113 protein-coding genes and 1 pseudogene (2 of these 114 only partly in view) are annotated in these 112,786 nt (G+C 68.6%); 71 read left to right on the top strand and 43 right to left on the bottom strand.

The window, feature by feature from the left end; translation table 11 throughout:
* From DMB37_RS18025 to DMB37_RS18010, 5 genes are all read left to right on the top strand, one after another.
* Positions 1 to 135, top strand: the final stretch of a protein-coding gene (locus DMB37_RS18025) for a CocE/NonD family hydrolase (RefSeq protein WP_135233708.1). It extends 1,983 nt beyond the left edge of the window; 135 of the gene's 2,118 nt are visible here — the last part of the coding sequence; the start codon falls outside the window, past its left edge; its stop codon occupies positions 133 to 135.
* A 126-nt stretch (positions 136 to 261) separates the two neighbouring features.
* Complete coding sequence (locus tag DMB37_RS18020; RefSeq protein ID WP_135233707.1) at positions 262 to 1,053, top strand: DeoR/GlpR family DNA-binding transcription regulator; 792 nt, start codon at positions 262 to 264, stop codon at positions 1,051 to 1,053.
* Between the two features lie 46 nt (positions 1,054 to 1,099).
* Complete coding sequence (locus DMB37_RS40580) at positions 1,100 to 1,246, top strand: hypothetical protein (protein WP_159080744.1); 147 nt, start codon at positions 1,100 to 1,102, stop codon at positions 1,244 to 1,246.
* A 179-nt stretch (positions 1,247 to 1,425) separates the two neighbouring features.
* A complete protein-coding gene (locus tag DMB37_RS18015) occupies positions 1,426 to 2,967 on the top strand; it encodes a cytochrome P450 (RefSeq protein WP_135233706.1) in 1,542 nt (513 codons plus the stop codon).
* 9 nt (positions 2,968 to 2,976) lie between these two features.
* Positions 2,977 to 3,723: a TetR/AcrR family transcriptional regulator gene (locus tag DMB37_RS18010; protein WP_135233705.1), complete on the top strand. Its 747-nt coding sequence runs from the start codon at positions 2,977 to 2,979 to the stop codon at positions 3,721 to 3,723.
* Positions 3,724 to 3,821: 98 nt separating this feature from the next.
* Here the strand turns inward: DMB37_RS18010 and pnuC are convergent, their stop codons facing one another.
* Positions 3,822 to 4,538 carry a nicotinamide riboside transporter PnuC gene (gene pnuC, locus DMB37_RS18005; protein ID WP_135233704.1) on the bottom strand — a complete coding sequence of 239 codons (717 nt, stop codon included), beginning with the start codon at positions 4,536 to 4,538 and terminating at the stop codon, positions 3,822 to 3,824.
* A gap of 145 nt (positions 4,539 to 4,683) precedes the next feature.
* Between pnuC and DMB37_RS18000 the strand changes: the two genes are divergently transcribed.
* On the top strand, positions 4,684 to 5,742 hold the full coding sequence (locus DMB37_RS18000) for an ABC transporter substrate-binding protein (RefSeq protein ID WP_240772437.1): 1,059 nt from the start codon (positions 4,684 to 4,686) through the stop codon (positions 5,740 to 5,742).
* On the opposite strand, the gene DMB37_RS17995 is transcribed toward DMB37_RS18000, so the two are convergent.
* Both DMB37_RS17995 and DMB37_RS17990 read right to left on the bottom strand, forming a co-directional pair.
* On the bottom strand, positions 5,739 to 6,770 hold the full coding sequence (locus tag DMB37_RS17995; RefSeq protein ID WP_135233702.1) for an XdhC family protein: 1,032 nt from the start codon (positions 6,768 to 6,770) through the stop codon (positions 5,739 to 5,741). The two genes, DMB37_RS18000 and DMB37_RS17995, sit on opposite strands and share 4 nt — an antisense overlap.
* A 13-nt stretch (positions 6,771 to 6,783) precedes the next feature.
* Complete coding sequence (locus DMB37_RS17990; RefSeq protein WP_135233701.1) at positions 6,784 to 7,383, bottom strand: NTP transferase domain-containing protein; 600 nt, start codon at positions 7,381 to 7,383, stop codon at positions 6,784 to 6,786.
* Positions 7,384 to 7,533: 150 nt separating this feature from the next.
* Here DMB37_RS17990 and uraD point away from each other — a divergent pair, with 150 nt between their 5' ends.
* From uraD to DMB37_RS17970, 4 genes are read left to right on the top strand one after another with little or no spacing between them, the layout of a single operon-like run.
* Positions 7,534 to 8,037 (top strand): 2-oxo-4-hydroxy-4-carboxy-5-ureidoimidazoline decarboxylase, encoded by a 504-nt coding sequence (gene uraD / locus DMB37_RS17985; RefSeq protein WP_135233700.1) that lies wholly within the window; start codon positions 7,534 to 7,536, stop codon positions 8,035 to 8,037.
* Positions 8,034 to 8,351: a hydroxyisourate hydrolase gene (gene uraH, locus DMB37_RS17980; RefSeq protein ID WP_135233699.1), complete on the top strand. Its 318-nt coding sequence runs from the start codon at positions 8,034 to 8,036 to the stop codon at positions 8,349 to 8,351. The genes uraD and uraH overlap by 4 nt, the downstream gene beginning before the upstream one ends.
* Before the next feature lie 6 nt (positions 8,352 to 8,357).
* Positions 8,358 to 9,263: a factor-independent urate hydroxylase gene (gene pucL / locus DMB37_RS17975; RefSeq protein ID WP_135233698.1), complete on the top strand. Its 906-nt coding sequence runs from the start codon at positions 8,358 to 8,360 to the stop codon at positions 9,261 to 9,263.
* Complete coding sequence (locus DMB37_RS17970; protein ID WP_135233697.1) at positions 9,251 to 10,612, top strand: 8-oxoguanine deaminase; 1,362 nt, start codon at positions 9,251 to 9,253, stop codon at positions 10,610 to 10,612. The genes pucL and DMB37_RS17970 overlap by 13 nt, the downstream gene beginning before the upstream one ends.
* Positions 10,613 to 10,626: 14 nt before the next feature.
* On the opposite strand, the gene DMB37_RS17965 is transcribed toward DMB37_RS17970, so the two are convergent.
* A complete protein-coding gene (locus DMB37_RS17965) occupies positions 10,627 to 11,013 on the bottom strand; it encodes a hypothetical protein (RefSeq protein WP_135233696.1) in 387 nt (128 codons plus the stop codon).
* Between the two features lie 237 nt (positions 11,014 to 11,250).
* On the opposite strand from DMB37_RS17965, the gene DMB37_RS17960 reads away from it, so the two are divergent.
* Positions 11,251 to 14,136, top strand: a complete 2,886-nt coding sequence (locus DMB37_RS17960) for a tetratricopeptide repeat protein (protein WP_135233695.1) — start codon at positions 11,251 to 11,253, stop codon at positions 14,134 to 14,136.
* 6 nt (positions 14,137 to 14,142) lie between these two features.
* Here the strand turns inward: DMB37_RS17960 and DMB37_RS17955 are convergent, their stop codons facing one another.
* Positions 14,143 to 15,375, bottom strand: a complete 1,233-nt coding sequence (locus DMB37_RS17955; RefSeq protein ID WP_135233694.1) for a M20 family metallopeptidase — start codon at positions 15,373 to 15,375, stop codon at positions 14,143 to 14,145.
* The gene (locus DMB37_RS17950; RefSeq protein ID WP_167768876.1) at positions 15,368 to 16,054 is read right to left on the bottom strand and encodes a 2OG-Fe dioxygenase family protein; all 687 of its coding nucleotides are present in this window, start codon (positions 16,052 to 16,054) and stop codon (positions 15,368 to 15,370) included. Before DMB37_RS17950 ends, DMB37_RS17955 begins: the two co-directional genes overlap by 8 nt.
* 593 nt (positions 16,055 to 16,647) lie before the next feature.
* On the opposite strand from DMB37_RS17950, the gene DMB37_RS17945 reads away from it, so the two are divergent.
* From DMB37_RS17945 to DMB37_RS17920, 6 genes are all read left to right on the top strand, one after another.
* Positions 16,648 to 17,499, top strand: a complete 852-nt coding sequence (locus DMB37_RS17945) for a xanthine dehydrogenase family protein subunit M (RefSeq protein WP_135233692.1) — start codon at positions 16,648 to 16,650, stop codon at positions 17,497 to 17,499.
* The gene (locus DMB37_RS17940; protein WP_135233691.1) at positions 17,496 to 20,321 is read left to right on the top strand and encodes a molybdopterin-dependent oxidoreductase; all 2,826 of its coding nucleotides are present in this window, start codon (positions 17,496 to 17,498) and stop codon (positions 20,319 to 20,321) included. Before DMB37_RS17945 ends, DMB37_RS17940 begins: the two co-directional genes overlap by 4 nt.
* Before the next feature lie 192 nt (positions 20,322 to 20,513).
* Positions 20,514 to 21,704 (top strand): aldolase/citrate lyase family protein, encoded by a 1,191-nt coding sequence (locus tag DMB37_RS17935; RefSeq protein ID WP_135237644.1) that lies wholly within the window; start codon positions 20,514 to 20,516, stop codon positions 21,702 to 21,704.
* Complete coding sequence (gene alc, locus DMB37_RS17930) at positions 21,701 to 22,738, top strand: allantoicase (RefSeq protein ID WP_240772436.1); 1,038 nt, start codon at positions 21,701 to 21,703, stop codon at positions 22,736 to 22,738. The genes DMB37_RS17935 and alc overlap by 4 nt, the downstream gene beginning before the upstream one ends.
* Entirely contained in the window at positions 22,735 to 23,655 is a 921-nt protein-coding gene (puuE, locus tag DMB37_RS17925; RefSeq protein ID WP_135233690.1) for an allantoinase PuuE, read from the top strand. Before alc ends, puuE begins: the two co-directional genes overlap by 4 nt.
* A gap of 101 nt (positions 23,656 to 23,756) precedes the next feature.
* Positions 23,757 to 23,954 (top strand): hypothetical protein, encoded by a 198-nt coding sequence (locus DMB37_RS17920; protein ID WP_135233689.1) that lies wholly within the window; start codon positions 23,757 to 23,759, stop codon positions 23,952 to 23,954.
* Positions 23,955 to 23,999: 45 nt separating this feature from the next.
* Here the strand turns inward: DMB37_RS17920 and DMB37_RS17915 are convergent, their stop codons facing one another.
* Positions 24,000 to 25,133, bottom strand: coding sequence for a S9 family peptidase (locus DMB37_RS17915; protein ID WP_135233688.1), 1,134 nt, complete (start codon positions 25,131 to 25,133; stop codon positions 24,000 to 24,002).
* A 523-nt stretch (positions 25,134 to 25,656) separates the two neighbouring features.
* On the opposite strand from DMB37_RS17915, the gene aceA reads away from it, so the two are divergent.
* The 4 genes from aceA (at position 25,657) to DMB37_RS17895 (ending at position 32,349) form a co-directional block, all read left to right on the top strand.
* Positions 25,657 to 26,946, top strand: a complete 1,290-nt coding sequence (aceA, locus tag DMB37_RS17910) for an isocitrate lyase (RefSeq protein ID WP_135233687.1) — start codon at positions 25,657 to 25,659, stop codon at positions 26,944 to 26,946.
* A 196-nt stretch (positions 26,947 to 27,142) separates the two neighbouring features.
* Positions 27,143 to 28,015, top strand: a complete 873-nt coding sequence (locus DMB37_RS17905; protein ID WP_107659627.1) for a 3-hydroxybutyryl-CoA dehydrogenase — start codon at positions 27,143 to 27,145, stop codon at positions 28,013 to 28,015.
* A gap of 90 nt (positions 28,016 to 28,105) precedes the next feature.
* On the top strand, positions 28,106 to 30,409 hold the full coding sequence (metE, locus tag DMB37_RS17900; RefSeq protein ID WP_135233686.1) for a 5-methyltetrahydropteroyltriglutamate--homocysteine S-methyltransferase: 2,304 nt from the start codon (positions 28,106 to 28,108) through the stop codon (positions 30,407 to 30,409).
* Positions 30,410 to 30,744: 335 nt separating this feature from the next.
* Complete coding sequence (locus DMB37_RS17895; protein WP_135233685.1) at positions 30,745 to 32,349, top strand: DEAD/DEAH box helicase; 1,605 nt, start codon at positions 30,745 to 30,747, stop codon at positions 32,347 to 32,349.
* Between the two features lie 65 nt (positions 32,350 to 32,414).
* On the opposite strand, the gene DMB37_RS17890 is transcribed toward DMB37_RS17895, so the two are convergent.
* The 5 genes from DMB37_RS17890 to DMB37_RS17870 all read right to left on the bottom strand — a co-directional run bounded on the left by DMB37_RS17890 (position 32,415) and on the right by DMB37_RS17870 (position 35,610).
* Complete coding sequence (locus DMB37_RS17890; protein WP_135233684.1) at positions 32,415 to 33,470, bottom strand: serine hydrolase; 1,056 nt, start codon at positions 33,468 to 33,470, stop codon at positions 32,415 to 32,417.
* Entirely contained in the window at positions 33,470 to 33,955 is a 486-nt protein-coding gene (locus tag DMB37_RS17885) for a Clp protease N-terminal domain-containing protein (protein ID WP_240772435.1), read from the bottom strand. The genes DMB37_RS17890 and DMB37_RS17885 overlap by 1 nt, the downstream gene beginning before the upstream one ends.
* Positions 33,952 to 34,182: a hypothetical protein gene (locus DMB37_RS17880; RefSeq protein WP_135233683.1), complete on the bottom strand. Its 231-nt coding sequence runs from the start codon at positions 34,180 to 34,182 to the stop codon at positions 33,952 to 33,954. The genes DMB37_RS17885 and DMB37_RS17880 overlap by 4 nt, the downstream gene beginning before the upstream one ends.
* 60 nt (positions 34,183 to 34,242) lie before the next feature.
* On the bottom strand, positions 34,243 to 34,974 hold the full coding sequence (locus DMB37_RS17875) for a ZIP family metal transporter (protein WP_135233682.1): 732 nt from the start codon (positions 34,972 to 34,974) through the stop codon (positions 34,243 to 34,245).
* Between the two features lie 78 nt (positions 34,975 to 35,052).
* Positions 35,053 to 35,610: a TetR/AcrR family transcriptional regulator gene (locus DMB37_RS17870; protein WP_167768875.1), complete on the bottom strand. Its 558-nt coding sequence runs from the start codon at positions 35,608 to 35,610 to the stop codon at positions 35,053 to 35,055.
* 96 nt (positions 35,611 to 35,706) lie between these two features.
* Here DMB37_RS17870 and DMB37_RS17865 point away from each other — a divergent pair, with 96 nt between their 5' ends.
* On the top strand, positions 35,707 to 37,032 hold the full coding sequence (locus tag DMB37_RS17865) for a condensation domain-containing protein (RefSeq protein ID WP_167768874.1): 1,326 nt from the start codon (positions 35,707 to 35,709) through the stop codon (positions 37,030 to 37,032).
* Here DMB37_RS17865 and DMB37_RS17860 read toward each other — a convergent pair.
* The 3 genes from DMB37_RS17860 to DMB37_RS17850 form a co-directional block, all read right to left on the bottom strand.
* Positions 37,001 to 38,236: an AI-2E family transporter gene (locus DMB37_RS17860; RefSeq protein ID WP_135233679.1), complete on the bottom strand. Its 1,236-nt coding sequence runs from the start codon at positions 38,234 to 38,236 to the stop codon at positions 37,001 to 37,003. The two genes, DMB37_RS17865 and DMB37_RS17860, sit on opposite strands and share 32 nt — an antisense overlap.
* A gap of 109 nt (positions 38,237 to 38,345) precedes the next feature.
* On the bottom strand, positions 38,346 to 42,347 hold the full coding sequence (locus tag DMB37_RS17855; RefSeq protein WP_135233678.1) for a hypothetical protein: 4,002 nt from the start codon (positions 42,345 to 42,347) through the stop codon (positions 38,346 to 38,348).
* Between the two features lie 131 nt (positions 42,348 to 42,478).
* Complete coding sequence (locus tag DMB37_RS17850) at positions 42,479 to 43,531, bottom strand: NAD(P)-dependent alcohol dehydrogenase (RefSeq protein WP_135233677.1); 1,053 nt, start codon at positions 43,529 to 43,531, stop codon at positions 42,479 to 42,481.
* Positions 43,532 to 43,875: 344 nt separating this feature from the next.
* Between DMB37_RS17850 and DMB37_RS17845 the strand changes: the two genes are divergently transcribed.
* Positions 43,876 to 44,874 carry a S1C family serine protease gene (locus DMB37_RS17845; RefSeq protein WP_240772434.1) on the top strand — a complete coding sequence of 333 codons (999 nt, stop codon included), beginning with the start codon at positions 43,876 to 43,878 and terminating at the stop codon, positions 44,872 to 44,874.
* Here the strand turns inward: DMB37_RS17845 and DMB37_RS17840 are convergent.
* Positions 44,871 to 45,437, bottom strand: a complete 567-nt coding sequence (locus DMB37_RS17840) for a vitamin K epoxide reductase family protein (protein WP_135233676.1) — start codon at positions 45,435 to 45,437, stop codon at positions 44,871 to 44,873. The genes DMB37_RS17845 and DMB37_RS17840 overlap by 4 nt on opposite strands.
* On the bottom strand, positions 45,434 to 46,210 hold the full coding sequence (locus DMB37_RS17835) for a thioredoxin domain-containing protein (RefSeq protein ID WP_240772433.1): 777 nt from the start codon (positions 46,208 to 46,210) through the stop codon (positions 45,434 to 45,436). Before DMB37_RS17835 ends, DMB37_RS17840 begins: the two co-directional genes overlap by 4 nt.
* Before the next feature lie 190 nt (positions 46,211 to 46,400).
* On the opposite strand from DMB37_RS17835, the gene DMB37_RS17830 reads away from it, so the two are divergent.
* Positions 46,401 to 47,261: an LLM class flavin-dependent oxidoreductase gene (locus DMB37_RS17830; protein ID WP_135233674.1), complete on the top strand. Its 861-nt coding sequence runs from the start codon at positions 46,401 to 46,403 to the stop codon at positions 47,259 to 47,261.
* 6 nt (positions 47,262 to 47,267) lie between these two features.
* Here the strand turns inward: DMB37_RS17830 and DMB37_RS17825 are convergent.
* From DMB37_RS17825 to DMB37_RS17810, 4 genes and pseudogenes are all read right to left on the bottom strand, one after another.
* Positions 47,268 to 48,117: pseudogene (locus tag DMB37_RS17825) on the bottom strand (polyphosphate kinase 2 family protein).
* Positions 48,118 to 48,147: 30 nt separating this feature from the next.
* Positions 48,148 to 48,867 (bottom strand): ESX secretion-associated protein EspG, encoded by a 720-nt coding sequence (locus DMB37_RS17820; RefSeq protein WP_240772432.1) that lies wholly within the window; start codon positions 48,865 to 48,867, stop codon positions 48,148 to 48,150.
* Positions 48,868 to 48,872: 5 nt separating this feature from the next.
* The gene (locus DMB37_RS17815) at positions 48,873 to 49,511 is read right to left on the bottom strand and encodes a hypothetical protein (RefSeq protein ID WP_135233672.1); all 639 of its coding nucleotides are present in this window, start codon (positions 49,509 to 49,511) and stop codon (positions 48,873 to 48,875) included.
* 84 nt (positions 49,512 to 49,595) lie between these two features.
* Positions 49,596 to 49,988: a hypothetical protein gene (locus DMB37_RS17810; RefSeq protein ID WP_135233671.1), complete on the bottom strand. Its 393-nt coding sequence runs from the start codon at positions 49,986 to 49,988 to the stop codon at positions 49,596 to 49,598.
* 196 nt (positions 49,989 to 50,184) lie between these two features.
* On the opposite strand from DMB37_RS17810, the gene DMB37_RS17805 reads away from it, so the two are divergent.
* Complete coding sequence (locus tag DMB37_RS17805; protein WP_135233670.1) at positions 50,185 to 50,913, top strand: GntR family transcriptional regulator; 729 nt, start codon at positions 50,185 to 50,187, stop codon at positions 50,911 to 50,913.
* 58 nt (positions 50,914 to 50,971) lie between these two features.
* Positions 50,972 to 52,216 carry a serine hydrolase gene (locus DMB37_RS17800; RefSeq protein ID WP_135233669.1) on the top strand — a complete coding sequence of 415 codons (1,245 nt, stop codon included), beginning with the start codon at positions 50,972 to 50,974 and terminating at the stop codon, positions 52,214 to 52,216.
* Between the two features lie 244 nt (positions 52,217 to 52,460).
* Here DMB37_RS17800 and DMB37_RS41000 read toward each other — a convergent pair whose 3' ends face one another.
* Complete coding sequence (locus DMB37_RS41000) at positions 52,461 to 52,667, bottom strand: hypothetical protein (protein WP_206055269.1); 207 nt, start codon at positions 52,665 to 52,667, stop codon at positions 52,461 to 52,463.
* Between DMB37_RS41000 and DMB37_RS40995 the strand changes: the two genes are divergently transcribed.
* On the top strand, positions 52,645 to 52,920 hold the full coding sequence (locus DMB37_RS40995; protein WP_206055426.1) for a hypothetical protein: 276 nt from the start codon (positions 52,645 to 52,647) through the stop codon (positions 52,918 to 52,920). The genes DMB37_RS41000 and DMB37_RS40995 overlap by 23 nt on opposite strands.
* A gap of 79 nt (positions 52,921 to 52,999) precedes the next feature.
* Here DMB37_RS40995 and DMB37_RS17790 read toward each other — a convergent pair whose 3' ends face one another.
* The 5 genes from DMB37_RS17790 to DMB37_RS17770 all read right to left on the bottom strand — a co-directional run bounded on the left by DMB37_RS17790 (position 53,000) and on the right by DMB37_RS17770 (position 58,564).
* The gene (locus DMB37_RS17790) at positions 53,000 to 54,082 is read right to left on the bottom strand and encodes a serine hydrolase (protein ID WP_167768873.1); all 1,083 of its coding nucleotides are present in this window, start codon (positions 54,080 to 54,082) and stop codon (positions 53,000 to 53,002) included.
* A gap of 235 nt (positions 54,083 to 54,317) precedes the next feature.
* Complete coding sequence (locus DMB37_RS17785) at positions 54,318 to 54,950, bottom strand: class I SAM-dependent methyltransferase (protein WP_135233667.1); 633 nt, start codon at positions 54,948 to 54,950, stop codon at positions 54,318 to 54,320.
* A gap of 70 nt (positions 54,951 to 55,020) precedes the next feature.
* Positions 55,021 to 56,271 (bottom strand): trans-acting enoyl reductase family protein, encoded by a 1,251-nt coding sequence (locus DMB37_RS17780; RefSeq protein ID WP_135233666.1) that lies wholly within the window; start codon positions 56,269 to 56,271, stop codon positions 55,021 to 55,023.
* Positions 56,272 to 56,289: 18 nt separating this feature from the next.
* A complete protein-coding gene (locus tag DMB37_RS17775; protein WP_135233665.1) occupies positions 56,290 to 57,726 on the bottom strand; it encodes an AarF/ABC1/UbiB kinase family protein in 1,437 nt (478 codons plus the stop codon).
* A gap of 154 nt (positions 57,727 to 57,880) precedes the next feature.
* Positions 57,881 to 58,564 carry a TetR/AcrR family transcriptional regulator gene (locus DMB37_RS17770; protein WP_107659606.1) on the bottom strand — a complete coding sequence of 228 codons (684 nt, stop codon included), beginning with the start codon at positions 58,562 to 58,564 and terminating at the stop codon, positions 57,881 to 57,883.
* A gap of 235 nt (positions 58,565 to 58,799) precedes the next feature.
* On the opposite strand from DMB37_RS17770, the gene DMB37_RS17765 reads away from it, so the two are divergent.
* The 5 genes from DMB37_RS17765 (at position 58,800) to DMB37_RS17745 (ending at position 62,976) form a co-directional block, all read left to right on the top strand.
* Positions 58,800 to 60,134: a DUF445 domain-containing protein gene (locus DMB37_RS17765; RefSeq protein ID WP_206055268.1), complete on the top strand. Its 1,335-nt coding sequence runs from the start codon at positions 58,800 to 58,802 to the stop codon at positions 60,132 to 60,134.
* Between the two features lie 104 nt (positions 60,135 to 60,238).
* Positions 60,239 to 60,742: a helix-turn-helix domain-containing protein gene (locus DMB37_RS17760; RefSeq protein ID WP_135233664.1), complete on the top strand. Its 504-nt coding sequence runs from the start codon at positions 60,239 to 60,241 to the stop codon at positions 60,740 to 60,742.
* Complete coding sequence (locus DMB37_RS17755; RefSeq protein ID WP_135233663.1) at positions 60,739 to 61,422, top strand: heparin-binding hemagglutinin; 684 nt, start codon at positions 60,739 to 60,741, stop codon at positions 61,420 to 61,422. The genes DMB37_RS17760 and DMB37_RS17755 overlap by 4 nt, the downstream gene beginning before the upstream one ends.
* 114 nt (positions 61,423 to 61,536) lie before the next feature.
* Positions 61,537 to 61,842 (top strand): DUF2516 family protein, encoded by a 306-nt coding sequence (locus DMB37_RS17750; RefSeq protein ID WP_107659603.1) that lies wholly within the window; start codon positions 61,537 to 61,539, stop codon positions 61,840 to 61,842.
* A 93-nt stretch (positions 61,843 to 61,935) separates the two neighbouring features.
* A complete protein-coding gene (locus DMB37_RS17745) occupies positions 61,936 to 62,976 on the top strand; it encodes an alpha/beta fold hydrolase (protein WP_135233662.1) in 1,041 nt (346 codons plus the stop codon).
* Between the two features lie 18 nt (positions 62,977 to 62,994).
* Here the strand turns inward: DMB37_RS17745 and purU are convergent, their stop codons facing one another.
* Both purU and DMB37_RS17735 read right to left on the bottom strand, forming a co-directional pair.
* On the bottom strand, positions 62,995 to 63,885 hold the full coding sequence (gene purU, locus DMB37_RS17740; RefSeq protein WP_135233661.1) for a formyltetrahydrofolate deformylase: 891 nt from the start codon (positions 63,883 to 63,885) through the stop codon (positions 62,995 to 62,997).
* A gap of 69 nt (positions 63,886 to 63,954) precedes the next feature.
* Entirely contained in the window at positions 63,955 to 64,506 is a 552-nt protein-coding gene (locus tag DMB37_RS17735) for a GNAT family N-acetyltransferase (RefSeq protein WP_135233660.1), read from the bottom strand.
* 153 nt (positions 64,507 to 64,659) lie between these two features.
* Between DMB37_RS17735 and deoC the strand changes: the two genes are divergently transcribed.
* Entirely contained in the window at positions 64,660 to 65,328 is a 669-nt protein-coding gene (gene deoC / locus DMB37_RS17730; protein WP_107659599.1) for a deoxyribose-phosphate aldolase, read from the top strand.
* 34 nt (positions 65,329 to 65,362) lie between these two features.
* On the opposite strand, the gene DMB37_RS17725 is transcribed toward deoC, so the two are convergent.
* On the bottom strand, positions 65,363 to 66,091 hold the full coding sequence (locus tag DMB37_RS17725) for a DUF2993 domain-containing protein (protein WP_135233659.1): 729 nt from the start codon (positions 66,089 to 66,091) through the stop codon (positions 65,363 to 65,365).
* Positions 66,092 to 66,190: 99 nt separating this feature from the next.
* On the opposite strand from DMB37_RS17725, the gene DMB37_RS17720 reads away from it, so the two are divergent.
* Positions 66,191 to 66,799, top strand: coding sequence for a hypothetical protein (locus tag DMB37_RS17720; protein WP_135233658.1), 609 nt, complete (start codon positions 66,191 to 66,193; stop codon positions 66,797 to 66,799).
* Positions 66,800 to 66,892: 93 nt separating this feature from the next.
* Here the strand turns inward: DMB37_RS17720 and DMB37_RS17715 are convergent, their stop codons facing one another.
* From DMB37_RS17715 to DMB37_RS17705, 3 genes are all read right to left on the bottom strand, one after another.
* A complete protein-coding gene (locus DMB37_RS17715) occupies positions 66,893 to 67,711 on the bottom strand; it encodes a class I SAM-dependent methyltransferase (protein WP_240772431.1) in 819 nt (272 codons plus the stop codon).
* Positions 67,681 to 68,202 carry a DUF2505 domain-containing protein gene (locus DMB37_RS17710; protein WP_135233657.1) on the bottom strand — a complete coding sequence of 174 codons (522 nt, stop codon included), beginning with the start codon at positions 68,200 to 68,202 and terminating at the stop codon, positions 67,681 to 67,683. The genes DMB37_RS17715 and DMB37_RS17710 overlap by 31 nt, the downstream gene beginning before the upstream one ends.
* A gap of 123 nt (positions 68,203 to 68,325) precedes the next feature.
* Complete coding sequence (locus tag DMB37_RS17705; protein ID WP_135233656.1) at positions 68,326 to 68,811, bottom strand: DUF2505 domain-containing protein; 486 nt, start codon at positions 68,809 to 68,811, stop codon at positions 68,326 to 68,328.
* A gap of 39 nt (positions 68,812 to 68,850) precedes the next feature.
* Between DMB37_RS17705 and DMB37_RS17700 the strand changes: the two genes are divergently transcribed.
* From DMB37_RS17700 to DMB37_RS17690, 3 genes are all read left to right on the top strand, one after another.
* Positions 68,851 to 69,930, top strand: a complete 1,080-nt coding sequence (locus DMB37_RS17700) for a UDP-N-acetylmuramate dehydrogenase (protein ID WP_240772545.1) — start codon at positions 68,851 to 68,853, stop codon at positions 69,928 to 69,930.
* A gap of 67 nt (positions 69,931 to 69,997) precedes the next feature.
* Positions 69,998 to 71,230, top strand: coding sequence for an Ig-like domain-containing protein (locus DMB37_RS17695; protein ID WP_240772430.1), 1,233 nt, complete (start codon positions 69,998 to 70,000; stop codon positions 71,228 to 71,230).
* 45 nt (positions 71,231 to 71,275) lie between these two features.
* On the top strand, positions 71,276 to 72,076 hold the full coding sequence (locus DMB37_RS17690; RefSeq protein ID WP_167768872.1) for a patatin-like phospholipase family protein: 801 nt from the start codon (positions 71,276 to 71,278) through the stop codon (positions 72,074 to 72,076).
* On the opposite strand, the gene mscL is transcribed toward DMB37_RS17690, so the two are convergent.
* Both mscL and DMB37_RS17680 read right to left on the bottom strand, forming a co-directional pair.
* Positions 72,073 to 72,528, bottom strand: coding sequence for a large conductance mechanosensitive channel protein MscL (mscL, locus tag DMB37_RS17685; RefSeq protein ID WP_135233653.1), 456 nt, complete (start codon positions 72,526 to 72,528; stop codon positions 72,073 to 72,075). The genes DMB37_RS17690 and mscL overlap by 4 nt on opposite strands.
* Before the next feature lie 130 nt (positions 72,529 to 72,658).
* A complete protein-coding gene (locus DMB37_RS17680) occupies positions 72,659 to 73,393 on the bottom strand; it encodes an SDR family NAD(P)-dependent oxidoreductase (protein WP_135233652.1) in 735 nt (244 codons plus the stop codon).
* Between the two features lie 71 nt (positions 73,394 to 73,464).
* Between DMB37_RS17680 and DMB37_RS17675 the strand changes: the two genes are divergently transcribed.
* From DMB37_RS17675 to DMB37_RS17645, 7 genes are all read left to right on the top strand, one after another.
* Positions 73,465 to 74,286, top strand: coding sequence for an alpha/beta fold hydrolase (locus DMB37_RS17675; RefSeq protein WP_135233651.1), 822 nt, complete (start codon positions 73,465 to 73,467; stop codon positions 74,284 to 74,286).
* Positions 74,287 to 74,424: 138 nt separating this feature from the next.
* Positions 74,425 to 75,846, top strand: a complete 1,422-nt coding sequence (gene mshA, locus DMB37_RS17670; protein WP_135233650.1) for a D-inositol-3-phosphate glycosyltransferase — start codon at positions 74,425 to 74,427, stop codon at positions 75,844 to 75,846.
* A 5-nt stretch (positions 75,847 to 75,851) separates the two neighbouring features.
* Entirely contained in the window at positions 75,852 to 76,349 is a 498-nt protein-coding gene (locus DMB37_RS17665) for a YbjN domain-containing protein (protein ID WP_135237638.1), read from the top strand.
* Entirely contained in the window at positions 76,346 to 77,251 is a 906-nt protein-coding gene (locus DMB37_RS17660) for an ROK family protein (protein ID WP_135233649.1), read from the top strand. The genes DMB37_RS17665 and DMB37_RS17660 overlap by 4 nt, the downstream gene beginning before the upstream one ends.
* A gap of 93 nt (positions 77,252 to 77,344) precedes the next feature.
* Positions 77,345 to 78,082, top strand: coding sequence for a phosphoglyceromutase (locus DMB37_RS17655; RefSeq protein WP_135233648.1), 738 nt, complete (start codon positions 77,345 to 77,347; stop codon positions 78,080 to 78,082).
* Positions 78,083 to 78,478: 396 nt separating this feature from the next.
* Positions 78,479 to 80,536, top strand: a complete 2,058-nt coding sequence (locus DMB37_RS17650) for a CocE/NonD family hydrolase (RefSeq protein WP_135233647.1) — start codon at positions 78,479 to 78,481, stop codon at positions 80,534 to 80,536.
* 207 nt (positions 80,537 to 80,743) lie between these two features.
* Positions 80,744 to 82,774, top strand: a complete 2,031-nt coding sequence (locus tag DMB37_RS17645) for a CocE/NonD family hydrolase (RefSeq protein WP_135233646.1) — start codon at positions 80,744 to 80,746, stop codon at positions 82,772 to 82,774.
* A 93-nt stretch (positions 82,775 to 82,867) separates the two neighbouring features.
* Here DMB37_RS17645 and DMB37_RS17640 read toward each other — a convergent pair whose 3' ends face one another.
* Positions 82,868 to 83,530, bottom strand: a complete 663-nt coding sequence (locus tag DMB37_RS17640) for an NADPH-dependent F420 reductase (protein ID WP_135233645.1) — start codon at positions 83,528 to 83,530, stop codon at positions 82,868 to 82,870.
* 90 nt (positions 83,531 to 83,620) lie between these two features.
* Here DMB37_RS17640 and DMB37_RS17635 point away from each other — a divergent pair, with 90 nt between their 5' ends.
* From DMB37_RS17635 to DMB37_RS17625, 3 genes are all read left to right on the top strand, one after another.
* Positions 83,621 to 84,028, top strand: coding sequence for a helix-turn-helix domain-containing protein (locus DMB37_RS17635; RefSeq protein ID WP_135233644.1), 408 nt, complete (start codon positions 83,621 to 83,623; stop codon positions 84,026 to 84,028).
* Between the two features lie 251 nt (positions 84,029 to 84,279).
* Positions 84,280 to 85,515 carry a cell wall metabolism sensor histidine kinase WalK gene (locus DMB37_RS17630; protein WP_135233643.1) on the top strand — a complete coding sequence of 412 codons (1,236 nt, stop codon included), beginning with the start codon at positions 84,280 to 84,282 and terminating at the stop codon, positions 85,513 to 85,515.
* On the top strand, positions 85,512 to 86,201 hold the full coding sequence (locus tag DMB37_RS17625; protein ID WP_069160635.1) for a response regulator transcription factor: 690 nt from the start codon (positions 85,512 to 85,514) through the stop codon (positions 86,199 to 86,201). The genes DMB37_RS17630 and DMB37_RS17625 overlap by 4 nt, the downstream gene beginning before the upstream one ends.
* Positions 86,202 to 86,271: 70 nt before the next feature.
* Here DMB37_RS17625 and DMB37_RS17620 read toward each other — a convergent pair whose 3' ends face one another.
* Both DMB37_RS17620 and DMB37_RS17615 read right to left on the bottom strand, forming a co-directional pair.
* On the bottom strand, positions 86,272 to 86,604 hold the full coding sequence (locus DMB37_RS17620) for a hypothetical protein (RefSeq protein WP_240772429.1): 333 nt from the start codon (positions 86,602 to 86,604) through the stop codon (positions 86,272 to 86,274).
* Between the two features lie 78 nt (positions 86,605 to 86,682).
* Positions 86,683 to 87,480, bottom strand: a complete 798-nt coding sequence (locus tag DMB37_RS17615) for a hypothetical protein (protein WP_135233642.1) — start codon at positions 87,478 to 87,480, stop codon at positions 86,683 to 86,685.
* A gap of 143 nt (positions 87,481 to 87,623) precedes the next feature.
* Here DMB37_RS17615 and DMB37_RS17610 point away from each other — a divergent pair, with 143 nt between their 5' ends.
* From DMB37_RS17610 to DMB37_RS17570, 9 genes are all read left to right on the top strand, one after another.
* A complete protein-coding gene (locus tag DMB37_RS17610; protein WP_135233641.1) occupies positions 87,624 to 88,655 on the top strand; it encodes a Ppx/GppA phosphatase family protein in 1,032 nt (343 codons plus the stop codon).
* A 101-nt stretch (positions 88,656 to 88,756) separates the two neighbouring features.
* On the top strand, positions 88,757 to 90,334 hold the full coding sequence (locus DMB37_RS41370; RefSeq protein WP_240772428.1) for a hypothetical protein: 1,578 nt from the start codon (positions 88,757 to 88,759) through the stop codon (positions 90,332 to 90,334).
* A gap of 128 nt (positions 90,335 to 90,462) precedes the next feature.
* The gene (locus DMB37_RS17600; protein ID WP_135237636.1) at positions 90,463 to 91,329 is read left to right on the top strand and encodes a sugar phosphate isomerase/epimerase; all 867 of its coding nucleotides are present in this window, start codon (positions 90,463 to 90,465) and stop codon (positions 91,327 to 91,329) included.
* A 137-nt stretch (positions 91,330 to 91,466) separates the two neighbouring features.
* A complete protein-coding gene (locus DMB37_RS17595; RefSeq protein ID WP_135233640.1) occupies positions 91,467 to 92,348 on the top strand; it encodes a thioesterase family protein in 882 nt (293 codons plus the stop codon).
* A 22-nt stretch (positions 92,349 to 92,370) separates the two neighbouring features.
* Positions 92,371 to 93,207, top strand: coding sequence for a pyrroline-5-carboxylate reductase (proC, locus tag DMB37_RS17590; protein WP_135233639.1), 837 nt, complete (start codon positions 92,371 to 92,373; stop codon positions 93,205 to 93,207).
* A gap of 171 nt (positions 93,208 to 93,378) precedes the next feature.
* Positions 93,379 to 93,663 carry a helix-turn-helix domain-containing protein gene (locus tag DMB37_RS17585; RefSeq protein ID WP_370465384.1) on the top strand — a complete coding sequence of 95 codons (285 nt, stop codon included), beginning with the start codon at positions 93,379 to 93,381 and terminating at the stop codon, positions 93,661 to 93,663.
* Between the two features lie 262 nt (positions 93,664 to 93,925).
* Positions 93,926 to 94,027, top strand: coding sequence for a 30S ribosomal protein bS22 (locus DMB37_RS17580; protein ID WP_003402602.1), 102 nt, complete (start codon positions 93,926 to 93,928; stop codon positions 94,025 to 94,027).
* Positions 94,028 to 94,275: 248 nt separating this feature from the next.
* On the top strand, positions 94,276 to 95,310 hold the full coding sequence (locus DMB37_RS17575) for an NAD-dependent epimerase/dehydratase family protein (protein ID WP_135237635.1): 1,035 nt from the start codon (positions 94,276 to 94,278) through the stop codon (positions 95,308 to 95,310).
* Entirely contained in the window at positions 95,307 to 96,332 is a 1,026-nt protein-coding gene (locus DMB37_RS17570; RefSeq protein WP_135233638.1) for a lysophospholipid acyltransferase family protein, read from the top strand. Before DMB37_RS17575 ends, DMB37_RS17570 begins: the two co-directional genes overlap by 4 nt.
* Positions 96,333 to 96,488: 156 nt before the next feature.
* Here the strand turns inward: DMB37_RS17570 and DMB37_RS17565 are convergent, their stop codons facing one another.
* Positions 96,489 to 97,442 carry an HAD family phosphatase gene (locus tag DMB37_RS17565; protein ID WP_240772544.1) on the bottom strand — a complete coding sequence of 318 codons (954 nt, stop codon included), beginning with the start codon at positions 97,440 to 97,442 and terminating at the stop codon, positions 96,489 to 96,491.
* 186 nt (positions 97,443 to 97,628) lie between these two features.
* Between DMB37_RS17565 and DMB37_RS17560 the strand changes: the two genes are divergently transcribed.
* The 5 genes from DMB37_RS17560 (at position 97,629) to DMB37_RS17540 (ending at position 103,263) form a co-directional block, all read left to right on the top strand.
* Positions 97,629 to 97,889 (top strand): glutaredoxin family protein, encoded by a 261-nt coding sequence (locus DMB37_RS17560; RefSeq protein WP_107659576.1) that lies wholly within the window; start codon positions 97,629 to 97,631, stop codon positions 97,887 to 97,889.
* A 249-nt stretch (positions 97,890 to 98,138) separates the two neighbouring features.
* A complete protein-coding gene (locus tag DMB37_RS17555) occupies positions 98,139 to 99,014 on the top strand; it encodes a redox-sensing transcriptional repressor Rex (protein WP_135233637.1) in 876 nt (291 codons plus the stop codon).
* A gap of 73 nt (positions 99,015 to 99,087) precedes the next feature.
* Positions 99,088 to 100,527 carry a glutamyl-tRNA reductase gene (locus DMB37_RS17550; protein ID WP_135233636.1) on the top strand — a complete coding sequence of 480 codons (1,440 nt, stop codon included), beginning with the start codon at positions 99,088 to 99,090 and terminating at the stop codon, positions 100,525 to 100,527.
* Positions 100,528 to 100,606: 79 nt separating this feature from the next.
* The gene (hemC, locus tag DMB37_RS17545; protein WP_135233635.1) at positions 100,607 to 101,701 is read left to right on the top strand and encodes a hydroxymethylbilane synthase; all 1,095 of its coding nucleotides are present in this window, start codon (positions 100,607 to 100,609) and stop codon (positions 101,699 to 101,701) included.
* Positions 101,698 to 103,263 carry a bifunctional uroporphyrinogen-III C-methyltransferase/uroporphyrinogen-III synthase gene (locus DMB37_RS17540; protein ID WP_135233634.1) on the top strand — a complete coding sequence of 522 codons (1,566 nt, stop codon included), beginning with the start codon at positions 101,698 to 101,700 and terminating at the stop codon, positions 103,261 to 103,263. The genes hemC and DMB37_RS17540 overlap by 4 nt, the downstream gene beginning before the upstream one ends.
* 78 nt (positions 103,264 to 103,341) lie before the next feature.
* On the opposite strand, the gene DMB37_RS17535 is transcribed toward DMB37_RS17540, so the two are convergent.
* Entirely contained in the window at positions 103,342 to 103,614 is a 273-nt protein-coding gene (locus DMB37_RS17535; protein WP_135233633.1) for a hypothetical protein, read from the bottom strand.
* A gap of 182 nt (positions 103,615 to 103,796) precedes the next feature.
* On the opposite strand from DMB37_RS17535, the gene DMB37_RS17530 reads away from it, so the two are divergent.
* Genes DMB37_RS17530 through DMB37_RS17520 form a run of 3 tightly spaced genes read left to right on the top strand, consistent with a single transcriptional unit; the run spans position 103,797 to position 106,278 of the window.
* Positions 103,797 to 104,597, top strand: coding sequence for an alpha/beta fold hydrolase (locus DMB37_RS17530; RefSeq protein WP_135237633.1), 801 nt, complete (start codon positions 103,797 to 103,799; stop codon positions 104,595 to 104,597).
* Complete coding sequence (locus DMB37_RS17525) at positions 104,597 to 105,898, top strand: SpoIIE family protein phosphatase (RefSeq protein ID WP_135237632.1); 1,302 nt, start codon at positions 104,597 to 104,599, stop codon at positions 105,896 to 105,898. The genes DMB37_RS17530 and DMB37_RS17525 overlap by 1 nt, the downstream gene beginning before the upstream one ends.
* Positions 105,895 to 106,278, top strand: a complete 384-nt coding sequence (locus tag DMB37_RS17520; RefSeq protein ID WP_135233632.1) for an STAS domain-containing protein — start codon at positions 105,895 to 105,897, stop codon at positions 106,276 to 106,278. Before DMB37_RS17525 ends, DMB37_RS17520 begins: the two co-directional genes overlap by 4 nt.
* A gap of 18 nt (positions 106,279 to 106,296) precedes the next feature.
* Here DMB37_RS17520 and DMB37_RS17515 read toward each other — a convergent pair whose 3' ends face one another.
* Together DMB37_RS17515 and DMB37_RS17510 are read right to left on the bottom strand one after the other, a co-directional pair.
* Positions 106,297 to 107,175, bottom strand: a complete 879-nt coding sequence (locus DMB37_RS17515; protein ID WP_135233631.1) for a tetratricopeptide repeat protein — start codon at positions 107,173 to 107,175, stop codon at positions 106,297 to 106,299.
* Positions 107,176 to 107,205: 30 nt separating this feature from the next.
* Positions 107,206 to 107,991, bottom strand: a complete 786-nt coding sequence (locus DMB37_RS17510) for a hypothetical protein (RefSeq protein ID WP_135233630.1) — start codon at positions 107,989 to 107,991, stop codon at positions 107,206 to 107,208.
* A gap of 243 nt (positions 107,992 to 108,234) precedes the next feature.
* Here DMB37_RS17510 and hemB point away from each other — a divergent pair, with 243 nt between their 5' ends.
* From hemB to DMB37_RS17480, 6 genes are all read left to right on the top strand, one after another.
* Complete coding sequence (hemB, locus tag DMB37_RS17505; RefSeq protein ID WP_135233629.1) at positions 108,235 to 109,212, top strand: porphobilinogen synthase; 978 nt, start codon at positions 108,235 to 108,237, stop codon at positions 109,210 to 109,212.
* On the top strand, positions 109,209 to 109,733 hold the full coding sequence (locus DMB37_RS17500; protein ID WP_135233628.1) for a hypothetical protein: 525 nt from the start codon (positions 109,209 to 109,211) through the stop codon (positions 109,731 to 109,733). The genes hemB and DMB37_RS17500 overlap by 4 nt, the downstream gene beginning before the upstream one ends.
* Positions 109,734 to 110,045: 312 nt before the next feature.
* The gene (locus tag DMB37_RS17495; RefSeq protein ID WP_240772427.1) at positions 110,046 to 110,591 is read left to right on the top strand and encodes a hypothetical protein; all 546 of its coding nucleotides are present in this window, start codon (positions 110,046 to 110,048) and stop codon (positions 110,589 to 110,591) included.
* Positions 110,588 to 110,836, top strand: coding sequence for a hypothetical protein (locus DMB37_RS17490; RefSeq protein ID WP_135233627.1), 249 nt, complete (start codon positions 110,588 to 110,590; stop codon positions 110,834 to 110,836). The genes DMB37_RS17495 and DMB37_RS17490 overlap by 4 nt, the downstream gene beginning before the upstream one ends.
* Positions 110,837 to 110,938: 102 nt before the next feature.
* On the top strand, positions 110,939 to 111,178 hold the full coding sequence (locus tag DMB37_RS17485) for a hypothetical protein (protein ID WP_135233626.1): 240 nt from the start codon (positions 110,939 to 110,941) through the stop codon (positions 111,176 to 111,178).
* A 65-nt stretch (positions 111,179 to 111,243) separates the two neighbouring features.
* Positions 111,244 to 111,486 carry a hypothetical protein gene (locus DMB37_RS17480; protein ID WP_135233625.1) on the top strand — a complete coding sequence of 81 codons (243 nt, stop codon included), beginning with the start codon at positions 111,244 to 111,246 and terminating at the stop codon, positions 111,484 to 111,486.
* 7 nt (positions 111,487 to 111,493) lie between these two features.
* Here the strand turns inward: DMB37_RS17480 and DMB37_RS17475 are convergent, their stop codons facing one another.
* A complete protein-coding gene (locus DMB37_RS17475; protein WP_234391285.1) occupies positions 111,494 to 111,877 on the bottom strand; it encodes a hypothetical protein in 384 nt (127 codons plus the stop codon).
* 164 nt (positions 111,878 to 112,041) lie between these two features.
* On the opposite strand from DMB37_RS17475, the gene hemL reads away from it, so the two are divergent.
* Positions 112,042 to 112,786 carry the 5' portion of a glutamate-1-semialdehyde 2,1-aminomutase gene (hemL, locus tag DMB37_RS17470; protein WP_135233624.1) on the top strand. The gene runs 593 nt beyond the window's last position, so the window shows 745 of its 1,338 coding nt (coding positions 1-745); its start codon is at positions 112,042 to 112,044; its stop codon lies beyond the right edge, outside the window.

The raw sequence follows: 112,786 nt of genomic DNA, 5'->3' as shown, positions 1-112,786 counted from the left end.
GACGCGCCGACCCACATCTTCAACCCGAAGGACTATCCGGCGCTGCTGGGTGGCGTATACGACATCCAGCGCACCGAAGCGGCGGCCTCGTTCCTCACGATTCCGCTGGCCACGGCCACCCCGCGGCACCGCTGAGAAGGCACTCGGCTTGGTATTGCGGTACCGGAATCTCTACGTTCGGCAGCGTGCCTGTGATCAGATTGTTCGCGTGCCACGAAAAACAGCAGGTCGGTGTGTTCGAGTGCCGCAGGGCGGTATGAGATGACCGGACCGACCGACCGACCCCAGCGCTGGAACCGGCTGCTCGAACTGCTCGCCGACTCCGGCCGGCTCTCGGTGGAGGAGGCCGCCGAACGCCTCGGCGTCTCCTCCGCGACGGTGCGGCGCGACTTCACCGCGCTCGCCGAACAGCAGCTGGCGACCAGAACCCACGGCGGCGTCGTCGCCACCTCGGTCGCCTATGACCTGCCCGCCCGCTACCGCCAGACCGGCGGGGAGGCCAAGCAGCGGATCGCGGAACACGCTGCGTCGCTGGTGGATCCGCGCGCGGTCATCGCGATGAACGGCGGCACGACGACCACCGCGGTGGCCAGGGCCCTGGCCGGGCGCACCGACCTGGGCATGACCGGCGACGAGCAACTGACCATCGTCACCAACGCCCTCAATATCGCGGGTGAGATGGTGTTGCGCCCGCACATGCGCACCGTCGTCCTCGGCGGCGTGGCCCGCCGCGAGTCCTACGAACTGCACGGCCCCCTCGCCGAACGCGCCCTGGCCGAACTGCGCCTGGATGAGCTGATCCTCGGTGTGAACGCCATCTCCGCCGAGGGTGGCGCTCAGTGCAGGCACATCGATGAGGCCGGCGTCACCACCGAGATGGTGCGCCGCTCCGGGCACGTCATGGTGGTGGCCACCGCCGACAAGCTGGAGCGCACCGCCTTGGCCCGCATCTGCAGCATCGAACAGGTGCATGCGCTGGTCACCGACACCGACGCCGACCCGTCGGCGGTAGCGGCGATCCGCGCGACCGGGGTGCGGGTCGACGTGGTGTAGCCGCGTCACCTGTTTGAACGCGGTGACGCCGGGCATGCCCGAGGCCATGACCACTGAACCCGGTACCAACCGTCCCGACGACACCGAGGTGGACCGCGACGAGGTCGACCAGCCGGATGCGACCGACGATGCCGCCGCTACCAGGGAAGACCAGGCAGCGAATATGGACTACGAGGGTGACACGCCCAATTAGTAGCTGCTGACTTCTCCGAGTCTCAGCCGCACAGCCCGGCAAGCCATGGACGGCTTGTCGGGCTGTGCTGCTTTCGACCAGGTGCACCACCGCGCCGCCCATTGACTGGGTCATGGCGTCTCATTAACCTGAGTGGGACAGCACGTCCCATATGAACGTTCAGGCAAGGTGAGCCCGCTATGGCCGATGTCGATTCCACTGCTGCCGAAGTCGATTCCACGCTGCACCCGCCCCGCTGGGCGCCGACCTTCATTCGATGGCACAACACGCCGGTGAGCTGGTGGGAGTCGGTGCGGTTGTCGCTGGGGATCCTGCCCCGGGTGCGCGATCACACGGTGCTGGACTACGTGACCAATTTCCCCGGGCAGGACGACGTGATCGTGGCCAGGGTGCCGTTCGCGAAGTTCGTCATCGTGCGCAGTCCCGAGTTGGCGCGGCATGTGCTGGTGACCAATCAGAACAACTACACCAAGAGCCCCGACTACGACATGCTCGCGGTCGCGTTCGGGCGCGGACTGGTGACCGATCTGAACGACGAACTGTGGCAGCGCAATCGGCGGCTGGTGCAGCCGATCTTCGCCAAGCGCAACGTCGATGGGTTCGCCCCGATCATGGTCGAGGCGGCCAGGGACGCGGTGGCGCGGATCCGACAGCTGTCCGCGAGCGACGGCGTTGTCGATGTCAACGCCGAAATGAACCGCCTCACTTTGGATGTCACGTCGCGCACGATGTTCGGCACCGACATCACCGGCCCGATGTCGGAGGTGGTGCTCTATCGGCTGCTGCGGTTCTTCGGCCGTGGCTTCATGACCAATCTCAGTCATCCGCTGCACCACGTCGCGACCTGGCTGCACCGGCATTCCCGCCATCGCGACGACGCCGGGAACTCGCGGCTGCCGATGCGGATCATGCGGGCCGCGGGCTGGGTGGTCGAGCCGCGCACCATGCGCGACCTGCGCCATGCCGAGCGCGTGGTGGACGGCTTGATCGCCGACCACCGCGCAGGCCGGATCACCCGCAAGGACAACCTGCTCGCCGCGCTGATCGATGCCTCCGACCCGGAGACCGGTTACCAATACACCGATCAGGAGATCCACGACGAGCTGATGACGTTCGTCGGCGCGGGGATGGAGACCACCGCGACCGCGCTGACCTGGGTGTGGCAGCTGCTGTCCGAGCATCCCGAGGCCCGCGAGCGACTACGCGAGGAGGTGTGCTCGGTGCTCGGTTCGCGCCCGGCCACCGCCGCCGACCTCGATCGGCTGCCGTGGACGCAGGCCGTGGTCGCCGAGACCATGCGGGTGTTGCCGCCGGTGGTCGGGCTGGCCAGAACGGCGAAAGAGCCGGACGCACTGGGTGGTTACCTGATCGAACCCGGCACCACGGTGATCACCTTGATCCACGGGTCGCACCACAATCAGCGCGTGTGGGAGCGCCCGGAGGAGTTCGATCCGAGCCGCTACCTGCCGGAAAACATAGCGCGCGAACACAAACGGGCCACCATGCCCTTCGGCGCGGGCAAAAGAATGTGTGTCGCTTCGGGATTCGCGAACATGGAGGCCGCGCTCGTCGTCGCCACCTTCGCCCAGCAGTTGCAGTTCGACGCGGTGTCGGATCAGCGAGTGCGGCGGCAGATCTCGTTCACCGGTGGTCCGGACGGACCGCTGCTGATGCGGCCCCGGTTCCTGCCGGAGCTGGAGCGTGCGGACACCGCCGTATAGTCGATAACCGTGAAGCCGCCAGCCCACATGCGTAGCCATCGCAGGCGCTCGGGCGGGCAGCGCTGGGACGAACACAACTCGACCAGGCAGGCGCAGATCCTTGCGGCGGCGGTCGCGTTGATCGAGGAGCACGGCCCGACCGCCGAGGTTTCCATCCAGCAGATCGCCGAGCGAGCCGGACTGGCGCGCTCGGTGGTCTACCGCCAGTTCGACAATCGGGAAGACCTGGACGCCCGGGTGCGCGAGTACATCCTGGACCACTACGTGGCCGAGGTGGAGGCGCTGTTCGTGCTCGACCCGACCAAGACCGCGGAGGACATGTTCCACCAGATCATGCGCCGGGTGGTGAGCTGGGCGGCCGAACATCCCAATCTGTATCAGTTCGGCCAGAACGGCCCGGTGCACGGGCACGCGACGGGGGAGACCAGCCTGACCATCGGCAGGCATCGGGTGGCCGAGGCACTGTGGCAACAGTTCTCGTCGTGGACGACCATGCTCGCCATCGACGTGGCGCCGTACCGCCCGCTCGTCTACGGCCTGGTCGGCTTGGTGGAGGGCATCGTCACGCAGTACATCGGTACCCCGCCCGGTGCCGAGCACCCCGATCAGGAAACCATCGCCCGCATGCTCACCTCCTCCGCCTGGCACCTGTTCGCCGGCCACGCCGCCGACCGTGGCTACCACTTCGACCGGTCCGCCAATATCGCGGAAACCCTCGCCAAGCTCTTCGCCGACGCTGCGGCACCGAAGGATTGACGCTGCCGGCGGATCGCGAAGCAGGCGCTCGCCGAGCACGGTGCTGACCATCGCATCGTGTCGGACGTCGACCAACTGGAGGAAGCCGAACTTTTTTCCTAGGGGGTGGTGGCCAGCGGCACCGGGGCGGGCGGGAGCACGGGGCGGATGCTGCGCATCCAGACGACGAAGCCCCAGGCCACGAAGCCCGCGTAGACGAAGTACAGGGTGGCCGAGGGGTAGTAACCCGCTTTCACCAGCAGGGGGATGCCGACGATGTCGACGGCGATCCAGATGAGCCAGAACTCGGCCAGCCCGCGGGCCATGCCGTAGGTGGCCAGCACCGAGCCGGTGAAGATCCAGGCCTCGGCCCACGGACCGTAGGACCCGATGACGGCGAAGAGCTGGGCGAACGCGGCGGTGCCGAGCAACATGGCGGCGATCAGGACGAGACGTTCGCGATTGCTCGCCCAGCGCGGCTCGACGCCGCGGTGTTCGAGACCGGTCTCGTTGGCGTGCCGATGCCAGCTCCACCAGCCGTAGACGCTGACCGCGATGAACATCAGCTGCCGCCCGGCCTGGCCCGCCATGTTCAACTGCTGCGGGGTGTTGAAGACGCCGCCGACGAAGACGGTGAACAGCAGCGCGTTCCCGCCGATGCCGATCGGCCAGGCCCAGACCCGCCTGCGCATGCCGCCGAGTGCGGAGGCGAGGCCGAAACCGTTTCCGATCACCTCGCGCCAGAGGATCTCCGAGCCTGCGATGTGCAGCTTGGCGTCGAGCAGCGCGATGATCGGGTTCACCTGTGGTGCAACCAGCGCACGGACCGATGTCATCCATCGGCGCGATATCGGCTCGCGGCGATCGAAAACGTGTCGGCGCGTACGACCGCGAAATCTAGGCTCCCGATTCGCGATATCGGCGCTGTGGCCTGCTTCTAGGGTGACTGTCATGCGTGGCGAAAGCAGTACCGGGCCGACAATGAACCGACGGTCGCTGCTTCGCAGTTGCGCGCTGGCAGGCGCCGCGCTCGGCGGCGCCGGTCTGCTCGCCGCGTGCGGCGGCGACGCCACCGACTCGTCGGGCGGTTCCACCCCGGACGGCTCCAAGTATGGAACCGTCGCAATCCAGCTGTCCTGGCTGAAGAACATCGAATTCGCTGGCGAGTATTTCGCCGACAGCAGGGGCTATTTCAAGGAGGCGGGCTTCGGCTCGGTCGAGCTGATCGCGGGCGGCGCGGCGAGCACCTCGGTGGAGGCCGGGCTGGACGCCGGCAAGATCTGGCTGGGCCTGTCCGCGCCGCAGACCACCGCCCGAGCGGTGCTGGAGGGCCTGCCTGCCAAGATCGTCGCCACCACCTATCAGAAGAATCCCTTCGCGATCGTCAGCTCGGCCGCGAAGCCGATCAAGACGCCCGAGGACATGAAGGGCCGCAAGATCGGGGTGCAGGACGCCAATCAACCGATCTTCCATGCCCTGCTCACCGCCAACGGCATGCGGCCGGGCGATGTCACCATCGTGCCCGCGCAGTTCGATCCGTCCCCGCTGGCCAACGGCGAGGCCGACGGCTGGGTCAGCTACGTGACCAACGAGCCGATCACCTTGACGGCCAAGGGATTCGCGAACACGCACTTCCTGTTCGCCGACTACAACCTGCCGCTGGTGGCCGAGACGCTCACCGTCGAGCAGGTCACCATCGACAAGGAACGGGAGAAGCTGAAGGCGTTCCTCGTCGCCGAGATCAAGGGGTGGAAGGACGCGGTGGCCGACCCGGCGGAATCCGCGCGGCTCGCGGTCGAGGTGTACGGCAAAGGCCTGCAGCTCGACTTGGCCGAGCAGACGAAACAGGCGGTGGCGCAGAACGATCTGGTCACCTCGCCGGATACCGCCGCCAACGGGTTGCTGACCATGACCGACACGCTGATCGAGCAGAACATCACCGCATTGCGGGCGGCCGAGCTGGCGATCACGGCCGATCAGCTGTTCGACCTGTCCGTGCTGCGCGAGGTGTATGCGGAGAACCCGGGCCTGAAGGCTTAACTGCTCAGTCCGACAACAGTTTTCAGCGGCTGTGGGTTGGTGCTGTGCTGCGCGTGCCGTCCGGCCTGTTCGGTCCTGGCGGCGATCAGCTCGGCGGCGATCGCGACGGCCATCTCGGCGGCGGTGCGCGCGCCGACGTCCAGTCCGGCGGGGGAATGCAAACGAGACAGCGTCGCCTCGGAGAAGCCGCCTGCCCGGAGGTCTTCCATGCGCTGGGTGTGCACGGTGCGCGCACCCATGGCGCCGAGGTAGCCGAGCTCGGGTAGTCGGAGCGCGACGGTGAGCAGCGGAATCTCGAACTTCGGATCATGCGAGGTGACGACGATGCCGGTGCTGCTGTCGATTTCGCCGGCCGAGGACAGCGTGTTCAGGTATCGGTGCGGCCAGTCGACGACCACCTCGGCGCCGGGGAACTTCTCGGGCTTGGCGAAGTTCTCCCGCGAGTCGCAGATGGTGACCCGGTAGCCGAGGAGCTTGGCCTGCACGGTCAGCGCGGCGGCAAAAGAGTTGGCGCCGAAGATGATCAGCCGCGGCGGCGGGGCGAACGACGCGACGAACACATCGGAATCCGGTAGCGCGAGCAACTCGGTGCCGTGGCGTTTATCGGTGATCAGGTGCTGGCCGATCAGGTCCGCATCGGAGTTCCACACCACGGTGAACACGGTGATCCGGCGGTGTGCCGCGATCTCCGCGGCGACGAGGGGAAACTCGGGAAAGTGCCTGCGCGAGAACGGTTCGACGAACACATCCATCATGCCGTCGCGGTCCGCGCTGCCCTCCACGCCGGTAGCCACGCCGTAGCGGTGCATCGCGCGCTGACCGGTTCGCGCGGCATGCAGCACGGCCTCGTAGGCGATCTCCTCGAGCCCGCCGTCGGTGACCGCGCCGTAGACGCCACCGTCCGGATCGACGAGCATGGCCGAGCCGACCGGTAAGGGGGCCGAGCCCATCGTGCGCACTATGGTGGCCAGCCCGCCGGTGCGCCCGGAATGCCATACCCGCAATAGGTCGTCGACGATGTCCCGCATCTGCCCGCTCCGATCACCGTGCGGACGAGGCCGGGTAGTCACGATCGACGCCCGTCGCCAAATCGTCGCACGTGACGCACACCATATCGTTCTTGCGCGACAAATAGGTGCGCGCACCCGAATCTCCTACGGCCTCCTGACATATCGAGGTCCAGTGCTTGTGGGCGAGCACAACGGGGTGCCCCGGTGTGTTGTGGAACACAGCACGGGCCAGGCCGCTCGGCGCGGTGAACGCGGCCGCGGTGACCCGGGCGACCACATCGGCGCCGACGTCCGGGGTGTCCACCGGCATGATCGCGGCGAAGCGGGCGGGGGTGCGCGCGGCGGCGATCAGCCCGGCCCGAACGGACGCACCGAGCCCGGTAGCCCAGTCCGCGGCCCAGACGGATTGAACGCCGGCGGGCAGGTCGAGCGGCGTCGGATCGGGACCGGTGGCACCGAGCACCACGATCACCGGATCGCACCCGCCGTCGCGCAGCGCGGCCACCGCGCCGCGCAGCCAGGCGCCGCCCTCGGCCAGCGCTTTCGGCCGGCCGTAGCGCGTTCCGGCGCCCGCGGCGAGCAGGATGCCCGCACAGTTCGGCGGGGTGGCCGGGCGATCGGGTACAGCCATGGGTACGACGGTAGTCCGGAACCGCCGGCCGCGCGTGCCGGAAGAGTGCTGCTCGCGGCCTTGCCCGGCCATTTTCTTTGCGGCGACACGCCGGGGGTGATCTATCTCTTTCGGGTGGCGGCCGGGCGGGTCGTATTCGATGCTGGTCCGATGACAGACGACGGGGCGGGTCTCGCCGGGTTCAACGCGTTGCCTGCGAACGTGGCGACCAAGGCATTGCTCACGTGTTGCTCGTCGCTCGGGTGGGCCCGCGCACTGGTCGAGGGCCGGCCGTATCCGAGCGTCGACGCGGTGCTCGACACCGCCGATGCGGTGCTCGCGGAGCTGCCCGAGTCCGAGATTGATCGGGCGCTCGCCGGGCACCCCAGGATCGGCGAGCGACCGGATACGGCGGCCTCGGCGCGGGAGCAAGCCGGGGTGGCCACCGCGGCGGACGCGGTACGGTCGGCGCTCGCGGCCGGAAACCGGGCCTATGAGGCGCGGTTCGGCTACCGCTATCTGGTGTGTGCGAGCGGAAGATCGGGCAGCGAGCTGCTCGCGATTCTCGAAGACCGACTCGGCAACGATGCCGAGACCGAAAGGCGGGTCATGCGAACAGAACTGGCGAAGATCAATCGGATCCGACTGCGCGCACTGCTGGCGGCGACCCGATGAGCACGGTGAGCACCCACGTGCTGGACGCGGTACGCGGCGCGCCGGCCAAGCACGTCGCCGTAACGCTGTATCGCGGTGCAGAGCAGCTGAACTCGGGAACGACCGACGCGGACGGCCGGATCGGCGCGCTGGCCGAGGCCCTCGCGCCGGGCACCTATCGGCTGGTGTTCGACACCGGCGCCTACTTCGCCGGACAACACGTCGACACCTTCTACCCCGAAGTGTCGGTGACGTTCGCCGTCACCGAGGAGCGGCACTATCACGTCCCGTTGTTGCTGTCGCCGTTCGCCTTTTCCACCTATCGAGGGAGCTGACCGAGCATGGAGTTGACCGGGCCGATCGAGCTGACCGACCACCGATACGGCAAGGCCGAGAACCGGATCGTCCGGATCTGGCGGCAGACCGCGCGCCACGAGATCCGCGACGTGAACGTGTCCACCGTGCTGCGCGGGGACTTCGCCGACGCCTATGTCGCGGGTGATCAACGCAAGGTGCTACCCACCGACACCCAGAAGCAGACCGCTTACGCCTATGCGAAACAGCCTGGGCTACAGGCGATCGAGGACTACGCGCTCGCTTTGGCCGGCCACTTCGTCGACGAGGTCGAGCCGGTGACCAGCGCGCGCGTCGAGGTCGACGAGTATGCCTGGCAGCGGGTGACGGTCGACGGACGCGAACACGAGCACACCTGGGTCCGGCAGGGCTCCGAGGTGCGTACCGCCGCGGTGACGGTCGCGGGTACCGGCGCCGAGCGGCAGGCCTGGGTGATCGGCGGGATGAAGGACCTGACCATCCTGAAGTCGACCGGGTCGGAGTTCGCCGACTTCCTGAGCGACGAATTCACCGTGCTCGCCCCGACCCACGATCGAATGCTGGCCACCTCGCTGGCGGTGCAATGGCGCTTCGCGGGCACCACCGGCATCTCCTGGGACGAGGTGTACGCCGGTGTCCGGGCGCGGCTGGTCGAGACGTTCGCGACGCACCATTCGAAGGCGTTGCAGCAGACGCTGTTCGAGATGGGCAAGGCCGCGCTGACGGCCTACCCCGTGCTCGCCGAGATCCGGCTGGCCGCGCCGAACAAGCACCACTTCGACTACGACCTGGATCGCTTCGGTATCGAGAACCACGGCGAGGTGTACTACGCCGCCGATCGCCCGTACGGGCTGATCCACGCGACCGTGCAGCGGGCCGACGCACCCGAGGCGGGACCCGCATGGCTGCCGTGACGGTCATCGAGGGCGGTGCCGTCGCGACCGTCGACGCGCACGGCACCGAATACCGCGACGGCTATGTCGTGCTGCGCGGCAACAGGATCGAGGCCGTCGGCGCGGGTGCGGCACCGGCGCTCGACGGTCAGGTGCGGCGCATCGATGGCCGTGGCTGCCTGCTGACCCCCGGCCTGGTGAACACCCACCACCACCTCTATCAGTGGATCACCCGGGGCCTGGCCGCGGACAACACGCTGTTCGAGTGGCTCACCACGCTCTACCCGATCTGGGCGGGCATCGACGAGGAAGCGGTGCGGATCGCGGCGACCGGTGGGCTCGCCGCGCTGGCCCGCACCGGCTGCACCACCACGACCGACCATCACTACGTGTTCCCGCGCGAAGGCGGTGACCTGCTCGGCGCCGAGATCGCCGCGGCCGCCGAGGTGGGCCTGCGCTTCCATCCGTGCCGGGGCTCGATGGATCTGGGCGCGAGCGCGGGTGGCCTGCCGCCCGATCACGTGGTGCAGTCGTTGGACGACATCCTGGCCGACAGCGCGGCGGCCATTGCCCGCCATCATGATCCGTCGTTCGACTCGATGCTGCGCATCGCCCTCGCCCCGTGCTCGCCCTTCTCGGTGACGCCGGAGCTGCTGCGGGAATCGGCCGCGCTGGCCCGCGCGGCGGGAGTGCGGCTGCACACGCACGTCGCCGAGACGATCGATGAACAGGACTATTGCGCAGCGACATTCGGCTGCACGCCCGCGCAGTACATGGAGCGACTCGGCTGGGTCGGTGCCGATGTCTGGTGGGCCCACGCTATCCACCTGGACGACTCCGCGATCGAGACCATGGCGAAAACCGGTACCGGAGTGGCGCATTGCCCCACCTCGAATGCGCGCATCGGCGCGGGTATCGCACGCACCGCCGACCTGGTGCGCGCGGGCGTCCCGGTGGGCCTCGGCGTGGACGGCGCGGCGAGCAACGAGTCGAGCTCGATGATCGAGGAGCCGCGCAATGCGCTGTTCTTCGCGCGCAACACCGGCGGCCCGCGTGCGATGACGGTGCGAACGTCGTTGGCGCTGGCCACGATCGGCGGCGCGCGCGTGCTCGGCCGCGACGCCGAGATCGGCTCGATCGAGCCGGGCAAGCTCGCCGACCTGGCGCTGTGGCGCCTGGACACCCCGGCGCACGCGGGCATCGACGATCCGGTGACCGCGTTGGTGCTCGGTTCGGCGCCACCCCTCGCGGCGCTGATCGTCAACGGCCGCGAGGTGGTTCGCGACGGCCGGCTGCACACCGTCGACGAGGACATCGTCGGGGCGCAGGTGGCTCGAGCACAGGCGGCGTTGGTGGCCAAGGCGCGGTAGCGCCCGGTTCGAGCTCAGGCCGCGAACGAGGTCACGCCATGTGCCAGTGCGGCAGCGGATCTGAGCCGATCATCGGTCGGGCCGACCGGCGGCTCCGGCTCGGTCGACCCGGCGGGCGCCCGCAACGCCAGCAGGCTCATGACGTCGTGCAGCGTGCAGTCGAGCTCCGTCGCGTGCAGCTGCGCGACTTCGTGATCGAGTCCAGCCGGGTGCGGCTGCTCGAGCACGATCATCTCGGCGAGCACCATGCCCGCCATCGCCTGATTTCTGCTGAGCCGCCGGTTGGTCGGCAAGTAGGACAGCACCCACCTGCCCCGGTCCTGTTCGGGAATATCGATCCGGAACGCGGCCTCGTGCACCACGTCACTGGTGATCAGCCAGCCTGTCGCCGTAATAGCCATCGTGCGACCTCTTTTCATCCGCCCCGCGTTGTCACGTTGTCCCGGTGACACCTTCCAGGATGGCAGTTCGGGCGGGTGCGGGGCGATCCCAGCGGGTGCGGCGTTTTATCGGGTTGACGCATTTACTTGACCTGGGAAAACGCTACTGATACCAAGGAATTAATCACAATCAGCGTCTCGATTCTCCGGCGCAGGCCGCGCCCTTGCCGGAGGCTTCGCGCGCGGGAGGGTGGCGGGATGGATCGATCCGGCCGAACCGACCGCTGGCGTCCCGGCGGCACCCTCACCGCCGAGCAACGGCGGCGCCTGCGTGATCGCCTGGCCGACTTGGGTTTGACCGAGCTGCAGCTGCTCGAGCCGCTGGCGGGGGAACTGCGCCAGCGCGGGTACCGGCCGCGCGCGGCCTGGCGTTACGCCAACGGATTGACCCAGGCCGCGGTCGCCGAGCGGTACAACGAGCTGACCGACAGCGCGCGGGCGGCGATGAAGGCCAGCCGGATCTCGGAGTACGAGGCGTGGCCCTTCGCCAGGGACGGCACCGACCCCGAGGACGAGGACCACCGGCCGAGCGGGGCCCGGCCCACCATTCGCGTGCTGAAAAACCTTGCCACCATTTACGGTACGACCTGGGACCAGCTGATCGATCTCGCCGATCTGTCCTACATGCCGCACGCCGAGCGGCTGGAGTATCACGAGGTGGTGGCCAGACGATCCGTCGGTCGCCAGCCGGTGCGCGCGGGTCGCGACCTGCCCGCGGAGGTGCCGCACTTCACCGGTAGGGAAGGTCCGAAAACGCAACTGCGCGAACGGGTCGCCGCGCACCTGCGTAGCGGGACGGTCGCCGTGCACGTCATCGTCGGGCTCACCGGCATCGGCAAGACGGCGCTGGCCAGGTACGCGGTCGCGGTCTTCGGTAAGCACTACCCGGACGGCACCATCTGGGTCGACCTGCACGGCTACACCCTCGGCCGGGAGCCGCGCGAACCGGTCGACGTGCTCGAGCAACTGTTGTTGCAGATCGGGGTGCCGCGCGAGACCATCGACGCGGATCTGGCCGGGCGGGCCCACCGCTGGCGCGGCGCGACCAGGCAGCGGCGGATGCTGATCGTGCTCGACAACGCGCTCGACAGCGCCCAGGTGAAACAGCTACTGCCGCAGGCACCGGGCTGTTTCGTGCTGATCACCAGCCGGAGCAAGCTCACCGGGCTGGCCGAGGCGGCACCGCTGCGGCTGGACGTGATGGAGTGGGCCGAGGCGGAGGAGCTGCTGGTCAAGCTGGGTAATCTGCGATCGGGCTACGATCGGGGCGCGGTGCGGCAGATCCTGCAGACCGCGGGTCGGCTGCCCCTGGCCATCCGGCTGATCGGCGGCCAGATCGCCCACCACGGCGAGGCCATGCTGGCCGACAGCGCGGCCGATATCGCGCAGCTGACCGAGCGGATCAAGCGCGCCCCCGCGGATCGCACGAATGGCTCGGCGACCGAACATCTGCTGGACCGGTTCACGGCCGAGGACGAATCGCTGCGGGCCGCGTTCGAGCTGTCGTATCAGCGGCTGGGTGATGCCGGGCTGCAACGCGCCGTCCGGCTGCTCGGCTGGTTCCCCGGCCCGGAGATCACCGCCGAGGCGATGGCGACCATGGCCGCGGTGCCGCTGCGCGACGGGAAGACGTTGGTGCGCAAGCTTTTCGAGGCGGGCTTTCTGGATCCGTCGCCGGGCGGTCCCGGCGGCGCGCGCTACCGGATGCACGACCTGACCCGCTTGTGTGCGCGCCTGCACGCCGAACGCGAGGACGCACCGGTGGAGTACGCGAAGGTGGTCGACCGCCTGGTCGGGTCCGGCCTCGCGGTGGCCCGCCGGGCCAGTAGGCATCAGCTGTTCGATCCGTCCGGCAGCGAACATCTTTCGAACCCCTCCGCAGACACGGCGCGGGCCAGAGCCTGGCTCACCAGAGAACGCGAGATGCTGGTCAGCTGCCTGCGCGGCGCCGAAGCCTCCTCGGCGGCAGCGGAATTGGCCACCCGACTGGCCTCGCACCTGTCCGGCACCGGCCACTGGTCGCTGGCATTGCGCCTCTACGCACGGGCCTTGGATATCGCCGTCGAGATCGCCGATCGGCGCGCACAAGCCTGGGCGCTGGTGGGCAAGGGCCGCATCGACCGACTGATCGGGCAGCACCAGCAGGCGTGCGCCGGATTCCGGCTGGCCAGTGAGATCGCCGTGGACTTGACCGATCGGCAGTGCCACGCGGCCGTGCTGTGTGAGCTCGGGCAGACGGCGCGGGTCACCGGCGACCACAAGGCGGCGCGACGCTATTTCAGCGAAGCGCTCGCCATCGCCCGGGACATCGACGATCGGCCCACCGAATGCGACGCCCTGGACGGGCTCGCCCACGTCGAGCGGGCCTCCTCGGAGTACCGCGCCGCCTGGAATTGCTCGGCGCAGGCGCTGGCCATCGCGGAGGCCATCGACGATCCGGTCCGCATCGCCACCGCGCAGTGGGGGTTCGCGGAGGTGGTCCGGCGCCTCGGCGATGCCGAGGGCGCCGAACGCCGCTACGCCGAGGCGCTGGACATCGCCAGGAGCCTGAATCATCAGAAGCTGGAGGGCGATGCGCTGCGCGGGCTCGGCCACATCGAACGGCTGGTCGGTGACCACGAGACCGCGCGGCGCTATTTCGACGACGCGCTCGAGATCGCCCGTCGCATCCATGACCGCTACGGCGAGGGCTGGACACTGTGGGGGCTCGGCAATCTCGCGCGTAAGTCGGGATCGCCTGCCCAAGCCCGCGACATGTTCCAGGGTGCCTACGAGATCGCCGTCGAGATCAATGATCCGCTCGGGCAGGTCGACGCGCTGCGCGGGCTCGGGCATATCGAGCGGCACTTCGGCCGATTCGACTCCGCCCGAAGGTATTACACCGAATCGATGGGTGTCGCGTACCGGATCTGCGACCCGTTGGGTCGCGCCGACGCGTTGCGCAGCCTGGCTGGGGTCGCGTCGGCGACCGGTGCCAGGGGCGAGGCCGAAGCGCTGCTCGCGCAGGCGGTCGGGCTCTACGACGGCATCGGGGTGCAACTCGCGGCCCAGATGCGCACGGAGCTGCGCACCCGAGGCAGGTGAGTTCGGTTATCCGCAGCGTCGCTCGGCCAAGAGCGCGAGAGTGTCTGCGCAGGCCCGCATTTCGCTGATCAGCACGTGGTGTTCGGTGTCGGGTGTGGCGCCGCGCGGCCCGAACAGGCAGCATTCGATGCCCGCCCGGCTCAGGTGGGTGGTGTCGTTGCCGCAGTAGGAGTACGGCAGCGCCAATCCGGTCTCCTCGACCTGGAAATCGGAGACCCTCGGCAGCAGTTCGGCGATGTCGCGCACCACCGCGCAGTCGGCGGGCATGTCCATCGGCGGCATATCGGTGCCGCCGACCCGGTACTGCGGATCGACCGGGTGCTCCACGACGATCTGGGCCTCGGGGAAGGCATCGCGCACGCGGTCCAGCACCACGTCGATGGCCTTGCTGACGTTGTGCGGCTCGTGCGGCGGCGGATAGCGCAGATCGACGAGGGCGGTGGCCTTGTCCGAGCAGTAACTCACCCCCGACAGATCGTGTCCCTCGCCGCGGCCCGCGATCAGACTGGCCACCTGAAGTCTTGGCAGCGGCGGGAATTCGCTGTTGCGCAGGCCGAGGTCGGCGGTGTCGAGCAGGTCGAGCACGCGGCGCAGCACCGCGACCGCGTCCACGCCTTCGTGGTGCCTGCTGGTGTGCGCGGTGGTGCCGCGCACCACGATGGCGAACTTGTGCACCCCGGCGGTGCGGGTGATCACCCGGCGGACCGAATACGGCTCGGGGACCACGGCGGCGTCGGCGGTGAGCCCGCTGCGCAGGGCGTGCCTGGTGCCGACCCCGCCTTGCAGCTCGCCGACGACGAACTCGAGCAGCAGGGGACGCCGCAGCGCCATTCCGCTGCGGCGCACCGCTATCGCCGCACCGAGGATCGCCGCGAGACCACTCTTCATGTTGTGCAGGCCCGCACCGTAGAGCCGGTCACCCTCGCGCCGGGCGGTGAACGGCTCGCCCGGCTGGTCGCGGCCGAGCGGATCCATGTCGAGGTGGCCGTTGAGTAGCAGCGCGGGGGTGCCGTTCTCCGGGCCGAGCCGCGCGATCGTCTGGAGCCGACCGGGCTGTACCTCTTGGTGGTACGCGTGGATGTCGTTGCGGGCGAGGGTATTCCGGACATGAAACGCCAGCGGCGTCTCCTGCCCGGTGAAGGAGGGGACCGCGGTGAGCCCGGCAGCCAGCTGCACGAGCTCGTCGTCGGGCAGCAGCCGGGGCAGCTGGTCGACGAAGGTCGTTGTCGAACTATTCACGCTTTCTGAATCCGATCAGCAGGACATCGCGTAACCCGGCGCCCGCGTCGGGATCGGTCACCGTGATTGTCGTCGTGTAGTGCAGTACCCGTTCGTCGTCGAAGACGTAGGAGTCGAGCGGGTTTTCCAGGACGAAGCCGCACAGCTCCCGGTCCGGGTCGTAGCGATCGTAGAGGGCGGAGACGCCGCCGGTGACATTGGTCCGCTGGATCAGGTGTGCGGAGCCCGCGATCAGGCCGTCGCGGTGCTTGCCCTCCGGCGCGGGATGGCCGGGCGCGATCAGGCGCATGTAGTGAGCGTCGACGAGGCAGTGCGGCGTGGTGTGCACCGACAGCACGCCGTTGGCCGCGAGCAATTGGGCGACGGCGGTGGCGATCTGCCTGGTCGGCTCGGTCGCCGGGTGCTCGGGCGGGATCAGCTTGAAGGTGCGCTCGATATCGCCTGCCACCGGGTTGACCCGCTTGGACTGCACGTACGGCGGCGGCTGGTCGATCGCGGTGAGAGCGCCGGGTCCGTCCTCGGCCAACCGGGCCGTGGCCAGGTCGAAGCACTGATATGCCCGGCGGCGGTACTGTTCGCCGCCCGGTAGCCAGTGGTCGAGCTCGGTGTCGTCCCGAAACGTGCGATGCAGGACATGGAGGTCGTGCTCGGTGAGGGGGAAATCGTCCGCCGTCATCATCCAGGAGGACGGTGTGTCCGCGGAGCGGGGCTCGAGCAACTCGTGGTCGGCGGTCGCCGCCCGCTGGTTGGCGTTTATCGGTGGCCCTTCCGTGTCGGGACATGGCTGCCGACAGCAGGGGCCGCCGGTGGCACACATCAGTAAGGGACGACCCGACGATGCGTGGGAAATGTCACACAGAGCGGGCCGCGATGGAGATTAATCCGGCGGCTGCCCGGTTGTCGAGTGTGGAACGTGTTCGATCGCGCGTGTCGACAGCGCGCCGTGGACCGGGGGCGCGGCGTGTCGGACGAGGGTGGTGCCGTCGCGCGATTCTCGCGACCAGTGCGGGTAGCTGTCTTAAATAGACCGGCAGGTATCTAATGAGCATTGGGCCTGTTCAGGGCAGGTGCGGGATACTGGAACGGAGTCGCCTCTGAATGTCTCCGAGGCGGACGGGACGGACGTCGAGTGCCGCGGGGGTGTGCGGGCGATCCCGGGAAGCGGAGTGTGCGGTCAGGTAACGGCCGCGCAATCTGGGGCGGGAGTTGTGCAACATTGCGGCAACTCCCCGCTCCTACTGTGGCCGTAGCGGCAATGGAGTGAGGTGAGACGTGGACCTGGACACGATCCGGGAGGTGTCGGTGGCGCGGGAGCGCGCTGACCTCGGCGCCGTCGGTGGTTCGTGCGCGGTGCTCGCCGGCGGGACCTACTTGTTCTCCGAGCCGCACAACCAGCTGGACCGGCTGATCGACATCACCGCGCTCGGCTGGCCCGCGTACACCGTCGGGCCCGACGGGCTGGAGATCGCGGCGACCTGCACGCTGGCCGAGTTCGCCGGTGCGGTGCCCGGTCGCGAGCTCGGTGCGCCGGTGTTGCGCGAAGAGTGGCCGGGGACACGGCTCTTCGCGCAGGGTTGCCGGGCTTTGCTTGCGTCACACAAGATCTGGCGGACCGCCACGGTGGGTGGCAACGTCTGTTTGTCGCTGCCCGCCGGTGGTGTGCTCGCGGCGCTGACCGCGCTGGACGGGGTGGCGCTGGTGTGGGGCCGGGAGAGTGAGGATCGACGGATCCCGTTGCGGGAGTTCGTACTCGGTCCGGAGGAGAATGTGCTGCGGACCGGCGAGGTGTTGCGTTCGATCACCGTGCCGACGGCGAGCCTGCTGGCGCACACCAGTTTTCGGAAGGTGGCGCTCGCGCCGCTCGGCCGGTCCGGGTCCGTGGTGATGGGGCGTCGTGAGCCGAGTGGTCGATGTGTCGTCACCATCACCGCCGCCACCGGGCGGCCCATTGTGCTGGATTTCGCTGAGCCGCCGAGCGCGGCCGAGATCGACGCCGAGGTTGCCGGGATAGCTCCGTCGCTGTGGTTCGACGACCCGCACGGCGCGCCCGACTGGCGTCGCCACGTCACCGGCGTACTCGCTCGCGAGGTCGCCGATGAGTTACGAGACGGGGGGCGGCCATGAGATTCGAAGTCGACGGCAGGCCCGTCGAGGCCGACCCGCGCCCGGGGCAATGCCTGCGTACCCTGCTGCGCGAGCATGGCACGACATCCGTGAAAAAGGGTTGTGACACAGGCGATTGCGGTGCCTGCTCCGTGCAGCTCGACGGAACGACCGTGCACTCCTGCCTGATTCCGGCCCACCGCGTCGCCGGTCGTGCGGTCACCACGGCTGCCGGGCTCGGCACCACCACCGACCCGCATCCCGTGCAGCGCCGCTTCGTCGAGAACGCCGCCTTCCAATGCGGGTTCTGTACCGCGGGAATGGTGGTCACGGCGGCGGGCCTCGGCTGCGGGACCGAGGATGGCCCAGCCGACGCCGAAGTGGCCGAGCTGATGAAGGGAAACCTGTGCCGGTGCACGGGTTATCGGTCGATCGCCGAGGCGCTCGCCGGCCGAGCGCCCGCCGGCGCGACGCAAGCGGATGGCGCCGGAGTATGCGCGGGATCCGAGCACTCGGTCGCCGGGCGCGCCGGTAGTGGAGTCGGAGCTCCCGCCGGGGCGCGGATCGTGCGTGGCGCAGAGCCTTTCACCTTCGACACCGGCGCCATGCTGTCGTCGGCGAACGAGGGCACCGAGGAAGCGAATTCTCCTGACGCACTCGAGGTCTCGCCACCCACCGCACCCCTGCACATCGCGGTCCTGCCCAGCCCCCATGCGCACGCCCGCATCGTGTCCATCGACACGGCAGCGGCCGAGGCCGTGCCGGGCGTGCACGCCGTGCTGACCTACGCGGACGCGCCGGACGTGGCGTTCTCCACTGCCCGGCACGAGTTGCGGGCCGACGACCCCGACGACACCTATGTGCTCGATCGGACGATGCGCTTCGTCGGGCAACGGGTCGCGGCGGTGGTCGCGGAGAGTTCGGCGGCCGCCCGCGCGGGATGCCGGGCCTTGCGGGTCGAGTACGAGGTGCTGCCCGCGGTGTTCGATCCGGTCGAGGCCTTGGCGCCGGAAGCACCGAAACTGCATGCAGGGAAACCGGATTCGGCGCGGATCGCGGACCCGGCGCGCAATCTGATCGCCGAGATCCACGGCGAGGTCGGCGAGGTGTCGGCCGGGCTCGCTACGGCGGCGAAAGTGGTGCGCGGCGTGTGGCATTCGCCGCGTGGACAACACGTGCATCTGGAGACCCACGGCGGCATCGGCTGGTTGGACGCCGACGGCAGGCTGGTCATCCGGTGCAGCACCCAGGTGCCGTTCCTGGTGCGCAACGAGCTGTGTCAGGTGTTCGGGCTGCGGCGCGATCAGGTGCGGGTGTTCGCCACCAGGGTCGGCGGCGGGTTCGGCGCCAAGCAGGAGATGCTGGCCGAGGACCTCATCGCCCTCGCGGTACTGCGGACCGGGCGGCCCGTGCAGTACGAATTCACCAGGGCCGACGAATTCACCTCGGCGACTTGCCGTCATCCGATGCGGGTCGCGGTGACCGCGGGCGCCGACGCCGACGGTGTGCTGACCGCACTGGCGGTCGACGTGCTCGCCGACGCGGGCGCGTACGGCAACCACAGCGCCGGGGTGATGTTCCACGGCGTCGGCGAGTCGATCGAGGTGTACCGCTGCGCCAACAAGCGGGTGGACGCACAGGCGGTGTACACCAACAACATTCCCTCCGGCGCCTTCCGCGGCTACGGACTCGGGCAGGTGATCTTCGGGATCGAGTCCGCGCTGGACGAGCTGGCGCGCGAACTCGGCATCGATCCGTTCGACTTCCGGCGGCGCAACGTGGTGGTGCCCGGTGACGAGTTCGTCGGCGCCGAGGTGGACGACAGCGACCTGACCTTCGGCAGCTACGGCCTCGACCAATGCCTCGACCTGGCGGAACGAGCACTGTTGCGGGGCAACGAAACAGCGGCGCCCGGCCCACAATGGCGGACCGGCACCGGCATGGCGTTGGCGATGATCGCGACCATCCCGCCGCGCGGCCATTCGGCCGACGCGACGATCACCCTGCTGCCCGACGGCCGGTACGAACTCCGGGTCGGTACCGCGGAATTCGGCAACGGCACCACCACCGTGCACGCGCAGCTCGCGGCCACGGCGCTGGAGACCGACGCGGCGCGCATCGTGGTCCGGCAATCCGACACCGATCTGATCGGGCACGACACCGGCGCGTTCGGCTCCACCGGAATTGTGGTGGCGGGCAAGGCAAGCTACGCGGCGGCACTCGAACTGCGCAGGCTGATGCTGGCCCGAGCGGCGAAGCTGGCCGGGCTTCCGGAACGCGACTGCATGCTGGTCGCCGGCGGAGTCCGGTGCGGCGACCAGATATTCGGCGTCACCGAATTGCTGGCCGACGGCGAACTGACCGCGCACGGCGAGCACGCGGGCACGCCGCGCTCGGTGAGCTTCAACGTGCATGCGTTCCGGGTGGCCGTGCACCCGGACACCGGCGCGGTGCGCATCCTCCAGTCGATCCAGGCCGCCGACGCTGGAACCGTACTCAACCCGGTGCAGTGCCGGGGGCAGGTGGAGGGCGGCGTCGCGCAGGCCATCGGCACGGCGCTGTACGAGGACATGCGCAGCGAGCGCGGCGTGGTCACCACGCACTCGCTGCGGCACTATCACATTCCGCAGTTCGCCGACGTGCCGCGCACCGAGGTGTACTTCGCCGACACCGCCGACGAGTTCGGCCCGCTGGGCGCCAAGTCGATGAGCGAGTCCCCGTACAACCCGGTCGCCCCGGCGCTGGCGAACGCGATACGCGATGCTGTCGGGGTGCGACCTGACCGGTTGCCGATGACGGCTGATCGGATCTGGCGCGCCATGCAGGAAGGAGACCGACGGTGACCCAGCGCCGTGAGCGAGCGTCAGCGAGCGAACCAAAGGCACAGCGCGGCCCGATGCACGACGGGAGCCGAGCGTCAGCGAGGCGGAGTTGTGCGTCAGGACGGAGGCGGCAGCTTGCGTAACCACGGAGGACAAGCGAACGACGCCGATCGAACACAGCTGCCGGAGAATGTCCGGGCCAGGATCGATGCCATGCTCGATACCGTCGACACGGAGTTGCGCACGCGCTATCCGGGGACGGACGGGCGGGCGCAGCCGATTCACACCGCCTATGTCCCGGCCGACCGGATCATGGAGGACACTCCGAGCGTCTGGGGCTCGGCGGCCGTCGAGCTGCTGGATCGCCACCACGACCTGCTGGCCGAGCTGGATTCGACGGGCTCGCTGCCCGATGTACGCAAGCGGCTGGCACAGGATCCGATTCAGGATCTGCGCATCGACTTCGAAGACGGTTACGGCTTCCGCTCGGACGCGGAGGAGGACGAGGCGGCCAGCGCCGCGGGTGCGGTGCTCGCCACCTGGGCGTACACGCCGTACCGCCCGCAGAGCTACGGAATCCGGACGAAGGGCCTGGCCGTCGGCGAGCGCAACCGCACCGTGCGCACCCTGGAGCTGGTGCTGGCGGCCATGGTCGACGTGCCTGCGGGTTTCGTCTTCACCGTCCCCAAAATCCGGGCCGCCGAGCAGGTTCCGGCGCTGGTCGCGCTGTGTGAAGGACTGGAGAGCGGCTACCGGCTGCCCGCGGGCACGCTGCGCTTCGAGCTGCAGATCGAGAGCCCGCAGGCGATCATCGCCGCCGACGGCACCGCGCCGATCGCCCGCATGATCGGCCTGGCCGAGGGCCGATGCAGCGCATTGCATTTCGGCACCTACGACTACACCGCCGCCTGCGGTGTCGCCGCGCCGGACCAGGCACTCGACCACCCGGCCGCAGACTACGCGAAGTCGGTCATGCAGGTGGCGGCCGCGCAGACCGGCGTCTGGGTGTGCGACGGCTCCACCCAGATCGTGCCGGACACCGAGCCGGAAGCGGCGCTGCGCAATCACCACCGCCTGGTCGGCCGGTCGCTGCGCCGCGGCTACTACCAGGGCTGGGACATGCACCCCGGCCACCTGGTCACCCGCTGGCTGGCGACCTACGACTTCTTCCGGCAGGCGATCGACGTGGCCGTGCCGCGCTTGCAGGCATACCTGGACCGTCGCTCGGGTGGGGTGATGGACGAGCCTGCCACCGCGGAAGCCCTGGCGGCCACCGTCTTACGCGGCGTGGAATGCGGCGCACGGACCGCCGAAGACCTCGCCGCCCGAGCGCCCGAATTGTCACCGGCGGTGTTGCGTGCCTTGGTCACGCGTGCGCCGATTCCGCAGGAGGTACGGTCATGACCGCCGAAATCGTCACCGGCGGCGGGAAATCCGCGCCGCACGTGCGCGCCCATCCCACGGGAAGTACGGCCGCCGCCGCGGACTTCACCCTGCTGCCCGACCTGGCCGTCCGCCCGCTCGGCGGGTCGGTGATCTGGGCGAACGACGAATTCTTCGCGGAGAAGGAGAATTTGATCAACCCGGGTCCGGCGGAGTATCAGCCCGCGACCTTCGGGCACAAGGGTCAGGTCTACGACGGCTGGGAAACCCGCAGGCACCGGGGCCGTCCCGGCGACGACTCCGCCGTCGTGCGGCTCGGCGTGCCCGGCGTGATCCGCGGCGTCGTGGTCGACACCGCCTGGTTCAAGGGCAACTATCCGCCCGCGATCTCGGTGGCCGCGCTGGAGGTCGTCGACTATCCGTCCGCGGAAAGCATTGCCGCCCGCGACGATTGGGAAACGCTGATCGACCACGCGCCGGTGGCCGGGGACAGCCGCAATCCTTTCGCCGTCGCGAGCGAGCGGCGCTGGACCCACGTCAAACTCACCATGCACCCCGATGGCGGGGTGGCGCGGCTGCGGGTGCACGGCGAGGGCAGTCCCGACCCCCGGCTGCTCGGGCTCGGCCCGCTCGACCTGGCGGCGCTGGAAAACGGTGCGCTGGTGCTCGATTGCTCCAACCGCTTCTACAGTTCGCCGAATCAGCTGCTGTATCCCGGACTGGCCCGGCGGATGGGCGACGGCTGGGAGACCGCCCGCCGTCGCGACGACGGCAACGACTGGGTGCGGATCCGGCTCGCCGGGCCCGGCCTGATCCGGCTCGCCGAGATCGACACCTCGTACTTCCTCGGCAACAGCCCCGGCGCGGCGCGCCTGACCGGGCGCACCAACGACGGCACCGAGCTCGAATTGCTGCCGCGCACCGACCTTTTGCCCGACACCAGGCACCAGTTCGCCATCGCGCCGATGGCGGCGTCGGTGGAGGAGGTGCGGTTGGACATCTACCCCGACGGCGGTCTCGCCCGGCTGCGGCTGTTCGGCGAGCTCGGCGGATGAGCGAGCCGGTCGCGCCGAGCCGCGACTTCATCGGCTACGGCCCGACACCGCCCGATCCGCGGTGGCCCGACGATGCGCGGATCGCCGTCCAATTCGTGCTGAACTACGAAGAAGGCGGCGAGCTCAACGTGCTCGACGGCGACGAGCACTCGGAGACCTTTCTCTCGGAAATGACTCCGGCGCAGGCTTTTCCGAATCGGCACATGAGTATGGAGTCGCTCTACGAGTACGGCTCCCGCGCCGGGCTGTGGCGCGTGCTGCGCGTCTTCGAGCGCCGCGGCCTGCCGCTGACCGTCTTCGCCGTCGCGCACGCGCTGCGGCGAAACCCGGAGGCGGTAGCCGCTTTTGGTGAACTCGGGCACGAGATCACCTGCCACGGCCTGCGCTGGAAGTCCTACCAGCTGACCGACCGTGACACCGAGCGTGCCGAGATGGCCGAGGCGGTGCGCATCCTCACCGAACTCACCGGCGCCGCACCGCTGGGCTGGTACACCGGGCGCGACTCACCGAACACCCGAGAGCTGGTGGTCGAGCACGGCGGCTTCGTCTACGACGCGGACTCCTACGCCGACGACCTGCCCTACTGGGTCACCGTGCACGGCCGAGACCACTTGGTGGTGCCGTACACGCTGGACACCAACGACATGCGGTTCGCCTCGGCCGCGGGCTTTCCCACCGGCGAGCAGTTCTTCGCGCACCTGCGCGACGCCTTCGACGTGCTGTATCGCGAAGGCGCGCAAGGCAGTCCGAAGATGCTGTCGATCGGGCTGCACTGCCGCATCGTCGGCCGCCCGGCCAGGACCGCCGCGCTGGAACGCTTCCTGGACCATGTGCAGTCGCACGACAAGGTGTGGATCACCCGCCGCATCGATATCGCCGAGCATTGGCGCCGGATCCATCCGGCACGCGCCGACTGAGTTCCGCACCGCGTCGTACGAGGCAACATAATTCGGGTCATGCGTAGCGAGGGTCTCGCCGATTAAGGTTCGGCCGTCTACCCGATGCACGAGGAGTTCGAATGTTCGCAGTACGTGGATTCGCCGCCGCCGCCGTGATCGGTGCCGCCACCCTGATCGGCGCCGGGGCGGCCGCTGCGGCGCCGTTGCCGCTCGAGCCGCATGCGCCGGTACAGGTCGAGACCGTCCAGGGCTCCTGTGGCGGCGTCACGCACCCGTTCGCACTGCTGGTCTGCACGATCAGCAGCCTGTCCGGCTAGAGCGGGGCGGCGCGGCCGCTCGACGAGCGGCCGCGCACAGTCGGCTCAGCCGAACAAGCCACGCACGAACGGCACCGAATCCCGCAGCGAAGCGTTCACCGCGCCGCTGTGGTCTTCCGGGTAGGTGTGCAACTGCACCGGTTGTCCGTTCGCCTGCAACACGGCGGCGAACCGCAGCGTCTCCGGCGTGATGACGTCGGTGTCGCGCAGTCCCTGGCCCAGGAATACCGGCTTGTCGTAGCCGGACTCGGGCAGCCCGAGGTAGCGGGTGAGCAGTCCGTGCAGGTCGGGGATCTGGTTGAGCGGCTTGCTGAACAGGTTGCCGATCACCACGCCCGCGGCCGCGAGTTCGTCGCCGAGCGGTACGAGGCAATCCTCGCGCGCCTTGGCGAGCCACGACCGGCCCGCGTCGGTGAGGAACGACTCGATGTTCAGCTCCGGGTAGGTGGTGCGCAGCCCGTTGAGGATGTAGAGCGTGTAGCCCGTGCTGTGCGGGCTCAGCTTCACCGGCGGTATGCCCGGGCCGAGCGGTGTCAGGATGTCCTCGATGTACGCGGGTACGCCGGTGCCGACCGCGCCGCGGTAGTCGAGCTCCGGACCACCGAATTCAGTGGCGTAGCGCGCGGTATAGACGGCAGCACCGCCGCCCTGGGACTGGCCGACCACCACCCATTTCTTGGCGAGCGACGGATACTGCGCGGTGGCCGCCCGGACCGCGCCGACGACGTTGTGCGCCTCGACGATCCCGTTGAGATACGGGTGCTCACCCGGTGTGCCCAGCCCGGCGTAATCGGCGGCGACGATCGCGTAACCCTGCTGTAGCCAGGTGCCGAGGTAGGCCCAGTCGCGTTCGACCGCACCCGGCCCCGCGACGCTGTACGCGCAGTTGTCGCCGAGGCCGACGGTGCCGTGTGCCCAGGCGATCACCGGCCAGCCGCCCGCCGGTGGCTCGCCCGGCGGGAAGTAGACGGCCGCGCTCGCCGTGGCGGGCACGTTGTTCGCGGTGGTCGAGCTGTACAGCAGGCGGGCCGAGTTCACCGAGCCCGGCAGGGTCGCGGCCGGGGTCAGCGGGGCGACCGACTCGACCGTGCCCGCTGGCGCGGCGGTCGCGACCGGCAGATTCAGCAGACCTGCGGTGCAGGCGAGGGTGACCGCGGCGGCGAGGACCGATTTCCGCATGGGGACTCCTGTTCGGGTGCGCAGTGCTGCCGGGTGTCCGGGCAGTGCTGCCGTGGGTCGCGGACGCCCGTGGGGCGCCGGACGCATGTCCAAGTTCGGATTCGCCTCAGTCTGCCCGACGCCGCGCACCCGGCCGAGGCGAGGGTGGCGTGGCCCACACGGGCGGCACCTGCCCGGACTTGTGAACGTCCTCACAACCCGGAATGCCGCGCCCGGTCGATGACCGATGCCCCGCCGATCTCTAACAGTACGAGCGTTACGCTAAAACCGCACGTCAGGGCTACCAGTCGGTAGGTTCGCCGTTTGCAATTAGCCCGCTAATTTCGCAAAGTTAGCAAACCGGGATCGAAACCTAGCTTAGATTCGCATTACCAACAGGTAGACGGCCATTTCGCATTGTGCAATCGTGTGGAAGTACACCCCATGGGCCTAGCAAGCCTGCAAATTGCCGCTCCAGCAGTTCGAGCTGTTTCACCGCTCGGCCGTGGGGCAATCGACTTAAAACGAGGAAGTGGAGTCAGAGATGTCGAACGCCGGCACCCCGAAGACCGCTGCGGAAATCCAGCAGGACTGGGACACCAACCCCCGCTGGAAGGGCGTCACCCGTAACTACACCGCCGAGCAGGTGTCGAAGCTCCAGGGCACCGTCGTCGAAGAGGCCACCCTCGCTCGCCGCGGTTCGGAGATCCTCTGGGATCTCGTGAACAACGAGGACTACATCAACTCGCTGGGCGCCCTGACCGGTAACCAGGCGGTTCAGCAGGTCCGCGCCGGCCTGAAGGCCATCTACCTGTCCGGTTGGCAGGTCGCCGGTGACGCGAACCTGTCCGGCCACACCTACCCGGACCAGTCGCTGTACCCCGCGAACTCGGTGCCGTCGGTGGTGCGCCGCATCAACAACGCGCTGCTGCGCGCCGACGAGATCGCCAAGGTCGAGGGTGACACCTCGGTCAGCAACTGGCTGGCGCCGATCGTCGCCGACGCCGAGGCCGGCTTCGGTGGCGCGCTGAACGCCTACGAGCTGCAGAAGGCCATGATCGCCGCCGGTGCCGCCGGCGTGCACTGGGAAGACCAGCTGGCCTCGGAGAAGAAGTGCGGCCACCTCGGTGGCAAGGTGCTGATCCCCACCCAGCAGCACATCCGCACCCTGACCTCCGCGCGCCTGGCCGCCGACGTCGCCGACGTGCCGTCGGTGATCATCGCCCGCACCGACGCCGAGGCCGCCACCCTGATCACCTCCGACGTGGACGAGCGCGACCGGGAGTTCCTGGACGGCACCCGCACCGCCGAGGGCTTCTTCGGTGTGAAGAACGGCATCGAGCCCTGCATCGCGCGGGCCAAGGCCTACGCCCCCTACGCCGACCTCATCTGGATGGAGACCGGCGTGCCGGACCTCGAGGTCGCGCGCAAGTTCGCCGAGTCGGTCCGCAGCGAGTTCCCGGACCAGCTGCTGGCCTACAACTGCTCGCCCTCCTTCAACTGGAAGGCGCACCTGGACGACGCGACCATCGCGAAGTTCCAGCGTGAGCTCGGCGCGATGGGCTTCAAGTTCCAGTTCATCACCCTGGCCGGCTTCCACTCGCTCAACTACGGCATGTTCGACCTGGCCTACGGCTACGCCCGCGAGGGCATGACCGCCTTCGTCGACCTGCAGGAGCGCGAGTTCAAGGCCGCCGCCGAGCGTGGCTTCACCGCCATCAAGCACCAGCGTGAGGTCGGTGCCGGCTACTTCGACACCATCGCCACCACGGTCGACCCGAACACGTCCACCGCGGCGCTGAAGGGCTCCACCGAAGAGGGCCAGTTCCACTGAGCCACTCGTGATTCGCCCAGGGAATGAGGTTCCCGACGTGAATACCGATAACCCCCTGTAGGGGTGTACCGCCCTCCCCGCCTGAACAGCCCCGGCGGGGAGGGCATCCCTATACCTTGGAGCATCGAAGGGCCGCTCACACCAGAGCACACCCCTTCCAGCCACCGACTAGCCAGACCAACAGCAGGAGCGGGACGTGAGCAGCGAGAAGATTCAACGCGTCGGTGTCATCGGCGCCGGACAAATGGGTGCCGGAATCGCGGAGGTGTGTGCCAGGGCGCACGTCGACGTGCTCGTCTTCGAACAGACCAGGGAATTGGCCGCCGCGGGTCGTGCCCGCATCCTCCGTTCGCTCGACCGCGGTGTCAGCAGCGGCAAGATCACCGAGCGGGAGCGCGAGCAGGCAGCCTGGCGACTGCGGTTCACCTCCGACCTCAACGACTTCGCCGACCGCCAGCTGGTGGTCGAGGCGGTGCTCGAGGACGAGAAGGTGAAGACCGCCATCTTCGCCGAGCTGGACAAGGTCGTCACCGACCCGTCCGCGGTGCTGGCCTCCAACACCTCCTCCATCCCGATCATGAAGATCGCCGTCGCCACCACCCAGCCCGAGCGCGTGGTCGGCATGCACTTCTTCAATCCGGTGCCGGTGCTGCCGCTGGTCGAGCTGGTCACCACGCTGAAGACCAGCGAGGCCGTGTCCAAGCGGGCCGAGGCGTTCGCCGGCGACGTGCTGGACAAGCAGGTCGTGCGCTCCGCCGACCGCTCCGGCTTCGTGGTGAACGCGCTGCTCGTGCCGTACCTGCTCTCGGCCATCCGGATGGTCGAGTCCGGCTTCGCCACCAAGGACGACGTCGACAAGGCGATGGTGCTCGGCTGCGCGCACCCGATGGGCCCGCTGGCGCTGACCGACCTGGTCGGCCTGGACACCGTCAAGTCGATCGCCGACTCGATGTACCAGGAATTCAAGGAGCCGCTGTACTCGGCTCCGCCGCTGCTCATGCGTATGGTCGAAGCTGGGTTGCTCGGCAAGAAGACCGGCGCCGGTTTCTACCAGTACAACCGGGCCTGAGCTCGTTTCGATTCAACCCAGGCGCAATAGCGTGCGGCGTCCAGTCTTCGTGGTGGGCGCCGCACAGCCATCGAAGGGAGCAGCGCGCTCATGGTGAACGTGACCGACGGCTACGGGTCGAGCATCCTCGGCTATCCGCGCATCGGGCCGCATCGAGAACTCAAGCGGGCACTCGAGGCCTATTGGCGCGGTGCGATTCCTCGCGACGAGTTGCTCGCGGTGGGCCGTGACATTCAGGAACGGCAGTTCAACGAACTCGCCGCCACCGGGTTGACCCAGGTCCCCGGCAATACCTTCTCGTTCTACGACCACGTGCTCGACAACGCGCTGATGTTCGGCGCGGTGCCCAAGCGGTTCGAGCCGTTCCGCGACGAGATGGATCCGCTGGACTTCTATTTCCTGATGGCACGCGGCAGGCCGGATCTGCCGCCGCTGGAGCTGGTGCGGTTCTTCGGCACCAATTACCACTACCGTCAGCCGGAATTGGATGCCGACACCGAATTCTCGCTGCATCCCGAGGCGTTGCTCGACGAGTTCGACCGGGCCAAGGCGCAGGGCATCGAGCTGCGACCGGTGGTGCTCGGCCCGGTGTCGCTGCTGCTGCTGTCCAAGGCGGGGCAGGTCCCCGGCGAGGACGAGTTCGACACGCTGAAGCTGCTCGACCGGCTGCTGCCCGCCTACGAGGAGCTCTTCGAGATCCTGGCCAAGCGCGGCTCCACCTGCGTGCAGCTGGACGAGCCCGCCTTCACCAGCGAGCGCACGCCCGCCGAGCTGGCCGCGTTCGAGGCTGCCTACCAACGGCTTTCGAAGGCGCCGCTGCGGCCGCGCATGCTGGTCACCGGCCAGTACGGCGATTTCGGTGAGGCGCTGCGGATCCTGGCGGCCAGCAATGTCGAGGCCATCGGGCTCGACCTGGCCAGCTACCGCATCCGGCCGGAGGAGCTCGCGGAGATTCCGGGCATTCGCCGTAAGCGCCTGTACGCCGGGGTGATCAGCGGTCAGAATGTCTGGCGCGCGGACCGTTACGTCACGCTCGAGTACCTCAACCAGCTCGCGCAGGTGTGCCCGGACCTGGTTGTGTCGACCGGCACCACGCTGCTGCACGTGCCCTACGACCTGCTCATCGAGTACGACATCCTCGGTAACGTCGCCGATCGGCTCGCCTTCGCGAAACAGAAGGTGGGCGAGGTGGTTTCGCTGGCCAAGGCGCTCACCGACGGCCCGTCGGACAGCTGGCGCAAGCGGCCGACCGAGGTGCACTTCAAGCAGAAACACGCGGTGCGCCAACGGGTTTACGCGGTCACGCCGGATATGCGGGCGCGTGAGCCCTACGCGGTGCGCCGGGAAGCCCAGCAGGCCAAGCTGAATCTGCCGCCGGTGCCGGCGACCACGCTCGGCTCCTTCCCACAGACCAACAAGATTCGGCAGGCCCGTTACGAACTGGGCCAGGGCCGGCTGTCCTTCGACGACTACAAGAAGCGGATCGAAGCCGAGATCGAGGCGACCATCCGGCTGCAGGAGGACATCGGGCTCGACGTGCTGGTGCACGGCGAGCACGAGCGCAACGACATGATCCAGTACTTCGCCGAGCTGCTCGACGGCTTCGCGACCACCCACTTCGGCTGGGTGCAGGTGTACGGATCGCGCTGCGTGCGACCGCCGATCCTCTACGGCGATGTGTCGCGGCCCGCACCGATGTCGGTGGAGTGGATCAGCTACGCCCAGTCGTTGACCGACAAGCCGGTCAAGGGCATGGTCACCGGGCCGGTCACCATGCTCGCGCGCTCCTTCGTCCGGCAGGACCTGCCGCTGCACGAGACCGCGGATCAGGTGGCGCTGGCCATCCGGGACGAGGTGGTGGACCTGGAACGGGCGGGCATCGCGATCATCCAGGTCGACGAGCCCGCGCTGCGGGAGATGCTGCCGCTGCGGCCCGAGGGGCGCGCGGAGTACCTGCGCTGGGCGGTCGGCGCGTTCCGGCTGGCCACCTCCGGGGTCAAGCCGGAGACCCAGATCCACACGCACATCGGCTATTCCGGCCGCGCCGAGGTGGTCGAGGCGATCGAGGAACTCGACTGCGACGTCACCGCGATCGTGGCGACCCGCTCGATCGACTGGGTGGTCAAGGCGCTCAAGGCGGACAGCGGCACCGATCACGGGCTGAGCCACGGTGTCGGTCCCGGCGTGTACGAGAGCCGCTCGGCGCGGATCCCGGACATCGACGAGCTGGACGAACTGCTCACCGCCGCGGCGGAAGCCATTACGCCGGAACGACTATGGGCCAATCCGGACGGTGGGCTCAAGACCAGGCACTACTGGCAGCTGGAGCCGTCGTTGCGCAACATGGTCGCTGCGGCGCGCCGGGTGCGCAGGCGCGCGCTCGCGAGCGAGTAACCGAACTACGTTGGCCGCCCCCTGTTTTCGCAGGGGGCGGTTTTCGTTCGAGGGCCGGGGGTGGCGGGTCGCCGATGGGTGAGCCGCCGATGGTCATTCCTCGCCCGAGTCATGAGTGACGTAACCCACTGGCAACCTGGCGTCGAGGAATACTCGAGGTTGCGGTAGAGTTACCCGAGGCAAGCGTTGATCTTCACGCTCCCTCTCGATCCGTCGTGGATGTCTTACCTTTCGCGTCGGCGCCTCAGCTGGGTGTCATAACACCGAACGCACGGACGACAGTCCTGCGCAGCGCTGGGGTACACCCCGATGCCTGGAAGGCACACCCACCTCATATGACGAATCCTTCTTCGAACTCTGCCGCCACCACGTCCTTCGCCGCTCTCGGAGTCGGCGCGAAGCTGGTCGGCGCCCTGACGGCGAGCGGTATCACCGCTGCTTTCCCGATTCAGTCGGCCACCCTGCCCGACACGCTGGCCGGTCGCGACGTGCTCGCCCGCGGCAAGACGGGTAGCGGCAAGACGCTGGCCTTCTCCATCCCGATGGTCGACCGCCTCGCCGGTGGCGACCGCAAGCCGGGCCGCCGTCCCCGCGGCCTGATCCTCGCCCCGACCCGTGAGCTGGCCACCCAGATCGCCGCCGCGCTCGAGCCGATGGCCACCGCCGCGGGGCTGAAGGTGACGACCATCATGGGTGGCGTCTCCCAGCACCGGCAGGCCAAGGCCTTCTCCACCGGCGTCGACATCGTCGTCGCCTGCCCCGGCCGGCTCGAGGACCTGATGCGCCAGCGTCTGGTGTCGCTGCAGGACGTGCAGATCACCGTGCTCGACGAGGCCGACCACATGGCCGACCTCGGCTTCCTGCCCGCGGTGACCCGCATCCTCGCCGCCACCCCGAGCGGCGGCCAGCGGCTGCTGTTCTCCGCGACGCTGGACAACGGCGTCAACAAGCTGGTCAAGCAGTTCATGCGCAACCCGGCCACACACTCGGTCGACACGGCGGACTCGCCGGTGCCCGCGATGACTCACCACGTCTTCGAGGTCGGCGGCGTCGAGGCCAAGCGGATCCTGGTGGAGACGCTGGCCGCGGGCTCCGGTCGCCGGATCCTGTTCATGCGCACCAAGCACCAGGCCCGCAAGCTGGCCAAGCAGCTCACCACCGCGGGGATTCCCGCGACGGACCTGCACGGCAACCTCTCGCAGGTGGCCCGCGACCGCAACCTGGCCGCCTTCACCAACGGCTCGGCCCGCGTGCTGGTCGCGACCGATATCGCGGCGCGCGGCGTGCACGTCGACGACGTCGAGCTGGTCGTGCACGTCGATCCGCCGGCCGAGCACAAGGCTTACCTGCACCGCTCCGGGCGCACCGCCCGCGCGGGCAGCTCCGGCGATGTCGTCACCGTCGTGCTGCCCGAGCAGCGCCGCGATGTCGCGGCACTGCTGCGCAAGGCGAACATCAATGTCGCCTCGCAGCGGGTGACCGCGGACGCCGCACCGGTGACGGCGCTGGTCGGTACCGTCGCACCGCGGGTCGCACCGAGTGCGATGCCCGTGGCGTCGACCTCCGAAGGGCAGGGCAACCGCAACCGGCGTGGTGGTGGCGATCGTCGCTACAGCGCGCCTGCCGGTCAGGCCCGTAGTCGTGGCGCACGGGACGGCGCGCCTGCCGGTGGGCAGCCGCGCAGCCGGACCGCGCGCAGTACCGATGACGCCGCCGCGCGCGGTGTCGCCGGTGGTCAGTCGCGTGGTCGCGGTGGGCGTGGCGGCGACGCCGCGGCGCACGTCGCCGGTGGTCAGTCGCGCAGCCGGAACGGGCGTGGCGCGAACGGTGCCGCAGCCCATGGTTTCGACAACGCGGGCCGTTCGGCGGCCCGACCGGTCCGTGGCGCCGCGCCGCGCACTCGGGCGACCCGTGAGCAGGCCCCTGCCGCGCGCGCGTAAGCCAGCGGTTCACTAACTGAAAGATCAAGGCCGCCTTCCCATTACGGGGAGGCGGCCTTTGTCGTTCAGTGCGCGGCAGGCACGGTGGCGCGGAACTGGGTGTCCAGCACTGCGAGGAAGACCTCCAGCGGGTCGTTCCAGTCGCCGTTGGTGTGCGTCACCACGATGCGCTCGCCGTCTCGGCTGCCCATTGCCCAGGCCCACGAACCCATGGTGGCTCCGGCGAGACCGTAAACCGTTGTACCGCAGGGCAGTTGTTGTTCGAACACGCCGCAGCCGTACCTGGTGTCCGCGACCCACTCCGCGCCTGCGGTGGAGACGGTGGTCCACATTTCTCGCTGCTGGGCGGGTGGCAGCAGCTGCCCGGTCAGTAGTGCGTGCACGAAGACCTGGAGATCCCCGGTGGTCGAGACCATGTCGCCTGCGGCGCCGGCCCAGGTCTGGTCCAGCTCGGTGATGTCGTGGACCGCGGCGTCCGGGGTGGGGTCGAACAACGTCGAGTAGTGGCGGGAGTGTGGCCCACGGATCTCGGTCTCGGTGCCTGCGCAGTAGGTCCCGGTCAAGCCGAGGGGATCGCAGATCCGGCGGGTGATCTCTTGTGCGAGTGGGGCATCCGTCACCTGCTCGATGATCAGTCCGGCGAGAATGTAATTGGTGTTGGCGTATCGGAAGTGCGCACCGGGGGCGAAGTAGGGCGGGTGCGCCGTCGCGATCCGGACCAGCTGTTCGGGCCGCCAGCCCGCGGCGGAGTGCACCTGTTCGTCGTCGGTGTGGTTGAACAATCCGCTGGTGTGGTCGAGCAATTGCCGAATGCTGATCGCGCCGCCGTCGTTACCGTTGCCTGCGACCAGCCCGGGTAGCCACTGCTCCACCGTGTCGTCGAGGCTCAGCCTGCCCTCGGCGACCAGTTGCAGGATCACCGTCGCCGTGAAGGCCTTTGTAGCGCTGCCGATTCGGAACTGCTCGTGTTCGGCACGCGGGCGCCCGGTCGAGGTGTCGGCCACCCCCGCCGCACCGAACCAGCGGCCCTGGTTGTCGCGGATCTCGCTGACGATGCCGGGCAGGCCGCGCTCGCGTACCGCCTTGTCCAGCAGCTGCTGAACCTCCGGATGTGCCGTCATCACGCTTCCTCGAGGGTGTGCTGGACCTGGGCTTGTAGCTCTGTCCGGTCCACGCCGGCCAGAGCGAGCGCGCGCGGTACCGTCCCGACCTCGGCCCGCAGAATGCCGAGCAGCACATGCGCGGGACGCAGATCTCGTTTGCGCGCAACGGAACCGAACCCGCGCTCCAGCGCGAGCTTGGTCGACGCGCCGACATTCGGGGCACCCTTGCCGTAGCCCTTCGCGCGCGGCACATCCAAGCCGGCGAGGGAAACCCCCGCCGCGCTCAGGCTGTGCTCGAACTCGCGGTGCAGCGCGTCGCGGATCGCCTGGTGGTCGAGTCCGGCCGCGGCCAGGACACGCTGCGGCGCGGTGCCCTCCTGTGCGGCGATCGCCAGCAGCAGGTGCTGGGCCTCGACGGTCGCCGAGCCGTCTCGCTGGGCTTCGCTGGTGCCCTCGGTGAGGACCGTGTGCAGGTATTCGTCGAATGCGGTCAGAATCATCATCGCCTCCTCAGGCTGACGCCCGCGGCGATGAGCCGCTTGGCGTGCTTCTTGTGCACCGCTTGCCGGGTGACGCCGAGGGCCTCGGCGACCTGCGGCCAGCTCCAACCCGTCCGCATCGCCTCTTCGACGGCGGCGTCCTCGAGGTGATCGGCCAAGCGCCGCAACGCGACCACGGCCGCGAGCCGGTCCGCGGGGTCGCCAGAATCGGGGATTTGGGGTGTGGGCATGAGAGCAACCTTAGTTGACTAATTCACGGATAGTCAACCTTGGTTGCTATCGGTCGGTACTCAGTGGCTCAGTGCGGCGACGAGCAGCATGATGCCCGCCCCGGTCACGGTGCAGGCCAAGGTGAGTCGGGACGGGTGGACGGCGTGCGCCTCGGGCAGGATGTCCGCCGTGGCCAGATACAGCAGGAAGCCTGCGAAATACCCGAGGTAGAGCCCGACTACGCCGTCCGGGACCTGAATGAGCGTGCCGAGGACCGCGCCGACCACCGGGGCGACGGCGTCCAAAGCGAGCAGGGTCAGCGCCCGCTTGCGCGCACTGCCGTAGAGCGTCGAGATGGTGAAAGTGTTGAAGCCGTCGGCGAAGTCGTGCGAGATGACCGCGATCGCCACCGCGGCGCCGACGGTGGCACCCGCCTGGTAGCCGAGGCCGATGCCGAAGCCGTCCAGCAGGCTGTGAAAGATCAAGCCGGACGCGGCAAGCAGGCCGACGGATTCGAAACCGTGTGTGTGCGAGCCGAATTCCTGCTCGTGCCCGGTGTGTACGGCGACCGCGCGTTCGATGACGTGGATGGTGAGAAACCCGACCACCGCGGCGATCAGCGCGGCGGGCACCCCGAGGACGTGCTGACCGGACTGTTCCAGTGCCTCCGGCAGCAGGTCGAAGAAGACCACGCCCAGCATCACGCCTGCGGCCAAGCCGAGCACCAGGTGTCTGCGGTCGCCGATGCGCACCGCGACGAAACCGCCGAACAGCGTGGAGCACATCGAAACCAGCGCCAGCAGAATCGCCATCGTTCCAGCATCGGTGAACGGCACGGGCGGGAACGGTAGCACGGGCCGGTGGGTTCGCCGGGTGGTTACCCGGTGTGCTCAGTCCGGGTCGGCCGCCGCGGCCAGCGCGTGCAGACCCGCCGCGATGGTCTCGGCGGAGGGCGCGTTGGCGGGGTCGATCAGCCATTGGACGAGCAGACCGCCGATCAGGGTCTGCACTACCGCGCCGATGGCGGGGTCGGGTGTGGCGCTGTCGGCGACGTGCGAAAGCGCTCGGCGCGCACGGGCCTGCGCGGTGCCGAGTTCGGCGCGCAGTTCGGGGGAGTGCAGCGCCTGCACGAAGCTCTCGATATTGGCGGACCAGAGCAGCCGTTCCTCGGTGAACGAGCGGATCAGGTGCTCGAGGAATGCTCGAATGCGGACGGCCGGATCGGCGGTGTCGTCGGCGGGCAGTGAGTCGAGGATCGCCTGCACGGCGGTCGCGCTCGACTCCATCATGGCCTGGCTGAGCAGCTTGTCGCGGGTGCCGAAGTGGTAGTTGATCGCGGCCAAATTGGTGCCGGAGGCGGCCACGATATCGCGCACGGTGGTGCGCGCGTAGCCGCGTTCGGCCAGGCACTGCTTGGCCGCGGCGAGGAGGTCGTCTCGGGTTCCCACATGCGCACGATAGCAGCCCGGCATACGGGTGTTTGTGACAACTGTTTCATACATTTGTTTGTGACAAGTGTTTGAAACGTGCGTATGTTCGACGGCATGACCGCACAGCGCCCCATTTCCCCGTTCGAAACCACCTTCTTCGGCACGGACACCAAGCTCGGCAGCGTCCCTACCGGCGGCATGCCGCTGTACATCGGCTCCACCGTGCACGGAGCGCTCGATCCCGAGCTGCTGCGCCGGGTCCTCGGTGAGCTGGCCGCCGTCCACCCGATGTTGCGCAGCAGGGTGATCACCGAGCCCGACGGCGCGATGTACCTGCGCCGCGACGACGACTATCGCCCGCGCCTGGACGTCACCGACGGTGACGAGGCCGACTATCTGCGGCTGGTGAACGGTCCGCGGGACTGGACCGACGGCTTGTTCCGCGCCCACCTCTTGCGGGCCGGCGAGCGCCAGCAGATCGTGCTGATCATCCATCACGGAATCGCCGATGGCCGATCGGCTTTCGCGCTGCTCGCACAGCTGTGGCGGCGCTATACCGCGCACATCGCGGGGAGTCCACTGCCGGTGGGCGACGCGGATCAGTCGTTGCCCGAGGCGATGGATACCCGCCTCGCCGAGGTCTTTTCCGACGCCGAGGTGGCCGAGTTCCTCGAACTCGCCGCCGCGGGCGTGACGATGATCGACCCGGCCGCGGCGCCGCGTGTGCTGCCCTGCGACGGGGACGGCGTCGGCGACGATCCGCTCGGCCGTTTCGCAGTGCGGCGCATCGAGTTGGACAGCACCGAAACCGCAGCCCTGATCGATGCCGCTCGCGCGCACGACATTTCGGTGAACAGCTTGCTCTGCGGCGCCGCGCTGGTGGCCTGGCGTACGCAGCTCGAACCGGCCACCGGAGCCCTGCCGCTGATCTGCGGGCACGCCATGGATCTGCGCAACGAGCTGGTGCCGCCGCTGCCCGCGAGCACGATGCTGAATGTCGCGTCCGGTGTCGGCACCCCAGCCGAGGTCGGGCCGGAGCACCGCCCTATCGATCTCGGTCTGCTGGTGACGGCCGGTATGCGGGCCGCGGTAGCGCGGCGCGACGCGGGCCGATTCCTGCTGGCCGCGCAGCGCGTCACCGACCCGGCTACGGCCGCCGCGTTCGCCGCGGCGCCCACCCTGGCGATGTCCAATATCGGCCGCCTGCCGGCACATTCGACACCGCCGGGTATCGGGCACGTGCGCGACGACGTCTTCGCGATGGGTCCGGGCATGCCGCCGAAGCTCACCGTCTTCACCGTCGGCGACCGGCTCACCATCCAGGTCGAGCACGACACCGCGCAGCACAGCCGCGCGCAGCTGGGCAAGATCGCCTCGGCGCTGGTCGAGCAGCTGCGCCGGTGCGCGGCTACTCGCCCTTCGGTCGCTCAGCTCCGGTGAACCGGATGGTCAACTGGCGGGCCCACTTTCGGTGGGGCTTGGGTGGAGGTGGCGGCAGCGGTGCACGCACATCGACGTCCGTCTGCACCTCGTAGCGTCGGATGTAGGCCCCGGAGAAAGCCTGCACGGTCGCGGTGACCGGAATGGCGAGCAGCGCACCGGTCGCGCCGAGTAGCGCGGCGCCGGCCAGCACCGCGCCGAAGGCGACGGCCGGGTGCATGTCCAGGGTGGTCGCGGTGATTCGCGGTTGCAGCACATAGTTTTCGAACTGCTGGTACACCACGATGAAGCCGAGAATCCACACGGCGTCGGAGGGGTCGTGCACCAGCGCGACGATGACCGGCAGCGCGCCGGCCAGGTAGGTGCCGACGGTCGGGATGAACTGCGAGACAACGCCGACCCACAGCGCGAGCGCGAAGGCCGAGGGCACATCGAGCACCCGCAGTGCGACGTAGTGCGCCACGGTCGAAGCGAGCGCGAGCAATCCGCGCGAGTAGATGTAGCCGCCGGTCTTCTCCACCGCGATATCCCAGGCGCGCAACACATGTCGCTGCTTGCGCGGCGGCAGCAGCGAGCACACGGCGTTGCGGAAGCGCGGGCCGTCGGCGGCGAAGTAGTAGGTGAACAGCAACACGCCCAGGGACTGGAAGATCACACTGACCGCCCGGGTGCTGATGTCCCAGGCGTTTCCGGCCGCGCCCTCGAGGTACTTGCTCCAGTCGCTGGTATATCGCTCGATGTCGGTACCGGACAGGTTCGTCTTGAAGGTGTGATTGATCCAGTCGATGCCCTGGTCGGCGTACTGCGGCGCATTGTTGACCAGCGCGGTGACCTGATCGATCAGCAGTGAGCCGAGCGTCCAGAAGAAGCCCACGACGACCGCGATCAGGACGAGGAAGACCACGCCCGTGGCCAGTCCGCGCTTCATCCCGCGACGCGCCAGCCAGTTCACCGCAGGCTCGATGGCGAAGGCCAGAAACAGCGAGACCAACAGAATGGTGAGCAAGCCCTGCAGCCGGGTCAGCGCCCAGAAGCCCGCGAACAGCCCGGCCACCGTCGCCGCGGCGAGCAGGAACGCTCGCAGCAGCCACGGCGGCGGCGTGGTCATGGCCGTCATCTCCGCGGTGACCACGGCTTCGCCAGTGGGTGCTACCGCGGACGCATCCGCAGGCGGTGTCGCGTTGTCGTCTTCGTCCGAAGCCACATCGCCAACGTACCCACCCGATTCGATCTCACCCCGCATTCCGCACTGAGGTGCCCGCAACAGCACGCCACCGGGCCCCGGGAATCCGATCCCCGGGGCCCGGCGCGGATCAGATCTCGATCGAACCGGCCGACGGCAGCGGTGTCCGCCACAGGGTGCCGATGAAATCGAGCATGCGCTGGCGGACGTCGTTGCCGTAGGACGGGTTGTTCCCCGCGATCGCGATCGCGACGAAGTAGGCCGACCCCCGACCGGTGCCGCGCAGCACCGGCGCGCTGCTCGACATCGGCAAATAGTGCTTGCCCGCCAGGTTGTTGTGGCCGCGGATGGCGACCGCCTGGATGGTGACGGTGGCGAACAGCGCGTCCCAGTCGGCGTTGCTCGATGCGGTGGCGAAGTCGTCGTTGCTGGTCAACTCGACCCCCTGGGCGGCAAGGGTGCTCGCCAGGTTCGTCCACCGGTCCTTGACCGCGGTGATCCGGGCGTCGTCGCCCGCGTAGGTCCGCACGAACTCCACGATCGGCAGGTAGGCGACCCGACCGGTGGACTGGATGGCGCCGCGGCCGCGGAACTTGTAGAAGTCCGCCTCCTGCAGGAACGCCGTCGAGCTGTCGATCGACGTCGGCACGCCGGCGGGCCAGGTCGTGCCCCGCCATTCCTGGCGGTCACGTACGGCCTGCTCGGTGGGGGCGAGCGTGCCGAACGCGGCGAGGTAGATCGGGTCGTGGAAGCAGGCGTACGCCGTGTGATTGCCGTTGCCGGTGTTGTAGGAAGCCTTGGTGAAAGCCGCCTCGCCCGGCCGCTGGATGAGGAAGGAGTCGAAGGCATAGGACAGCCCGGGATGTCCGTATCCGCCGACGGTTTCCGCGCCGCGGAATTGCAGCTTGCCACCGGTCTCGTGCAGGAATTTGGCCATCAGTGTGGCGAATTCGGGCAGTGTGATGCCCTTCGCGCCGACGCCGCGGTCGGTGCCGACGATGGGCGGGAAGGCATTCCAGGTTTCGATGAAGCGGTTGAGCGTGTCGGTGTCCATCGACATCGACAGCGGCCCCCAGCTGCCCCGCCCGGCCAGGGTCGCGGTGAACCAGCCCGCGAAGGTCTTGCCGGTGACATCGAGGAAGTAGTTGTCGATGTCGGTGGCGTCGAAGAATTCGACGGCCGCCGCCTGACCGAGCTGCGCGTCGGTCGCCGCCGTAATCGGCACGGAGGCAGTGGGTTTCCTGGTCGAGGTGTTCGTGTAATCGGGGTCGTAGGCGCCGCGCAGCGCCCTGGCGTAGGCCTCCTTCGCGGCCTCGGCCGTGATCAGGTTCTTCGCCTGCGCGTTGCCGAGTACATGCTGCAAGTCCTGTAGATCCTGGGTGGTCGTGGACGAGCGGTCACTCGGCGAGGTGCGTCCCGCGCCGAGCCCGGCGGCCGGTGCGGCCGTCGATCCGTCGCCGCTGCCCGCGCCTGCGCTGCCGTACTTGGACTGGATCTCGCGCGCCTTGGTGGCGGCCTCGGCGATCGAGATCGTGTTGTCGGACAACTTCTTCAACAGATCGGCGACCTCGGCGCGGCCGGACATGTCCCGGAAGATGCCCGGCGTGCCGAGCAGTTGCAGTGCGGCGGCCAGCCCCACCGGATCCGGGGCTGGACTCGGCGCGACGACATTGACCAGCGACTGCGGGAACGGTGTCGGCGTCGGGTTGGTAGGGACCGGCGTCGGCGTGGTCGGCACGACGGGCGCGATCTCCGGGGCCTGGATGGGGATCGGGTGTTCCTCCCACTTCCAGAAGCGGGTGTTGTCGATCTCCTCCGCGACATTGCAGTGGCCCAGTTTTCCTTCCGCGAATACGCCGCGGGTAGGCATCGTGATCAGCCGTTCGGTCCTCGCCTCGGGCGGCGGGTCCATGACCACGGTGCCCGCCGCCGTCAACGGGTACGCGACATGGTTGCCGAAAACCTCGAGCGGTGTCGGCACGGCGACGTCGGCGAGTGTCTTGCCGTCGGCCCACGGCATCGTCTCGAAGGCAACGCTGATATCCGCGGTCCGGGTGGCGAGCATGACGGCGCGGTTGTAGTAGGCGTTGTTGGTATTGACGTGGTCGATGAGCCGTTGGGCGTGCTGATACTCCTCCGGCGTCAGCGATTTGGCGGGCGACCAGGTGGGCGGCAGGTCGGCGGGGCGGGGGCCGGGGCGCCGGATGAACGTGACGGTGTTGGAGGACCCGTTCTGCCGGAAGAACAGGTCCACGTCCACGTTGTCGAGGAGCGCGATGGCGCCACCGGGATGAAAGGCGTTGATCGCCAGGCGATCCGCCCGCCAGTTGTTGTCCTCGTGCAGCACGAACTCGAAACCGACCAGGTCCCGCCAGGGGACCGGCTGGTCCGGCTTGGAGATGAAGCTGGCCGTCGCCGTATCGTTCAGCCGCTCAGCGGTATTGACGTTGCGGGTCAGGTCGCCCTTCTCCCATTCGAGCAGCAGCGGGCGGTGCACCACATTGTTGCCGTCCAGCAGGATCAGGTTCAGCATCACCTGCTGGTCGGTGGTGTCCCCGCCGCCCTCGGAGGGCTTGACGTAGAACTCGAACAGGCCGAATCGCAGATCACCCTCCCAGAACTGGGGCTGCGGCTTGTCCAAGGTGCCCGGGTCTACGCCGTGCAGCAGTTGGTTCCTGGCGACCATGTCCTTTTTCGCCAGGGCCGCGAAGCCCGGCGCGAGGGCCGGGTCCAACAGCACCGGCTCGAGGACGGCCCGGTGCCGCAGCAGTTGGGCATCGTCGAAATCGGTGATGGGTGCCGGGTATCGGACCAGCACCGCCGGGCGGCGGCGCACCCACTGCACCGCGACCCGATAGTGCCGCAGCACTTCGTAATACAGGATCGTCAGGGTGTGCGCGTGGTTGTAATTGGAGAACGTGCGGGTCTGGATCGACTCGTGCTGCTCCTGTCTGGCCTGCACCACGACCGTCGAATTGATCTCGCGCACCGCCGAACTCGCCTGGCTGAAGCTGTCGCTGAGGCGCTGCACATTCTCCGCGGTCAGGTCGCGGCTGCCGTCACTGGTCGCGGTGCTGCCGCCCATGCTCCAGGCATCGCCGACCGCCGCACCCAGGCCGACGACGCCGACGTTCGCGCTGCCGCTGCCGCCGCCGGAGTGGGCGACACCGCCCATGAAATTGGAGCCGTGCTGCATTTCGCGCAGCCCGGCCTGCACCGTCTCGCTGATCGTGCGGTCTCGGTGCGTCCGGTGCAGCACGTCCTCGGTGAGCTTGGTCTGCTCGTCCCGGCGGGTGAGGCTGTCCCAGGACCAGTCCAGGATGGCGAGTTTCACCGATTCGCCGGGCGCGAGCGGCAGGCTGTACAGGACCTCGCCGAGCGAATGACCCAGGGCGCTCCAGGTGACCTTGTACTCATCGATGTAGGCCGCGCGGTAGGGCTCGGGGATGGTGATGCCGGGTGGATCGTCGCTGAGCCGAACCACCTGGCGAGTGGTGAATTCGTGCAGGGACAGCGTGGCCGGGTACAGGTTTTCGCAGCCGTTCTCGCCGACCAATTGGTTGGGGTTGGTGGCGAACGAGGACGGTGACAGCTGCCAGTCGGTGAGATTGGGATTCTGCATGGTCGCCATCCCGCCCTCGTAATGCGGCGGCGCTATCCCGGTGGGCGGCAAGACGATTCGGCCGACCACCGCACCCGCGGTGAACCGGTTCTGGTCGAGCACGTCCACCCATTCGGCGGCACCGTAGGCGAGCGCGCGGATGGTCATCGTTTCGTAGCTGTCGAAGTCCTCGCCCGTATCGGTGACCGCGGCCGCGCCGTATCGGCGCACGGTGACCGTGTTGTCGAGCCGGCGACTGACCGGCGCGGGCAACCGGGTCAGATCGAAGGACACATACCCGACGTGGTCGGTCCACAGCACACCGAGCGGCGCGGCCCACTCGATCTCGGACTCGCAGTCCGTCGATTCGCCGGACTGCGAAGTCGCGGTCCCGTCGTCGAGGGTGTGTGATCCACCGCCGCACCGCGTTACCACCACCTCGGCATAGACCGGGTGCCGCGCGATCGCGGCGCCCGATTCTTTGTCGATGAGGAAGAGCCCGAGATTCGTATGCGTTCGCACCATGTCCATGCCAGATCCATTTCTTCCGAGTGCTGCCGGAAAGTTGCGTGGATCTGGAAGGTATCCGCGGAAATATGTTGCCGTCCCGCGTCCGTTTCGGTGATCGGACCGGGTCGATCAGTTCTGCGGCGCGGTCTACCTCAGATGGTCGACACGTCGATGACGAAGCGGTAGCGGACGTCGCTGGCGACCACGCGGTCGTAGGCGCCGTCGATCTCGTCGGCGGAGATCACCTCGATCTCCGCGCCGATGCCGTGTTCGGCGCAGAAGTTCAGCATCTCCTGGGTCTGCGCCAGGCCGCCGATCATCGACCCGGCCAGCGAGCGCCGGTAGCCCGCGATGGTGAACGGCTTGACGCTCATCGGGTTCTCCGGGAGACCGAGGATCACCAGGGTGCCGTCCAGATTCAGCAGCTTGAGGTAGTCGTCGATCGGCAGGTCGGCCGAGACGGTGTTGAGGATGAGGTCGAACCGGCCGCGCAGCTCGCGGAAGGTCTGCCGGTCGCTGGTCGCGTAGTAGTGGCTGGCGCCGAACCGCTTGCCGTCGTCCTGCTTGCTCAGCGAGTGGCTGAGCACGGTCACCTCGGCGCCGAGCGCGGCGGCGATCTTCACCCCGACGTGCCCGAGACCGCCCATGCCGATGATGGCGACCTTCTTGCCCGGCCCGGCGTTCCAGTGCCGCAGCGGCGAGAACAGGGTGACGCCCGCGCACAGCAGGGGTGCGGCCTGGTCGAGCCCGATCCCCTCGGGGATGCCGACGACGAAGTTCTCGGTCACCACGATCTGGGTGGAGTACCCGCCCATGGTGTACCCGCCGGGCTGGACGGCCGGATCGACGGGTGTGTTGTAGGTCATGGTGGCGCCGCGGGTGCAGTACTGCTCCTCGTCGGCCAGACACGGTCCGCACTTACCGCAGGAATTGACCATGCAGCCGACCCCGACGCGATCGCCGACCTGATATTTGGACACCTCGGACCCCACGGCCGCGACCAGGCCCGCGATCTCGTGACCCGGTACGCAGGGGTACTTGGTGCCGCCCCACTCGTCGCGCGCGGTGTGAATGTCGGAATGACAGATACCGGCGAATTTGATGTCGATCAGCACGTCGCGCGGACCCAGGTCCCTGCGTTCGATCGTCACTTTCTCGAATGCGCCATCAGAGGCGGAAACAGCGTACGCAGCAGCAGAGGTCATGCCTGCACCTCGCTAGCGCTCGGTTCCGGCATGCCCACTAGTGGGGCTGTGTTATTTGGTCGCTCGCTGCGCTCGCTCATGCATACATGCCTACCGCCGCATAGCTCTCTATGCCAAACATGACACATAACGGACACGCCTGAATTACGAACACGCGGGTATTTCGGCGGGCACCGGCGGTCATCGACCCGATTTCGATCTACGGTGAAGATCTCCGGCCACAATGGAATTCGCATGGCATCGAGGCGGAGTGCGATGAATGAGCAACGGTATGGGGGCCGCGCGCTGGCGATGATCGTCGCCGCGCTGCTCGCCGTGGCCGGATTCCTTGGTTACCGGGGGAATTGCCGGGCTGGCCGACCGGGGCGAGCGAACTCGCCGCGCCGACCATCGAGCAGCCCCCGCCGCCGCTGGACCCGCTGGCCGTCGCCGCGGTGGTGGACCCGGCGCTGGTGGATATCAGCGCGTCGGCCGCGCCGTTCGGACTCGGCGCCGCAGGCTCGGGCATCGTGCTCACCCCCGACGGTCAGGTGCTGACCAGCCATCATGTGGTCAAAGGCGCGGACACGGTGAGTGTCACCGATGTCGGCAACGGGCGCACCTACGACGCCGTCGTGCTCGGTTACGACGCCGGTGTCGATATCGCGCTGCTCGCGCTGTCCGGCGCGGCCGATCTGGTGACCGCGCGCATCGGCAGCTCGGCTGGCGTGCGGGTGCGCGACGAGGTGCTGGCCATCGGCAACGCGGGCGGGCTCGGCGGCACGCCGACGGCGATCCAGGGCACCCTCACCGATCTGGACAGCACCATCGTCGCGTTGAACTCCGCCGATCTGTCCCGCAAGCCGCTCACCGGGATGCTCGAGGTCGCCGCGGCGGTCAGCTCGGGACAATCCGGCGGCGCGCTGGCCGATCGCGAGGGTGCGGTGGTCGGCGTGATCGCCGCGGCGTCGGGCGACCCGGAGCGCGCGACGACCAGGCCGCCGAACGGTTACGCGGTGCCGATCGATACCGCCATGCGGGTGGTCGAGCAGATCCGTTCCGGCATTCCCACCGACACCGTGCACATCGGCCCGACGGCGACCCTCGGCGTGCTGACCACCGACGCGAAACCGAGTGGGGCACGGATCGATCTGGCGCTCTACGGACTACCCGCCTACGCGGCGGGGCTCACCCGCGGCGAGGTGATCACGGCCGTGAACGGTCGCGTGATCACCTCGGCCCGCGCACTGCACGCGGCGATCAACGTGCACAAGCCACACGACACGATCGAGCTCGAGATCCTCGACGCCGCGGGCGGCCGTCGCACGGTCACCCTGGTGCTCGCGCTTGGCACGCCGAACTAGACCAGCGACAGCCAGTAATCCTGGAACCGCAGGAAGATCAGCAACAGCACCACCGCGTAGAACAGCGCGACAATGGTCCAGCGCCACTCCGCCACCACTCGCAGCGGGCCGCGTGACCCGCCCCAGAGCTGATCGGTGACCACGGCGAGCAGCGGGGTGATGATCGCCCACACCACCATGCAGTACGGGCACAGCGCGTTGATCCGGTACAGGCTCTGGAAGATCAGCCAGCAGACGAAGCCGACCCCGGCCGCGAGGCCGAGCCACAGCCCGCCCCAGATCCATTGCGGGAACCCCACCCCGACCACCGACAGGACCCCGAGGGTGACCAGCACCGAGAAGCCGACGATGCCGATCAGCGGGTTCGGGAATCCGAACACCGCGGCCTGCTCGGTCACCATCACCGAGCCGCAGGACAGGATCGGATTGATGCTGCAGGACGGGGTGTAGCCCGGCTCGGTGAACAGCTTGAACCGCTCGACGGTCAGCGCCACCGAGGCCAGCCAGCCGGCCAGCCCGCCGAGCAGAAGAATCCAGGCGGCCCGGGGCGGGGCGGTGATCACTGCGCCGCGGCGGCGGCGATCACGGGTGCGAGGCCGCCGGGTCCCATGAGCTCTTGGCTCGACTGGATCTGCTTGCCGTTGACGAAGACCGACGGGGTCGACTTGATGCCGCTGTTGAGCACCTCGTCGGTGCGGGCCTGGATGTACTTGTCGTACTTCACATCCGTGATGCAGCTCGCCACCGAATCCGGGTAGCCCGCGGTCTTCGCGATCTGCACCAGCTTGTCGTCGGTCAGGCCCGCACCGCCCTCGGCGGGCTGCTGAGCGAACATCGCCGACACCCAGGACACGTACTTCGACGGATCCGCTTCCGCGACGCAGTAGGAGGCGTTCGCCGCGCGCGTCGAGTAACGCGTGCTGGAGGCCTTGTCCAGGAACGCGATCACGTTGTATTCGACCACCGCGGTGCCGTTCTGCACGGCCTCGTCGAGCACCTTGCCGTTGGCTTCCTCGAAGGCCTTGCAGGCGGGGCACTGCAGGTCGGCGACGACCCGGACGGTGACCTTCGCATCGGGCTTGCCGATCCGGATGGCGCCGTTGTCGGTGATCGTTCCGGTGATGCCCGACGCGTTCTGGTTCGCCGCCGCCGCGATGGCCGGGCTCGGCCCCGGGTCGTCCCTGCGGGCCTTCTTCACCGCGACACCGATACCGATCGCCGCGATGAGCGCGACCAGTACGGCGGCCACGGCCACCTGGATGAAGATCTTGCGGTTGCGGTCGGCGCGATCCGCCGCCAGCAGCGGGTTCTTCTTCCCACCCGGGTTCTTGCTCACCGTGCGTTCACCACGCCTTTCGCTCGACTGCCGGTACCTGCCGCCACGATGGTAGATCTGGAAACTTGTCCCCGCGTGGTCGGGCCACGGCCACATCATCGTGGGTCAACCTGAGAGATTCCGAAATATCGGGCGCAGACGCGGCCGCGAATCTCGCGCGTTGTCGGACCCGACGGGTAGGAATGGTGGGATGACTGTCCTCGGTGCCGTATTTCGCCCCCAGAATCCGCCGGAACGCCTGCGTGCCGTGGCCATGGCCGCGGAGGCGGCCGGGCTCGAGCAGCTCTGGCTCTGGGAGGACTGTTTCCTGGAGAGCGGAATCGCCAGTGCCGCAGCGGCATTGGCCTGGACCGAGCGGCTGAGTGTTGGTATCGGGCTGCTGCCGGTGCCGCTGCGGAACGTGGCGCTCACCGCGATGGAGGCCGCCACGCTCTATCGCCTGTTCCCCGATCGGGTGCAGCTCGGCGTCGGACACGGCGTGCAGGACTGGATGGGGCAAGTGGGGGCGCGGGTGCAGTCCCCAGTCACGCTGCTCGGTGAATATCTGGACGCGTTGCGCGCGTTGCTCGCCGGCGAACGGGTCACCACCTCGGGTCGCTACGTCCAGCTCGACCAGGTTGCGCTGGATTGGCCGCCGCTCGCGCCGCCGCGGATCTACGCGGGCGCCCGTGGACCGCGCTCGATCGAGCTGTGCGGCGCGCACGCCGATGGGACGCTGCTGGATTCGATCACCGATGCCGACGGTGTGCGCGCCGCGCGGGCGCTGATCGAGCAGGGCCGCGCCGCGGCGGGGCGCACCGACGAGCATGTGATCGTCGCGAGTCTGCTGGCCGTCACCGGTCCGGACGCCGCGGCCAGGCTGGCCGCCGAACGCACCCCGCAGCACGCGCCCGGCGCGGGCGTCGCCGGTGACGCGCACGCCGTGGCGGCTGCGGTTCGCACCCTGGCCGAGGCGGGTGCCGCGACCGTCATCGTCCAGCCGACGGCCGACGAGCCGGATCCCGAGGACTTCGTCCGCTTCGTCGCCGAGGAGGTCCGCCCGCTCGTGTGAACCGGGTCAGGCTTGGGCGAGGCGGCGCTTTTGTTCGGCTACATCGAAATTGGCTGGGGGCCAATCGAGGTCGAGGCCGGTCAGGGCGTCGATGAGGAGTTCGGTGACGGCCAGGCGGGAGAACCATTTGCGGTCGGCCGGGATGACGTGCCAGGGGGGCGTAGTCGGTGGACGTGCGGTCGAGCATGGCCTGGTAGGCCTCTTGGTAGGCGGGCCAGAAGCCGCGCTCGTCGATGTCGGAGGGGTTGAACTTCCAGTACTTGTCCGGTCGTTCCAGGCGTTCCATCAACCGCTTCTTCTGTTCGTCGAGGGAGACGAACATGGCGACCTTCACCAGCGTGGTGCCCTCGTCCACGAGTTCGCGCTCGAAGGTGTTGATCTCGTCGTAGCGCGGTTCCCACTCTTTCTGCGGAACCAGGTTGTGCACCCGCACCACCAGCACGTCCTCGTAGTGCGAGCGATCGAACACGCCCAGCTGGCCGCCGCGTGGCAGCGCGTTGCGGATGCGCCACAGGTAGTGGTGGCGCTGCTCCTCCTCGGTCGGCACCCCGAACGCGTGGTGGTCGACGCCTTGCGGATCGACCGAGCCGATGACGTGCCGGACGATGCCGCCCTTGCCCGCGGTGTCCATGCCCTGCAACACCAGCAGCACATTGCGCAGATCGCCGGATCGTCCATTGGCGTAAAGCTTTTCCTGCAGACCCGACAGCACAACGGTGCGCTCGGCGAGCAGCTCCTGGCCCGCCGCCTTGTCGCCGTCGAATCCGGGCGTGCCGGAGGTGTCCAGGTCGGCGATCTTCAAGCCATCGGCTTTGAGCGCCTCGGTGGCCGGAACGGACCAGTGCTTCTTCGCCATCTCACACAACTACCACAGCGGGCCCTCGCCTCAGCGGATGTGCGCGAGCCCGATCAGCTGGGCCGCGAAGTCGTCGTCGGAGACCGGGGTGAGGATGAGGTCCTGGGACGTGGTCAGCAGGTAGCGCCCGTCGCCGGTGAAATCGAGCCAGGTGCGGTGGCGCGTCGGCGGCGACATCGGATTGTCGGGTTCCACGGTGACGGTCAGGAATCCGCGCCCGTCCACCGGCTTGCGCAGCGTCTGCCGGAATCGGGCGGCGCCGCGATGGCCGTTGGTGACGAAGGGCTCGGTGCGGTCCGGGCTCAGCACCGCGTCCTGCGGCTCCCGCATGGCGGCGAGCTTGCCGGCCGGGGCCGAGCCGATGATCTGCACCAGGCGCTCGCCGACCGCACGGGCGTGACACATCAGCACGGTCACCTTCTCCGGGGTGGCGACCAGGATGCCCGCGTGGTTGTGCACCACCGCGGCGAAGGCGAGGATGCGCTCGGTGTCGGCGCCGGAGCCGTTGCGCGGGGGCGTGTTCCGCTCGCCGGAGACGGTGATGGTGGTCGCGTCGGAGCGCCCGCACAGCATGAGGGCGGCGGCCAGGTCGGGGTCGGCCTGGCGGGCGAAGCGCTGCGGCAAACGCAGTGCGGCGTACTCGGATTCGGTGCGCACGGTGGCCGCGGGCACCATGTTGACCGGGTAGGGCCTGCGGTCGAGGCTGGTTTCGTTTTCCCAGACATGCGAGAACTCGTCCGGGGTGAGCACCCATTTCACTGTGCGGCGCCCCCATCGCCCGCGGGCAGTGGCCCCTCGGGTGGTGGGGTGAAACGCGGCACGTGGTTTCCGGAGGCGGGCATGGTCTGGGCGTAGACGTAGGTCATCGTGTCCCGGACATCGGCCTCGATATCGGCCGCCGCGCTGTCGTGCGCCATGCGTCGCTGGCCGCCGTACACCGCCTCGGCGGCCGGATCGTCCAGCGGCCGATACGGGACCGGCGGCGGAATCGCGGCCCGGATCGCTTGCGCGGCATCGCAATTCAGCTCCAGCAAGCGGGCGACCGCCTGGCACACGTCGTGGGCGTCGGTACCGGCGAGGACGAATTGCCGGGTGGCCCGTAACGCGGCGTCGGCGGCGCGGCCGGACCAGCGGGCGAATTCCCGGTTGGCGGTGTCGGAAAAGGCTTGGAACGCTTCGGCTATCGCGTCGGCGTTCGACTGCCACACCGCCGATGCGTGGCCCAGCGCGGCCGGGTCGAGCGCTTCGTGGACGAGGTCCCAGATCTCCTGGTGGCTGTAGGAGCCGAATCGTTCCCGCTCCGGCGCGTACGCGGGATCGGTTGTGCCGGAGTGCAATCCGGCCAGTTCCCGGCGGATGTGCTCGGCGGCCGCGCGGGCGGCGGAGTCTGCCACGGCGATCCCCTCAGCCCGCTCGACGGTGCCCGGCGGGGCCCGGGGTGGTGCCCGAGCACGCCCGCGGCCCGACGCGAGGATGTTTCATCGTGCCTCTAAGTGTTCGGCGACCAGGTCCAGGGCGGCCTTGTGCGCGGCTTCGGCGTCGGCGAACTTCTTGCCCGCCGCCAGATATGCGGCCTTGAACAGCAGCGCCGTCTCCTGGAAGGCGGCCAGCGTATCGAGGTACTGCCTGCCCTTGCCGCTGAAGCCGCGGGTAAGGCCTTGTCCGCTCGGCAGATTCGGAAATCCGGTCACCTCGGTCACCAGCTGCCCGGTGGCCATGGCCCGGTGCAGGTCCTCGACGAGCTGGTCGCAGGCGGCGGCGAGGTTCTCGGCGACGTCGGTGGCCAGCTCGAAGGGCCGATCCCCACTCGCGCCGGTGGCCGCCGCGTACAGCTGCCTCGCCGTCCCCTGCCCGGTGTCCGGTACCGCCATCTGGGAACCCCCTCTGTTCGGTCCACTGGCTGTTCGGTCCATAGGCGCAGTGCCGTACTGGATGGGCACTCTACCGGGCGGTAACCCCTCTGGGGACCGGCTTGGTCTCGCGCTGTGCCTGTGATGTGGGGCACGATTGTTGCATTCTTCTCCCGGCCTGCGGCGGCCGGAGGCGGTGTGCGCAGAGAGGCGACCGGTGCCCGAAATCGATGAAGTACTGCCGAAATATCTGCGGATATCGGAGTACCTCCGAGATCGCATCGAGCGCGGCGAGCTCGCGCCGGGTGCCGAGGTGCCCTCCGAACGTGAACTCGCCGCCCAATGGCAGGTGGCCAGGCCGACCGCGGCCAAGGCGCTGAATACCCTGCGGCAGCAGGGAATAGTGGAGTCCCGGCGCGGTTCCGGAACCTATGTGGCCGACCGGCCCGGTGCGCCGGTGCTGCGCGAGCAAGTACCGCGCTACGGTTCTGCCTACGCCGAAGACGAGTCGGTGACCGTGCTGGCGGCCGCCCTCGTCGCCGCGCCCGGGCTGGTCGCCGAGGTGCTGGCACTGCCGAGCGGCAGCCCGGCGATCATGCGAAAGCGATTGACCGACAATGGATCCGGCGGCACCGAGCTTGCCACGTCCTGGTTCGACGGCACGCTCGCGGCAGCGGCGCCCTTGCTGTTGCGGACCGAACGTCTGCCCGGCGGCACCCTGCGCTATCTCGAATCGGTGACCGGCCTGCGGGTCGCCTACCTGCGCGACCGGGTCGGCGCCCGGCTCGCCACCGCCGACGAGCGGCGCGGGCTCGGGTTGGCCAGGCCCGCCGCCGTGCTGGTCTGTCAGCTGACGCTGCACGCCGCGGACGATGCCGTGCTCCAGCTCGACGAGATCGTCCACCCTCCCACGAGATGGCTGTTCCAGCAGGAGTGGTCGAGCTGAGCGCCGCGCCCGCGCGCACCGATCCCGGATGCCGCCGAATGGTCGATATGCTGGGCGAATGAGCGCACTCCCTGGCACGTTGGTGACGGTGGCCGAGGATCTGGACTCGGTGACCACGGTCGGTGACGAGGACGATCCCGCGGCGGCCGGATTGGCCGCGGCCGACGTCGACGCGCTGTGGGAGTCGGTGCGGGACTGGTATCGCATGGGCACCACGCCCGCGATTCAGGTGTGCCTGCGGCGCAACGGGAAGATCGTGTTGAACCGGGCCATCGGGCACGGGTGGGGAAACGCGCCGGGCGACGGGCCGGACGCGGTGCAGGTGCTCGCGACGCCGGAGACCCCGTTCTGCGGATTCTCCACCGCGAAAGGAGTTTCCGCGGCGCTGATGTTCATGCTGGTGGAGCAGGGCGCTTTTCGACTCGAAGACCCGGTGTGTACCTACATTCCCGAGTTCGCCGCCAACCGCAAGGAGCGGATCACCATCGGCCACGTGCTGTCGCATTCGGCGGGCGTGCCGTTCGTAACGCCGCCCTACAAGGGGTTCGAATTGGTCGTCGACGAGGAATTGGCCGCGCAAGGATTGACCGATCTGGTCCCCAGTTGGCCGCCCGGGCGATTCCGGATCTACCACGCGCTCACCAGCGGACTGATCCAACGGCTGCTCGTGCAGCGGGCGACCGGAAAACGCATGCGCGAACACCTCGCCGAGCAGGTGCTGGACCCACTGGGATTCCGGTGGAACAACTTCGGCGTACGACCCGAAGACGTCGGCAAAGTCGTGGCCGGCGTGAAGACCGGGCCGGGACCCTCGCGCATCTCGAAATACCTGGCGCGCAAAGCACTCGGCGGCGGGATGGGCGGCGCGGTATCGGAATCCGCGACCCGGACCTTCCTCACCGCCGAACTCCCGTCGGGCAATCTGGTCACCACCGCCGTCGAACTGTCGCGGTTCTACGAAATCCTCGCGCGCGGCGGCGAACTCGACGGTGTGCGGATCATGCGGGAAAGCACGCTGCGCGACGCGATCCAACCGGCCGACCGCATGCCCGGGCTGGCCGGGCGGGTGAGCCGAGCCGGATTCGAGCTGGGCGGACGGAAATCGAAGTTCGGGCGCAACACCCGGATTCACTTCGGTCGCAGCGGATTGACGACCCAGTACGGCTGGGCCGATCCGGCCCGCGGGCTGGCCGGAGCGATCTTGACCAGTGGCAAGGCAACCACCGATACGCAGCGGCCGTGGCAACTGGTCGCGCAGATCTCCGACCGCGTCGGGCCGAGCGACCGGCCGACCTGGTGGTGATCGTCCGCGCAAGCCCCGAAAAGTAGGGTCGGCGCGAAAGTCGCTGCCGTGTAGCGAATTTGGACATTCGACCGATAGGGGACTCGGGTGCGGTGAGCGCGCTCATCTCGAGTTGGAGGTCAACCATGTCGCAGTGGAGGAGAAGTCCGCGCACCGTTCGGCAGTCGGTCCTGCTGGCCGCCGTCGCCGGGACGGTGGCGCTTGCTCCCGCCGCGCTTGTCATACCGGCATTCGCAACCCCTGATCAAACCCCGGCTACCACGGCACCCGCCACCATCGCGCCGGTGACCACGGTGCCGCCCGTGACGACCATGCCGCCGGTCACCACCGTGCCGCCGGTCACCACCGTGCCGCCGGTGACCACCGTGCCGCCGGTGACCACGACACCGCCGGTGACGACCACGCCGCCGGTCACCACCGTGCCGCCGGTGACCACCGAACCGCCTGTCACGACCCCGCCACAGCCGAAACCAGCTGAGCCGGAGGATCCCTACGGTCCGGACGGCTACGACGTCTGGGGCTTCGACCGGTGGGGTTACGACCGCTGGGGCTTCGACCGGTGGGGTTACGACCGGCAGGGCTACGACGTGCACGGCTACACCTCGCAGGGCTGCGCCCGCTCCGGCGAGGACCGGCCGGACGCCGATCGGGTGGCCTGCGAACTGCGTCGGGCACGTCCATCCACCGGCAGCGCGGGCAGCTGAACCCGAAAACTCCTATAAACACCTCGCCCATCGACCCGTAGCGCGGGAATCCGCGCGGCGGGTCGGTGTGCGTTTCCTGTCAACCGGCGCACAGGGCGGCGTCGACGACGTTGTTGATGGCAGCCCGGTGCAGGAAAGTGGTGACCGGGTTGGGGAATTGGTTCATGCTGAGGGTGACCGCGCGATCGGCCGTCGCGGCATTGACGACGACGAAACCGGTCATCGCGCCCCCGTGGCTCCAACTCTCGAGGCCGCAGGCATTGACCCGGCGGAACAGCCCGAGCCCGAAATCGTCGTCGCGGAACGGGTCGCCGGATTCGACGGTGCGTTGCATATCGGCCAGCTGCGCGGGCGGGAGCAGTTCGCCGGACAGCAAGGCCATGAAGAAGCGATTCAGATCGGCCCCGGTCGAAACCATCGCACCATCGGACAGACCCCAACCGGGATCGATATCGGTGATGTCGACCAGCACACCGTCGAACTCCTGATAGCCGCGCGGGTGCGGTCGCCGAATGACCTTCTCCAGCGGGAACAATGGCCAGTAGGTATCGCGGAGACCGAGCGGGAGAATGATGCGACGGGTCACCTCCAGGCCCACCGGCTGTCCCGTCAGCCGCTGGATCAATTCGCCCGCCAGCAGAAACCCGGTATTGGAATAGCCGGTACTCGAGCCCGGTGCGAATTCGGCGGGCTGGTCGAGACCGAGCCGGATCAATTCCGCAGGTGACCGGGGTGTCTGCAGCTCGGTCACGGAGGCAAGGCTCAACTGCGTCAGGTAATCCGGTATTCCGCTGGTGTGCTGCAACAGATCTCGCACGGTGATCAGATTTCCATCACCGCCGGGCCCGGTGACCACGCCCGGCAGGTACTGCTCCACCGGCGCATCCAGCTGCACTCGCTGCTCCGCGGCCAGTTGCAACAACACCGTCGCCACGAAAGTTTTGGTGTTGCTGGCGATCCGCACTTGAGCGTTGTCCGGGAAAGCACCGCCGGTGACGAGATTTCCGGCGCCACTGTCGAGTTCGACATTCAGTCCCGCGCCGCCGACCACCAACTGAGCGCCGGGAACACCGAGAGCCTGCACCAATTGATCGAGCTCCGCTTGCAGCTGTCCGCCAGGTGGACCCGGATCGGCGACCGACAACGGCGCCCCGGTCGCCATCGAAATCGCCACTGTCACAACGCAGGCCGCCATAACCAGCAAATGCCGCACCAGTTCTCCGATTTCGTCGCCTGCTCTCCTCCCGGCCCCGAAATCGGGTTCACGCACCGGAGAGGGTGACACCACGGCGAATGTTGGTGGCACAACTACGTTCTGGATGGACACTAGAGGTATCCCCGGCGAGCCGAAGATCGTTTCCGGCTCGCGCAATCCAGCCCGGTGTTGCACCTACCGTTTACGCAGGCCGGGTGGCACTGACGTATTGCAGCAGCCGGTGCACGTCCTGTTCGATATCCACCAGCCCCGCCTCGGCGAAGAGGTCCGGGAACGTCCTGGTGTCGAAGACGCGCAACCCGCTCCACCCGCCGACCACCCGGCTGACCTGCCCGAACGGATTGTCCGCGCGATAGCTGGTGGTGATGGCGATTCGCCCGCCCGGCGCCAGTACGCGCAGCATTTCGCGGGTGGCGGCGAGCGGGTCGGGGATCAGATAGAGCGCGCCGAAGCAGCACACCGCGTCGAACGTGCCGTCGGCGAACGGGAGCACGCGGGCATCGCCGCGCAGGTAGCCGACGCGCGGGCCCGCATTGTCGGCGACGGCCCTGGCGAGCATCGGCTCGGAATAGTCGAGGCCGACGGCGAAGCCGTCACCGGTCAACGCCTTGCTCAGGTGGCGGGTGAAATTGCCCGGCCCGCAGGCGATATCGAGCACCTTCTGCGCACCGTCGAGCCGCAGCGTGCGCACGGCATCGCGGCGATCCGACGCGGTGCTGCGCCCGCTGGCCAGATAGAACAGCGTGGGTCGCCATGCCCGCTCGTACACCGCGGCCAGCGCCGGATGGTTCATGGTGCGTCGTGCCAGATTCAACGAATCACTCCTGCGTTCGTCGGCGGGCGGGGCGCGGCGTCGCCGCCGATCCCCGCCCGCCGCACTGTCTTCAGGCCCGCGCGACCTCGATGGTCATCCCCGCCGCGCGCAGCCGCTCGGTGAGCGCGTCGCCCATCGCGGCACCCGGCGTGAGGACGCCTGCGAGCTCGGGTTGCTTGTCGGTGTCGAAGGCCAGGCACAGCCCGCTCTCGCCGAGCAGCACCGCGGTCGCTTTGTAGCCGGGGTCGCCCTTGCCCGAGAAGGTCGCGACGTACTTCGCGCCCGAGGAGGTGCGGGTGAACGTCTTCATGGCGAACCACCCACTGTCGCGGGCTTTTTCGCTCGGACCGGTGCCCGGCTTCGGCAGCACCCGGTCGAGCAGCTTGCGGCCGAGCGAGACTCGCGACAGCACCGCGCCCGCGGCCATGGTCGCGACGATGCCGCCCGCCATTCCCGCGGCCACCAGCGGTGCGGCGGCCGAGGTGCCCGCGTTCATCACCTCGCGGTAGCGGAAGTTCTTGCCGTACACCCAGCCGAGCAGGCCGTTGGTCCGGCGCACGATCTTGGTGTTGTGCGCGGCCATGACGAACGTGCTCACCCAGCCGTCCAGGCTCGGGTCGATGGCGCTGGCGCGCGAGAGCGCCTGGTCGGACTGGCGGCCGACGTCGGGATCCATCGACCTGTCCGGGCTCAGCGAGTACGGGTGCGACAGCACCGAGCCCTTGCTCGGGTCGGCGGCGATGGCCTCCATCATGGCCCGGCCCGAGTCGATGGTGCCGCCGCTGACGCCACCCTTGAGCGAGGCGACCAGCGTGGTTTCCTCCAGCTCGCCGGTGTTGTCCGCGAGCGAGCGCCGGTACAGCTGATACACGCTCAGATCCGACGGAATCGAGTCGTAGCCACAGGAATTCACGATCTTCGCGCCGGTCGCGACGGCCTGCTCGTGGTACTGGTCGATCGCGTCCCGGATGAACAGCGGCTCACCGGTGAGATCGGCGTAGTGCGTGCCTGCCTTCGCGCAGGCGGCGACCAGCGGCAGGCCGTAGCGCAGGTACGGGCCGACCGTGGTGACGACCACCTTGGTCCGCGCGGCCAGCGCGGCGAGCGCGGCCTCGTCGGTGGAGTCGGCCACCACCAGTCCCCAGCCCGCGGCCACCGGACCGAGCTCGGTGCGGACCTTGGTGAGCTTGTCCAGCGAGCGGCCGGCCAGCGCGATGCGCGCGGACTCCGGTGCGGCGGTGAGCAGGTACTCCGCGGTGAGCTTGCCTACGAAACCCGTCGCGCCGAAAAGGACGATGTCGAATTCGCGTGTGTCTGCCATGGTCTTCCGTTCTGCGGGTTACGCATTGGAGCTGGGCTTCGGGACTTTCTTCGCCTTGGTGCGCGGCTTCTTCGGCGCGACCGGCGGGTGCTCGGCCAGCCACGCGTGATGGGCCTTGCCGAGCTCGGTGACGGGGGGCTCGTCATAGAGCCATTCGCGGGAGATCTGATGCCAGTTCGCGGTGCAGCCGAGCTGGCCGAGCATGCCGAAGGTGAGGAAATCCGCCCGGCGGGAGAACAGGTGCTCCGGCGGCAGATTCTGCTGCTTCATCCCGGCGAACTCGCTGGCCCGCGGATCGACCGCGAGCAGGAACGCGCCGCTGGCCAGCTCCGGGGTGATCGTCAGGTCCTCGTCGATCAGACACCATTCGGAGGCGGCGAGCACGTACTCCAGGCATTCCTCGGCGCCGATCTCCTCCGGTGAGTCGATCACGCCGCGCTCGATCATCAACTCCCGCAGGTCTTCGGCGCGGTCCTCGGCGGCCGCGCGCAGGCAGGTCAGCTCGAACTGCACGTGCTCGGGGTCCATCCGGTTGAACAGCCCGAAGTCGAGGAAGCCGACCTTGCCGTCCTCGGCGAGCAGCACGTTGCCCGGGTGCGGGTCGCCGCAGAACTCGTTGAAGGTGAACAGCGAACCGACGTAGAAGCGGTAGATGATCTCGCCGATCCGGTCGCGCTGCGCGTCCGGCAGCTGGCGGATCTCCTCGAAGCCCTTGCCCGCCACGTACTCGCTGACCAGCACGCGGGTGGTGCTGAGCTCCGGCATCGACCGGGGCACCACGATGAACGGATGCCCGGCGTAGAGCTCGGCGATCTGTAACTGGGTGTTGGCCTCGGCCTGGTAGTCGAGTTCGCTCTCCATATTGAGCCGCAGCTCGTCCAGCACGGCGGGGGTCACCCACGGCATCGCCGATTGCAGCACCCGGCGGAACATGGCCAGGTTCTTCAGGTCCGCGCGCACCGCCGCGTCGATGCCCGGGTACTGCACCTTCACCGCGACCTGCCTGCCGTCGTGCAGGGTGCCGCGATAGACCTGGCCGATGGAGGCGGCCGCGATCGGCTCGGCCTCGAACTCGGCGAAGATCTTGTGCAGCGGCTGGCCGAAATCGTCCTCGATCACCTGGCGCATCGACTCGAACGACACCGACGGCGCGGCATTGCGCAGCACCGCGAGCCGCTTCTGGAACCGCTCGCGATGCGCCTCCGGCACCAGGTCCATATCCAGCACGGACATCATCTGCCCGAGCTTCATGGCCACGCCCTTCATGGTGCCGAGCACCATGACCACCTGCTCGGTGGTGCGAATCATGGACTCCTCGGCCATCTTCGCGCGCACGGCCTCGGATCTACCCCGCATCGACAGCCGCGCGCGTTGCGTGCGAATCACCGAGCTGGCTGCGACGGCACCTAGCTTGGTGCCACGAGCAAGCCGAGAGGTCGGTACTTGCTTCGCCATCGAGGTACCTCCATTGGTGCCAGTGCGCGGGGCGGTGACGTGGCCCACTGGGCGCACCGCTCGGGTTCAGAGTAGCCAACCTCGCGGCAAAGTCGAGCCCGTCGTCACACTTTTGCTAGCACCCCAGCTAGCACCCCGGAAGTCGGGCGATTGATCAGTTCGCCGAGTTCGCACCGGGTGTCGGTAGCACGTGCGGCTGCGCGTTGAACACCTCGCGCGAGCCGTTGGCACGCGCCATCCCGTCGATCGCGCTCCAGGCCATCATGGTCAGGTAGTCGATCACCTGTTCGCGCGACATCGTCTTGTTGGTGGTCCACCAGTGGGTAGCCAGCTGGATGCCACCGACCAGTACGTAGGACCAGAGCATCGCGCCCTCGGTCTGGATGCCCTTCGCGGTCGCGCGGTCGATGATCACCGCGGCGACCACCTCGGCGAAGAGTTTCTCGAATTCGGCCAGCGAGGACTGGTCGGCCGAGCCGTTGCCCATGATGAACCGATAGACCTCCGGGTCCTCGTCGACCGTGCCGACGTACTCGCCCAGGGCCGAACGGACCAGCTGATATTCGTCCGCGTCGAGGCTGATCGCGCCGTAGACCCGTGGCATCAGGGTGGTCTCGATGAACCGCTGCATGGTCGCGTGGACCAGGTCGTTCTTATCGGAGAAGTACCGGTAAAGGACGGTTTTGGAGACGCCGATCTCGGCGGCGATCTCGTCCATGCCGGCATTGGAGCCGCGTGCTCGAACAGCGGCAAGAGTGCCGTCGACGAGTTCCTCGCGGCGGTCGATCTTGTGCTGGCGCCATCGGCGTTTGCGGCCATCCTGTCGGCCGGTGCGCACCGCCGCCGGTCGGTCGGCGATCTCGCCGACGTCGACAAGGTCATCGGTGGACAGCGTGGGCTCCCTTGTTAGTCGGATTCTCCGTGCGCCTCCAGCTTATGTCCCGGTCGCTGGTGATATGCGCGTTTGGGTCGGGATGCGACAGGTTGCACATCTTCGGCTGGAGCGCTTGCAGCGCGAAATGCGCGAGGCCGCCCTCAGGCGGGCCCGCCCTCCGGCACAGCAGAATGGAGCCATGGAGAAAGCTCCCGGCAACATCGCGGTCCTGGAAACGCCCCCGGCGCCCGCGGCGGCCGCCCCGTTCGGCTTCGCCGCGGTCCTCGACGAGGAAAGCAAACGCCGCGACCTGTGGCGGATGAAGGCACTGGCCACCGGACTGCTCGCCGTGGCGACGGCGATCTATCTGTTCTGTCGCTGGCTGGAATCGCGGGGCAGCGACGGGTGGGTGGACTATGTGCGCGCCGCGTCCGAGGCGGGCATGGTCGGCGCGCTGGCCGACTGGTTCGCGGTGACCGCGCTGTTCCGGCATCCGCTCGGCCTGCCCATCCCGCACACCGCGATCATCCGCAAGAAGAAGGACCAGCTCGGCGAGAGCCTGGGCACCTTCGTCGGCACCAACTTTCTGGCGCCCGAGGTGGTTTCGGCCAAGGTGACCTCGGCGCAGATCTCCTGGCGGGTCGGCCGGTGGATGGCCGACCCCGGCCATGCCGCCCGGGTGGCCGAGGAGAGTTCCACGCTGCTGCGCGCGGTGGTCGGGGTGCTGCGCGACGAGGACGTCGAGCAGATCATCGACCAGACGATCGTGAAGCGGATCGCCGAACCGCTCTGGGGCCCGCCGATCGGCCGGGTGCTCGCGGAGTTGCTCGCCGACAACCGGCAGCTCGCGCTGATCGACCTGCTCGCCGAGCGCGCGCACCAGTGGGCGTTGGGTTCGCAGGAGACGATCGATCGCATCGTCTTGCGCGACGCACCGCAGTGGGCGCCGAAATTCGTCAACATTCTGTTGTCCGAACGGATCTACCGGGAACTGGTCGAGTTCACCTGGAAGGTCCGGTCCAACCCCGAGCACGAGGTGCGGCTCGCGGCGAATCGTTTTCTCGAGGAATTCGCCGACGATCTGCAGCACGACGACGCGATGATCAAGAAGGCCGAGCGGATCAAGGCCCAGATCATGGGCCGCGAGGAAATCACCGGGATGGCCGAGGCGACCTGGCGCGCGGCGAAACGTTTGATCTTGGAATCGGCCGACGACCCGAACAGCACGTTGCGGCGTAAGGTCGGCGAGAACGTGCAGCAACTCGGCGAGCGGCTGCGCGACGACGCCGACATGCGCGCGAAGGTGGACGGCTGGATCGACCGGGGGGCAAGGTATCTCGTGGAGAACTATGCCGGGGAGATCAGCACCCTGGTCACCGATACGGTTGCCAGGTGGGATGCGGACGAGGCAAGTAAGAAGATCGAATTGCAGGTCGGGCGTGATCTGCAATTCATCCGCATCAACGGAACGGTCGTCGGTTCGCTTGCGGGCCTGGCGATTTACACGATCTCGCAGTTGATGTTCGGCGGCTGAGCAGCGGCGCGCCGAACGTTTGCCGAGAGGGTGCTAGCAGACTGCTTGCAATAGTTAGCACCCTGTCCTAGAATTGAACTCGTACAACCGCCAGAAGGTGAGTGATGGCAGACCAGCCCGAGGTTTCCGCCGAGTACACCGATAGTTCGGCCGAGCAATCGGCCGGCGTCGGAGAAAAAGCGGCCCGCGTGGTGAACGCCGCGCACGACATCGGAGGCTTCATCAGGGCACAGCGAGAGGCCGCGCAAGTCTCGCTGCGTCAGCTCGCCACCCTTGCGGGAGTGAGCAATCCGTACCTCAGCCAGATCGAGCGCGGATTGCGCAATCCATCCGCCGAGGTACTCACGCAGATCGCCAAGGCGCTGCGGGTGTCTTCGGAGGTGTTGTACGTCCGGGCCGGATATCTCGAACAGCGGCCACACAGCCCGGTCCGGGATGCCCTGCTCGCCGATACGTCGATCAGCGAACGGCAAAAGCAGGTGCTGCTCGAAATCTATGAATCGTTTCGCCGGGAAAACGGAGGGAACGAGCCCGGGGGGGATGGGGACAGCGTCGTTCCGCGCACACCAACCGAAACTCCGCCACGCCAGGAGAACGAAATACCATGACCGAGAAGAACCCGACCGTGACCAAGCCGCTGCTCGCTACCGTCGGTGCGGGCGACGCCATCTACGCCGCCGTGACCGATGTCGTCACCCAGGTGCGTGAGCGGGCCGCCTCGACCGACGTCTCCGCCCGGGTCGACGAGGCCCGCGAGCGCTTCGCCAACGTGCCCGCCGATGTGCAGGCCCAGTTCGAGACGCTGCGCGAGCGGCTCGCCGGACTGCCCTCGGAACTGCCGGAGGACCTCGCCGAGCTGCGCGAGAAGTTCACCCCCGAGGAGCTGCGCACGCTGGCCGACAAGTACTACCACCAGGTGCTCGACATCTACGCCGATCTCGCCGTGCGCGGCGAGGAGACCGTGGAGCGGCTGCGCGCCAACCACCTGGTCGAGGAGCAGATCGAGCGCGTCGAGACCCTGTACAAGGACGCCGCCACCCGCGCGGAGGACGTGCTGGGCCGGGTCAACGGCCTGCTCGGCCGCCCGGCCAAGGTCGAGGGCGAGGTGCCCGCGCCGGTCGTCGACGCCGAGGTCGTCACGGTGACCACCGAGACCACCCCGGCCCCGGAGGAGAACGGTGCGCCGGTCAAGGCCGCCGCGCCCGCCGCGCCCGCCGCGCCCGCCGCCAAGAAGGCCGCACCGGCCAAGAAGGCCCCGGCGAAGAAGGCCGCGCCGAAGAAGGCATGAGCTGACCGCTACGCCGTGCGTCCCGAGCGTTGAATCGTAAGGGCCGCAAGGGTATTGGAGTTCGACCGAGCAACGCCCCCGCACACTCTGGTGTGCGGGGGCGTTGCTCGTATGATGGGTGAGGTGAATATGGTGCACGGATTGACCGGGATGATCCTGCTCGTGCTGTGGCTGGCGGCGCTAGGCGCGACGATCTTTGCGCTGATTCATGCCGTGCGGCAGCGTCCGGACGCGTTTACCGCGGTGGACAAACTGACCAAGCCGATCTGGCTGGCGATCCTCGGGGTCGCGGTGCTGCTGCTTTTGCTCTCACCCGCGGGTCTCGGGCTGCTCTCCTTCATCGCCATCATCGCCACCGGCATCTACCTGGCCGATGTTCGGCCGAAGGTGGACGAGGTTCAGCGAGGTCCGCGCTGGTAAGCGACGAATACTCGATAACTTTTGCGGTGCTAGCACTAGCTAGCGGCATGAATCGGAGTTACTGTATCGAGCAGTAACACAAAGGAGTGTCCGATGCGTGCCAAGCTGCCGACTGCGTTGGTGAACTTCCCGAGTCAGCTTCGGGGGTTGCTCGACGCACACCGCGCGAACCTGCGGTCCCGTACCTACGCGACCACGGCGTTCAACCCGCCCACCGTCGTGCCCGAGACGATCCCGGTGACCACCCGCGACGGTGTCCGGCTCCGCGTCCACTCCTACGGCCCCGCCGATCGCCCGGTGATCGTGCTGGTGCACGGCTGGACCTGCTGCATCGAATATTGGAACGCCCAGATCAACGCCTTCGCCGGCGAGTACCGCGTGGTCGCCTACGATCAGCGCGGCCACGGCGAGAGCGAATACGGCACCAGCGTGCTGAGCATGGAACTGCTCGCCGACGACCTGGACGCCGTGCTCACCGCATCGCTGCGTCCGGGCCAGCGGGCCGTGCTGGTCGGCCACAGCCTCGGCGGCATGACGCTGCAGGCGTGGGCCGCGCGCTATCCCGAACGGGTCGCCGAGCAGGCGCTCGCGGTACTGCTCACCAATACCGCGGCCGATCGGCTCGTCTTCGAGACCACCGTGGTGCCGCTGCTGAACCGGCCGATGCGGCTGCTGGAACTGAAGGTTCCGCTGCCGTTCCTGTTCGGGCGCCTCGGGCTCGGCGCCCCGCTCGTCTTCCCGCCGATCGCGCCGGTGCGGTGGCTGTTCGCGCGGTCGATCATGACCACCAAGGCCAAGGGCGACCTGCTCGACTTCAGCATGGCCATCGTGCGGTCGTGCCCGGCCATGGTGCGGGCCAGGTTCGGCAGGCTGCTCGCCGATATGAACGTCGGCGAGGGTGCGCGGAACCTGGCGGTACCCACCACGGTGATCGCGGGATCGTTCGATGACATGACGCCCGTGGTGCATTCCCAGCGGATCGCGGAGATGCTCAGGGAGACCGGGCATCTGGCGCGCTTCACGGAGCTGCCGACCGGACACCTCGGCAATACCGAGGCCTACGAACAGTTCAACGAGGAACTGGCGCGCGTCCTCGAATCGGTGCGCCCGCGCCGCGCCGAGATCGCGGGCTGATACCCCGGCTGCGCGCGGTCAGGTGAACACGACCGTGCGGCGGCCGTGCACGAGCACCCGGCCCTCCAGATGCCAGCGCAGGCCACGCGCGAGCACGACGCGTTCGATGTCGCGGCCCTGCCGGACCATGTCGCGCACGTCATCGGCGTGGTCGATGCGGCTCACGTCCTGCTCGATGATCGGGCCCGCGTCCAGTTCCGCGGTGACGTAGTGGCAGGTGGCGCCGATCAGCTTCACACCGCGGGCGAACGCCTGGTGGTACGGGCGGGCGCCGACGAACGAGGGCAGGAAGCTGTGGTGGATATTGATCGCCCGGCCCGCCCAGTGCGCGCACAGCTCCGGCGGCAGCACCTGCATGAAACGGGCGAGCACCACCGCGTCCGGGTTGTGCGAGTCGACCAGCGCCTGTAGTTCGGCGAAGGCGGGCGCACGGTCGGCCGGGTCCTTCGGGAACGGCACATGATGGAACTTCACCCCGTGGGCGTCGGACATCGCGGCCAGGTCGGGATGGTTGCCGATCACCGCCTCGATGGTCGCGGGCAGCTCGCCGCTGGCGGCCCGGCCGAGCAGGTCGTGCAGGCAGTGCCCGTCCTTGCTGACCAGCAGCACCGCTCTGCGGCGGGCACCGGAGTCGAGCAGCTGCCACTCCGTCTCCGGCCCCAGTTCGGCGGCCACACCCGCGAATCGGTCGCGCAGTTCCGCGAGGCCGAACGGCACCGTCGCGGCCTTGATCGCCTGCCGGGTGAAGAACCAGCCGCTGTCGGCGTCGGAGTGGTAGCCCGCCTCCACGATCGACCCGCCGAACTCGGCGATGAACGTGGTAATCCGGGCGATGATGCCGGGACGGTCGGGGCAGCCGAGCGTCAGCACGAAGCGTCGATCGTCCAGGGCGGGTGGAGCGGAACTCATGCCACTCATCCTTCCAGGTCAGCCTGGAAAGGAGCGCAGGAGGTTTGCTGGGATCCGGCGGGGTTGCGGTCAGAGGTCGTAAAACGGCTCAGGGTAGTGGAATTCGCCCGTGATGCGAGGGTCGTAGGCGCTGAGGGGGCGGACCTGGAAGTGCGAAATCCAGGCGGGGACGTCGGGGGTGATGCCGAGGCGGGCCGCGGGCACGAAGCCGAATCGCGGGTAGTAGTCGAGGTGGCCGAGTAGGCAGACAAGGGGCTCGTCGAGGGCGTCGGCGGCGCCGAGGGCCGCGTGCATGAGTGCGGAGCCGACACCGCTGTGCTGGTGTTCGGCCACGACACCGATCGGGCCCAGCGCGAGGACGGGGAAGGGGCCGACGGCGGCCCGGGTGAGGCAGACGTGGCCGATGACGGTCTTGTACTCCACCGCCACCATCGAGAGGGTCGGGATCCAGCCCGGGTCGCTGCGCAGCCGGGCGACCAGATCGACCTCGGGCGGATCGGCCGCGTCGTCCTCAGGGGGTTCGCCGGTACGGTCGCCGTCCGCCTGAAGCGGACCGAACGCGCTGCGATGGACGGCGGCGATCTCGGCGATGTCGTCGGCGCGCTCGCGACGGATCAGCACGGTCGTCTCCTCCCGAACAAGTAGGGGCCCATCCGCACACGTTAATCAGTCGACCGCTGCGTCACTACCGGCGATCTGTCACCAGTACGAGTGTGCGGGAGTGTCGCCAGGCGCGCAACGGAATTCGCCGCCGGTGTGCCAGACTCTCAGCTCATGGCAAGTTCCGCGTCACTCACCAGGGCCGAAGTGGCCGCCATGATCGATCACACACTGCTGGCGCCGGGGGCGACCCCCGACGACGTCGCCGCGTTGATCTACGAAGCCCGCGAACTGGGGGTGCTGGCGATCTGCGTGTCCCCGTCGATGCTGCCGGTGCGCGCGCAGGGGCTGGTGGTCGCGACCGTCGCCGGATTCCCGTCCGGCAAACACCATTCGCTGGTCAAGGGCGCCGAGGCCCGGCTCGCGGTGGACCAGGGCGCGACCGAGGTGGACATGGTCATCGACGTCGGCGCGGCGCTGGCCGGCGACTACAACGCGGTGCTCTCCGACATCGTGACGGTGCGCGAAGCGATCGGCGACCGTGCGGTGCTCAAGGTGATCATCGAGGCGGCCGCGCTGCCGGACGCCGCGATCGTCGAGGTCTGCCGGGTCGCGGAACGCGCGGGCGCGAATTTCGTGAAGACCTCCACCGGTTTTCACCCCGCGGGCGGCGCCAGCGTGCACGCGGTCGAGCTGATGGCGGCGACCGTCGGCGGGCGGCTCGGGGTCAAGGCGAGCGGCGGTATCCGCACCGCCGAGGCCGCGGCGGAACTGATCGCGGCGGGCGCGACGCGGCTCGGGTTGTCGAAGTCGCGCGAGGTGCTCGACGGGTTCCCGGCCTGAGCCGCCCTCCCGTTAGTTGGTGCGGCGCAAGCGATCAGGCGCAGGTGGCGTTCGCGTTCTCGGCGGCGGGCAGCTCGGCGCGACCGCCCGCGAGCTTGACCGCGATACCGTCGTCGGTCACCTTCACCTCGGTCGGCGCCATGTTGTACGGGTAGCTCTGCAGGCTCTTGGTGAACACCTCGACGATGCCCTGCACCAGGTCGGTGGGCAGGCCCATGCCGAGCAGCTGCGCCGACATCGTCTCCACCTCGATGACCCCACCCTTGATCACCGGCTTGACCTGCAACTGGGCCAGCCCGCCGAGCACATCCAGGGTCAGCATGTCCGAGGCCGCCGATGAGCGCACGCCGCTGACCAGGCCGCCGAGCGTCTGCCGGATGCCGTCGTTGTGCCAGGTGACATCGGCCGACGAACTGCCGATCACACCGCCGCCGCGACCGTTGTCGGTCACCTCGACGCCGTGGAACTCGGCGTGCACCACCATGCCGACCGCGGGGCCGAACTTGGTGTCGTCGCTGTCCACCTGCACCGTCGGCACCTTGCCGTCGATCCAGGTGATCAGCATCGGTTTGGCGCCGAAGCCGACATCGATCTTCGAGCCCATCTCCTTCTCGAATTGCGTACTGATGCACTGTGCGACGGTGTGCCTGGCGTACGCCTCGCCGCCGGCCAAGGCCGTGGCCAGCAGGATCGCTACCACGGTCAGGGCGATCAGCAGGGCTCGCCGGGTGATCGTCTTGGTCGGCCTTGGCTGCGTACTCATGCGGCTGATTCTTCCCGACGTTTCTGTGCCGTCTCTGAGGGGGCGATGAGGGGTTCGAATGTGACATGTGACACAGGATTCGAGCGTAGCCTTAGGCACATGGCTGGCGAGGCGGCGGGCCGGGCCCTCGGTTCCGCGGAACACGGCTGGCGTGTGCTCCGGCGATTGGCCGGTCGCCACGCGGGTTTCTTCACCACCCGCCAGGTGGTGCGCACCCGGTGTGAGGCGCGGGTCCGGATCGCGCTCGGCGACGGGTCGGTGACCAGGGCGGGGGTCGGGTTGCTCCGACTATCCGAATGGCCTGCTGGTCCGCTCGACGAATACGCCATGTGGGCCGCCTGGTTCGACGGTGCCGCCGCGGTCTCCCATCACAGCGCGGCCGAACTGCACGGCATCGGCCGGCTACGCCCGCGGTTCCTGCACCTCTCGGTGGGTTCGGGCCGCCCGCCGGTGACCCCGCGACTGGTGGTGCTGCGCCGCTCACTGATCGGCACCGAAATCGAGTCGGCGGGCCCGTTCTTGGTGACAACACCGCTGCGCACGGTGCTCGATCTCGCCGAGGCGGATATCGGCCAGTCCGCACTCGACGAGGTGGTCGCCGACGCGGTCGCCATCAACCGCTGCGCGAGCGACGAAATCCGCACGGCCGGTGCGGGTCTGACCCCACGCGCGGCAGCCAGGGTCTACCGAGCCCTGGCAAGCGCATAATCGACGCGCGGAAGTGCGCCTGACCGATGCACGAAAATGTCAGCGACGCACCGTAAGTCAGAACAGGCACCGGTCATGGTTGTTGTGCGAGTCTCAGAGCGCCCGTGGCGGTTCGAGTTTCGGCGCGACGGTATCCCACGGCACCGAAAGCACGCAGTCGCGCATGCGGCGACGGTAGGTGCGCAGTGGAAACCCTTCCTGCCGTAGCGATTCGGCGGCAGCACGCCAGCGGATGCGGGGGCCGAACGGGGCCAGGGGTGCCGCGCGGGCCCAGGCCCGGTCGGCGGCGGTGAGCAGGGTGTGGATTCGCTCGCCGGGAACATTGCGGTGGATCAAGGCTTTCGGCAGCCGCTCGGCGATATCGGAGGGCTGGGCGACGGTGAACGGATCCCAGGCGAGGGTGAGCGATTGCGGGCCGGTGCCGTCCAGCAGCACCCAGGCGCAGCGGCGGCCCAGTTCGTCGCAGGTGCCGTCGATCAGCAGGCCGCCGGGGGCGAGACCGGACAGGATGGTCGACCAGGCTTCGGGCACCGCCGATTCCGGGTATTGCCGCAGCACGTTGAACGCGCGCACCAGAACCGGTCGCAGTCCGGCCAATTCGAACCCACCGCGGGCGAAGGTGACACCGTCGCGACCGGGCACCACCCGTGCCGGATCGATCTCGAGGCCGACGACCCGGACCTCCGGCCGCACGGTGCGCAGCCGTGCCGCCAGTTCCAGCGTGGTCCACGGGCTGGCCCCGTAACCGAGATCGACGACCAGTGGATCGGTTGCCGCGCGCAGCCGCGCCACCACCGATTCGTCGTGGGTCAACCAGCGATCGCTGCGGCGTAGCCGGTTGACGCCGGTGGTGCCGCGGGTGATGGAGCCTAAGGGTTTGGTCAGCGGGTCGGGTGGTGGTCGTCGAGCCACTGCACGGTGAACTCGGCCTCGGCCCGGAACAGGTCGATCAGGTTCACCAGCATCAGCTGCTCGAGCCGGGGCCCGACCATCGGGATGAACACCTTCGCCTCCGAGGAGAAGCGCATGGTGCAGCCGGTATCGGTGGGGAACAGGCGGATGGTGCCGCCGAGGCTGCCCGGCCCGGCCGGGATCGAGGCCGAGTATTTGCCGATGATCTCCTCGGCGCCGAACGGCCCGTAGCTCTCCTTGCGGGTGATCACCATGTCCTTGCGCATCACGGCCTGGGCGATCTCGGGCAGCATGTCGCGCGGCAGGATGTGGTGCAGTTCGACGTCGATGCCGCCGTCACCGGCCTCCAGGTACGCCACTTCGTTGCCCGGCGAGTACTTCCGCATCTCCGCCATCCGCGCGTCCCAGTAGTCGCGGTTCGACAGCGCCGCGTACAGCTCCTTGGTGGTGTGCAACGGGTAGCGCGCGGAGTAATCCAATCGACGGGCCATGGATCCAGAGGTTACTGGGTGGCGCGGCCCCGGCCTCGCTCGGCGGTATGGTCCACAAAAAAGGTGAGCGGGAAGTGTGCTGTCGCAACAACTTCCCGCTCCGAAGGGCTGATTCTCCGCGTGTCAGTGCGCGTCGAGCCAGGTGTTGGTGAACTCTTCCTCGTTCTTCAGCACCTCGGTCAGGTGCTCGGCGATCGCGGCCTCGATCTTGCCGCCGAACAGCGGGATCTTCACCTCGATGGTGCCTTTGGCGGCCGCGGTCGAGCCCGCGCCGTCCTCCTGCAGTGTGATGGTGCCGCGCACCTCGGCGGGCGCGCCCTCGACGGTCGCCTGGAAGGTGGCGGCGTCGCCGGTCCAGTTCTCCACGCGGGGGATGATCAGGTCGCCGGGGCGGACCGCGGTGATCGCGGCGGGCAGCAGCTCGGCGGCGATGGCCTGCACCAGCTGGACGCGGATCTGGTCGCCCTGCACACTCACCGAGTCGAGCCGGGCATTCGGCCCGCCGACCTCGGCAACGCGGTCTTTCCAGTACTGGTCGTTCGCGAACGCCGCGCGCACGGCGGCAGCGGGATGCGAGTAGCGGGCCGTGTACGCCAGCGGTGTAGCCATGGTCGGACACGCTACCGTCTGCCTGTGCGAACTTCACGTGTGGTGCCGTCGGATGTGCTGGCCGCCACCGGCGCCCGGATCCGCGAATCGGTGCCGCTTGCCGAGCTGACCACGCTGCGGGTCGGCGGTCCGGCCACGGTCGCCGAGTGCGCGAGCACCGAATCGCTGGTGGCGACGGTGCGCGCGCTGGACGCGGCGGGGATCCCGGTGCTGCTCATCGCGGGCGGTTCCAACCTGCTGATCAGCGACGACGGCTTCGACGGCGTGGTGGTGCGGGTGGCGACCGAGGGCGTCGAGCTCGGTGCCGAGGGGGTGCGGGCCGAGGCGGGCGCGAATTGGGACGCGGTCGTCGCGGCGACCGTCGCCGCGGGGCTCGGCGGGCTGGAATGTCTGTCGGGAATCCCCGGTTCGGCCGGGGCGACGCCGGTGCAGAACGTCGGCGCGTACGGCGCAGAGGTGGCGAACCTGCTGCGCCGGGTGCAGCTGCTCGACCGCCGCAGCGGCGCGATCCGCTGGGTCGAGCCCGACGAGCTCGGTTTCGGTTATCGCACCAGCGTGCTCAAGCACCGCGACGACGCACTGGTGCTCGCGGTCGAGTTCGCCCTCGACCCGAGCGGTGCGAGCGTGCCGCTGCGCTTCGGCGAGCTCGCGACCCTGCTCGGCGCCGCGAACGGTGAATGCCGCCCGGCCGCCCAGGTCCGCGACGCCGTGCTGCGCCTGCGCGCGGGCAAGGGCATGGTCCTCGACCCCGCCGATCACGACACCTGGAGCGCAGGCTCCTTCTTCACCAACCCGGTCGTGCCCGAGGATCGCGTCTCCGAGGTGCGCGCCGCGATCTCTGCTCATGTGGGTGATGTCACGGTGCCGACCTATCCGGCGCCGGACGGGGTCAAGTTCTCCGCGGGCTGGCTCATCGAACGCGCCGGTTTCGCCAAGGGTTTCCCCGCCCCTGACGCACCCGCCCGGCTGTCCACGAAACACACGCTCGCGCTGACGAATCGCGGGGCCGCGACCGCCGCCGATCTGGTGCAATTGGCCAGGACGGTGCGCGATGGGGTGGCCGAGCGATTCGGCATCCGGCTCGAGCCCGAACCGGTCACGGTCGGCGTGACGTTGTAGCCGGTGAAACGGACACCACACCTTTCGATAGCCAATCGAACGAGTTTGCCCGCGTAAATTCGATGTGGTGAGCAAGCGTCCAGTGATCCGTAGACCGGTCGCCGCGGTATCGGCCGTGCTGCTCGTCGTGGTCGCCTTGGTGGCCGGATGCAGCACCGGCAGCGGCGGTAACAGCAACTCCTCCCGCGAAGCAGGCCCCGTCGCCAAGGTCGCCCTGGCGCCGGAGAACAACGCCGCGAAGGTCAACCCGACGGCGCCCGTCTCGGTCACCGTCACCGACGGCACCATCGACCAGGTGGCGTTGACCAACGCCAACGGCAAACAGGTCGCCGGTGAATTCTCCCCGGACAAGCGCGTTTACACCATCACCGAGCCGCTCGGCTACGACGCCACCTACACCTGGTCCGGCACCGCGGTCGGTACCGATCGCAAGCCGATCCCGATCGACGGCACGTTCACCACGCTCGCGCCCAAGAACACCGTCCCGGCGACCATCAACATCGCCGACAACCAGGAGGTCGGCATTGCCGCGCCGATCATCCTGCAGTTCAAGGCTTCCGTGCAGAACAAGGCCGCGGTGGAGAAGGCGATGACCATCACCACCGACCCGCCCACCGAGGGCGCGTGGGCCTGGTTCCCCGACGACAACGGCTCGCGATTGCATTGGCGCCCCAAGAATTACTGGGCGCCCGGCACCACGGTGCACGTCGCGGCCAAGCTCTACGGCCTGGATCTCGGCGACGGCAACTACGGATACTCCGACCTGACAACGGATTTCCGCATCGGGCGCAGCCAGATCGTGAAGGCCAACGCGCCGAGCCACCGCATGCAGGTGGTCCGCGACGGCCAGACCATCTTCGATTTCGCGGTCAGTTACGGCGAGGGCAACGAGCCGCGCAACGTCACCCGCTCCGGGTTGCACGTGGTCACCGAGAAGTACGAAGACTTCATGATGTCGAACCCGCCGTTCTACACCAACGTTCGCGAACGCTGGGCCGTACGCATCTCCAACAACGGCGAATTCATCCACGCCAACCCGGAATCGCTGTCCGCCCAGGGTTCCTCGAACGTCACCAACGGCTGCATCAACCTCTCGCCCGCCGACGCACAGGCCTACTTCGGGACCGCGCTCTACGGCGACCCGGTTGAGGTCACCGGCACCTCCATCCCGCTCTCGGCCGCCGATGGCGATCTGTACGACTGGACCATCGACTGGGCCACCTGGAAAACCATGTCCGCCTTGGATGGTTCTACCTCGGTCATCACCGCGACCCCGGTCGCACCGGGCCCGCCACGGTAGGTTCGACCTCGTTGATATCGATGTGCTCGACGAGAAGGTGACGTGGTGAACGACGGGCGTGCGGTGGTGCTCGGTCCGGGCGGGGTGGTCGGCACCGCCTGGTTGCTCGGGGTGGCGGAAGGCTTGCGCCGCAACGGCATCGAGCTGGCCGAGGCCGATCTGCTGGTCGGCACCTCGGCGGGCGCCATTGTCGGGGCTTTGCTGGCAGACGGTCGTGACCTTGCCGCGCACGCGGAACCGCCGACCGCCGCGGGGCCAGCGCCGCAGGTGGATCCCGTGGTGACGGCGCAGGTGCTCGAGCTGCTGAGTGGCCCGGACGCCGCGACGGCCTGGCCGCGCGTTGCCGAGCTGGCGCTGAGCGCCTCCACCGGACCCGAACGGCTACGGGTCGAGGGCTTGAAAGCCATGGTGGGCGAAGGGGATTGGCCGCACCCGCGGCTGTTGATCCCGACTGTCGATATTCGTTCGGGTGCGCCGAAGGTGTGGCGCGGCACCGAGGGGGTGCCCGTGCACCTGGTGATCACGGCGAGCACCGCGATGCCGGGGATGGCCGCGCCGGTCACCATCAACGGCCGCCGCTACGTCGACGGCGCGCTGCGCAACGGCTCGAATGCCGATCTGGCCGAAGGCATGTCCACGCTGGTGCTCATCGAGCCGCTCGCCCACCTCTTCGCGACGCGGATGCCGTCGAGCGTGCAGCGGGTCGCCCGGATCGTGCCGGACCCCGTCGCGCTCGACATCTTCGGTCCGGACCTCAACGACGGATCGGCCTGGACCGCGGTGTTCGGCACAGGCCTGCGGCAGGGCAAGGGCGCGGCCGACGAGATCCGGTCGATCTGGGCCTAGCGGCGCAGCGAGGTATCGAGCTCGGGGTCGTTCTCGATCGCGTGGTCCGCGGCCCGCTGGGCGCGCACGGCGTCGTGGCGTTCGGCGAGCAGGTCGCGGATCTCGATGAGCAGTTCGGTCTCGGTCGGCTCGGCGGCCTTGGTGGTGCCGAAGCGGTTCTTGATCGTCTTCATCGGCAGCATCAGCACGAAATACAGCACGGCGGCGACCACGAAGAAGTTGATGAACGCGGTGATGATCGGGCCGACCTGGATGAAGGTCGCCGGCTTGCTCGCGATCAACTGGACGCCGAGTCCCAGCTCGTTCTGGCTGCCGAACACGGCGAGCAGGGGGTTCACCACGCCTTTGGTGACCGAGGTGACCACCGCGGTGAACGCGGTACCCATGACGACGGCGACGGCGAGGTCGATGACGTTCCCGCGCATCAGGAACTCTTTGAACCCCTTGAACATGCGCACAACTCCGATCTGAGGTAGACGTCGAAGCATCCGATGCTAACGGCAGCCGAGGCCCGTCGTTGACTCAGCAATTGTGCGGTGCACCGGCCATCGCCGGTGAGTAATGTTCTTCGGCTATAACGCCTCAGTTGCGGCGTGCGAAGCGACCCGCGTCCGCCTGATCACGGGGCTTGACGATGATCTGGTCGAGGTTCACATGCGGCGGCCGCGAGGCGACGAAACCGACGATCTCCGCGATGTCCTGCGCGACCAGTGGATCGATGCCGTCGTAGACCTTCGCCGCGCGTTCCTCGTCGCCGTCGAAACGCACCAGCGAGAACTCGGTTTCCACTGCGCCGGGGGCGATTTCGGTAAGCCGCACCGGCTGGCCGAGCAGCTCCCCGCGCAGGGTGCGGTGTAGCACGGCCTGGGCGTGCTTGGCCGAGGTGTAGCCTGCGCCGTTGTCGTAGGCGACGAAGGCGGCGACCGAGGTGATGGTGACGATGAGGCCGTCGCCGGAGGCGATCAGCTTGGGCAGCAACGCTTTTGTGACGCGCAGCGTGCCGAGCACGTTGGTCTCCCACATCCAGCGCCAGTCGTCGAGGTCGGCGTCGGCGACCGTGGCCAGGCCCTTGGCGCCGCCCGCATTGTTGACCAGCACGTCGGCCCGCTCGACCGCGTCGGCGAAGGCGCGCACCGAGTCGTCGGAGGTCACATCGAGTTCCAGTGCGGTGCCGCCGATCTCGTCGGCGACGCGCTGCAGGCGATCGAGCCTGCGGGCGCCGACATAGACGTGGTAGCCCTGCTTGGCCAGCTCCCGGGCGGTGGCCTCCCCGATCCCGGAGCTGGCTCCGGTGACGACAGCGGTGCGAGTGCTCATGCCTGCGATCCTAAATGCAGGCCGTTTGCGGACAGGAGCGCTGTTGCGGGGATCACCGTTAGCCTGACGTCATGGCTATACGGGACGCGGTGAGCGCGGATGGCACCAACATCGTCTATCGCGTAAGCGGTCCGGCCGACGCGCGGCCGCTGGTGTTGTTGCACGGGTGGTCGGCGAATCTGCGCTGCTGGGGCCGGGCGGCCGACGACCTCGCCGCCCGCTTCCGGGTGATCGCGGTCGACCTGCGCGGCCACGGTTACTCCGACGCGCCTGCCACGGGCTACGACGATCCGAAGAACTGGGCGGCCGACGTCGCGGCCGTACTGGCGGGGGAGGGCATCGAGTCCGGCGCGATCTTGCTCGGCTGGTCCTACGGCGGCATCGTGCTCAGCGACTACCTGACCGCCTACGGCACCGGTGCGATCGCGGGCGCTGTGTTCACCGGTTCGCAGGCCAATATCGGGCGCGGCGTGCCCGGCGCGGCGAGCGGCGCCGCGATGCAGGCCGCGATGCCGGGTGTCTTCGAGGAGAGCGCGGGTCGCGCGGTGCGCGCGTTCGGGGCCTTCGGCAATGCCAACACCGGCCCCGGCGCGGATAAGGGCGCCGACGCCCAACGCCTGTTCGGCACCAGCCTCGCCACCGCGCCCGCGGTACGCAAGGCGCTGTTCTACCGCACCGTCGACAACACCGAAACCCTTCGCGCACTGGATATTCCGGTCTTGGTGCTGCACGGCACCGCCGACCCGGTGGTCCCGATCGAGAACGGCCGCTACGTCTTCGAGGCGGTGCCCGACGCGCGCGCCTCGTTCTGGGAAGGGGCCCAGCACGGGCTGTTCATCGAGGACCCGGCCCGCTTCGTAGGCGAGATCAGCATGTTCGCCGACAGCTTGTGAATCGGTCGAACCGGACTGGGGAAATCCGAGTCGTCCCAGGTGGCGTCGCCGCCCAGTTGTGAGTGAGTTCACCAATCGTCTGTGATAGCTCTCACTTGGCGGCGTGACGGCATGGAGGCCGGGAATGCAACGTGCACTATGGATAGTGTGAGTCAACGCCCGGACCTACGGCCGAACCGTGTCGCCGTGCTATCGGTGCACACCTCACCACTGGCTCAACCGGGCACCGGCGATGCGGGCGGCATGAACGTCTACGTGCTGCAAACCGCCCTGCAGCTGGCCCGACGCGGCACCGAGGTGGAGATCTTCACCCGGGCCACCTCGTCCAATCTGCCGCCCGTGCAAGAAGCGGGCCCCGGCGTGCTGGTGCGCAACGTGGTGGCCGGCCCCTTCGAAGGCCTCGACAAACACGATCTACCCACCCAGCTCTGCCCGTTCACCGCGGAAGTGCTGCGCCAAGAGGCGCGCCATCTGCCGGGCTACTACGACCTGGTGCACTCGCACTACTGGCTGTCCGGCCAGGTCGGCTGGCTGGCCAGGGACCGCTGGCGGGTGCCGCTGGTGCACACCGCGCACACGCTGGCCGCGGTCAAGAACGCCGCGCTCGCCGACGGTGACTGTCCGGAGCCGCTGACTCGCGAGATCGGCGAGAAGCAGGTGATCGCCGAGGCGGATCGGCTGGTCGCCAATACCGCGGACGAGGCCCGCCAGCTCGTCGAGCTGTACGGCGCGCAGCCCGAGCGCATCGACGTGGTGCCGCCGGGCGCCGACCTGACCCGGTATCAGCCGGGCGACAAGGCCGGGGCCCGTGCGGCCCTCGGCTTGGCCATGGACGAGCAGGTGGTCGCGTTCGTCGGGCGCATCCAGCCGTTGAAGGCACCGGATGTGCTGGTGCGCGCCGCGGCCGAGGTGCTGCGCACCGATCCCACCCATAAGTTGCGCGTCCTGATCGTCGGCGGACCGTCCGGCACCGGCCTGGACCGGCCGGACGCGTTGATCGAACTCGCCGCCGCGCTCGGCATCGCCGACCGTGTCACCTTCCTGCCGCCGCAGCCGCCGGACCGGCTGGTGCTCGTCTACCGCGCCGCCGATCTGGTCGCGGTCCCGAGTTACAACGAATCCTTCGGCCTGGTTGCCATCGAGGCCCAGGCCAGCGGCACCCCGGTGCTCGCGGCCGACGTCGGCGGGCTGGGCACCGCCGTCCGGCACGGCGAAAGCGGCCTGCTGGTGCCCGGCCACCGGACGCCGGATTGGGCGGGTGCCCTGAGCTATCTGCTCGACGACCCCGAACGCCTGCGCCGGATGAGCGGGCGCGCGGTCGAGCATGCCGCCAACTTCTCCTGGGAACACACCGCCGATGGACTGCTCGACAGCTACTCCGCCGCGCTGACCGATTTCCGGGCCGAGCGGGCCGGCCTCGGCGCGGGCCGGATCGCCGGGGACAGCAACGCGCTGCGTGCCGACGTGCGCGAGTGGGTACCCGGTGAACGCACTAACCTGGAACCGAATCAGGCCAGGTCGCGGGCGCTGTGGCGGCGCCGGATGGGAGCACGCCGGTGAACGAGGTGCAGGCAACCGCTCAGCTGATCGAGGAGACGCTGCGCGACCGGGAGATCGAATACACCCGCTCCGGCGAGGAGACGTTCGTCGTCATCCTGCCCGGTGAGCGCAAGCTCAAGACCTCGGTGATGCTCACCGTCGGCAAGCACGGGGTGCGGATCGAGTCGTTCGTCTGCCGCAAGCCGGACGAGAACTTCGAGGGCGTCTACAAATTCCTGCTGCGCCGCAATCGCAGGCTCTACTGCGTGGCCTACACCTTGGACCGGGTCGGCGACATCTATCTGGTCGGTCAGATCTCCGCGCACGCCGTCACCGCCGACGAACTCGACCGCGTTTTCGGCCAGATCCTGGAGGCGGTCGACGCCGATTTCAACGTGCTGCTCGAACTCGGTTTCGCCACTTCCATTCGCAAGGAATGGAAGTGGCGGGTCTCGCGCGGGGAATCGCTGAAAAACCTGCGCGCCTTCGAACACTTGGTAGACACCGCCGATAAATCGCGATGACAGTTCTCGCACTCGATATCGGCGCGACGAAGTTCGCGGCCGGTGTGGTGCACACCGGCAAGGAAGTGCGCGACGTGCGCCGGGTGAATGTGCCGCCGGAAGACGTCTGGGCCGCCTGTCGCGACCTGCTGCGCGCGGTGGCCGGCGACGCGACGATCACCGCCGTTGGCATCGGCTCGGCAGGCCCGGTCGACGTGCGCACCGGCGTCACCGCCCCGCTGAACATCCCCGAATGGAAATCGGGCTTCGCGATCGTCGCCGCGGTGCAGGAGCTGTTCCCTACGGCGGCAATCAGATTCGCCATCGACGGCGCCTGCCTGGCACTGGCCGAGCATCACGTCGGCGCGCTGCGCGGGGTGCCGAACGGGTTGGCGCTGACGGTCTCCTCGGGGATCGGCGGCGGGCTCATCGCGGACGGCCGGGTGGTCCTCGGGCGCACCGGCAACGCCGGCCACATCGGCCACATCGTGGTGCCCGGCTGGGATGTGCCCTGCCTGTGCGGTGGCGTCGGCTGTGTCGAGGCGGTCGCCAGCGGCATGTCCTCGGTGCGCTGGGCGGTCGCGCAGGGCTGGCAGGGCAGCACCGGCGTGCAACTCGCCGAGGACGCGCACAGCGGCAACGAGATTGCCCTCGCGGCGCTGCACCGGGCGGGCACCGCGCTCGGTCAGGCGATCGCCTCGGCGGCGGCGCTGCTCGACGTCGACCGCGTGGTGATCGGCGGCGGCTTCGCGCAATCCGGTGCGCCGCTGTGGGATCCGATGCGTGCGGCGCTGGCCGTGCACGCGCGCCTGGACTTCCTGCGCGGCATCAGCGTGGTGCTGTCCGAGATCACCAACGGCGCCACCCTGGTCGGCGCGGGTGTGCTGGCGACGGGCGACGCGGGCACCGACGACCTCGGCTGACCGCAGGAAACCCGTGGGACCTGGCCCAGCCGGTGACCGCGGGCCGCTGGGGAACGATGTGACGGCAATTTCCGCACATGGAAAGATGGCCGCATGACGTACACCCTCGTGCTGCTGCGCCACGGCGAGAGCGAATGGAACGCCCTGAACCTGTTCACCGGCTGGGTGGACGTGCACCTGACCGACAAGGGCATCGCCGAGGGCAAGCGGGCGGGGGAGCTGCTGGCCGAGCACGGCATCCTGCCCGATGTCGTCTACACCTCGCTGCTGCGCCGCGCGATCAGCACCGCGAACATCGCGCTGGACGCCGCCGACCGGCACTGGATCCCGGTGATCCGGGACTGGCGCCTCAACGAGCGGCACTACGGTGCGCTGCAAGGCAAGAACAAGGCGCAGGTCAAGGCGGAGTACGGCGACGAGCAGTTCATGCTGTGGCGCCGCAGCTACGACACCCCGCCGCCGCCGATCGACCCGGACGACGAGTACAGCCAGGAGGGCGACGCCCGCTACGCCGACATCGACGTCCCGAAGACCGAATGCCTGCTCGACGTGGTGCGCCGGATGGTCCCGTACTGGGAGGACACCATCTCCAAGGACCTGCGCACCGGCAAGACCGTCCTGATCGCCGCGCACGGCAACTCGCTGCGCGCCCTGGTCAAGCACCTCGATCAGATCTCCGACGAGGACATCGCCGGCCTGAACATCCCCACCGGCATCCCGCTGCGCTACGAACTGGACGACAACCTTCGCCCGGTGCGCCCCCGTGAGTACCTGGACCCGGAAGCGGCCGCCGCGGGCGCTGCCGCCGTCGCCAACCAGGGCGGTAAGTAACCTTCTTTCCCGGCTCAGCAACGCGCCGCATCCCGAATCGGGGGCGGCGCGTTTGCCGTTTCCGGGCATCGAACAGGGCCCGTGATCGTGCTGGTTAGTTGCTGAGGAGTCGGCATCCGAGCGGCATCTGCGCTGGTCAGGGGTGTTCCTCGCCACACCGATGCGCTGAGTGCCAGTGGTGAATGGCGAGTTCGGGTGAGTGCACAGTAAGCGTCGGTTCTCGATGTTGTTTGCTGGCAAAACGCGCTCTATCAGCTCTTTAGGCGAGGTATTGTCATCGGAGTTGCTGTATGTGAACCTCTATTCGGAATCGATACGTGTTACCCCTTGTCATTACCGACAAGTAGGTATGTACACTTTGGTCGTTCGACCAGCCCGAGAGGTAGATCACTCCTGATGAAGCACGCGTTGCGGTTCACAGTCGCGGCAGTTGCCGCCGCGATGCTCGTCCCGTTTCTCACCAGCGGCGCTTCCGCCGCGCCGGCCCCGACCGGTCCCGACGGCGGAGCCGCGGGCGCGGCTTGGCAGGCGACCCAGGACGGTCCGCAGCAGTATCCGAACATCCACATCGAGTGGGACGTCCCCATCACGATGAGCGACGGAACGGTCTTGAAGGGCAATGTCTATCGCCCCGCGGACGCGGCCAGCCGGCCGATCGATACGCCGACGCCCACGGTGGTCAACCTGACGCCCTACACCAAGCTGGTGTCGAACCTGGCCGACCACGCGCAGTCCATTCCCGGCCTGTCCGACGCGCTGCTCGGGCTGTTCCGCGAGATCGATATGAGCGGCACCCCGCTCTCCGGCGTCACCGACCTGACCAAGGCCTTCGGCGGCGGCGAGCTGCGCAACTTCACCGTCGACCGTCAGCTCATCAAGAGCGGCTACTCGCAGGTCGTCGTCGACGTGCGCGGGACCGGCTTCTCCCAGGGCACCTGGGACATGCTGCGCCAGCGCGAACAGCAGGACACCGTCGAGGTGATCGACTGGGCCGCGCGCCAGCCCTGGTCCAACGGCCGCATCGGCATGAACGGCATCTCCTACTCCGGCATCAACCAGGTGCAGGCCGCGCAGCAGAACCCGCCCGCGCTGAAGGCGATCTTCCCCGTGGTGCCCGGCAGCGACCTGATGAACGACGTGCTGGCCCCCGGCGGCGGCTTCGGCTTCAACTTCATCCCGCTGTGGCTGACCGCGATCAACGGCCTCAAGCTCGTGCCCGATCTGGCGTCGGTGCTCAACGGTCAGTTCGACACCCGATGGCTGGCCGATCGCGCGCGAGATCCGTTGACCTTCATGGATGTCCTGCTCAACGTCTACACCACCGCGCGCGTCGAGGATCTCGATCCGCGCGCGAAGGAACTGCTCACCGGCAGCTCCCGCCCGCGCGACGGCTGGCTCAGCGATCCGTCCAAGATCCAGGTGCCGACCTTCGTCACCGGTGGCTGGCACGATCTGTTCACCTACTCGGAATCGAAGATCTACAACGAGATTCCGCTGCCCGCCGGGCAGAAGCAGCTGCTGATGGGCAACACCTACCACGTCAATTCCGGCAACGAGTACGCCAAGCCGGGCCTGCCGCCGCGGCTGGATGTGTTGCAGCGCGCGTGGTTCGACAAGTGGCTCAAGGGCATCGACAACGGCATCGACGGCTACGGCCCGATCACGTTGCGCCAGCAGGGCGGTGGCTGGATCACCACCGGCTCGTTCGCCGACCCGAGCGTGACCGCCGATGCGCAGTCCGCGACGCATCGGCGGATGTACCTGTCCGCCAACCCGAGTGGCACCGCGAACAGCGTCTACGACGGATCGCTCACCGCCGCCGCCAACGGCGACACCGCGCGGTTGTCCATCGCGCCCGGCCTGACCAGCCTGTGCTCCAACGACGCGGCACAGGGCAGCGCGGGCATCCTGTCGATCATCGACGGCTGCGCCAAGGACTCCAGGATCCAGGAGACCAACGGGCTCACCTTCACCAGTGCGCCGGTCGCCGAGCCGACCTCGGTGTCCGGGCGGATCGCGGTGCGGCTCAACACCGTTCAGGACGCCGCCGACGGTTACTGGGTGGTCACCGTCAACGATGTCGCGCCCGACGGCCAGTCCACCGTGTTGTCCTCCGGGCAGATCATGGCGTCGCTGCGTGAGATCGACGAGGCCAACAGCAGCAAGTCGGCCAACGGCGACTACACCGATCCGCGGCCGTTCACCTCGCTGGAGCACCGGCAGCCGACGGTGCCCGGTGAGGCGACGACGCTGGATATCACCATGCCCGCCACCGAGGCGCTGCTGAAGCCGGGGCATCGGCTGCGCGTCGATGTCTACGCGGGCAATTTCCCGAAGGGGCTGCCGATTCTGCCGATGCTGCTCGATACCGGGCTGAAGGCGCAGCATGTGCAGCTGGATCCGAATAGGCCGAGTTTCGTGAATGTGCCAGTGCGGGGAAACCCCGGTTGGTGATGCCGGCCTGAATATCTCGCAAGGGCGTCTTCGTTTCGAATGATTTCGAGCGAAGGCGCCCTTTCGCGTTTTCGGCATACCGCTGATTTCGCGAGCGAGAGCTTGTGAGCATGCACGAACTTTCGCGATTTTCCAGCGCAGACCAGCGGATCTCTGCTTCCCTCCCCTTTGTTAGAGAGCAACCGTTCCCCTAAGAGAGTGGATTCAATGAGGTATGCGCTCCGCACCGCGGCCTTGGTTGTCGCGGCGGTGGCCTTGGCCCCCTTCCTTTCGCCCTCTGCGGCGGCAAGCCCCGTCGGCCCGGACGGCGGCCTGGCTGGTGCGGCGTGGGCCGCGACCGAGGACGGCCCGCAGCAGTACCCGAACGTCTTCATCGAATGGGACGTACCGATCACCATGAGCGACGGCGCCGTGCTCAAAGGGAACGTCTACCACCCGGCCGACGCGGCGGGACAACCGATTTCGACGCCGACGCCGACCGTCGTCAACATGACGCCCTACACCAAGCTCGGCTCGATGATCGCGGACAGCATGATCTCGATCCCGTGGCTGTCGGACGCGGTGCTGCAGGTGGCCCGCGACGTCGACCTGTCCGGCACGCCGTTCTCCGGCATCACCGATCTCACCAAAGCGCTCGGCGGCGGGCTGCTGCGCAACTTCACCGTGGACCGGCAGCTGATCAAGAGTGGATACACCCAGGTCGTCGTCGACGTCCGGGGAACCGGCTTCTCGCAAGGGATCTGGGACCTGCTGCGCTACCGGGAACAGCAGGACACCGTCGAGGTGATCGACTGGGCGGCGCGGCAGCCGTGGTCCACCGGCGACATCGGCATGAACGGCGTCTCCTACTCGGGGCTGAACCAACTGCAGGTGGCCGCGAAGAACCCACCCGCGCTGAAGGCGATCTTCCCGGTGGTGCCGAGCCGGAATCCGTTCCGGGACTTGGTCGCCCCCGGCGGCAGCCTCGGCGTCACCTTCATGCCCGCGTGGCTCGCCGCGGTCAACGGCGGCAAGCTGGTGCCCGACCTGGCGTCGGTGTTGCGCGGCCAGTTCGACATGAAGTGGCTGATGGATCGGCTGGCCGATCCGTTCACCTTCGTCGACGCGCTGGTGAACGTGCTGATCACGCCGGATATCAATCAGCTCAGCCCCAAGGTGCAGGAGGTGCTGCACTCCGACAGCTCGTTCCGGCAGGCCTGGGAGACCGATCCGAGCCGAATCACCGTGCCCACCTTCGTGACCGGCGGCTGGCACGACGTGTTCGTCAATTCGCAGGCCGACGTATACCGGCGGATTCCGTTGCCGCCCGGGCAGAAGCAGCTGTTCGTGGGCGACGGCTACCACATCAGCAACGGCAACGAGTCCGGTCGTCCCGGCCTGCCGCCGCGGATGGATGTGCTGCAGCGCGCCTGGTTCGACAAGTGGCTCAAGGGCATCGACAACGGCATCGATGAATACGGCCCGGTGACGGTCCGGCAGCAGGGCGGCGGCTGGATCACCGCGCCCTCGTTCCCGCAGCCGGGCGCCGAGCATCGCCGGATGTACCTGTCCGCCGTGCCGAGCGGGACCGCGACCAGCGTGCACGACGGCTCGCTGTTCGCCGCGCCGAGTCCGAGCGTGGACCGGCTCACCGTCGCGCCTGGCCTCACCGGCCTGTGCTCGCGTGACGCGGCCCAGCAGACCATCGGCGTGCTCTCGATCATCAACGCCTGCGGGATGGATTCGCGGATCCAGGAACTCAACGGGCTCACCTTCACCAGTGCGCCGGTCGCCGAGCCGACCACTATCTCCGGCCCGATCGCGGTGCGGCTCAACACGATTCAGGACGCCACCGACGGCTACTGGGTCGCCACGGTGAACGACGTTGCGCCCGACGGACAGTCGACCGTGCTGTCCTCGGGTCAGCTGGTCGCCTCGCTGCGCGCCATCGACGAGGCCCGCAGCACCCGCCTGCCGAACGGCGACTACACCGACCCGGTGCCCGACCTGTCACTGGACAGCAGGCAGCCGACGGTGCCGGGACAACTGACGGCCCTGGACATTTCGGTGCCCGGCATCGAGGCGGTGCTGAAGCCGGGCCACCGGCTGCGCGTCGACGTCTACGCGGGCAACTTCCCGAAGGGTCTGCCGCCGACCCCGCTGCTGGTGGAGAGCGGTCTGCGCCCGCAGCACCTGCTGCTGGACCAGAACCAGCCAAGTTTCGTGAATATCCCGGTACGCGGAAACCCGGGCTGGTAAACCGTAACCCGGTCTGAGCGTGCACTTATCGCCCATCAAAGCTCCATCCCGCGGGGTATGAGCGAATAGCGCGCGCTCAGGCCGGTGCACCGGTTACTGGTCCACCACGGCGAACGCCGCCTCCAGCGGCGGGAAGATGGCGCGCGCGTCCTCGCCCGCGAACCAGAGCCCGACGGTGAACACCGACACGGCCTCCAGATACTTGGCGCGATGCAGTCCGCCCGCCGAAACCGGTTGCAGCTTCAGATCTTCGACGAGGGCTGCGACCCGTGCCAGTGCGTCCGGATCGTCGCCGCACAGCGGCACCCCCAGCCTGCGCTGCTCGAACACGCGAGCATCCGATTCCCACACCTCGGCCGCACACAGGTTGAACGCCTTCACCACATGTGCCCCCGGCGCCGCCGCCGCGATGCGTTCGGCGACAGCCTCTTCCGACAGCACGAACGCCGTCGCACCCTCGGGCGCGGCCGCGTCCGGCTCGTAAGCATTGGTGCAGTCGACCACGGTCCGCCCGTCGAGCAGCCCGTCGACCGTCCGCAACACCTCGTCCAACGCGTCCACCGGCAGCGCAAGCAGCACCACCTCGCCGAACTCCGCGGCCTCGCGAATATTTCCGGCCTGCGCCCCGATCGCGGCTGCCAGCTCGTCGGCCGCGGCCGAGGACCTGGCACCGATGCGGACCTCGTGACCCGCCGCGACCCATCCACCGCCGAGCGCTCGCGCCATCGCCCCGGCACCGATGATTCCGATTCGCATATCCACTCCTAGCTCGAAAGGTCTCGGTACAAACGCTAGGAAGATCGATAGGCACCTGCGGGTGCCCAATGACGCTGGCATGCTGGTGGCATGACCGCCGTGCACGCCGAGCCGATCACCGCCGAACGGGTGGAGTTCACGCCCTACGGCGATTTCGAGTCCGATTGCCCGGCCCGGATGGGCGTCGACGTCTTCGGAAACTCCTGGCTACCGGTCGTCGTCTACATGCTCCGCGATGGTCCGATGCGCCCCAGCGACCTGCGCGCGTCGATCGGCGGCATCAGCCAGAAGATGCTGACGCAGACCCTGCGCCGGATGGAGCGGATGACCCTCATCGAACGCCACCGCTACGCCGAAGCCCCACCACGCGTCGAATACCGCCTCACCGAAGCAGGCCGAGACCTGCTCACCCCCATCTACGCCCTCGGCGAGTGGGTGGACAAGCACGGATCCGCCGTCAGCGCAGGCCTCGCCGGCCCCGACGACGAAGAAGATTGATCTCGTACGCACGAAGAAGACCACTGATCTCGCCACCACATGGGTAACTCAGCGGGTACCAGCTAACTCTGCCGACGCCCCTTTCGCCGCCCGCCGACGGCGCTCACGCCGCACCTGAATCCGGCCTGAAGTCCCGGAGCGGCGGAACAGTACGTAAACGGGGGGCTAACAGGGTCGGAAGTAGCTATGACCTGCACGAAACATCGTGCACCCGGAGTTGGATACGTCCTACGCGACCGTACGATTCAAGTGTGAGTGTTCCGCAAGCCGTGCTACTGGCAGTCCTTGCGGCTGTCGTAGGTCTGGCAGTCGGCGGGCTACTTATCCCCTATATGAACGCCAGGCAGCAGGCCAGGCGGCAGGCCGACTCCGGCCTGACGATGTCGCAGGTGCTCGATCTGATCGTGCTCGCCTCCGAGAGCGGCATCGCGGTGGTCGACGAGTACCGCGACGTGGTGCTGGTGAATCCGCGGGCCGAAGAGCTCGGCCTGGTCCGCAACCGCCTGCTCGACGAGCGCGCCTGGGCCGCGGTGGAGAAGGTGCTGGCCACCGGCGAGTCCGCCGAGTTCGACCTCACCGCGAAGAACCCGGTGCCCGGCCGCGGCCGCATCGCCGTGCGCGGCGTGGCCCGCCAGCTATCGCGCGAGGACACCAACTTCACCGTGCTCTTCGCCGACGACGACTCCGAGCAGGCCAGGATGGAGGCCACCCGGCGCGACTTCGTCGCCAACGTCAGCCACGAGCTCAAGACCCCGGTCGGCGCGATGAGCCTGCTGGCCGAGGCCATGCTCGAATCCGCCGAGGACCCCGAGGCGGTGCGCCACTTCGGGCAGCGCGTGCTCGGCGAATCGCGGCGGCTCGGCAAGATGGTGACCGAACTCATCGCGCTGTCCCGGCTGCAGGGTGCGGAGAAGCTGCCCGAGCTCGAAGTGGTCGACGTGGACACCGTGGTGATGCAGGCGGTGGACCGCTCGCGCACCGCCGCTGAGGCCGCGGGCATCACCGTCAGTACCGACCGGCCCAGCGGGCTCGAGGTGCTCGGCGACGAAACCTTGCTGGTCACCGCCCTATCGAACCTGGTGGAGAACGCGATAGCGTACTCACCGGCCGGCTCACACGTGTCGGTGAGCCGTTCCCTGCGCGGCGACCATGTCGCTATGGCGGTGACCGATCGCGGCATCGGTATCGCCAAGGAAGACCAAGAGCGGGTGTTCGAACGTTTCTTCCGGTCCGATAAGGCCCGCTCGCGCGCCACCGGCGGTACCGGGCTCGGCCTGGCTATCGTCAAGCACGTGGCTGCCAACCACAACGGTGAGATCACGTTGTGGAGCAAGCTGGGCACCGGTTCGACGTTCACCCTGCGAATACCTGCCCACCACGAGGCCGACGGAGAAGAGGATTCCGCCGGTCCGACGGTGAGCATGAGAGAAACAAGCCCGCGCCCCTCGGGGCCGGGCCGACCCAATGGTGTGGAGGCACGCAGATGACGAGTGTGTTGATCGTCGAGGATGAGGAGTCGCTGGCCGATCCGCTCGCGTTCCTGCTGCGCAAGGAGGGTTTCGAGGTCACCGTTGTCGGTGACGGACCATCCGCGCTCGCCGAGTTCGATCGGTCCGGTGCCGACATCGTGCTGCTCGATCTCATGCTGCCAGGCATGAGCGGCACGGACGTGTGCAAGCAGTTGCGCACCCGCAGCGGCGTACCGGTGATCATGGTGACGGCAAGGGACAGCGAGATCGACAAGGTGGTCGGGCTGGAGCTCGGCGCCGACGACTACGTGACGAAGCCATACTCGGCGCGCGAGCTGATCGCGCGCATTCGGGCCGTGCTGCGCCGCGGCGCGGGCGACGAGTTGGACGGCACCAATGAGAGCGGCGTGCTGGAAGCGGGCCCCGTCCGGATGGATGTGGACCGCCACACCGTGCTGGTGAACGGCAAGCCGGTGACGTTGCCGCTCAAGGAATTCGACCTGCTCGAGTACCTGCTGCGCAACTCCGGCCGGGTGCTCACCCGCGGCCAGCTGATCGATCGCGTGTGGGGCGCAGACTACGTCGGCGACACCAAGACCCTCGACGTGCACGTGAAGCGGCTGCGCTCGAAGATCGAGGCAGACCCGGCCAAGCCGGAGCATCTGGTCACGGTCCGCGGTTTGGGCTACAAACTCGAGGCGTGAGCCGACAAAGCTACGGCCGAGGGCGCTGCGAAGCCCTCGGCCGTAGTTCGGCGTCTTGAAGTTCTAGTTCTTAAGGCAGGTAGGTCCAGGTCGGGCCGACGCCGGGGACGTCGATCTTGCGCAACGAGATCCAGCCCAGGTCGTCTTCCTGCATGCAGTCGTAGACGTCCGCGGCGTTGGTGCCGCGGCAGGCGATGGTGCGGGAGGTGCCGTATGGGCTCATGATCAGGTTCTTGCCCACCTTCGCGGCGTTCACGGCGTCGGGGGTGTTGGCGGGCAGGAAGTCGGCGGTGAAATCGGCGTACTTGGCGGGATCACCGTTCGGCTCGGCGTGCGCGATCGCGGGGAGACAGAGTGCGGCGCCGAGGGAAACGGCGGCCAGGGTCAAAACTTTCTTGGACATGACCGCACATCAAACCGCAAACGGGTGAAGATCGCATGCCCTACAGGTGAACGGGGTGCAGGCTCGCATTCCGAGGGCTCACCCGGTCGCGGTGTTCGAACTGTCGCGCATCCGGTCCGCGTGCACCGTCGCCGGATGAATCGCGATGAGGCCGAGCCCCGCTCGACGCTTGCAGTGTCTGGCCAGTTCGTCGTAGGCCGGAGCGCCGAGCAGCTCCTTCAGTTCCGGGCCGTAGGACTGCCACACCGGCCGCGTGCCGACGTGCGCATCGGGCGAGCCGGAGCAGTACCAGTCCAGGTCCTCGCCGCCGGCGCCCCAGCCGCGGCGGTCGTACTCGGTGACCGTGGTGCGCAGGATCTGCACGCCGTCGGGCCGGTCCACCCACTCCTGGGTGCGCCGGATCGGCAACTGCCAGCACACGTCCGGCTTCACCTCGAGCGGCTCGATGCCGCGGCGCAGCGCCATGGAGTGCAGCGAGCAGCCGACACCGCCCGCGAAGCCGGGCCGATTGAGGAAGATGCACGCGCCGTCGAACCGGCGGGTGCGCAGCGCGGGCTCGTCTTCGAGCTCATCGAGCTCCAGGTAACCCTTCTTGGTGACCTTGCCCGCGGCGTCGGTCGCCTCGCCCATCAGCTGCCAATCCGCTGGTGTGAGCATTTTCACAGCGTTCTGCAGGCGCTTGCGGTCGTCCTTGTCGGACAGGAACGCGCCGTGCGAGCAGCAGCCGTCGTCGGGGCGCTCGGCGATGATGCCCTGGCAGGCCGGGGTGCCGAAGACGCACGTCCAGCTCGACAGTAGCCAGGTCAGATCCGCGACGATCAGATGCTCGTCGTTTGCTGGATCGACGAACTCGATCCATTCTCGGGGGAAATCCATGTCGACTTCGGGACTCGGATCGATCTTCCCCGCTGGTCGGGGCCGCGCCGGCCCACTCGCTGATGCGCCTACCGTCACACCTCGGAACGCTAACAGTTCAGTCGCTTAACCTATAGGACCGGATCACCCAGTACCGTGTTCTTGTGCGGCTTGGGGTACTCGATGTCGGAAGCAATACCGTCCACCTGCTGGTGGTGGACGCGCATCGGGGTGGTCACCCCATGCCGATGAGCTCTACCAAGGCCACTTTACGGCTGTCGGAGAACATCGATAACGAGGGCCGGATCACCGAGGCGGGCGCCCAGCGGCTGATCGCCACGGTCGCCGAATTCGCCAGCATCGCTGAGACTTCCCGGTGCGTCGAGCTGATGCCGTTCGCCACCTCCGCACTGCGCGAGGCGACCAATTCCGAGGACGTGCTCGGCCGGGTCCGCGCGCAGACCGGCGTCGATCTACAGGTGCTCTCCGGCGTCGACGAGGCGCGGTTGACCTTCCTCGCGGTGCGCCGCTGGTTCGGCTGGAGCGCGGGACGCATCCTGAATCTCGACATCGGCGGCGGCTCGCTGGAGATGACCAACGGCGGCGACGAGGAACCCGATGTCTCGTTGTCCCTGCAGCTGGGTGCCGGCCGGTTGACCAGAGAGTGGCTGCGCGAGGATCCGCCGGGCAAGCGCCGGGTCAATGTGCTGCGTGACTGGCTCGACGCGGAGCTGACGCTGCCCGCCAAACAGCTGCTCGACGCCGGTAAACCGGATCTGGCCGTCGGCACCTCGAAGACCTTCCGTTCGCTGGCCAGGCTGACCGGAGCGGCACCGTCGGCGGCGGGCCCGCGGGTGCGTCGTACACTCACCAGCTCAGGTCTGCGCCAGCTGATTGCGTTCATCTCGCGGATGACGGCCGCGGACCGTGCAGAATTGGAAGGCGTAAGTTCCGATCGGTCACAGCAATTGGTGGCTGGCGCATTGGTCGCGGAGGCGAGTATGCGGGCACTATCGCTGGAATCCCTGGAGATTTGTCCATGGGCGCTGCGAGAAGGACTGATCCTGCGCAAACTGGATACCGACATGAATGGCGGACCCCGAGCAACCTGCTTACCGGGCCCGGCGACCGACAGCGGCGACCCGGTGCTCGGTGCTGCCGTGCTACCGGGGCCGATAGGGACGGTGTCGTCATGATGGGCGCGCCGGCGAGGTGCAGTCATGAGTGAGCGCAGCGAACGAATCGTGTTACAGCGTGCTTCGCTCGTGACGGAGCCGAGCGCCAGCGAGGTGCAGTCATGAGTGATGATTCCAAACAGCTATCGGTCGCCGAGCTGCTGGCCCGCAACGGGCAGCAGGGCGCGTCTTCCGCAGGTGGTGGCCGACGCCGCCGCGGCGGTCGCGGGATCTCGGTGGCCGAGCTGACCGGTGACATGCCTGCCATCGGCAGCGGTCACTCCTCGCACGCCGCGCCCGACACCGACGTGCCCGACGAACCGGTCTACGAGGCTCCGGCCTACGAGCCGCCCGCGCCGGAACCTGTCTCATACGCGCCACCCGCGCCGGACCCCGCGGCGTATTCGCCGATCTCCGGGCCGATCTCGATGTACGACCCGCTCGCCGCGTACGCCCAGCCCGAGCCGGCCGCCGACCCGTTGCCCGGCCGATCCAACCGGGTGATGCCCGGCCGGGAGATGCCGCCCTCACGGCACGGCGCCCCCGCCGATCCGCTGTCCCCGCGCACGCCGGTCGACGACCTGTACGCCCCCTCGCCCAACCCGTACGCGCCGTCCCCCAACCCGTACGCCCCGTCGCCCAATCCCTACGCGAGCGACCCGGTGCCGGACGAGCCGCAGCCGCGCTCCGGTCGCCGCCGCAGGCAGGACGACCACGACGACCCCACCACCGAGGTGCGCCCGCTGCGCGAGGTGGCCGCGCCCGACCCGGGCGGTCGCGGCGCGGCCAACGGCCGCGCCGAGCGCAACGGCGCCACCGGCGGCCGTGCCGCCCGGCGTCGCGCCGCCGAGGCCGAGGCCGAAGAGGCCGCACCGTCGACCGCCGCATGGTCGCCGTCGGCCGCGGATTACGAGCCCGAGCTGCCGGAGTCGCGCGCCACGGCACCGTGGGCGCCGACGCCCGAGCCGCCGCCGGAACCGCCGCGAAGATCACCACAGCGCAACGGGTCTGCAGAGGGCGCCCTGCCCGCCTGGTCGGCGCGCAGACGCAAACCCGATGCGCCGCAACGCAATGACCCGCCGCCCGAGGTCGAGGGTATTTCGACCGCCGCCTGGTCGCTGGCCAGTCAGGACCAGCAGCTCGTTTCCGGCCAGACGGTCGCGGGCGATCTGCTCAGGGACGGTGTCGAGCGGGCCGAACGCGCGGGCGCCGAACGTGCGGCCGACGCCGCCGGGCGGGGCAAACGCGGTCGCGGCAAACGCGATTCGGGCCGCGCCCCGGTCGATGAGCTCGAGATGTACGACGGCAAAACCGATTTCTTCGAGCCGGTCGACCTGGACGCCGAGCACGACCTCGATGACCTCGACGAGGACGGGCAGTCCGAGCACGCCACGCCGCGCCGGTCGGCCCGGGCGGCCAGGAAGGCCGAGTACGACGCCAACCGCCGCCAGTGGATGATCCTGGGTGGTCAGAGCACCGGCGCGGCCGTCGCGGGCATGCTGCTGTTCAAGGGTTTCGAGCGGATGTGGGAGATGCTCCCCTGGGTGGCGCTGGCCCTGGCGATGATCGTGATCCTCGGTCTGGTGGCGCTGGTTCGGATCCTGCGCCGGACCGACGACGTGCTGAGCACTGTGATTGCGGTCGTTGTCGGCGTATTCGTCACGCTGGGGCCGCTAGCCTTTCTGCTCAGTACGAACTGAGGCAGGGAGCGCCAGTGGGGAAAACCGGACAGGCAGACCAGACCAGGGTGCACCGCGCCCCCGCTGCCGGGGCGCGACCCGCCGCGGTCGCGCCGGGGGAGCCCGAGGGTGCGCCGGATCGGCGCCAGATCCTCGTCGGGCTCTCCACCGCGTCGGTGTACCCGCAGAACACCGAGGCGGCCTTCCGGTACGCGGCCGAACTCGGTTACGACGGCATCGAATTGATGGTCTGGGCCGAACCGGCCAGCCAGAGCATCGCCACCGTGCAGTCCTATGCCCGCAAGTACGACGTGCCGGTGATCGCGATCCACGCGCCGTGCCTGCTGATCTCGCAGCGGGTGTGGGGCTCGGATCCGGTCGCCAAACTCGAACGCAGCGTGCGCACCGCCGAGGCGCTCGGCGCGCGCACCGTGGTGGTGCATCCGCCGTTCCGCTGGCAGCGGCGCTACGCCGAGAACTTCGCCGACCAGGTCGCCGAGTTGGAGGAGCACAGCCCGGTCATCGTGGCGGTGGAGAACATGTTCCCGATGCGGGCCGACACCCTGTTCGGGCGCGGTGCCCGCTCGGTGAAACGGCTGGAGCGCCGGGGCGGGCCGGGCGTCGGGCTCACCGCGTTCAGTCCGTCTTATGACCCGACCGACACCGGTTTCGAGCACTACACCCTCGATCTCTCGCACACCGCCACCGCGGGCGCGGACCCCCTGGCGCTGGCCGCCCGGATGGGTCAGGGCCTGGCGCACCTGCATCTGGCCGACGGCCGCGGCGCCGCGCACGACGAGCATCTGGTCCCCGGCGAAGGCACCCAGCCGTGCGTCGAGGTGTGTGACACGTTGGTACGCAACGGTTTCGCCGGTCAGGCGGTCGCCGAGATCAACACCCAGAACGCCCGGACCACGCAGGCTCGCGCGGCCATGCTGCACCGCACCCTCGCCTTCGCGCGGCTGCATCTCAATGGCCAGACCGCGCCCGCGCCGACCTCGGCCCGCCACGCCTGATTCCGGCACTGTGACGCACGTCGCCGCCGTCCGGCCGACGGGAATGCGCGTGCCGAGCCCACTCGTTCTACGCTGTACGAACGCCGCGTATCAGCAACCCTGATCGCCGACGCGGCAGCTGGACGACAGGAGTGACGATGACAACGGAGCTGGGACTGACACAGGTCACCGCGACCGATGCCCCGTTCAGCCAGGTACTCACGCTGACCGAGCTGGCCCCGAACATCCCCGATACCGGCCGCTACCTGGGCACCATCGGCAAGACCTGGACGATCGGCAAGAAGGTGCACGGCGGCACCATGGTCGCGGCCAGCGCGTCGGCGGGCCTGAAATGGTTGCGTGTGACAGATCCCGCACTCGCCGACATGGCACCGATCGTCGCCAGCTCCGACTTCCTCGGCGCACCCGATCCGGGCGACGTCGAGTACGAGGTGCACATCCGCAAGATCGGCAGGCAGATCTGCCTGGCCGACGTGAATCTGATCCAGAACGGCCGCACGCTGCTGCGCACCGCCCTCACCTTCGGCCACCTCGACGACGCCGAGCCGCGGTTCGCGCGCGAGCACAGCGACATGGCCGTCGAGCCACCGGCCGACGCTGTCGGCTACGAACCGGGCTCCCCGATGGGCCGGATCGTGCACGTCGGCCAGGCCGCCGACCTCTACATCGACCGGGAGTGGGCCCGCTTCCTCGACGGCGAAACGGCCGAACCGCGGCTGCGGCTGTGGATGCGCCCGCGGCCCGCCGACGAGCAGGACCCGGACGTCGCCATGTTCTTCGCGATGATGGCCACCGACATCAGCCCGCCGGTGCCGTACAACCTCGGCCACTACGGCTGGTCGCCCACCGTGCAGATGGTCAGCTTCCTGCGCCGCAAGCCGGCTCCCGGCTGGCTGCGCGTCATCGCGACCACCCACGAGGTCGGCGGCCGCATGTTCGACGAGGACCAGCTGGTGCTGGACTCCACCGGCGCCGTGGTCGCACAGAGCCGTCAGCTGGCGCTGATTCCGCAGCGATGAGCGCCGTCTAGCCTTAACCCCCATGACGAGAATTGCGGTTATCGGTGGCGGGCGCATCGGGGAGGCGCTGATCGCGGGTCTGCTCGAATCGGGGCGGCTGGCAAAGGACCTGGTTGTCGTCGAGACCTTTCCGGAGCGCGGCGCGCAGATCGCCGAGCGCTTCGGCGTGCGGGTGACCGATTCGGTGGCCGATGCCGCGGTCGGCGCGGACCTGCTGGTCGTCGCGGTCAAGCCCGCGGACGTGGACGCGGTGATGACCGCGCTGGGCAAGGCCGCCCTCAGCGACGACCCGAGCGTCGGCAACGATCGGGACCAGATCCTGGTCTCGCTGGCCGCGGGCGTGCCGACGGCGCGGTTGGAGGCGAAGCTGCCCGCCGGTTTCCCGGTGGTCCGGGTGATGCCGAATACCCCGATGCTGGTCGGGCAGGGCATGAGCGTCATCGCACCGGGGCGGCACACGCGAGCGCCGCAGCTGGAGCTGGTGACCGAGGTGCTCGGCGCGGTCGGCAAGGTGGTGACCGTCGCGGAGTCGCAGATGGACGCGGTCACCGCGGTCTCCGGCTCGGGTCCCGCCTACTTTTTCCTGGTCGTCGAGGCCATGGTGGACGCGGGCGTCGGTCTCGGACTGACCCGCGAGGTGGCCACCGAGCTGGTGGTGCAGACCATGGTCGGCGCGGCGGCGCTGCTCGACGAGTCCGAGCAGAGCGCGGTGGAGTTGCGGGCCGCGGTCACCTCACCGGCGGGCACCACCGCCGCCGCGATCCGCGAGCTCGAGCGTGGCGGGGTCCGTTCGGCCTTCCTGGAGGCGCTGCACGCCGCGAAGCAGCGCTCCGCCGAGCAGGGCACGGCCGCCGAATAAACAGCGCGCGACCGGTTGGTTTCCGAAGGGAAAAGCTGATTTCTCACTCCCGTCGCAGTAACACCACTGGTCCCGCTAAGCTTCAAGGAGCACGTGCGTGTCTGTTCCGCCGGTGGGGAAGCCGGCGGCGCGGACGTGCCGGAGGTCAATGGTGCAATGATGTCTAACAAGATGTCTGCAAGTAGCTCAGGAAGTTCGAGTGGCTCAGGTCCCTCAGGCGCCCGGGCTGGTTCCCGGACGCAAGGTGGTTCCGGGTCGCAGGGTCAACCCATGCTCGGCGGCACTCAGTTCCTCACGGTCGCCGAGGTGGCGAGCCTGATGCGAGTGTCCAAGATGACGGTGTACCGGCTTGTGCATTCCGGTGAGTTGCCCGCGGTGCGGGTGGGTCGTTCGTTCCGGGTACACGCCAAAGCGGTGCACGACTATCTGGAGACGTCCTACTTCGACGCCGGATGAACGACTGATCCCACCGCGCTCCACGGGGTGCGGCCCGCCGACGGACCGCGTCCGGCGGCGTTGGATCAGGCGGTTTCGAAGCTAGCTGGACGTGCCGGTACGATGGACCCTCGGTTCGTGTTCGCCCGCCGGTGGCACCGCTTTGTGGTGTCCGGTGGTACCCGGCGGCGCGGACACTGGGCGTGAGGCTTGCCGAGCGACCGGTCAGTTGGCGTACGTGTGTAGCGTGCGCGCCGAGTAGAGAGACGCGAGGAACAACCCTATGGGTTCTGTGATCAAGAAGCGCCGCAAGCGCATGTCGAAGAAGAAGCACCGCAAGCTGCTTCGCCGCACACGCGTGCAGCGGCGCAAACTCGGCAAGTAAGCGCTGCGCGTCAGCTCGAAGGCCCGTCACCGGTAGGTGGCGGGCCTTTTTGTTTGAAATACCGAATTTTGAAACTACGCCGTGTGTCAGGTGACCGAAGTCATCGTTAGATCCTTGTTAATCCCAACGGAACCCGTGAACGCAGCGGCTACCCTAGGAACCGGGGAAATAAATGAAATGGGGGCTTGCCAAGGTGGGATGCGGTGCCGGTGGCTTCTGACGCTCGAGACGGACACACGCCGAAGGCGGTGTTGGTGACCGGTGCCAGTCGCTTCTTCGGCGGCAACGTGGTCGCACGTCTCGCGCAGGATCCCGACATCGAACGCATCATCGCCGTCGACACGATGACCCCGAGCCGAGAGTTGCAGCGGCGCATGGGCCGTGCCGAATTCGTCCGCGCGGACATCCGAAATCCGTTGATCCGCAAGGTGATCGATGGTGGCGCGGTGGACACCGTGGTGCACGCCGCGGTGCTGGCCAGGCCGCCGGCCGGCGCCGGGCGACCGGTGATGAAGGACCTCAACGTGCTCGGCGCGATGCAATTGTTCGCGGTGTGCCAGAAGGCGCCGACGGTGCGCACGGTCGTCGTGCGTTCCTCGTCGGCCGTGTACGGCTGCAGCGCGAAGGACCCCGCGAAATTTACCGAGGAAATGAGTGCGCGCACGCCGCCACGCGGTGAGTTCGCGCGCGACATGATCGACATCGAGGGTTTCCTGCGCGGGCTGGGGCGACGCCGCCCGGATATCGCCACCTCGATTCTGCGGCTGGCGCCGATCGTCGGACCGCGGCTGGCCGGCCGCGGCGTGCAGTATCTGCGTTCACCCATCACGCCGACGGTGTTCGGCCGCGACGCGCGCATCCAGCTGCTGCACGAGGAAGACGCGGTCGCCGCGCTGGCGCATGCCGCGCTGACCGGTCGCGGCGGCACCTACAACATCGCGGGCGACGGCGCGCTCGCCCTGTCCCAAGCGGTGCGGCGGGCAGGCCGGATCGAATTACCGGTGCCGTTCGCGCTGTTCCGCACTGCGGGCCGAGTGTTGATGGGTCCGGTGATGCGCGAATTCTCCGGCGAACAGCTCGACTATTTCCATTTCGGTTGTGGCCTGGACACCACCCGGATGCGGGCCGAACTCGGGTTCGTGCCGCGCTGGACCACGGTGCAGGCCTTCGACGACTTCATCGGGGGCGCAGCGTTGCGGCCCGTAGTCGATCCCGCGTGGATCGATGCCGCAGAGAACAAACTGCTCGGCCTGCTCGGGGCCGGTACGGGAGCACAGCAATGAACGACGTAGCGAAAGTCATCCACCTCCACGACGTGCAGGACGAGGTGCGTCACCGGCCGACCGCCCGACGCTGGCCGGAGCCGGTGCACGGCGAAGCGCCCAGCTCGGTGACCTCGCTCACCGAGCGTCTGGCGGCCGCCGAACCGCCTGCGCCCCAGTCGTTGTCGGACCTGGTGCGCGGCGCGATCGGCAAGCAGATCGGCAAGACCGCCGACTTCGCCCGCCGCCGGATCACCGGCGACTACCAGGTGGACGAGTTCGGTTTCGATGAGCACCTGCTCGAGTCGGTGCTGTTGCCCGCGCTGCGCCCGATGTCGGAACTGTGGTTCCGGGTGCAGGTCAGTGGCATGGCGAATATTCCGGAGGTGGGCGGCGCGCTGATCGTGGCCAACCATGCGGGCACCATTCCGCTGGACGGGTTGATGCTGCAGCTGGCCATCCACGACCGGCACCCGAAGCAGCGGGCGCTGCGCCTGCTGGCCGCCGACCTGATCTTCGAAACCCCGGTGCTCGGTTCGCTCGCCCGCAAGGCGGGGCACACGCTGGCCTGCCGCGAGGACGCCGAACGATTGTTGCGCTCCGGCGAGCTCACCGGTGTCTTCCCGGAGGGCTTCAAGGGCGTCGGCAAGCAGTTCGCCGATCGCTACAAGCTGCAGCGGTTCGGTCGTGGCGGTTTCGTGGCCGCGGCGGTGCGCACCGGCGTGCCGATCATCCCGTGCTCCATCGTCGGGTCCGAGGAGATCTACCCCAAGCTGGCCGATCTGCAGCCGCTCGCCCGGCTGCTCGGTTTGCCGTATTTCCCGGTGACGCCGCTGTTCCCGTTGCTCGGCCCGCTGGGCGCGCTGCCGCTGCCGTCGAAGTGGTACATCGAATTCGGCGAACCCATCCCGACCACCGGCTACGAGCCGGAGGCGGCCGACGACCCGATGACCATGTTCGAGGTTACCGACCAGGTCCGCGAGACCATCCAGTCGACGCTCTACAAGCTGCTCACCAAGCGCCGCAACCCCTTCACCGGCTGAGCAGGCCGTGAACGTTTCGGAGAACGGAGTCCACCCGCAGCAGACCGTGACGACCCTGTTGGTCCGGCGAACGCCGGACACCAGTCGGTAAACCCCTCGGCCGCACTGGTTTCCGGCGTTCGCCGGACCGCCTGGTGCGCTACCGGACGGGTTGGTTCAGTGGTCGCGGCGGCGGGTGACCGCGGCCGCGACGGCGCCGCCGGCCGCGCCGAGCGCCAGGGCCGTCGGCACGCCGATCTTCGCGGCCTTGCGACCGGTGCGGAAGTCGCGGATCTCCCAGCCCCGGTTCTTCGCCACTTCCCGCAGATCCGAATCGGGGTTGATCGCGACCGCGGTGCCGACCAGCGACAGCATCGGCACGTCGTTGTGGCTGTCGGAGTACGCGGTACAACGCTTGAGGTTCAACCCTTCTCGGATCGCCAGCGTGCGCACCGCGTGCGCCTTGCCGAGCCCGTGCAGGATGTCGCCGACCAGCCGTCCGGTGAACGTGCCGTCCACACTCTCGGCCACCGTGCCGAGCGCGCCGGTGAGTCCTAGCCGCTTGGCGATCACCTGGGCCAGCTCGACCGGGGTCGCGGTGACCAGCCAGACCTGCTGGCCCGCGTCCAGGTGCATCTGTGCGAGCGCCCTGGTGCCGGGCCAGATCTTGTCGGCGATGATCTCGTCGTAGATCTCCTCGCCGAGGGCGGCCAGTTCGGCGGTGGGGCGCCCGGCGATGAACGCCAGCGCTTTCTCCTTGCCGCTGACCATGTCTGAGCTGTTCTCGCGCCCGGTGACCCGGAATTTGACCTGCTTCCAGGCGACGTCGACCAGATCGGAGGTCTTGAAGTACTTGCGCGCGGCCAGACCTCGGGCGAAATGCACGATCGAGGCGCCCTGCACCATGGTGTTGTCCACATCGAAGAACGCCGCCGCCGTCAGGTCGCGCGGCACCTCGGGGCCGGTCTCGTCCGCCTCGGCCAGCGCCAATTCGGCGTCGTGCAGCGACAATGCGGCGTCCGCGCTGGCCTCACCGGCCAGGTTGGCCCGCAGCTCTTCCTCACTGGGGCCGAAGGGGCTGCGCGGGATGCGGGCCAGCTGATCCTGCAGGCCCTGACCGATCGGACCCAGATTCCACCGCGCCGGAAACTCGCCGAATCGTCCCGCGATGAATCCGGCCCTTGCCACCTTCGATCGTTCCGGCACCAGTACCTCCGCCCGTCGCGCGAACCACGTCCACAGTAACCGGGTCGGCCGACAGTCAGCGCAGTACCTGGCACACCGATCCCGGCGTGGCGAGGGGATTTAATATCCGCCATGACCAATCCCACACCTTCGGTGACACTGTTGACGAGATCCGGCTGTGGCCTGTGCGCGACCGCGCTGGACCAGCTGCGGGTGATCTGCGCCGATTACGGCATCGAGCCCGCGACGGTGGATGTCGACGCGGCCGCGGCCACCGATCCCGGCCTGCGCGCGGAGTTCGGTGACCGGTTGCCGGTAGTGCTGCTCAACGGTCGTGAGCACAGCTATTTCGACGTTGACGAGGCCCGATTGCGGGCCGACCTGAGCCGCTGACCGGTAGCGATGACTGTCCGTTTCCGCCGCAGCGCTGGTCGCGGCGGAAAATGAGGCCAATTTCACCGACTTTGTGAAGGGCTGCACAAGCAGTTACGGTGGTGGCACGCGGACCCGCTTGCCGAGGCTGCGGGCCCACCGCGTAAAGACACAGCATTCCGACACTTCGACCATGGCACCGGACCGTCCCGGGCCAGAGGTCCAGCGACGAACCGTAACCCGATCGGGCCGGAACGAGGAGCCGACGACGTGACAGAGCAGCATGAGGCGCCGGGCGGCGTCTCCGGCAGGGCTCTGCAGAAGGACATCCCGCAGGCCACCGTCGCGCGACTGGCGACCTATCTCCGGGTCCTCGCCACGTTGGCCGACGAAGGTGTTGCCATCGTATCGAGTGAGGAACTCGCTGTCGCGGCGGGTGTCAATTCGGCGAAGTTGCGCAAGGACCTTTCCTTCCTCGGACCCAATGGCGTACGGGGTGTCGGCTATGACGTAGCCAGGTTGCGGGCAAGGATCGAGGATGTGCTCGGCCTGTCGCAGGGACACCGCGTGGTGCTCGTCGGCGCCGGGAATCTCGGCCGGGCCCTGGTCGGCTACGGCGGGTTCCAGCGGCGTGGCTTCACCGTGGTCGGCATCTTCGACAACCACCCCGAGGTGATCGGCCTGTCGGTCGCCGGTTTGGTGGTGCGCGACGTCGCCGGGCTGGCCGAGGCGGTCGAAGCGCTCGAACCCACCATCGCGGTCATCACCGTGCCCGACGACGCGGCCCAGGACGCCTGCGACCGGCTGGTCGCGGCGGGGCTGCAATCCATCCTGAGCTTCGCGCCCTGTGAGCTGATCGCCCCCGCGACGGTCGAACTGCGCCGGGTCGATCTCGCGGTCGAACTGCAGATGCTGTCGTTCGAGCGAGTGCGCAACGCGGACAACGCGTCCGAGGCCACGGCGAACACCGAGGCTCCGCCGAACACCGAGGCCGCGCGCCCCGCCGCGGGCCGGCTCAGCCGCCGCGCGCCCACCGCGCACACCTCGGCCATCCATCAGGCACTCAAGCATTCGGCAGCCGCGCATACGGCGTCCTCGCATACGGCAACGGAGCCAAGCAGCAAGGGATCGGTGGTTACTCCATGAGTGAGCGTAGCGAGCGAATCGTGACACAGCGCGCAACGCGCGTGCCTGCGCCGAGCGCTAGCGAGGTGCGGGCATGAGCGTTCTTCTGGTCGGGATTTCGCACAGGAGTGCGCCCGTCTCGGTGCTGGAAAAGGTTGCCATCACCGACGCCGACCGGCCCAAGCTGATCGACCGCATGCTGACCTCGAGCCATGTCTCCGAGGCGATGATCGTCTCCACCTGTAATCGCGTCGAGGTCTACGCCGTAGTCGACGCCTTCCACGGCGGTCTCGCCGAGGTCGGCGACCTGCTCACCAAGCATTCCGGGTTGCCGCTGCCCGATCTGACCAAGCATGCCTACGTCCGCTACAGCGAGGCCGCCGCCGAGCACCTGTTCGCGGTGGCCAGCGGCCTGGATTCGATGGTGATCGGCGAGCAGCAGGTGCTCAGCCAGATCCGCGGCGCCTACGCCTCCGCCGACGCCCAGCAGGCGGTCGGCCGGACGCTGCACGAGCTGGCCCAGCACGCACTGCGGGTCGGCAAGCGGGTGCATTCGGAGACCGGCATCGACCGGGCCGGCGCGTCGGTCGTCTCGGTGGCGCTGGATCGCGCGCAGCACGTCCTCGGCCCGCTGGCCGGGCAGACCGCGGTGGTCGTCGGCGCCGGTGCGATGGGCAGCCTTGCGGTGGCGCACCTTTCGCGGGCAGGCATCGGCCGGATCATCGTGGTGAACCGCACCACGGCGCGGGCCGCGCGGCTCGCCGAGACCGCGGGCAGCTACGGCGTCGCCGCCGAGGCGATGGAACTGTCCAGGCTCACCGAGGCGATGGCCGTCGCCGATGTGGTCATCACCTGTACCGGCGCGGTCGGCAACGTGGTGACGCTGGCCGACACCCACCGGGCGTTGACCGAGCGCGAGCGCGGCCTCGAATCCGCCACGGCCGAGCGGCCGTTGGTGTTCTGCGACCTCGGCCTGCCCCGTGATGTCGAACACGCCGTGGCCGGACTGCCCGGCGTGACGGTGATCGACATCGAAACCTTGCAGCGCGATCCCGCCGCGGGCGCGGCCGCCGACGACACCGCCGCCGCCCGCGCGATCGTCGCCGACGAGCTCGCCAAATACCTGACCGGCCAGCGGATGGCCGAGGTCACCCCGACCGTCGCCGCGCTACGCCAGCGCGCCGCCGAGGTGGTCGAAGCCGAACTGCTGCGGCTGGATTCGCGGCTGCCCAGCCTGGCCGATCCGGAACGCGACGAGGTGGCCCGCACGGTGCGCCGGGTGGTCGACAAGCTGCTGCACGCACCGACGGTGCGGGTCAAGCAGCTGGCCTCCACCCCGGGCGGCGACAGCTACGCCGAGGCGCTGCGCGAGCTGTTCGAGCTGAAACCGGGTGCGGCGCAGGCGGTGGCCGCGCCGATGGAGATCACCGCGATCGGTGACCACGCGGGCATCCTGCTCACCGACGCCGATATCGCGCTGGCCGACGACTTCACGGCCAGCCATCGCGCCGACGAACAGGGGCACCCGGCATGAGCGCGCGGGGCGAACGAACCATCGGCACCGTGCGACGAAAGGCCGGTACGGCCGCGCCGAGCACCCGCGGGGTGCGGGCATGACACTCGTGCAGGAAGAGGACAACGTGACGGCAGGCAGCACCGGCGCGCCGTGGCGCATCGGTACCCGAGGCAGCTTGCTCGCGCTCACCCAGTCGGGCACCATCCGCGACGCGCTGATCGCCGCCGGACACGAAGCCGAGCTGGTCGTGGTCAAGACCGCCGGTGACCTGTCGTCGGAACCGGTGCAGCAGATCGGGGTCGGCGTGTTCACCTCGGCGCTGCGCGACGAGCTGGCCGCGGGCACCATCGACATCGCGGTGCACTCCTACAAGGACCTGCCGACCGCCCAGGACCCGCGCTTCACCATCGCCGCCATCCCGGCCAGGGAGGATCCGCGCGACGCGCTGGTCGCCCGCGACGGCCTGGTGCTGGGCGAGCTGCCCGTGGGTGCCCGCGTCGGTACCTCCGCGCCGCGGCGCGCCTCGCAGCTGCGGGCGCTCGGCCTCGGCCTGGACATCGTGGCGCTGCGCGGCAACCTGGACACCCGGTTGCGCAAGGTCAGCGAAGGCGAACTCGACGCGGTCGTGGTCGCCAGAGCGGGCCTGGCCAGAATCGACCGGCTCGACGCGGTGACCGAGGCCTTGGAGCCGGTGCAGATGCTGCCCGCCCCTGGCCAGGGTGCGCTGGCCGTCGAATGCCGCAGCGACGACAACGAACTCATCGAGGTGCTCACCGCGCTGGACGATGCCCCCACCCGTGCGTCGGTGCTCGCCGAGCGGGCGTTGCTGGCCGAACTGGAGGCGGGCTGCACCGCGCCGATCGGCGCGCTCGCCGAGGTGGTCGAGTCGATCGACGAGGACGGCCGGATCTTCGACGAACTGTCACTGCGCGCCTGCGCGGCCGCCGTCGACGGCTCCGATGTGCTTCGTGCCTCGATAGTCGGAGCGCCTGCGAACGCGGATGAGCTCGGCCGCGCGCTGGCTCGCGAGTTGCTCGATCTGGGCGCGCGCGAATTGCTCAGCGTCACCGAACAATCCAGCACATCCCAAGGGCTCAGCGCCCACGAACCGGAGACCGGTTCGGATACACAGGCGGTGAATGCGCCCGCCCCAGACTTCACCCAACCCAGCCCAATGGAGAACAACCAATGAGCGGTCGAGCTACCAAGAAGCATCCTGGTCGGATCCTTTTCGTCGGGTCAGGTCCGGGCGACCCGGCGCTGCTCACCGTGCGCGCTCGCGAGGTGATCGGGCGCGCGACGCTCGCCTTCACCGACCCCGACGTCGACAAGGGCGTGCTCGCCCTGATCGGGACCGCGGTCGAGCCCGGCGCCGACGGTGAGCCCTCGGTCGACGTGCGGCCCGCCCTCGGCGAGCCCGCCGAGGTGGCCAAGACGCTGATCGCCGAGGCCCGCAACGGCCACGACGTGGTCCGCGTCGTCGCCGGTGACCCGTTGACGACCGATTCGGTGATCGCCGAGGTCAACGCGGTGACCCGCTCGCACATGGTGTTCGAGGTGCTGCCCGGCCTGCCCAACGGCTCGGCCGTGCCGAGTTACGCGGGCATCGCGCTCGGCTCCGGGCACACCGAGGCCGACGTGCGCGGCGAGGTCGACTGGGCCGCGCTGGCCGCCGCGCCCGGACCGCTGGTGCTGCACGCGACCTCGGGCCATCTGGCCGAAACCGCGAGTGCCCTGGTGGAGCACGGCATGGCGCCGCAGACCCCGGTCGCGGTGACCGTGCGCGGCACCACCAGGCAGCAGCGCACCATCGAGGCCACCCTGGCCACGCTGAACAGTGCCGCCTCCGAGCTGGTCGGCCCGCTGGTGGTGACCATCGGCAAGGTGGTCGCGGCGCGTTCGAAGATGTCCTGGTGGGAGTCGCGGGCGCTGTACGGCTGGACCGTGCTGGTGCCGCGCACCAAGGATCAGGCGGGCGAGATGAGCGAACGGCTGGTCACGCACGGCGCCATTCCGATGGAGGTGCCGACGATCGCGGTCGAGCCGCCGCGCAGCCCCGCGCAGATGGAGCGCGCGGTGAAGGGCCTGGTCGACGGCCGCTACCAGTGGGTGGTGTTCACCTCCACCAACGCGGTGCGCGCGGTGTGGGAGAAGTTCGCCGAGTTCGGTTTGGACGCACGGGCTTTCTCCGGCGTGAAGATCGCCTGCGTCGGTGAGGCCACCGCGGACAAGGTGCGCTCGTTCGGTATCAATCCGGAGCTGGTGCCGAGCGGCGAACAGTCCTCCGAGGGTCTGCTCGCCGACTTCCCGCCCTACGACGACGTTTTCGACCCGGTGAACCGGGTCCTGTTGCCGCGCGCCGACATTGCCACCGAGACGCTGGCCGAGGGCCTGCGGGATCGCGGCTGGGAGATCGACGATGTCACCGCCTACCGCACGGTGCGTGCCTCGCCGCCGCCCGCGGAGACCCGCGAGATGATCAAGACCGGCGGTTTCGACGCCGTGCTGTTCACCTCGTCCTCCACCGTCCGCAATCTGGTCGGCATCGCGGGCAAGCCGCACACGCGCACCATCGTCGCGTGCATCGGCCCCAAGACCGCCGAGACCGCTATCGAATTCGGTCTGCGCGTCGACGTGCAGCCCGAGGTCGCCCAGGTCGGCCCGCTGGTCGAGGCGCTGGCCGAACATGCGGCCCGGCTCCGCGCCGAGGGCCTGCTGCCGCCGCCGCGCAAGAAGAGCCGCCGCAGCCGCTGACCCGCTCCGCGCACCCTGCCCGTACCGAGTTCGGTACGGGCAGGGTGCTTTTCGCGTCATCGGTCCGACCGCGGTGCCTCAGTACCGCTTGCGCATCAGCGTGCGCACCATGTTGCAGGTCGTATCGGAGGGTGGGCGAATGCCGACGACCTCGGCGGTGTGCCGAATCCGCTTGTTGTTGGCGTTGCTCGGGTTGTAGACCCCCGAATCCAGCAGGGCGATGGTCAGGCGCATCGCCTTGAGCTTGCGGTTGTGGCGGACGTACCACGACCGTGGCCGCCCAGCGGGCAGCGGCTTCTTCTCCAGCGGTGTGTAGGGACGATCGATGAGGACGGTCTTCGTCGCGGGCACAGGCTTCCCTCCCGTTGCGATCGGGGACTCGGCGAGTCCCCTCGAACACTCCTTCGATTATATCGAAGGGCACCGACAAAAACCGCTGGCCGCAAGGGTTTTGGCGAACCGGCGGTGCGGCGACATCAGCAGCGGATCGGTGCTCGGTAGCGTGGTGCGCCGAAGGTGGCAGGATGGTCCGGATGAGCGCGTGTGCCAGGAACAACGTGAACGTCACCGGTGCGGTGGACGGTCCGACGTTGCTGCTGGCCCATGGTTTCGGCTGTGACCAGAACATGTGGCGGCTGGTGGCGCCGATGCTGGCCCAGCGCTTCCGGGTGGTGCTGTTCGACCATGTCGGCGCGGGCCGGTCGGACACGTCCGCGTGGTCGGCCGAACGCTACGCGAGCCTGGACGCGTACGCCGAGGACGTCGTCGAGATCTGTGCCGAGTTGGACCTGCGCGACGTCGTGCTCGTCGGCCATTCGGTGTCGGCGATGATCGCGGTGCTGGCCGCCGATCTGGCGCCGGAGCGGTTCGCGCGATTGGTGCTGCTGACTCCGTCACCGCGCTATATCGATGACGGCGACTATCGCGGTGGGTTCAGCCGCGCCGATATCGATGAGTTGCTCGGCTCCCTCGACGCCAATTATCTGGGCTGGTCGGCGACGATGGCGCCGGTGATCATGGGCAACCCCGACCGTCCGGAACTGGGTGCCGAGCTGACCGAGAGCTTTTGCCGCACCGACCCGATGATCGCCCAGGTGTTCGCCGAGGCGACCTTCCTGTCGGACAACCGCGCCGATCTGCCGAAGGTCGAAATTCCGACCCTGGTGGTCCAGACGGCCGAAGACGCCATCGCCCCGCCCGAGGTGGGCCGGTTCGTGCACGACCAGATCCGGGGTAGCGAACTGGTCACCTTGCCCGCGACCGGGCACTGCCCGCAGCTGAGCGCACCCGAGGCCACCGCGGCGGCGATCGCGGCGTTCGCGGGCCGCAGATGATGTCGCGGACCGATGACCCGCCCGGCGGCGGTCATCGCGACGGGGAGCCGCCGCCGGAACGTGGCGACACCGACCCCGCCTTCTCCGCGTTGCTGGAGGACAGCGTCGAGGACCTCTATGAAAACGCCCCGTGCGGTTACCTTTCCACGCTGATGGACGGCACCGTCGCCAAGATCAACGGCACGCTGCTGGATTGGCTGGGCTATCGCCGCGACGAGCTGGTCGGACAGCGCAAGTTCACCGACCTGCTGACGGTGGGTGGACGCATCTACTACGAAACCCATCTCGCGCCGATGCTGTCCATGCACGGTGAGGCCGGCGGTCTGACCCTGGAACTGCGCTGCGCCAACGGAACTCGGTTATCGGTGCTGCTGACCTCGGTGGTCAAGGCCGGCCAGGACGGTACCGCACAACTGATCCGCACCACCGTCTTCGACGCCACCGACCGCCGCGCCTACGAGCAGGAACTCCTGCGCGCCAGGGAAAGCGCCGACCGAGCCCGCGACAGAGCCGATCTGGCACGGGAGTCGGCCGACCGGGAGCGCGAGCGGGTGCAGAAGCTGGCGAGCACGTTGCAGCGCAGCCTGCTGCCGCCGGAGTTGCCGGAGATTCCGGGTGTCGAGATCGCTGCTTACTACCACCCGGCCTCGACCGACAATGTCGGCGGCGACTTCTACGACGTGTTCCCGTTGACCGGCGAGACGTGGGGCTTCTTTCTCGGTGACGTGTCGGGCAAGGGTGCGAATGCGGCGGCGGTGACCTCGCTGACCCGCTACACGTTGCGCGCGGCCGCGGTCTATGACCCGGATCCGATCTCGGTGCTGGACAATCTCAACACGGTGCTGCTGCACAAGTACCGGCGCGACGAACCGCGATTCTGCACCGTGGTCTACGGTTCCCTCGCGCCCGAAGCCGCAGGCGTCACTCTCACCCTGGCCTCGGGCGGGCACACCCCCGCCGTGTTGATCCGGGCCGACGGCACCACCAGCCTGGTCGAGACACCGGGTGGCATGCTCGTCGGCGCGCTGCCCGATGCGCGCTTCGCCAGCGTCGAGCTCGAGCTGGGGCCCGGCGATGCCGTGCTGTTCTATACCGACGGTCTCACCGAGGCCCGCGTCCGCGGCCGCGAACGTTTCAGCGAGGAGCACTTGCGCGAGTTCATCGCCGCCCTCGGCCCGGTCACCGCGTCGGCACTGGTGGCCGCGGTCACCGAATTGCTCACCGGCTTCAGTGACGGTGTCGACGACGACACCGCCTTGCTCGCCATGAGCATCCCGCCCTTCGGAGGCTACCAACCGTGAGCACCGACTTCACCATCACCAACCACACCACCGAGGCCGGGCCGGTGCTCGTGTTCATCGGCGAACTCGATGCCGCGAGTTCGCCCGCCGCGTTCGCCGCGATTCAAACGCTGGCGCTGACCCGTGGCCAGTTACTGGTGCTGGACCTGGCCGGGCTCGAATTCTGTGATTCCAGCGGGATTTCCGCGCTGATCGCCGCCCGCAACCGGGCCACCGACGCCGACGCGCAGCTCGCCCTCGCGGCGGTGCCCGCGCAGCTCGACCGCACCTTCGGTCTGATCGGCCTCAAGGGCATCTTCAGCACCTACCCCACCGCGCGAGCTGCTTATGACACCTGGTCCACGCCGACCTCGGAACACCCCACCGACACATCGGACTGAGCTCGTCGCGCCGGTTGGTCAGATGTCGTGGAGCAGGTGCAGTGACTGCGGATGGCCCAGCGCGGCGGCGCGTTCCAGCAGCTGCCTGGCTTCTTGCTGGGCCGGTGTCCGGCCGGTGGCGATCGCCGCGGCCGCCCGCAGCGCACCCGGCTCACTCAGATCTCCGGTGAACGGAGCGGCGTCCTGCCCGCGCAGGAACAGGGCGAGATGGAACATCGAGTCGGGGTCGCCGGCCTCGGCCCCGCGGCGCAACCAGTACTCGCCCGCCGCGGTGTCGTCGTGATCGAGATGCAGCGAGCCCAGAATGGCCATGGCATCGGTGCGCCCGCGCCGGACCGCCTCGGTGAGCAGCTCGACGGCTCGGTCCAGTTCGCCGCGTCTAGCCATGTAGAGGCCCAAAGTGCGCATGGCCGTGGCGTTTCCGGCCTCGGCGGCGCGCTCGTACCACTGCTCGGCCTCGTCGTTGCAGCCGCGGCGATTGGCGACAACGCCCATGTTGCACAACGCTTCCGGCGACCCGGCCGCGGCCGCGGGCCGCAGCCATCGCTCGGCGTCGTCGATCTTGCCCCGCTCCAGATGCAACAACCCGAGTTGCAGGCCCGCCCCAGGACAGCCTGCGTCGTCCGCCGCTGCCAGCCAGCGCACCGCCTCGGCGATCCGGCCGTGCGTGCCGAGCAGCAGCCCGAGGTCGGCCATGGCGGCCGCACTGCCGCGCTCGGCGGCCTTGCGGAACCAGTGCTCGGCGTCGTCCAGGTCGTTCGCCTCGCGCAACAGGTGCCCGAGCTGCTCCATGGCGCCGAGGTCGCCGCGCTCGGCGATGGCGCGCAGTGTGTCGAGCCTGCGCTGGTGCGCGGTGGGCACCGGATCGGGTCGGGCACCCGGCGTAGGCGATGTCATGACGGAGCGGTTCGGGTCATCGCGGACCTCTCAGGCCGGATCGGGCGTGCCGTGCCGGTAGCCGTTGGCGTCGGCGTACTCGGCGAGCTGGGATTCGTAGCTGCTCAGGCTGTCGAGCAACCAGGTATCTCCAGTGTCCTTCACCACCACGATCGGCCCCTTGGTGCCCGGCTCCAGCACCGGTGAGGTGCCGTCGGCGTACCAGGACGTGGTGGACCAGGGAAAGACGAACGCCCAGCCCACATCGGAGACGTGCCCCTGCGGTCCGAGCTGGAACGGATCGGCGGGCGTGGCGAACCGCGCGCTGTGCTGGGCGAGCAGATGCCTGGCGCTGTTGCGGGCCACCCGGATGTCCATCGGTCCGGTCGTGGTGTTCGGGAACGGCAGCGTGGCGTCGGGCATCGCACTCAGCTGCCACCCGGCGGCCGTGGAGACCTGACACGGCCTGCTCTGCAGGCGCAGGAAGATGGTGTGCGCGGTGTCGGAGAAGCGCAGCTGCACGGTGGCGTCCTCGGTGTGCCCGACCAGGTGCCTGCCGAGGCTCTGCGTCATCTCGCGCTCGTCCGGTGTCATGCCGAGGTCGTCGAAGGCGCGCCGCGCCACCGTCATCAGCTCGGGCTCGGCCAGCTGCCGGGCGATGAACTCGACGCGGAAGATCTGCCCGGTGGCGTCGGCGGCGCGCCAGGCGCGCAGTGTCGTCGCCGGTGGTGTGAGTCCACCGGTGAGCACCGGCCACCAGTCCGACAGTAGGACCGCCACCCACGACTCGAAGTCGGCGGCTCGGGCCAGCGAGATTTCGGTGTGCGGTTCGGTCATGCTGTCCCCCAGGGGGTCTCGCCCTCTTGTCGGAGTATGCGCCATCGGCCTGCGCGACAGGTGTGATTTCACACACCGTTGCTCCCGAACTCGGGCTCGGCGGGCCGGTGTGTGCATGCCGGGCCCGCGGTCGAGCCGCTGTCGTGCCGAAACGGCAGGCTCCGGCGCGGCGGGGCGAGGTGCCTCGCGCGCGAGGCGACGGGCGCTCGCGACAGCTCCCGACGCCGGGCGTATCGTGCGGTTATGACCGGATTGGACCGCCCACGGCGGTTGCGCCGTACCCCCGCACTGCGTCGTCTCGTGGCCGAAACCACGCTGGAGCCACGGCAATTGGTGCTGCCGATGTTCGTGGCCGACGGCCTGGAAGAGCCGAGGGAAATCAGTTCGATGCCCGGCGTGCTGCAGCATTCGATGGATTCGCTGCGCAAGGCGGCCGTCGAAGCGGTGACGGCGGGTGTCGGCGGACTGATGCTGTTCGGCGTGCCGCGCCACGAGGACAAGGACGCCACCGGCAGCCAAGCCAGCGACCCGGACGGCATCCTGAACCGCGGACTGCGCGCGCTGGCCGACGAGGTCGGCGACTCGACGGTGATCATGGCCGACACCTGTCTCGACGAATTCACCGATCACGGGCACTGCGGGGTGCTCGGACCCGACGGTTCGGTCGACAACGACGCCACGCTGCACCGCTACGTCGAGATGGCGCTGGCCCAGGCCGCCGCGGGCGCGGACCTGCTCGGCACCAGCGGCATGATGGACGGCCAGGTCGGCGCGATCCGGCGCGGCCTGGACGCGGTCGGGCGCACCGACACCGGCATCCTCGCCTACGCCGCCAAGTACGCCTCCGCGTTCTACGGCCCGTTCCGTGAGGCCGTCGCCTCGTCGCTGGAAGGCGACCGGCGCAGCTACCAGCAGGACCCGGCGAACCGCCGCGAGGCGATCCGCGAACTCCAGCTGGACCTGGCCGAGGGCGCGGACATCGTGATGGTCAAGCCGGCCATGTCCTACCTGGACATCCTGCGCGACGTCGCCGACCACTCCACCGTTCCGGTCGCGGCGTACCAGATCTCCGGCGAGTACGCGATGATCACCGCCGCCGCCGAGCGCGGCTGGATCGACCGGCGCGGCGCCATCCTCGAGTCGCTCATGGGGATCCGGCGGGCGGGCGCGGACATCGTGCTCACCTACTGGGCGACCGAGGCCGCACACTGGTTGTCGTGACGAACCCGCCGAGACCGGTCGGCGCCGCGCCCACCCCAGCGCCGATGCCGGTGGATGTCGGCACCGCCCGGCAATTGTGGTGGGGCGTGGTCGGATTCGGGGTCGTGCAGCTGATCGCGTCGATGGTGGCGGCGCTGCCGCAGCGGCGCACCTTCGCCCAGCAGGTCTTCGACCAGGCCAAGGAGCAGGACCCGCACGTCACCCTGGCCAGCGCCGAACTGATGGTCACGCTGGTCTACGTCGTAGCGGTGTTCCTCGGGCTCGGTGTCGCGGTGCTGGCGCTGCTGATCGTGCACCAATTCGCGCGCGGAAAACTCTGGGCGCGCACCGTGCTGACCGTGGTCGGCGCGTGGCTCGTGGTGATCGGCGTCGGCGCGTTGTTCGCGTTCAACTCGGTGACCAGCGCCGCCTCGCTGGTGGCCGGCGGCGCGGCGATCGTGCAGGCGGTGCTCGCGGGCGGGGCGATCTACCTGGCGCACCGCCCGGAACCGACCGCTTATTTCCAGATGAGCCGCCGGTGAACGGTTGTCGCCCGAATTTGTCGGGGCACGGCCGGCATGTATCGTGAGGGTTGTCACAGTGGACATGGGAACCGGTAGTTGTTTGTCAGACGTTGTCTTACCTCGCGTGAGGGAATCCGTCAGATGGCTCCGGGGAATCGGAGGCATCAGTGCGAGTGGTGATCCAACAGCCGCAAAGCATTCGGCGGGAACTGGCCGTGTTGAGCCTGCTGATCCTGTTCGCGGTGCTCACCGTCGCCGTGCTGCTGTTGCCCGGTCTCACTCGCTGATTCCGCGCTCCGCCTTGCCGATCCGCGACGCTGTGGGCGTCGCGTGAGCAAGGCGCTCGACAATTCCGGCGTGCTGTTCGCCGAGCCGGGCGCTCGGTGGCGCACCGTGGCCTACGGCCCCATTCTGTGCCTGATCATCTTCGTACTGGAGATCGCGACCGGTAGCTCCGTGCACTGGTTCGCTCTTCTTTTCTGTGGCTCGCTGATCGCCATGTTCGTGGTGCTGCAGGTGACCGCCGGGCGGCGGCACGTCAGCGTCGAACTCACCGAGACCACGCTGCGCGACGGCACCGAGACACTGCCGCTCAGTTCGATCGATGCCGTCCTGCCCGAACGCGACGAAGACTCCTGGGACGACGAGGACTGGGAATCCGCGCGGGCGCTGGGGGAGTTGAGCGGCGTGCCCCGCCGACGCACCGGCATCGGGTTACGGTTGTCCGACGGCAGCCTGGTGCAGGCATGGGCGAAAAACCATCGAGCACTGCGTGCCGCGTTGACCACGGCGCTCGGCCAAGCACCCGAAACCGATCCGCCGCCGGACGATTCGGCACCGGAGACCCAGCGCACTGAGAAGGGGATGGACCGTTGAAGACACCGATCACCGTGATCGCCGTCGAACTCGGTTTAGTCGTGCTCGGCCTCGTCGCCGCAGTGCTGAGCTGGCGCAACGGCATCCAGACCAGCACCTTCGCCGCGCTGGGGGAGGCGCCGGAGTTCGTCGCGACCCGCTACGTCGCGCCGTGGTTGCTGCTCGCCGCGGTGCTGCTCGCGATCGCCGGGCTGATCGCCATCGACGCGGTTACCCGCGCGGTGCGCGTTCGCCGGCACCACTGATCGCTCGCCGCAGCCGCCGTCGACCAGCCCCGTTCGCAACGGCCGCGCCGGCGACCGCAGGCTCCACCGTTTCGGCCCGCCGATCGCGGGAACATCGAATCCATGGAACCCACAGTCACTGTCAAGCGAACGCTCCTCGGCGCCGCCGCCGCGGGCCTGATCGGCGCGGCAACGGTGACCCCGGCGGTCGCGGCACCCGCCGAGGTTTCCCCGGCCCCACCGGCCGCGGTGGTGCCCGTACTGGTGCAGACCCCGCCGCCGCCGTTGCTGCACGCGCTGCCCGCGCCGCTGGCCTGTCTGGCGACCACCGGCTTCGCGCTCTGGTGCATCGGCATTACCTGACAACAATCCCGCTGCGGCCGTTAGTATTTCGGCCGTAAACCTGTGTCTACCAAGGATTGGGATTGATGAACCGGCTTGCTGTGAAAGTCTGTGCCGCACTGGCGATATCCGCCGCGATCGGGATCGGTGCCGCGCCAGCGGGTGCGAACCCCGGACTTCCGCTCGAGCCCGCGGGCGCGGTCGACACCGCGGTGAGCCCCGTGGACGCGCCGGTGCTGGTGCCGGACTCCGGTTCCGCGGGCCCGTACAACACCTTTATGTGCTACCTGCACACCGTGTCCGCGCAGGCGCCGTGTATGTACAGCTGAGCCTGGCTCAGCTCCAGTTCTGATAGACGTCGAGCACGCGGCCGTTGCGGGTACCCGGGGCGTTCAGGAACAGGGTGATCGTTCCGTCGGAATGATTCGCCGCTTCCACGATCGTCTGCCGCAACGACGCGTGCACGCCGCCGTTCTCGTCCTTGTAGATCGCGGTATCGGCCTTCAGGCCGACGCCGATCCGGTTCAGCGGCACGAACATGGTGACCACCGCCGGAATGGGACCGTCGGCGACCATCCTGGTCTCCTCATGACTCAGCTGCACGCCGATCCGATCGGGCTGCGCGACCGGTTCCACCGCCGCGGCCGAACCGGCGCCGAACGCGACGGTCGCACCGACGAGCGCGGTGGATACAGCAGCACTGAACATGGCAAACCGCATAGAAATCCTCCGGGGCAGATGAATGGTGACGCCCGAGATTACGCACCAGCAATCTCAGGGCGATCGAATACGGCGTAAACAGTGCCCCGGCGTGTTGCGGTCTGCGTCACCGCCACTACACCCTGTCGTCGACCCGATCCGAACGGGCTGAGACACTGGAGGTCGTGAGTTCTTCTCCGCGCGTGACCAGCGCATCGGTGCCGGTTTCCGCCCAGCTCTTCGACCGGGCATGTTCGGTGATTCCCGGTGGTGTCAACTCGCCGGTGCGTGCCTTCAACTCCGTTGGTGGCACACCGCGATTCATCGCGTCCGCGCACGGCTACACCCTCGTCGACGCGGACGGCAACGAGTACGTCGACCTGGTGTGCTCGTGGGGCCCGATGATTCTCGGGCACGCGCATCCCGCGGTGGTCGACGCGGTGCAGCGAGCCGCGGTCGGTGGCCTGTCGTTCGGCGCGCCGACCGAGGCGGAGATCGAACTGGCCGAGGCCATCATCGAGCGCGTCGCCCCGGTGGACCGGGTGCGCCTGGTGAACTCGGGCACCGAGGCCACGATGAGCGCGGTGCGGCTGGCGCGCGGCTACACCAGGCGCGCCAAGATCATCAAGTTTTCCGGCTGCTACCACGGCCACGTGGACGCGCTGCTCGCGGACGCGGGCTCCGGCGTAGCAACCCTCGGGCTGCCCACCTCGCCCGGCGTCACCGGCGCGCAGGCGGCCGACACCCTCGTGCTGCCCTACAACGATCTCGACGCCGTCGCCGCCGCGTTCGCCGCGCACCCCGACGCCATCGCCTGCGTGATCACCGAGGCCGCCGCGGGCAACATGGGCGCGGTGGCGCCGCTGCCCGGCTTCAACGCGGGACTGCGCAAGCTGACCGCCGACCACGGCGCGCTGCTCATCATGGACG

This window comes from Nocardia sp. CS682 (genome assembly GCF_004634405.1).
GTDB lineage: Bacteria > Actinomycetota > Actinomycetes > Mycobacteriales > Mycobacteriaceae > Nocardia > Nocardia ninae.
The sequence above is the reverse complement of the archived record's forward strand: the minus strand, read 5'-3'. Positions and strand labels throughout refer to the sequence as shown.

Coding starts and splice junctions, on each gene's coding strand:
- DMB37_RS18020 (WP_135233707.1), top strand. CDS start 262: ATGACCGGACCGACCGACCGACCCCAGCGCTGGAACCGGCTGCTCGAA.
- DMB37_RS40580 (WP_159080744.1), top strand. CDS start 1,100: ATGACCACTGAACCCGGTACCAACCGTCCCGACGACACCGAGGTGGAC.
- DMB37_RS18015 (WP_135233706.1), top strand. CDS start 1,426: ATGGCCGATGTCGATTCCACTGCTGCCGAAGTCGATTCCACGCTGCAC.
- pnuC (WP_135233704.1), bottom strand. CDS start 4,538: ATGACATCGGTCCGTGCGCTGGTTGCACCACAGGTGAACCCGATCATC.
- DMB37_RS18000 (WP_240772437.1), top strand. CDS start 4,684: ATGAACCGACGGTCGCTGCTTCGCAGTTGCGCGCTGGCAGGCGCCGCG.
- DMB37_RS17995 (WP_135233702.1), bottom strand. CDS start 6,770: ATGCGGGACATCGTCGACGACCTATTGCGGGTATGGCATTCCGGGCGC.
- DMB37_RS17990 (WP_135233701.1), bottom strand. CDS start 7,383: ATGGCTGTACCCGATCGCCCGGCCACCCCGCCGAACTGTGCGGGCATC.
- uraD (WP_135233700.1), top strand. CDS start 7,534: ATGACAGACGACGGGGCGGGTCTCGCCGGGTTCAACGCGTTGCCTGCG.
- uraH (WP_135233699.1), top strand. CDS start 8,034: ATGAGCACGGTGAGCACCCACGTGCTGGACGCGGTACGCGGCGCGCCG.
- pucL (WP_135233698.1), top strand. CDS start 8,358: ATGGAGTTGACCGGGCCGATCGAGCTGACCGACCACCGATACGGCAAG.
- DMB37_RS17970 (WP_135233697.1), top strand. CDS start 9,251: ATGGCTGCCGTGACGGTCATCGAGGGCGGTGCCGTCGCGACCGTCGAC.
- DMB37_RS17965 (WP_135233696.1), bottom strand. CDS start 11,013: ATGGCTATTACGGCGACAGGCTGGCTGATCACCAGTGACGTGGTGCAC.
- DMB37_RS17960 (WP_135233695.1), top strand. CDS start 11,251: ATGGATCGATCCGGCCGAACCGACCGCTGGCGTCCCGGCGGCACCCTC.
- DMB37_RS17950 (WP_167768876.1), bottom strand. CDS start 16,054: ATGATGACGGCGGACGATTTCCCCCTCACCGAGCACGACCTCCATGTC.
- DMB37_RS17940 (WP_135233691.1), top strand. CDS start 17,496: ATGAGATTCGAAGTCGACGGCAGGCCCGTCGAGGCCGACCCGCGCCCG.
- DMB37_RS17935 (WP_135237644.1), top strand. CDS start 20,514: ATGCTCGATACCGTCGACACGGAGTTGCGCACGCGCTATCCGGGGACG.
- alc (WP_240772436.1), top strand. CDS start 21,701: ATGACCGCCGAAATCGTCACCGGCGGCGGGAAATCCGCGCCGCACGTG.
- puuE (WP_135233690.1), top strand. CDS start 22,735: ATGAGCGAGCCGGTCGCGCCGAGCCGCGACTTCATCGGCTACGGCCCG.
- DMB37_RS17920 (WP_135233689.1), top strand. CDS start 23,757: ATGTTCGCAGTACGTGGATTCGCCGCCGCCGCCGTGATCGGTGCCGCC.
- DMB37_RS17915 (WP_135233688.1), bottom strand. CDS start 25,133: ATGCGGAAATCGGTCCTCGCCGCCGCGGTCACCCTCGCCTGCACCGCA.
- aceA (WP_135233687.1), top strand. CDS start 25,657: ATGTCGAACGCCGGCACCCCGAAGACCGCTGCGGAAATCCAGCAGGAC.
- metE (WP_135233686.1), top strand. CDS start 28,106: ATGGTGAACGTGACCGACGGCTACGGGTCGAGCATCCTCGGCTATCCG.
- DMB37_RS17895 (WP_135233685.1), top strand. CDS start 30,745: ATGACGAATCCTTCTTCGAACTCTGCCGCCACCACGTCCTTCGCCGCT.
- DMB37_RS17890 (WP_135233684.1), bottom strand. CDS start 33,470: ATGACGGCACATCCGGAGGTTCAGCAGCTGCTGGACAAGGCGGTACGC.
- DMB37_RS17885 (WP_240772435.1), bottom strand. CDS start 33,955: ATGATGATTCTGACCGCATTCGACGAATACCTGCACACGGTCCTCACC.
- DMB37_RS17880 (WP_135233683.1), bottom strand. CDS start 34,182: ATGCCCACACCCCAAATCCCCGATTCTGGCGACCCCGCGGACCGGCTC.
- DMB37_RS17875 (WP_135233682.1), bottom strand. CDS start 34,974: ATGGCGATTCTGCTGGCGCTGGTTTCGATGTGCTCCACGCTGTTCGGC.
- DMB37_RS17865 (WP_167768874.1), top strand. CDS start 35,707: ATGACCGCACAGCGCCCCATTTCCCCGTTCGAAACCACCTTCTTCGGC.
- DMB37_RS17855 (WP_135233678.1), bottom strand. CDS start 42,347: ATGGACATGGTGCGAACGCATACGAATCTCGGGCTCTTCCTCATCGAC.
- DMB37_RS17850 (WP_135233677.1), bottom strand. CDS start 43,531: ATGACCTCTGCTGCTGCGTACGCTGTTTCCGCCTCTGATGGCGCATTC.
- DMB37_RS17830 (WP_135233674.1), top strand. CDS start 46,401: ATGACTGTCCTCGGTGCCGTATTTCGCCCCCAGAATCCGCCGGAACGC.
- DMB37_RS17810 (WP_135233671.1), bottom strand. CDS start 49,988: ATGGCGGTACCGGACACCGGGCAGGGGACGGCGAGGCAGCTGTACGCG.
- DMB37_RS17800 (WP_135233669.1), top strand. CDS start 50,972: ATGAGCGCACTCCCTGGCACGTTGGTGACGGTGGCCGAGGATCTGGAC.
- DMB37_RS17790 (WP_167768873.1), bottom strand. CDS start 54,082: ATGGCGACCGGGGCGCCGTTGTCGGTCGCCGATCCGGGTCCACCTGGC.
- DMB37_RS17780 (WP_135233666.1), bottom strand. CDS start 56,271: ATGGCAGACACACGCGAATTCGACATCGTCCTTTTCGGCGCGACGGGT.
- DMB37_RS17775 (WP_135233665.1), bottom strand. CDS start 57,726: ATGGCGAAGCAAGTACCGACCTCTCGGCTTGCTCGTGGCACCAAGCTA.
- DMB37_RS17765 (WP_206055268.1), top strand. CDS start 58,800: ATGGAGAAAGCTCCCGGCAACATCGCGGTCCTGGAAACGCCCCCGGCG.
- DMB37_RS17760 (WP_135233664.1), top strand. CDS start 60,239: ATGGCAGACCAGCCCGAGGTTTCCGCCGAGTACACCGATAGTTCGGCC.
- DMB37_RS17755 (WP_135233663.1), top strand. CDS start 60,739: ATGACCGAGAAGAACCCGACCGTGACCAAGCCGCTGCTCGCTACCGTC.
- DMB37_RS17750 (WP_107659603.1), top strand. CDS start 61,537: ATGGGTGAGGTGAATATGGTGCACGGATTGACCGGGATGATCCTGCTC.
- DMB37_RS17745 (WP_135233662.1), top strand. CDS start 61,936: ATGCGTGCCAAGCTGCCGACTGCGTTGGTGAACTTCCCGAGTCAGCTT.
- purU (WP_135233661.1), bottom strand. CDS start 63,885: ATGAGTTCCGCTCCACCCGCCCTGGACGATCGACGCTTCGTGCTGACG.
- deoC (WP_107659599.1), top strand. CDS start 64,660: ATGGCAAGTTCCGCGTCACTCACCAGGGCCGAAGTGGCCGCCATGATC.
- DMB37_RS17725 (WP_135233659.1), bottom strand. CDS start 66,091: ATGAGTACGCAGCCAAGGCCGACCAAGACGATCACCCGGCGAGCCCTG.
- DMB37_RS17720 (WP_135233658.1), top strand. CDS start 66,191: ATGGCTGGCGAGGCGGCGGGCCGGGCCCTCGGTTCCGCGGAACACGGC.
- DMB37_RS17710 (WP_135233657.1), bottom strand. CDS start 68,202: ATGGCCCGTCGATTGGATTACTCCGCGCGCTACCCGTTGCACACCACC.
- DMB37_RS17705 (WP_135233656.1), bottom strand. CDS start 68,811: ATGGCTACACCGCTGGCGTACACGGCCCGCTACTCGCATCCCGCTGCC.
- mscL (WP_135233653.1), bottom strand. CDS start 72,528: ATGTTCAAGGGGTTCAAAGAGTTCCTGATGCGCGGGAACGTCATCGAC.
- DMB37_RS17680 (WP_135233652.1), bottom strand. CDS start 73,393: ATGAGCACTCGCACCGCTGTCGTCACCGGAGCCAGCTCCGGGATCGGG.
- DMB37_RS17675 (WP_135233651.1), top strand. CDS start 73,465: ATGGCTATACGGGACGCGGTGAGCGCGGATGGCACCAACATCGTCTAT.
- mshA (WP_135233650.1), top strand. CDS start 74,425: ATGGATAGTGTGAGTCAACGCCCGGACCTACGGCCGAACCGTGTCGCC.
- DMB37_RS17660 (WP_135233649.1), top strand. CDS start 76,346: ATGACAGTTCTCGCACTCGATATCGGCGCGACGAAGTTCGCGGCCGGT.
- DMB37_RS17655 (WP_135233648.1), top strand. CDS start 77,345: ATGACGTACACCCTCGTGCTGCTGCGCCACGGCGAGAGCGAATGGAAC.
- DMB37_RS17650 (WP_135233647.1), top strand. CDS start 78,479: ATGAAGCACGCGTTGCGGTTCACAGTCGCGGCAGTTGCCGCCGCGATG.
- DMB37_RS17645 (WP_135233646.1), top strand. CDS start 80,744: ATGAGGTATGCGCTCCGCACCGCGGCCTTGGTTGTCGCGGCGGTGGCC.
- DMB37_RS17640 (WP_135233645.1), bottom strand. CDS start 83,530: ATGCGAATCGGAATCATCGGTGCCGGGGCGATGGCGCGAGCGCTCGGC.
- DMB37_RS17635 (WP_135233644.1), top strand. CDS start 83,621: ATGACCGCCGTGCACGCCGAGCCGATCACCGCCGAACGGGTGGAGTTC.
- DMB37_RS17625 (WP_069160635.1), top strand. CDS start 85,512: ATGACGAGTGTGTTGATCGTCGAGGATGAGGAGTCGCTGGCCGATCCG.
- DMB37_RS17620 (WP_240772429.1), bottom strand. CDS start 86,604: ATGTCCAAGAAAGTTTTGACCCTGGCCGCCGTTTCCCTCGGCGCCGCA.
- DMB37_RS17615 (WP_135233642.1), bottom strand. CDS start 87,480: ATGGATTTCCCCCGAGAATGGATCGAGTTCGTCGATCCAGCAAACGAC.
- DMB37_RS41370 (WP_240772428.1), top strand. CDS start 88,757: ATGAGTGATGATTCCAAACAGCTATCGGTCGCCGAGCTGCTGGCCCGC.
- DMB37_RS17595 (WP_135233640.1), top strand. CDS start 91,467: ATGACAACGGAGCTGGGACTGACACAGGTCACCGCGACCGATGCCCCG.
- proC (WP_135233639.1), top strand. CDS start 92,371: ATGACGAGAATTGCGGTTATCGGTGGCGGGCGCATCGGGGAGGCGCTG.
- DMB37_RS17585 (WP_370465384.1), top strand. CDS start 93,379: ATGTCTGCAAGTAGCTCAGGAAGTTCGAGTGGCTCAGGTCCCTCAGGC.
- DMB37_RS17580 (WP_003402602.1), top strand. CDS start 93,926: ATGGGTTCTGTGATCAAGAAGCGCCGCAAGCGCATGTCGAAGAAGAAG.
- DMB37_RS17570 (WP_135233638.1), top strand. CDS start 95,307: ATGAACGACGTAGCGAAAGTCATCCACCTCCACGACGTGCAGGACGAG.
- DMB37_RS17560 (WP_107659576.1), top strand. CDS start 97,629: ATGACCAATCCCACACCTTCGGTGACACTGTTGACGAGATCCGGCTGT.
- DMB37_RS17550 (WP_135233636.1), top strand. CDS start 99,088: ATGAGCGTTCTTCTGGTCGGGATTTCGCACAGGAGTGCGCCCGTCTCG.
- hemC (WP_135233635.1), top strand. CDS start 100,607: ATGACACTCGTGCAGGAAGAGGACAACGTGACGGCAGGCAGCACCGGC.
- DMB37_RS17540 (WP_135233634.1), top strand. CDS start 101,698: ATGAGCGGTCGAGCTACCAAGAAGCATCCTGGTCGGATCCTTTTCGTC.
- DMB37_RS17530 (WP_135237633.1), top strand. CDS start 103,797: ATGAGCGCGTGTGCCAGGAACAACGTGAACGTCACCGGTGCGGTGGAC.
- DMB37_RS17525 (WP_135237632.1), top strand. CDS start 104,597: ATGTCGCGGACCGATGACCCGCCCGGCGGCGGTCATCGCGACGGGGAG.
- DMB37_RS17515 (WP_135233631.1), bottom strand. CDS start 107,175: ATGACATCGCCTACGCCGGGTGCCCGACCCGATCCGGTGCCCACCGCG.
- DMB37_RS17510 (WP_135233630.1), bottom strand. CDS start 107,991: ATGACCGAACCGCACACCGAAATCTCGCTGGCCCGAGCCGCCGACTTC.
- hemB (WP_135233629.1), top strand. CDS start 108,235: ATGACCGGATTGGACCGCCCACGGCGGTTGCGCCGTACCCCCGCACTG.
- DMB37_RS17485 (WP_135233626.1), top strand. CDS start 110,939: ATGGAACCCACAGTCACTGTCAAGCGAACGCTCCTCGGCGCCGCCGCC.
- DMB37_RS17480 (WP_135233625.1), top strand. CDS start 111,244: ATGAACCGGCTTGCTGTGAAAGTCTGTGCCGCACTGGCGATATCCGCC.
- DMB37_RS17475 (WP_234391285.1), bottom strand. CDS start 111,877: ATGCGGTTTGCCATGTTCAGTGCTGCTGTATCCACCGCGCTCGTCGGT.